This window comes from uncultured Exiguobacterium sp., from assembly GCF_964277885.1.
Classification (GTDB): Bacteria; Bacillota; Bacilli; order Exiguobacteriales; family Exiguobacteriaceae; genus Exiguobacterium_A.
This window is the reverse complement of sequence record NZ_CAXYJR010000005.1, coordinates 401,456-515,617: the sequence shown is the minus strand read 5'-3', so window position 1 is coordinate 515,617 and position 114,162 is coordinate 401,456. Positions and strand designations below refer to the sequence as shown.

The following is a 114,162-nucleotide window of genomic DNA, read 5'->3' as shown; positions in this document are numbered from 1 at the left end:
CAAAAAATGGTCAGGGAAAGGTTGTGCGTTCTTCCTTTACCCTCTTATCGTTCGAAGTGTTTACTTCGCTTCAGGAGAGCACCTTTTCCCTCATTAATATGTGAATTAATGTAGGACGGTTGCCGGGTTTCTTCGGGCCTTGTTCCCTCCACCTGCTCAGAATAAGAGTATCCGTTACGAATTACATGATATAAAGTTGTACCTACTCTGTCAAGCAAGGTTTCAAATTCTAGTCGAAACTTTTTGAAAGAGATGTTAAACTGTTAATGCTGAAAGCGTTTCCAGATAAATAGAAATCAGCACGAGAAAATGATTGCTCTCTCTTTAGTATGTCATATATAATAAATGTGTCATACTAAATGCAGTGAGCCAAAACCAACGTAGGGGAAAGGTGGGGTCAGGATGCCGATGACGGTCCTGAATATCGAAGAACTACTCAAGAAAGAGCATGTGTTCAAACAACTATCTGTTGCTGAACTTGTCGAACATGCGATTCGAAACGAAGAAGGTGTCCTTGCTGAGAACGGCGCATTATCTGTAGAAACGGGGAAATTTACAGGTCGTTCACCAAAAGATAAGTTCATCGTCCGTGATTCTTCCTGCGAGTCTCACATTGATTGGGGTCATGTCAACCAACCGATGGATGGAGACAAATTTGAACAATTGTTGCAAAAGGTTCTTCGTTACATGAACGAAGCCGATCAGCTCTACTACACAGAAGCTGCAGCAGGTGCAGATACGCACTTCACCCTTCCGGTCCGTGTGCTCACACAATACGCTTGGCATAACCTGTTTGCCAAACAACTCTTTTTACGCGAGTATCCTGAAGTGGCTGCCTTCGAACCGTTCACGGTCGTCTATGCGCCACATTTTAAAGCAGATCCTGCCGTTGACGGAACGAACTCCGAGACGTTCATCGCGATGTCGTTTGAACACCGGATCGTCTTGATCGGTGGAACGGAATACGCTGGCGAAATTAAAAAATCGATCTTTTCCGTCATGAACTACCTCTTGCCACAAGAAAACGTGCTTTCGATGCACTGCTCGGCAAACGTTGGACACGAAGGCGACGTTGCCTTGTTCTTCGGTCTATCTGGTACTGGTAAGACCACCCTTTCAGCAGACGATAGTCGTCAATTGATTGGGGACGACGAACATGGTTGGTCGCACGACGGTGTCTTCAACATCGAAGGGGGATGTTATGCGAAGACGGTCAACCTATCGCGTGAAAAAGAACCACAAATCTTTGACGCGATCCGTTTTGGAACCGTCCTTGAGAACGTCGTGCTCGATGAAGCCCGTCATCCTGATTACGATGATACATCGTTGACGGAAAATACGCGTGCCGCTTATCCGATCACAGCAATCGATAACATCGCTGTTCCATCACGCGCTGGTCACCCGAAGACAATCGTTTTCTTGACAGCTGATGCGTACGGTGTCTTGCCTCCGATCAGTAAATTGACGAAAGAACAAGCGATGTACCACTTCCTATCAGGGTATACATCAAAACTCGCTGGTACAGAACGGGGTATCACGGAACCGGAAGCAACGTTCTCGACATGCTTCGGTTCACCGTTCCTTCCACTGATGCCTGAAAAATATGCGACGATGCTCGGCGAATTGATTGATCGTCACGGTGTCACCGTTTATCTCGTCAACACAGGTTGGACAGGTGGTGCTTACGGAACGGGTAGCCGTATGAAGCTATCGTATACACGGACGATGGTCAACGCTGCCGTCAACGGTACACTTGCAACAATTCCAACAGAAGAACACCCGATCTTTGGACTTCATATGCCGCTTGAAGTTCCTGGTGTTCCAAGCGAGTTACTCAACCCTGTACGCGTCTGGTCGAATCCGGACGAATACGACACACAAGCGCGTTCGCTTGCTGAGAAATTCCAGAACAATTTCCTCCGTTTCGAGAGTGCGACGGATGCGATCAAGTCAGCTGGTCCACGCCTATAAAGTAGAATTTTCTGACTTGCATCAAAAAGATAGACACTGAATTTACATCATTTCACTAAAAAATCTGAGTCCGATCTTCACGGACTCAGATTTTTTAGTTACTCCTTAATCCTTAGAAATTCTTCCTATCAAGCGATTCGAGACGAATAAAAACGTGTAATCCTACTCAGTTAAGAGAATGATTACACGTCGTCCTATGTTTAGAAAAAAGTCTCCAAACTCTTATTTAGTTATATGATCGAGTCTGACTCTTCTTGAATATGTTTTTCTCGCTGCATGAGCCACTCTTGACTTTCCGTCAGTAAGGCATAGGCTCGCGGAAGTGATACATTTAAACGCTGACTCAGCAGTTCAAACTGATCAAAATCACCACGATCCGCACTAATCGCAAGCACTAAGCAATCCCGAAACGGATGATCCTTTCCTTGTAGAACAATTTTCAGAGAATCTTCGAGTGGCAATTGATCGATGATATCGTCAATATCAACGGATAATAACGCATCGATGTGCGATAACAAGCCAATCATGTAAGCACTCTCCGGTTGTAGTGTTCGTGTTTCGGTAGCAAAGAGTTCACAGAGCTTTGCACAGTGTAAAGAGGACCGTAATAACTCATTTGACCACTCATAAGGACTAGCAAGCTTCATCTCACGTAAAACAATCAACGAAATCCAACTTTTGAGTTGCGAAAAGCCAAGTAGTGAAATCGCTTGACGAACGGAACTGACGGTATTGCGTAAACCCATTCCTGGAGAATTGATTAGCTGTAACACTTGAATACTAATATAGGGATTCGCTTCAATCTCATCAACGACCTCATCGTACTTTTCATCCGTATCAAGCCATTTCAGCATTTTTAATAAAACCGGTAGTTGCGGTGGGACCGCCTTTCCTTTCATCAACATCGGTTTAGCATAAAAATATCCCTGAAACCAGTCATATCCCATGTCAAGACACCGTGTATGATCCTCGTGAGTTTCGACACGCTCGGCCAGCATTCGGATATGAGGATAATTGCGGCGAATGATATGTAGAATAGCACTTTGCTCGCGAGGGGAAATCGCCTCGATGTCGATTTTAATTAAATCGATCAACTCAAACAATTCCGCTCCATGCTGTCGGAGTAAATCCGTCACAAAATCATCGAGTGCTAACGTAAAGCCCGCTTCTTTCCAACTGCGTAGAACAGACAGCATCTCTGTATCGATCTCGACTGTTTCTAGAATTTCAATGACGAATTGGCTTGAATCCAAATAATGAATCAAGTCACTTTTCAACAGGTCTGACGTGAAATTAACAAATAGCTTCTTACCTTCTGCTACATGATCCACACCCATATGAACAAGTGTATTTGTCAAAACATCCATCGTCGCTAAATCACCATCAAACACGCTGATTTGTTCAATCGAACGATACAATAGTTCAAATGCATCAATCGAACCTACTCGATTAACGATGGGCTGACGTGCTAATAAGATATCCATCGTTCTCATGCCTCCTCTATTCTTCTCAGATGCCATCTATTATATCAAAGTTTACTTTTTAGGAGATTATTGTTTTTTACAACATATCAATGTTCTTTTTTTTTAATTCTATATTATTTTCCTTAGCACAAAAAAACAGCACGACACCTGTCGTACTGCTTGAACTATCATCTTTTATCCGGATTCCATATACCATTCTCGAACCACTTTAGTACATTATGCGTCACACGCAACTTTTCATGAATCGGAAACTGATGCGCATAGGCATAGGTTTGAAGTGTCGTCTTTTCGGGATGACGTGCAACATAAGCCGTCGCGTGTCGTAAACGAACGTTCTCATCATACGCACCATGAACCAATAATACGTCACCTTGAGGAGCGACATAAAGTGGTGAACGCACGGTATACGCCTCAGGTACGGTGTCTGGTGTCCCTCCCGTATAGCGACGCAACATCTTTTGCATCGTCTTCTGCTCCTCATAGGTCCATGCCAACTCGGTCACACCTGCCCACGACACCGTCCGGGCGACTGGACGGTGGTGCGCCAGGAGCAATGCCATCTGTCCACCACGAGAAAATCCGAATGCGTGGACATGCGAGACACGTTGCTGCAACCAATCAAAAGCACTGCATGCGTCTTCGACATCTCGATGTCCGAAGTCTTCTTTTCCTGTCCCTCCTAAATTTCCCCGATAGAAGGGAGCCATAACGAGAAATCCAGCCTGCGCAAACGCGAGCAGTCGTGTCGGTCGAACCATTCCAATGGATCGTGTTCCCCCTCGTAAGTAGAGAATTCCCTGACCGTTTGTGACTTGCGGAAGTACGATATAGGCGCCGACGCGCTCCCCATCTGCCGTTGTATAGAACATCCGAAACGTCCGAAACGGACCTTGTCGCGGAAGTTCAAACCAATCGGCGTTCGCTAAGTACACGGAGTGTCTCCGGAAGGACGCGGTCCTTCATCATGAAACTGTATTGTCGGTTCGTGTCGAGTCGATCAGGGAGTTTCTCGAACAGAAAAGCACCATCTGTTTCATCTACGGCAAGATGAGAGGACAACGATCCGATTTGTGCGAAATAGATGTTTTTGATGATTGTATCCCCTTTTCCAGCAACGCGGTATTGCCCGACATACTTCAAGGAATCGATTTTCCCACCTGTCTCTTCCATCACTTCACGACGTGCGGCTTCTTCTGCTGTTTCACCCGGTTCAACCTTCCCACCCGGAAATTCGTATCCACGTTGCTTATGATGGGTCAGCAACCATTTTCCTTCGTACACGGCAATGACCCACACATGTAGAGGACGATCCGAGAACGGATGGTCCTCAAAACTTAACTCCACTTGATTTTGATAATAATCCAAGAATGTAATCACGTACGTGCACCTCATTTCTTCTTCTAACTTCACTTTACCTGTTTCACGGGTATTCTAAAAGTGAAAACGCTAGGATTGCCTATAAATCTGGAAAATGAGCATCGCCCTCATCTCGTGAACGTAAAAAAAAAGTCGATGTTCCACTAGGGAACGATCGACTGTCTTTTCGCATTATTTCAAACGTGCTTCGAGCTCTGCTTTTTCTGCTTCGAATCCTGGTTTCCCAAGAAGAGCGAACATGTTTTTCTTGTACGCTTCGACGCCTGGCTGATCGAATGGGTTCACTCCAAGGAGGTAACCACTCATCGCACATGCTTTTTCAAAGAAGTAGAACAGGAATCCGAGGTGATACGGCGTCATCTCTGGAAGTTCGACTGTCAGGTTCGGAACTTGTCCGTCCGTATGAGCGAGCAATGTTCCTTCTGCTGCCTTATCGTTGACGAACTGAATCGACTTCCCTGCAAGGAAGTTCAATCCATCGAGATCCTGAGCATCTTCTTCAACAGTCAACGCATGGCGCGCTTGACCGACTTTGATGACTGTCTCGAACAGGTCACGACGACCTTCTTGGACGTATTGCCCCATCGAGTGGAGATCCGTCGAGAAGTCGACTGCTGCTGGGAATATTCCTTTAAAGTCTTTTCCTTCTGACTCGCCGTACAATTGTTTCCACCACTCTGATACATAATGAAGTGCTGGCTCGTAGTTGACGAGAAGCTCGATCGTCTTCCCTTTCGCATAGAGCGCATTTCGGACGACTGCGTATTGATACGCTTCGTTGTCAGCTAGGTTTTCGCTCGCGTAGCGCTCTTGCGCGTCACGTGCCCCTTGCATCAACTCGTCGATTGAAATTCCTGCTGCTGCGATTGGTAATAGACCAACCGGTGTCAGAACAGAGAAACGTCCGCCGACATCATCTGGAATGACGAATGTTTCGTATCCTTCAGAGTCTGCGAGTGTTTTTAACGCACCGCGTGCTTTATCCGTCGTTGCGTAAATCCGGTGTTTCGCTTCTGCTTTACCGTATTTCTCTTCCATGAATGCTTTCAAGAGACGGAACGAGATCGCTGGTTCTGTCGTCGTACCCGATTTCGAGATGATGTTGACCGATACATCTTTACCTTCGAGAACTTCGAACAAATCATGCAGATACGTCGATGAGATATTATGACCTGCATAGATGATTTGTGGTGCTTTGCGATCTTCTTTTGATAACAAGTTATGGAATGAGTGTCCAAGCATCTCGATTGCCGCACGCGCACCGAGATACGAACCGCCGATTCCGACGACTAACAACACATCAGAATCCGACTTGATTTTTTCTGCAGATGCTTGGATGCGTGCAAATTCCGCTTGATCGTAATTCGTCGGAAGATCCACCCATCCTAAGAAATCACTTCCTGCGCCTGTTCCTGCATGAATCGCATGGTGGAGCGTCTTTACCGTCTCCGTCATGTGATCTACTTCATGTTGACCTACGAATTGTAGGGCTTTCGAATAATCAAAACGTACTGTTGACATGCCATCGTCCTCCTTATTCATTCGCAACGAAATGCGACCTTCCTTTTCATTAAAACGCAAGAAGGAAGGTCGTTCAAGTCTTTTGTGAAAAGATTAGCAAATGTTACGGGTCGTTATAGGGCAGCTGTCACGATTTGACGAACATCCTCGTTTCCGAGCGATTTGAAGTTTCCGAAGTCACCACGTGTCATTGCTGACTTGACGATTGAATCAACTGTATCTTCTTTGATGTCGTAATCAGCGAGACGGTTTGGTGCACCGAGTGATGTCCAGAAAGCACTAATTGCGTCGATTGTCGCATGTGCCGCTTCCATCTCTGATTTACCTTCCGTATCGACGTTAAAGACATTCTCACCGAGTGTCACGAAACGATGTGCGTTTGATTCGTCAAGTACGTGGCGCATCCAGTTCGGGAAGAGGATCGCGAGTCCACCTGCGTGTGGGATATCGTGAACAGCTGAGACCGCGTGTTCGATGTTGTGTGATGCCCAGTCACCGCGTGCTCCCATTTGGAGAACTCCGTTGAGTGCCATTGTACCTGCGAAGAGGATTGTTCCGCGAAGTTCTACGTTCTCGAGATCGTTGACGAGTTTTGGTGCTGCTTCAACGACTGCTTTCATAACACCTTCTGTCATGCGTTCTTGAACCGGCGCATGTGCAGGGTGGAAGTATTGCTCGAGACAGTGACTCATCATATCGACGATACCGTAGATTGTTTGATCTTTTGGCACACTGACCGTGTATTTCGGATCAAGGATTGAGAACGTTGGGAATGTGAGCGGGCTACCCCAACCGTATTTCTCTTGTGTCTTCCAGTTCGTGATGACGGATCCTGAGTTCATCTCAGAACCTGTCGCCGCAAGCGTCAAGACTGTTCCGAATGGAATGACTGTTTCTGGTGTCGCTTTACCGATGACGAGATCCCATGCTTCGCCTTCATACGGGATACCTGCTGCGATCAATTTCGTGCAGTCGATAACAGAACCGCCACCGAGTGCAAGCAATGCGTCAACGCCTGCTTCACGTGCGATTTTGATACCGCGTTCCGCAGTTTCGATACGTGGGTTTGGTTCGACACCGTCGCATTCGACGTACTCGATTCCTGCCGCGTTGAGTTCACGTGTGACATCATCATAGACGCCGTTCCGTTTAATACTGCCGCCACCGAAGACGAGCATGACTTTCTTCGCACCGAGTGCTTCGAGTTGTGGTTTCAGTTGGCTGACTTGACCGTCACCAAAAATAAGTCTTGTTGGATTGCGATATTCAAAGTTTTCCATCTGTGTTGCCTCCTCAATAAGTAATGAACACCTTACATTATCCACACATTCCCCTTTCGCATCTAATTTAATGCTTATTCTATGTAAAAATCGCATAAAAAAAGAGAACCGACCGATGTCGATTCTCTCATGTGGCTTATTTTTGGAAGTTTGATTTTTCAATCCATTCTTCCAATTTACCTTTAAGAACGTTGAATCCAGGTGCTTCTTCTTGTTTGAAAGCAGGACCTGCATCGCGACGTCCAGCGTTCTTACGTGGACCTTTCGCGCGTGCTTCACGTTTTGGAGCTTCCTGAGTTGCTTTGATCGAAAGCTTCATTTTTTTGTTAGCTTCGTCGATGTCGAGAACTTTAACAGTTACTTCATCGCCAACTTTTACGTAATCGTTGATGTCTTTTACGTAATCGTGTGAGATTTCTGAAATGTGGACGAGACCTTGTGTTTGCTCGTCAAGTGCTACGAAAGCACCGAAGTTTTGAATACCAGTTACTTTACCAGTAACGACTTGGTCTTTTTCAAAGTTTGCCATAATGTATACACTCCCTAACTAAATTCATCAACTTATAATAACACACTTTTCTTGTATCGTAAAAAATATTTTTGGAATTTGTTTATTTTTTATTTCGCGAGGGAACATTTTAGTAGCAAGACTTCAAGTATTCCCCCTGATTCTGCCGAACTTTCCGAGTTCGGCCCTTTTTTGTTCTTTTGCTCAATTGACCTAAGTGACAAAGAAAAGTGATGCTTGAAACGAGAAAGACGACAGATAGATTAGACTATCAAAAAATAGACAGTCTCGGTCTGCTCACTTTCCGCGGACAAGCCCTCATGCCGCTTCAGATGCGTCGCATCTTCCAAGGTCGATGACTTGTTTTTCCGCAGGAGTCGAGCAGAACCTCACCTGTCCTAGCGTAAAGGAAATATAGAGTAGAAGCAATCATCAATTGATTACTTACAGATCGTCGAATCCATTCGCATCCGTTACTTTCGCATACGAACGTGATTTTTGTTCGAAGAAGTCTGATTTCGTCGCGTTCATCGAATCATCTGAATACGCACGAATCCATGGCATGACGTCTTCATCGTGCCCTTCATAAAGATCTGACAAACCGATGACGCGAAGGCGTTTGTTCGCGAGATATTTGACGTAGTCACGCATTTCACTGACGTCAAGACCATCTAGATCACGTAAGACATATTCGCTCCATTCGATTTCAAGATCAACGGCACGCTTAAACGTATCGTAGACGAATTGTGTGAATGAGCCATCGGCATCAATTTCTGGATGCTCCGACAAGACAGCACGTAACAATTGACTGATGAAGTACGAGTGTTGCAATTCATCACGTTGAATGTAGCTGATCATCGTCGATGTTCCAACCATCTTCTGATGGCGCGCTAAGTTATAGAAGAAGGCAAAGCCTGAATAGAAGTTGATTCCTTCAAGAACGATCGAAGCAACGAGCGATTTCGCGAAGTTTTCTGGAGTCCGGTCATTTTGGAAATCTTCGTATAAATCAAGAATGAATGCATTACGCTTCATGACCATGTCATCGTCTTTCGCGATATCAAAAATCCGGTTTTGTTCAGCCAATGGAACTAAGCTGGATAAGACGTAGCTGTACGATTGATTATGAACGACTTCCTGTTGCGCAACGATGGCAAGAATCGCATGAACCGATGAATCCGATGTGAACATTGCCGATTCCAAGATATAACGTGTCTGAACTGAATCAAGGATCGAGAGTAGCCCGATGATTCGTTTGAAGGCATCCTGTTCCCGTTCGCTCAATTGGTTCCACTGTTGCATGTCCTTCGACATTGAGATCTCATCTGGAATCCAGAAGTTCGATAATAGTTGTTTGTAGATCGAATAAAACTGTGGATAGGCAATGTCGTTCCAGTTGACGATGGCACTCGTTTCACCACCAATGATCGCTGTCGCGCGATTCGGATGACGTGCATCAAGCAGTTTGATTTTTTGTAGCTGTTCCATGTGCTTCGACTCCTTCTTGCTGTAATTGAAGAATGGTCCGTTTCGTCCATTCCTTGACGAGATGTGGGCGATTGCGTGGTGACTGTTCGATTTTCAACAGTTCTCCAGCAAGCGGTACCCCGAATTTCGAGAGATGATACGCCATCTCATCAACAGCGCGACAATATTTGACGAACATCTTGTCCCCTGTTCCAAAAACAGCTGCCTGCGGAATCGCATGCGAACTCTCCTTCAGAACGGTTCTAAGACAGTCGCGCATATCGTCGGGTAGTTGCCCATCCCCCCACGTATACGAACCAAAATAGACGATATCATAAGGCATTAACTGATACGTCGTCACTTCGTCCGCAAACAACATCGTCGGCTCGATTCCCATCTCAGAACACGTCTTCGCGACGAGTTCTGCTACCTCCTCCGTGTTTCCACTCAATGACGCGTATACGATTGCTGCCTTCATGATATCGTCCTCCTTATCTTATGATGAACACGATTCACATTCGTCGATCTCAACCGTTGTCGAACGCGTGTAGTAGATCGTCTTCATCCCGAGTTGCCATGCTTCCATGTGCATCTCGAGTAATTCTTTCGCCTTGACGTTATTTTTCACGTACAGATTGAAACTGATCGCTTGGTCGATGTGACGCTGACGCGAAGCATTTTGACGAATGCTCCATAGTTGGTCAATCTCAAACGCTGATTTATAGAACCAGTTCGTTTCCGGTGTTAAATCCGGAACAGTGACTGGAATCTTATAGTTTTTCTTCTCTTCCGAGTAAACTTTTTTGTAGATTGGATCAATCGATGCCGTACTACCCGCAATGATCGCCGTCGATGAGTTCGGTGCGACTGCCATCAAGTAAGCATTACGCATTCCGTACGCCGTGATGTCGGCTTGGAGACGATCCCAATCAAGTTCATCTGTCGTTTTATAATGGCGACGTTTGATGTACTCTCCTGTTTGCCATTCCGAACCTTCAAAAAGACGGTACGCTCCTTTTTCTTTCGCAAGCTGCATCGACGCATCAATCGTCAAATAAGCGATTTTTTCGTAAAGACGGTCTGCGTACTGTACCGCTTCGACCGATTCCCAACGGATGCCTTCGAGTGCAAGCAGATGGTGCCAACCGAATGTGCCAAGACCAACGGCACGGTATTTTTGATTCGTCAATTGCGCTTGCGGAACATCGATCGTATTCAAGTCGATGACGTTATCAAGCATCCGCATTTGAATCGGAATTAATCGCTCTAAGACGTCAGAACGAACTGCACGTGCAAGTGCGATCGATGATAAATTACAGACGACGAAGTCCCCTGGTGTCTTCGTGACGATGATTTTACCATCTTCCGTGTATTCTTCTGTCACAGTCGTCGGGCTCATGTTCTGCATGATTTCCGAGCAAAGGTTTGACGAGTAGATCATCCCTGCATGTTTATTCGGGTTCGCACGGTTAACGGCGTCACGGAAGAACATGTATGGCGTACCTGTCTCGAGTTGCGAACGCATGTAGCGTTTGACGAGATCGATTGCCGGAACTGTTTTTTTGCTGAGACGCGGTTCGTTGACACACGCTTCGTATCGTTCTGTGAAGCTGCCTCCTTGTTCCGTCTCATCGAAATAATCTTCAAGGCTGAAGCCCATAACGGTACGAATTTCATGTGGATCAAATAGATGCCATTCTTCTCGTGCTTCGACGGCACGCATGAAACGGTCCGGTAAGTTAACACCTGTGAACAAGTCGTGTGTCCGAAGTCGCTCATCCCCATTGTTGAGCTTCGCGTCCAGGAATTCGAGGATATCTTTGTGCCAGATATCGAGGTACACCGCGATCGATCCTTGGCGCATACCGAGCTGATCGACGCTGACTGCCGTGTTGTTCAATTGTTTCATCCACGGGATGACACCGCTTGAGACACCTTTGAATCCTTTGATGTCTGATCCGCGTGAGCGAATCTTACCCATGTAGACGCCGATGCCGCCGCCACCTTTCGAAAGTGTCGCTACGTCCGTGTTTGAGTCGTAGATACCACGTAGCGAATCATCGACTGTATCGATGAAACATGAAGAAAGTTGACCGTAAGACTTACCAGCGTTCGAAAGCGTCGGAGTCGCAACTGTCATGTAAAGATTCGACAATGCCCAGTAAGACTCTTTGACGAGTTCTAAACGACGTTCCTTCGGTTCGTTCTGCATCAGTGTCATCGCGATGACCATGAACCGTTCTTGTGGTAGCTCGTACAAGTTTTTGACGTGATCACGTGCGAGATACCGGTCTGCCAATGTTCGAAGACCAATGTATGTGAACAAGTGGTCGCGGGATGGATCGATCGTTGCCGACAGTTCGTTGATGTCTTCCTTCGAATACGCATCCAGTAAATGTTTCGTGAAGATGCCGATCTCTGTCAGTTTTTCAATCAGCGTATACAGCGAACCATACCGTTCTTCTGCTGCATATCCGCGATTTTCACCTGCTTCAAGGTATAACCGATTTAAGTAAGTCGCTGTCGCTACGAATGTCCAGTTCGGCTCTTCTGCCTTCAACATATCGAGTGCGTGCATCGTTAACAGTTCATAGACTTGATCCGCTTGCAGGGATTTTCCTTCAAGCGCTCGGATGGCACGTTCTGTATAGCGATCGATATCAAGTTCCGGATATGTTTCCGTCGCTTGTCGAATCACAACATATACGTCTTCTATTGTCATTGCACCCTTAAAGATGCGTGCTGTATTCAGTGGAGATGCCACTATGAACCACTCCCATTCTCTATCGTTAAACAGGTTCGCATTACACTATGAAATACGCTAAACTAAAAAAAGACGTCCTACATATAGAAAGAACTCTACAAGTATCACTCTATATATAGACGTTTTAGACGTTTTTAAACCTGTTAATGTACAAGATATAGGTTATCACTGAAATCCAAAAAAATAACCCCTTGCTTTGAAATTCAGGTCAAACAATTTGAAAAAGGCATCATGACGCCTTTTGAGATATATTGAGATAGCGAGTAAAACGCGTTATAAGTTCGAATGAACTCTTAAAATAAAGATGGTCCATTTCTCCTACCAGAAGAAAAATATTCTCTTCGAATTTTCTGATATACTGAACGTATCGATCTTCCGTTTGAAGGAAGAAGGATTGAATCCATCTATCACGAAAAGATGACATATGGTATATACGTATGTACGTTGAAAGGAGCTTATCTATGCAAGTCGATTACACACCAAACCCGAATTCCGTCAAAATCACGCTCGAAGAACAGCGCTTCGGTGCAAACAGCACGAGCGTCAAAAAAGAAGATACACCGGAAGATGCGTTGCTCGCATCACTGATCGCCATCGAAGGCATCGACAATTTATTCGCCTACGGCGACTTCGTGACGGTCACGAAGGAACCAGAAGCCGAATGGAACGAACTACTTCCACGTATCGAAGCACACATGTAAAAAAACAAGAAGACACCTGTTCCTGGACAGGTGTCTTTGTTCAAGGAGCGATCGCTGATGCCAACCGTATCCATCATCATCCCGACATACAATCGTCCTCGTGAATTAGCAGAAGCGCTAGAAGCGTTGACGCGTCAACACTATCAAGACTTCGACGTCATCGTCCTAAACAATAATGGCGACGACGTCTCAGCAGTGACCTCTGCCTATCAGGACCGTCTGCAACTGACCTATGTCGATCTACCTGAAAACCATCATGTCCGTGCTCGAAATCACGGTGTCACGCTCGCTTCCGGTCGATATATCTTACTTCATGACGACGATGATCTGTTATTACCGAGTCACCTCGAAGAAGCGGTCGGCGACCTTGAAGCTGGCGCCGACCTCACGTATACGGACGCGGAGCTCTTTACGTATCGCTGGGAAGGCGATCATCGGATCGCACTTGATTCTGAGCCGTTCGCATATCCGTACGATCCGGATACAATTCGAGAAGACTCAACATATATTCCGTCCGGCTCGCTCTACCGTAAATCGCTCCACGATCAACTTGGTCTGTTTGACGAAGACGTCTTCAATTACTGGGACTGGGACTGGATTTTACGCGTCGGCAAGGATCATTTAATATTGCACCCGGCGCGCGCGACCGTCTTATATGCTTTCAATCCATCAGGTAATCATGAGTCGGCACGACAAGACGCGACGAGACGCGTCTATTTTGAACGCCTCGTTGAAAAACACCAACTCCCGACAAATGAAATGAAGAACTTCCATATCGTCCAGGCTGAGCGACGCGAACGATTGCGCCAGACCCGCCGTACCTTCAATGGTCAATTGACAGAAAGTGAGTGATCCCATGTACACCGAAAAACAACTCGAATTATTAGCATTATTAACACAAAATGGTCCGATGGACGTGAACTTGCTCGCGCAAATGCTCGACTGGGAAGCGTCAGAAGTAGCGACTTCGATCGAGACATTCAAACGCGACGGTGTCCTACTCGGCTATACCGCCGTTATTGACTGGCAAAAGATTCATGCCCATCACGGCGTGACGGCTTTCATCGATGTCAAAGTCACACCGAAACGGGGACGCGGTTTTGATGAGGTAGCGGAGCGGATCCATCGTTTCCCGGAAGTGACGTCCCTCTATTTGATGTCAGGCGCATATGACTTACAAGTCGTCCTTGATGGCAAATCGCTACAAGAAGTCTCTCAATTCGTCTCGGAAAAATTATCGACGCTCGACTCCGTCATCTCGACGACGACCCATTTCCGCTTGAAGACTTACAAGCACGATGGTGTCCTCTTCAGTCAGGATGATGACGACAAACGATTGAAGGTGTCTCCATGAAGTCTCTATCTGAACGTGTCGAACAGCTAGCCCCATCCGGCATCCGTCGTTTCTTTGATTTAGCAGGATCGATGGAAGACGTCATCTCCCTTGGTGTCGGCGAACCTGATTTCGTCACGCCATGGAATGTTCGCGAAGCAAGCTTCGCAGCACTCGAGCAAGGCTATACAGCGTATAGTGCCAACGCCGGTTTACTTGAGTTACGTCAGGAAATCGCACTTTACATGCAAGAAAAGTTCGCCATCTCCTATTCGACGACGGAAGAGATCATCGTCACGACTGGAGCCTCTGAAGGACTTGATCTCGCGTTTCGAAGTTTAATTAATCCAGGGGATGAAATCATCGTCGTTGAACCGGCGTTCGTTTCCTACGCCCCTCTGATCGAACTCGCTGGAGGCATTCCTATCGCCGCTGCGTGTCATGCAGAAGACGGTTTTGCGATTCAACCGGAAACGATCGAACAGTTGTTGACGGACAAAACAAAAGCGATCATTTTCTGTTTCCCATCGAATCCGACAGGCTCGACGATGTCGCGCGATCAATTAGCTGACCTAGCGTTACTCGTCCAAAAGCATGATCTATATGTCATCAGTGACGAAATCTATGCAGAGCTATCCTACGAAACAGAAGCAATCTGCTTTGCGACCCTTCCCGGAATGCGGGAGCGGACGATCATCATCAACGGCTTTTCGAAAGCCTTCGCGATGACAGGCTGGCGGCTCGGCTTCACTTGCGCACCACCTGCGATCACGCAATCGATGCTGAAGGTGCATCAATACGGGATGATGTGTGCCCCGACACTCGTTCAATTTGCGGGAATCGAAGCACTCCGTTCACGTCATAAGACAGTCCCTGATATGGTGACGAGTTATCGGCAACGCCGGAACTACTTCGTCAAGGCGTTAAACGATGCGGGTCTCCCGACGCATTTACCGGGTGGCGCTTTCTATGCTTTTCCGTACATCGGTCATACCGGGCTAACAAGTGAGCAGTTCGCCGAACAATTGTTACTCGCTGAGCGCGTCGCTGTCGTTCCAGGATCCGTCTTCGGAACAAGCGGTGAAGGTTACGTCCGGGCAAGTTATGCGAGTTCGATTGAACAACTCCAAGAAGCGATCGCTCGGATTCAACGATTCATGAAAAAATGGCAGACTCAAGATGAGGCAGCATCGTCTCATTCACATTAAAAAATGATCCGCCTTACTCAAAGGAGCAGGCGGATCATTTTTTAATCTACATAGAGAACGAGAAACATTCGATGGTCGTCTTCCGCGTGATACGGTGAGATTGGACCGAGTTGTGGCGCAAAGACTTCCAACCGATACGGTGAGTCCTTGAAGTCAAGCGGTGTCCGTTCCTTAATTAAACGTCCCATTTCGTCCGCAAGTTCTTTCACCTCAACCAAACTACGCGAGCGTTCCATCGGTGCTTCAAAGACGAATGCCTCGATCTCCTCAATCGACGCACATCGGAGAAAACGCCGGAGTGACGGTAATGCTGCTTCCATGTTGTCCTCTATCGTTTGGTTCTCCTCGTATACAGGGGCTCCCCAGAGGCGCACATCGCTCCCTGTCGCACTTCGGAAATGATCAATCGTCTCTTCCGTGATGGGATCCCGCGTCAATGCGAAGCGTGTTTTATCCCGCTTGAGATTCTTCTCATTCGTCCGGTCGATTTCTGTCAGTAAATCAAGTTGAAGCGGTCGTGCTAAACGAAACAGTTCACGTTGCAGGCGTGCGATGGAATGACCGATTGGAATGACTGAATCCTTCGCTTTAGGCGGTTTATCCCCTTCGTATCCATTCATGACACGTGCGACTTGACCAGCTTCATGCGCAAGTCGATAAAACGAACCGACCTGATCATCGTTTGCTGTCCCAAGCGTCTCGTGCTGTGCTGCAAGATCCGCCACGTATTGATTCGCAAGACAGGTCGAGATCATCAAGACATCGACAAGCTCCAAGCGAAGGGCTTCTACATCATTTTGTTCCAGTGCTTCGCCGACCTCACCGATTTCTTCAGTCAAGCGTGCGAGACCAGATAACGGTCGAAAATACCCTCCGAGCGAACGAATCGTCGCATCAACCTTTTGTTGCAGTGTCTTCATCTGTTCCATCTGTCTGACCCTCCACGATTGCTTGACGTACGTGCGCCTCCGTCTCATGTTTGACACGTTGCGCGAACTCCTGATTTTTCTTCCATTCCCGGATTCCGACAGATGTCGCAGCAATCAACGCAGCAAATAATCCGATTTCTCTTTTACGCATCGCTTTCTCCTCCTTTTGAATGACTCGTTCCCTACCTAAACATGATATGATGATATCAATTCTACATAATCCATTAAGAGGTGTTGCTTGTGTCGACTGAACGTCTTTGGCAAATGGCCCGGTTCTTGACGGTGATCTTCGCCTTCGTAGCTGTTGGATGGTTACTCATCCGCCTCTCGTCCATTTTGTACCCGTTTGTCTTTGCGTTTCTGCTTGCTCTTTTCAGCCGTCCGCTCGTCGATTTCTTTCAAAAGCGATTGCGGATTAATCGTGGGTGGGGTGCGTTATTATCAATCATTTTGATCAGTGGTCTATTGATTGGTTCCCTTGCGTTGATCATCATGCAGTTGATTCGTGGTCTCGTATTTGTCGCCAATCAATTACCGGCACAAATCCAGGAGTTGAGCCTTTATTTTCAAAAGCTATACAACGAAAAACTGGCACCGATTTGGAACGATGCGTCTGAAGCTTTACGTTCACTAGAACCATCCCAACAAAATACGGTCCAAAACAGTATTCAATCGCTTGGGAGTTCGCTTGCGAGTGCGATTGGGGAAGGCTCAAAAAGTGTTGCGATGATGCTTCAATCCGTTCTTGCGACCTTACCATCGATTGCGTTGATTTTCGTCATCGTCTTGCTCGCTTGGTTCTTCATCGCAAAGGATTGGCACCAGTATGAGATGCGGTTGAAACGCTACGAGATGCTTCCTTGGTTCGCTCGTTTCGAATCCGTCTTCTTGAGTTTACGCTCCGCCCTGTTTGGCTATATCAAAGCACAATTCACCTTGATCACGATCACGTTCTTCATCGTCCTGATCGGTTTATTCATCATTGGTGTCGATCATCCATTTGCAGTGGCTTTCATCGCTGCCTTCTTCGACATCTTACCGTATCTCGGTACTGGTTCCGTCTTCCTGCCTTGGATCGCCTATTCGGTGATCACAGGAGATACGACGCTTGCAATCGGACTTGGCATTTTGTATGCCGTTGTCATTCTCCAGCGCAACATCATGGAACCGAAGATCGTTGGCGACAACATTGGCATTCAACCGATCACGGCATTGATCGCGTTGTTCGTCGGGATCAAATTCTTCGGCGTCTTCGGATTAATCCTCGGACCATTGATTGCCGTCATCTTAAAAGCACTCTACAATGCACAGATTTTCCATTACATCTGGGACTTCGTGAAAGGATCACCCACACCATTTCGGTGAGGGTGATTTTTTAGGTACAGCTGCATATAACGGATACCCTTCCGGATCCACCGGTCGACTCGCCGGCAAGTAATCACACGGAAAACGGGCGCCCGTCGCAAGCAGACAAGCGTCAAGCCAATCATCGACCGCAACATGCGACTGACGCTGTTCCCATAACGGCGGACAATCAAAGCGCTCGAGCAATTCGATTCGTTCCGCAATTCCTTCGGTCGTCTTCTTTGAAAAACGTGCCGGATGACCGGCGAGTCGCGCGAAACAGACTTCCGGATGGGCTTCAATCATCTCCGTTCGATATACGCTGCGAACTTCTCGGATTTTCGGTAATAGATACCACGCTTGTTTTGAAAGCCCGATCCCCGCATGTTGTTTGGCTAAATCATTTGCTTCCATATAGGTAGAAGCTGTCAGCGCACTGAGGAACGGGGCATTAAAGACACTGCTCGTTCGCCCAGGACGTAATTCCTGTCGCAACAGTTGATCCGTTTCGCGTCGTCCTTCCGTTAAACCAATCGGCATATCGACCCAAATCCGGTCAGCTCTAGGAATATTTGCAAGTGTCCGTTCGACCGATCCCGTATAACGACCGTTTTCGTACATAACGACGACCCAGCCCGCCTTTGCCGCATCAATTCCGATGACGATCATTCGTCTTCTCCCGGAAAGAACGCAGTAGTGATAAGACGGTGAAGATACCGATGAACGTTACGAGACCGAGCGATAGACGATCTCGCGCATCCAAATACCAGACGACGGCAAGAATCGTCAACAAAACACCGAGTAGATTCCAACGTCTCATTTTTCTTGCTCGACGAATCGATACAGACTACGAACCATGACGCCTGTCGCTCCTTTTGGACCAATCTCAGACGCTTGATTCTGTTCCGATGTTCCCGCGATATCGAGGTGTAGCCATGGTGTGTCACCGACGAATTCCCCGACGAACGCACCACCGAAGATCATATGTCCCATGCGTCCCGGTGAGTTGTTCAAGTCTGCGACTTCCGAACGACGGACTTGTTTAATGAACGCATCGACATACGGCATTTGCCAGACCATCTCATTCGTCTCTTTCGTCACCTGTTCAAAGCGTTCGTAAAGTGACGCATCGTTCGTCAACGCACCTGTGATTTCTGTTCCAAGCGCGACAAGGACACCACCTGTCAACGTTGCGAGATCGATGATCGCTTTGGGTTGATACTCTTTGACGTACGTGACTGCGTCAGCAAGGACAAGCCGTCCTTCCGCATCCGTGTTCAAGACTTCAATCGTTTTTCCTGCCATCGACGTAATGACGTCATCCGGCTTAAAGGCGTCCCCGGAAATCATGTTGTCGGTTGCTGGAATGACACCGATGACGTGAACATCTGGCTTCAGTTGACCGAGTGCTTCGAACAGACCAAGAACGGCTGCCGCTCCCCCCATGTCGCCTTTCATTCCGACGATCCCGTCTTTCGGTTTGATGGAATAACCACCTGTATCGAACGTGACGCCCTTCCCGACGACCGCGATCGGTGCTTCTGCTGATCCTTTATATTCAAGGACAATTAATTTTGGCGGAATGACGGATCCTTGGTTGACGGCAAGCAAGGCACCCATCCCGAGTGCTTCCATCTCTTCCTTATCGATGATTCGGAGATCATGCCCATGACGCTCCGCGATGAAACGTGCTTCGTCCGCAAGCGCTGGCGCCGTCAAAAGATTCCCGGGCATCGTTACGAGACGACGCGCTAAGTTCGTCGCTTCGCCTAAGGCTGTTCCACGAAGGACGGCTTCGTCTTCAGAAGGTAAGACCGTCAGATGTAACGTGTACGCTTTCGAAGGCGACGTCTTATAATGTTTGACCTCATATGTAGCGAGGGTGAATGTCTCAGCAATCAGCTCGACTGGTTGCCCTGGGAATGTCGTCGCATCAACTGTGACATGTTCTAAGCGACGTGCTTTAACGTGTTGTGCTGCTTTTCCGAGCAAGCGACGTAAATCGTCTTGCGAGAGTTGGTCGACTTTCCCGAGTCCAACGAACAGTACACGTGCCACGTCTCCCGCTAACGTTGGCAATAGACGCAATTCTCCGCGTTTCGTTGAAATATCACCTTGACGGACCCACTCTTCTAATTTGTCACCATATAATGCTTGTAACCGTTCATCGAGCGGTTGATTTCCAGAAATCCCGACAACAAGTACGTCTACGGATTGATTCGTTTGCATATAAAACTCCCCCTTTGACTAGTATCTATTAGTATGAAGTGTTTGCAGCCATTTTCCAACTGATAGCCTCTCGATCGACCGCAAGCGCTTTCATAAAATCCGTTCGACAATTTGTCGAAATGCTTGGTTTCAAACAATTGTTGCCCGTTTCACAATATGATAGGATTATACAGGTGAAATGTTGAGACACTTCAAGAAACGATGCGTTTGCTGTTCCGGGAAATGTCTACGTTTTCATTCGAGGGAGAGTGCGCAGAAGGCTCGTTAAGAGAGAGGCGTTTATGGGTATCTATAGATAGCTAAGAAACGAAGTCGTCGCGTTAAAAAAACTTACTGAAAAGAGGGTAATGCACATGGCACAACATATCAAAGGAATTGGCGCTTCTGCAGGGATCGCGATTGCAAAAGCATTCGTGATGGAAACACCGGTCTTTGAGATTCCATCGCACAAAATCGAGGATGCAGCTGCTGAAAAAGAACGTTTCCAAGCAGCGATCGCAAAATCGAAGACGGAACTCGAAGTCATTCGTGAAAATACCTTACAAGAATTAGGTCCAGATAAAGCGGAGATCTTCTCGGCTCACCTTCTTATCTTAGAAGATCCGGAAATCGTCAGTCAGGTGAACGCAAAAATCGAGGACGAGCAAGCAAATGCTGCAAAAGCACTCGATGAAGTCGCGAACATGATGGTCATGATTTTCGAATCAATGGATAACGAATACATGCGCGAACGTGCAGCTGACGTCCGCGACGTTACGAAACGGACGATGGCTCACCTTCTCGGTATCACGTTCGTCACTCCAGCTCAAATCAATGAGGAAGTTATCATCATCGCAGAAGACTTGACTCCTTCAGATACAGCTCAATTGAACCGTAAATATGCTAAAGGTTTCGCAACGAACATTGGTGGCCGGACATCGCACTCTGCCATCATGTCACGTTCACTCGAAATCCCAGCAGTCGTCGGTACAAAAGTCGTCTTGACGGATGTTAAACACGGCGATCTCCTCATCCTTGATGGTGCTGAAGGTGACGTCATCGTCAACCCAAGCGAAGAGCAAGTGGCTGAATATGAAGCAAAACGCGCAGCATACATCGCACAAAAAGAAGAGTGGAAAAAACTCAAGAACGAAAAAACAATGACGGCAGATGGTCATCACGTCGAGCTCGCTGCAAACATCGGTACACCAAACGATGTCAAAGGCGTTTTAGATAACGGTGCAGAAGCAGTCGGTCTCTACCGTACGGAATTCCTCTACATGGATGCAGAGACGTTCCCAACGGAAGATGAGCAGTTCACAGCTTACAAAACGGTTCTCGAATCGATGGGCGATAAAAAAGTCGTCATCCGGACACTTGATATCGGTGGCGATAAAGAATTGTCGTATCTTGATCTCCCACACGAGATGAACCCGTTCCTCGGTTACCGCGCGATCCGTCTCTGTCTCGATCAAACAGATTTGTTCCGTACGCAATTACGCGCACTTCTTCGTGCGAGTGCATACGGTAAACTGGCTGTCATGTTCCCGATGATCGCAACGATCGAAGAGTTCCGTGCTGCAAAAGCACTTCTCCTTGAAGAGAAAGCTAACCTCCAAGCTGAAGGCGTAACAGTATCAGAAGACATCGAAGTCGGTATGATGGTCGAGATTCCAGCAACAGCGGTCATGGCTCGTCAGTTCGCAAAAGAAGTCGACTTCTTCTCTGTCGGAACGAACGATTTGATTCAATACACGATGGCGGCAGACCGGATGAACGAAAAAGTATCATACCTGTATCAACCGTTCAACCCAGCGATCTTGAACCTCTTGAACAACGTCATCACTGAAGCACACAAAGCAGGCAAATGGGTCGGCATGTGTGGTGAGATGGCAGGAGAAGAATTGGCTCTTCCAATCCTTCTTGGTCTTGGTCTCGATGAGTTCTCGATGTCAGCATCATCTGTCCTTCGCGCACGTAGCTTGATGACACGCCTCAACAAGTCAGAGTGTGAAGCAATCGTTGAGCAAGTACTCGATATGGATACGGCAGAAGAAGTCGTTGACTTCCTCAGCACGACTTTCGACATCAAAAAATAAATTCCGTCAGACGAATCTGGAGCAATCCAGGTTCGTCTTTTTTTGTCTTGTTAAACAAAAAAAACAACGCCTCTTTCTAATAAGAAAGAAGACGTTGTTGAAACGGTGATTATTGAGCTTGTTTCTTCTTTTCTGGAGTAGCTTGTTCCGACAGAATCGGACGCTCGTTCCCCATCAAGAAGATAAAGATGACACCGAGTACTGCTGGAATCAACGCCCAGAAATAGACGGTTGAGATCGATTCTGCAAGCGACGTCTTGATTGCTGTCGCAACTTCTGGTGGCATCTTCGCAAACGCATCAGCCGTTGGGAACTGTCCACCGGACGGCGCTCCACCTTGCGGCAACCGATCCGCTACAGCTGACGTGAACGTCCGTGATTGAATAATTCCGAGGACCGTGACACCCAGCGTCATCCCGATTGTCCGGAATGTCGAGCCCATCGAGGTCGCTGCGCCACGTCGTTGCATCTCGATCCCATTGATACTCGCTAGATTCAATAGAGAGAAACTGAAGCCAACACCAAAGCCAAGAATGATCATATAGATCGTTACCGCTGTCCGCGACGTCTCAAGCGTCATCGTACTGAGGAGATAAACACCGAGTAAGAAGAAGACTGCTGAGACGATCATGACATTGCGGAAACCAAACTTATTCGGCAACTGTCCACCGAGCTGCGCCGAGATGACCGAGGCAATCAACATCGGCATCAGGATCAGACCGGAATTCGTCGCACTGCCTCCAAAGACACCTTGAACGAAGATTGGAATAAACACACTCGCCGAGATGAAGACGAATCCATAAAAGAACGCAACGCCTTGTGTTGCCGCAAACAAACGACGCCGGAACAGGCTAAACGTAATGACAGGGTCCGCTGCGCGTCGTTCAGCAAATGCAAAGGCAACGAACGCGACGAGCGCTGCTCCGAACAGACCAAGAATTTGTGGCGAAGACCATGCATACTCTTTCCCACCCATTTCAAGTGCGAGTAAGAATAACACTAATCCAGCGACAAGCGTAAAGGCACCGACATAGTCGATCTTTTGCGTCCGATGAACCGGCGATTCTTGATAGAAGACCGTCACGAGACCAAGGGCAATCAAACCAAGGGGAATATTGATGTAGAACACCCAGCGCCAGTCGAGGGAATCCGTCAATACGGCACCAAGCAATGGTCCGAAGATACTCGAGATACCGAAGACTGCCCCGAACAACCCACTGACTTTCCCCCGTTTTTCCGGTGGGAAGATATCAAAGATGATCGTAAAGGCAATCGGCATCAACGCCCCACCACCGAGCCCTTGCAAGGCACGATACGCAGACAATTCAATGATTGAGTCTGCCATTCCACATAAGATACTCCCCACCATGAAGAGAAGCATCCCAAAGAGGAAGAAACGTTTTCTTCCATACATGTCACTCAGTTTACCGAAGATCGGCATCCCAGCAACGGTTGCGATCATATAAGCCGACGTGACCCATGCATACTGATCAAATCCATTCAGCTCACTGACGATCGTCGGCATCGCTGTCGCAACGATCGTATTATCCATCGCCGCGACTAAAATCCCAATCAATAATCCGATGACGACAGGTGTCGTATTCGTTTTTGTTGTAGTCGAAGACATCGACGCACCTCATTTCTCAAAAAATTAGCTAACTCTTATAATAGCTAACTCATTGTATCATCATATGTGCAAAATCTCATTATCAAATGTGCTCTACGATCGTTTCACACAAAAAAAGACGGATCGCTCAGGGCGATCCGTCGCTTTTCTTCTTTACTCTACACGATACGAAATCGCTTCACCGGCTTCGACCGTCCGTCCGACATCAACGTCGACTTTTCGATCGCCGCTGTTTGTGACGATGATTGGTGTCAGTAATGATGGTACGAGTGGTCGTACTTGTTCAAGATCGACATTGAGAAGTGGTGTCCCCGGTTCGACACGATCGCCGGCTTTCGCCAATGCCTCGAATCCTTTTCCTTCGAGTGACACCGTATCAATACCGATGTGAATCAAGATCTCATCTCCATTATCCGCAAGAATACCGATCGCGTGTTTCGTCGGGAAGAAGGTCGTGATCTCACCAGAGACTGGAGAGACAACATATCCTTCCGTTGGTTCGATCGCATATCCGTCACCCATCATTCGACCGGAGAAGACTTGATCCGGTACATCATCGAGAGAACGAATGATACCGCTCAGTGGTGCGACATATCCATCTTCAGGCACGTAAGCCCCACCACGATCCCCAGCGAGTGGACCGGTATCTGCTGTAGTTCCAGAAGTGCGCGCTTCGTCTCCCGTTGGTACTTGTGGAATTGGATCGGCTTCCGGTGTTTCTTTTGGTTTATAGTTTGGATCTTTCATGATGTCTGCCATCTCTGTCTTGATTCCGTCAGATTTCGGTCCAAAGATCGCTTGGACGTTATCTCCGACTTCAAGAACACCGGCAGCACCAAGTTCTTTCAAGCGGTCCTTGTTGACGCCTGATTTATCATTAACCGTAATCCGAAGTCGTGTGATACAAGCATCGAGGTGCTTGATGTTCGATGGACCACCGAATGCTTGTAGAATTTCATACGGTAGATCGCCGGCTTGTGCCGTTGAGGTAGCGGCACCTTCTTTTATCGCTTCGCGTCCCGGAATCTTCAGATCAAACTTCGTAATGACGAAACGGAATCCGAAGTAATAGATGACGGCGAAGACAAGTCCGACTGGAATGACGAGCCACCACGAGGTTCGGTTCGGTAGAATCCCGAATAACGTGTAGTCAATCAATCCACCGGAGAACGTCATCCCGATCTTGACGTTCAGTAAATCCATGATCATGAATGAAAGACCAGCAAAGACAGCGTGAACGGCAAACAAGAGAGGTGCAACGAAGACGAAGGAGAACTCGACTGGCTCCGTGATACCAGTCAGGAAAGAAGTCAACGCAGCTGAGAAGTAAAGACCTTCGACAGCTTTACGACGATCCTTCGCAACGGTATGGTACATCGCAAGACAGGCTGCCGGCAGACCGAACATCATGAATGGATATTTCCCGGTCATATATGTCCCTGCTGTAAATGGTACACCGTCCTTCAATTGTGCGAAGAAGATTCGCTGATCCCCATTGATGATCGTTCCGGCTTTATCCGTGTATTCCCCGAACTGGAACCAAAAACTTGAGTACCAAATATGATGAAGACCAAATGGAATCAACGAACGTTCGACGAGTCCAAAGATGAAGGCAGACAACGGTTCGTTTGCTTCGATGATTGTTTTTGAGAACGTATTGATACCTGTTCCAATCGGTGGCCAAATATACGACAAGGCAAACCCGGCGACAAGACTAAATAAGGCAGTTGCAATCGGAACAAAACGTTTCCCTGCGAAGAATCCGAGGAAATCAGGCAGTTTGATTTTAAAGAATTTATTATAACTGTACGCTGCTATCAAACCTGCAATGATCCCTCCGAATACCCCCATTTGCAAGGTCGGTATCCCGAGGACCGTCGCATACGACAAGTCACTCGCTTTTTGTGCTTCCGTGATTTTTTCTGGTGTGATCTGTAAGAATGAACTGATGACCTTGTTCATGATCAGGAAACCGACGATCGCTGCTAGACCGGCAACCCCTTCCCCATTCGCAAGACCAATCGCGACCCCGACGGCAAACAGTAATCCGAGGTTCGCAAAGATGATGTCACCCGCATCCTGCATGACTCGCCAGATGACGACTAGCGAATCGTTCTCGAGGAACGGTAAATATTGCGTCAAGTTCGGGTTTTGAAACGCTGTCCCGAACGCGAGCAATAGCCCCGCTGCCGGCAAAATCGCTACCGGTAACATCAAGGCCTTACCGATCCGCTGTAAGACACCAAACACGTTTTTCCACATGCGTATATTCCCTCCTTTTTTTAAACAAACTACTTAGTTCATACCCTAAAATATTCTAGCGCAAAACGATTCTAAAAGATTTTTCCAAAAAAAATAAGCCCTTCCGCAGAAGGACTCATTTCTTAAAACATTAGACTGTTTTTTCTTGTTTACGTGATGCGATGACGGCTTGGATTTCAGACTTGATGTTGTCTGATTTCGGTCCGTAGATTGCTTGAACGTTGTTACCAACTTCAAGGACACCAGCAGCACCTAATTTTTTCAACTCATCTTTGTTGACTTTCGATTTGTCGAGAACTTCGACACGAAGACGTGTGATACATGCATCCAAGTGTTTGATGTTCGACTCTGAACCGAGTGCGTCAAGGATACCTTCAGCGAGTTCAGAACCTTGAACAGATGATGTTTCTTGAACTTCATCTTCACGACCTGGTGTTTTCAAGTTGAACTGACGGATCGCGAAACGGAATCCGAAGTAGTAGATGACAGAAAGTGCAAGACCGACGACGATGACGAGCCACCACTGCGTGCGTCCTGGAAGAACACCGAAGAGAAGGAAGTCAATCAAACCACCAGAGAATGTCATACCGATCTTAACGTTCAACAATTGCATTGTCATGAACGAGAGACCTGCGAAGACAGCGTGAACTGCGAACAAGATTGGAGCTACGAACAAGAATGCGAATTCGATTGGCTCTGTGATACCTGTCAAGAATGCTGTAAGTGCTGCTGATCCAAGAAGACCACCAACGACTGCACGACGCTCAGGGCGAGCTTCGTGGTACATTGCGAGTGCTGCTGCTGGAAGACCGAACATCATGAACGGGAATTTACCAGTCATGAACGTACCAGCTGTTAATGTTGCGTTGTCTTTCAATTGTGCGAAGAAGATCGCTTGGTCACCATGAACGACTGTTCCTGCTGCATTCTTGTACGAACCGAATTCGAACCAGAATGGCGCATAGAAGATATGGTGAAGACCGAATGGAATCAACGAACGCTCGATGAGACCGAAGACGAATGCTGCGAGTGTTGGGTTTTTCTCCATCATGAAGTGCGAGAACGAGTTCAAGCCATCTTGCGCAAACGGCCAGACGAATACGAGAACAAGACCTGCAACCAATGAAACAACTGCTGTGACGATTGGAACGAAACGTTTACCAGCAAAGAATCCAAGGAACTGTGGCAATTCGAGATTATGGTACTTCCCGTACGCCCAAGCTGCGATCAAACCGATGATGATACCACCGAATACCCCAGTTTGAAGTGTTGGGATACCGAGTACGTTTGCATATCCTTGACCGTTAGCAACCATTTCAGGTGTAACGCCGAGCCATACGCTCATTGTTTTGTTCATGATCAAGAATCCGACGATTGCCGCAAGTCCGGCTGCGCCGTCCCCTGCAAGACCAATCGCGACACCGACCGCGAATAAGAGTGCTAAGTTACCGAAGATGATATCCCCAGCTGCTTCCATCAATTTTGCAACCTTGATGATTGCATCATTTTTTAAGAACTCGAGTTTTGACGTCAAGTTCGGATTTTGCATCGCGTTACCGAATCCGAGTAGGATACCGGCAGCTGGCAAAATCGCTACAGGAAGCATCAACGCTTTACCGACACGTTGAAGAACAGCAAAAATCTGTTTGAACATGTGTGTTTCCTCCTTTTCCTGTTAAGAGCGAAGTATGATGAATAATGCCAATGATTGAGACGAAAAAAGTCAGACATCTGACCGTTTTTTTACAGAAAAAAATCAGGCACGAGCGGATTGTAGACAATAGACTTATCCCGTTGCATAACGGAAATAAAGCTTCTTGCCCGACATCCCACTCATGCCTGATCGTATCAGTAACACGTAGTCCGTGCGGTCATTTACCTGAATCGTACTGCACTAAGCGTTGCAGATGCATCGTAAGATACGTCGCCTCACCGCGCGGTACCGCTTTCTTCAACTGACGTTCCATGATGGACATCAGCTCCCAAGCAGTATCATAGCATAGCGGATATTCTTCACGCAATAGCTTTTCTACTTTTTCTGGAGCCTCTAGATACTCCCCATTGGAAACCCTTTCAATCGCTGAACGAAGGTGCCGAATCAGACGCTTGTAATCAAGCGATTTTCGGTCGATTTTAATCTCCAGTCGCTGTTCGATATGACTAGCAATTAAACCGACGAGCTGATGATGGCGGTTGACTTCAAGTACGTCTTTGAAGTTCGTCGCAGAATGAATATGAAGTGCGATGAATCCTGTCTCGGCTGGGGGCAGGTAAAAATTCATTTCGGCACTGATGAACTCGACGATTTCTTCTGCAAGAGCATACTCTTCCGGATACAAGGCTTCCGTTTCGGCAAGAAACGGATTCGTGACTTCCATTCCTTGTTCTAGTCGCTTGAACGTAAACGTCAAGTGATCCGTCAATCCGATATGGATATGTTCGTCGACCTTTTTTCCGAAGCGTGTCTCGATCATCGAAACGATTTCATTCATCAACGCAATGAAGTTTTCATCGAGGTGACCGACGAGCGCCTTATATTGATCCTGTTCTTCTTTATCCTTCAACGTGTAGACTTTTTCCAACTTATCGAGATCTGTCAGTTGATCGCCTGGCTTCCGACCGAAGCCAATCCCTTTCGCGAGGATAATGACTTCCTGATTCGCACCAGTCGAACAAATGACGACATTATTATTCAATACCTTGATAACGTGGTACATTTGTTTATCCATTCGCTCTCAACCCAATCTGCTCTTACACATTTATTTAAAGACATTGTTTTTATTATAACGGTTTTTCAGGCACGAAAAAAGCCTACTTACTCAAGTAGACTTTAAAACATTTGGTAACCACTCTTACGCAAGAATCGAATCGATAGACCGGCGATGATGATTCCAGCAAAACCAGCTGCGAACATCGTGATATCCGCTGCCTGTAGACCAGCAATCCGGTCCCCGAGATTCGGGATCGCTTCACGAGCGTTCGTAAAGTATTCGAGTGTCGATTGATTGTCGATCATCATGATGATGATGATCGGATAGAGTACGAGCATCACCCATGTACTCCGCAACAACATGTTTAAAATGAATCCGATACTAAAGAACATGACGAGATAAAGAACACTCCCGATCACGGCTTGAATGATATGCATACTGTTCCCCCTTTGAATCTCTTCTAGTATAACCGACAAAAAAGGCAAATGCACGAGTGTACATTTGCCTAAAACGTGAACTTAGAACTTCCCTTTTTTGATCGCAAGACCAAGTTTTTTCAGTTCGAAGAAGTGTTTGTTGTCGATGACTTTTTTCATGAATGATGCGTTACGACCGTAGATCTTCTTACCGAAGACCATACCGATGCCGTCTTTGTGACCAAGTGAAGCGACCGTTCCTTTGTTCTCGTACGTGAACGTCGATGTTTGACGACCCGCGATGAGTGCTGCGATGTTCTCAGCGACTTTGTGTGCTTGTTGTGTCGCGATTTGTGCAGTCGGTGGGTACGGACGGTTCGAACTTGGGTCCATGACTGCTGAACAGTCACCAATCATGAAGACGTTGTCGTGTCCTGGAACACGAAGATCTTCTTCGACGACGACACGGTTACGCATCGCTTCGAAACCAGATGCTGCAACGACTGGGTTACCACTGACGCCACCTGTCCAGATGATCGTGCTTGCTTCGATTGTTTCAGTCGTATCGCCTTGAAGCGGACCGAACGTGACGCTTCCTGGTCCACATTCCTTGATGCCGTTGCCGAGTTTGAACTCGACGCCTTGGCGCTCAAGCCATTTGTGTGCGTAGTTGACGAGATCAGCATCGAATCCTGGAAGGACTGTTGGTGCTGCCTCGATGTTGACGACACGAACGAGTTCGCGTGGGATGTCATATTGTTTGCACAGTTCTGGAATACGGTTGACGAGCTCACCCATGAACTCGATTCCTGTGAATCCAGCACCACCAACAACGATCGTCAAGAGTGAACGATCTTGTGATCCTGTTGTTTTGTACTGTGCGAATGAGTAATCGATATGTTCCTTGATTTTACGGACGCTGTTCAACGAGCTGATTGTCAGCGCGTGTTCCTTCAATCCTTTGATACCGAATGTTTCAGGAACGCCACCGAGAGCAACGACGACGTAATCGTAAGGAACTGTTCCGCCATCTTGTAAAAGAACTGTTTTAGCAGCCGTATCGACTTTCTCAACGATCCCTTTGACAAGTTTGACGCGTGACGGGTTGATGACATCATTGATGTAGATGCGCGCTTGCTCCGCAGACATCGTACCCGCAGCTGGTTCATGCAACCAAGTTGTTTGGTAATGATAGTCGTGTTTGTTAATCAACGTGATGTTCGCTTGATCGACGCCGAGTTTCTTTTGAAGGTTGACTGCTGTGATCAATCCACCGTAGCCCGCTCCAAGAATAACAATGTTAGGTGTGTTCATGTTCTGATACTCCTTACGAATCGTAGTTTTGTTGTGATTTTCTTCACATTCAATTACAGACGAATGCTCAAAAATTTTGTTCAAATAATGTTCACATGTCTATAAGCTTATTGAAACACTTTTTAGGAATGATTGCAAAAGAAAAATGTAATTTCCCTTAAAAAAATGTGAGATGTCCCGTACTTGCACCTTCACCCCCTACTTCCTATATAATAGACCTATCCAACGCTAGGAGGGAATCAGATGCACCAACCATATGATGTCACGATCATCGGCGGCGGTCCGGTCGGACTGTTCACCGCGTTTTATTCAGGGATGCGCCAGATGAAGACGAAGGTCATCGAGAGTCTACCTCAATTAGGTGGTCAACTCGCTACGCTTTATCCTGAAAAATATATATACGATATTGCCGGTTTTCCGAAAGTAAAAGCACAGGAACTGGTCGACCGGTTGCTTGAACAAGCAAATGAATTCGATCCGACATACGTGCTCGGTGAGACCGTCATCGCTTACGAACGGATGGATGACGGAATCATCCGTCTCGTCACGAACAAAGGCGAGCATTATACAAAGACCGTCATCTTGACGGCAGGAAACGGCTCGTTCGCCGCGCGTCCACTCGGAGTCGCGGATGCGGAACGCTTCGAAGAGACGAACTTACACTATTTCGTCAACGACATGGAACGTTTCAAGGATCGCCAAGTCGTCTTACTGGGTGGCGGCGACTCCGCAGTTGACTGGTCATTGATGCTTGAGCCGATCGCAAAATCCGTCACGCTCGTCCACCGTCGCGATAAGTTCCGTGCCCACGAACATTCGGTCGAACTGTTACACGATTCGTCCGTCAACGTCATGACCCCGTATACTCTTGAATCGGTCACAGGTGAGACACACATCGAGACGTTAACGTTCAAACATGCTGAAAGTGGTGAAGTCGTCGTTGTTGCTGCGGACGATGTCGTCTGTAACTTCGGCTTCGTCTCGTCACTCGGACCATTAAAAGAGTGGGAAGTCGAATTTGAACGCAATTCGATTCGCGTCAACTCGAAGATGGAGACTGCGATTCCAGGCGTCTTCGCTTGTGGTGATATCGCGACTTACGAAGGACGCGTCAAACTGATCGCAACGGGCTTCGGCGAAGCACCGATCGCCGTTAACCAAGCGAAACTTCTCGTTGATCCATCTGCTCGTCACCCGCAACACTCGACGAGTCTGTTCGAAAAAGTAACGAATCATTCTTGAGATAACTGAATGGCTGAAAACAAATAAGAGGTCGAATTCCGGATGACATACCGGAGTCCGACCTCTTATTTTGATGGAATCACATCTAGGACGTGAACAAACATCTTCGACTCCTACAGGAAAAGGAAGCACGATGTGTGCTTCCGTCAGGGATAGGTAAGACCCGACAGATCACATGGAATGGGAACTAGCGCGGCTTAGGCTTACATCCCGTCTGAGGAAAGCGAAGATGTTGAAAACGTCTGATTTCATACAGATGATCTTTTAATCGGTATCCGGTAAACCCGTTGCACGAGTTCGACCCCACCTCGCTCAATCATCGATTCTTCGAAGACCTGACCACCGAATCGCTCGTAAAACTGGCACGCTGGATTATCCCGCAAAACAGAAACCTGCATCGTCTCATACTCAGCTAAGTCCTCAGCGATGCGTTGAAACAACGCTTTACCGAGTCCTTGTCCTTGCGACGCTTGCAAGACATAAATCGCATACAACTCCCCTTCAGGCGCATCACTTCGACTTGGTCCACCTTGCGCGAAGCCAACGACTTCTTCTCCTGACAGGGCAACATACACGCGTTGATCAACTAACGTCTGCTCCCACTGTTTCGTTCGTTTCGCATACGACAACTGCGCTAAATACGAATCCGGGATGACATTTTGATACGTCTCCCGCCAGGCATCAATATGAACGCGGGCGATCGCTGACGCATCTTCTAGACGTGCTTCACGGATTCTCATAACGGGATGATGAAGCGACGTGTCTCGCGTCCATTACGAACAGTCGGCTCAATTTCTCGTCCGCCGTTCGCCAAGATGACACGGCGAGATGCTAGATTATCAACGCCACACGTCAACAGCACTTGATCGAGTCCACGTTGCCGTGCTTCTTCTAGCGCCAATCGAAGACCGGTCGTCGCATATCCTTTCTGACGCTCGGATGGTCGGATGCCGTATCCGATATGTCCGCCGTACAATTTTAAGTTCTCCGTCAAGTCATGCCGGAAGTTCAACGCGCCGACGATTCGTTGTCCGTCGACCATCCAGTACGTCGAATGGGTGACAAGACCCGGTCTGACCGTTGTCTCCATTTCCTTCAGTTCCGCAAAATAAGCGCCGAGCGGCTCATATGTGTCTCCGACTGCTTCCGGCACGATCGTTTCGCCCGACTCTCGCCAGTCTTCTAAAAAGGCGCGGTATTCTGTCTCCCATGCGAGAGTTGGTTTCATCAACTGTATCATTGGTGATTGCGCACCTCCTCTTCAATCAAACGATCGAGCCAGTCATCGATGTGCTGGAACAGATAGCCCGCTTGTTTTGCGGCTGTCGTATCCATATAAAAATCACGTTCCGGCGCAAGAGGCGATTCGTCCTCTCCTTTTGCGACGAGTTGACTTGTCGTCCCCGCAACGCGGTCGATTTTATCCACTAGGTCTTGAATCGATAAGACACCGTCACTCGCAGCGTTGATCGGTCCCGTCAGTTCGGAGCGACCACACCACTCAAGAAAGGCAGCGGCTTCATAACTTGAGATATAACCCATCTTCGCGTATGTGTTCTCGGCAACGATCGGCCGTCCGTCAAGCGCCCGTTTAATATGGAAAACGAGCCGTTCCGTATAATCATCTGGTCCGAGAACGACTGGGAAGCGGACGGCAACGACCGGGAACGTCGCCCGTTGGAAGAAATAACTCTCCGCTTGTCGCTTCCCTTCGCCATAACCATGTTCTTTCTCAAGATCATATTTCCCGGGAAACGGATTATAGGAACGCTCCGTGATGTTCGCACCGCCGTCTTCATAGACAGACATCGTCGACGTCAACACGTAGCGTCCGACTTTCCCTTCAAATGCGTCAATCGCGAGTTTTGCTTGATACGGCGTGAAGCAGATGTTGTCATAGATGACATCCCAGTGCTGTTGGCTCAAGTCCTTCATCGTACTACTCGACGTCCGGTCCCCTTTGAAAAATGTCAAGCCCTTTGCGACCGGTGGTGTATGCTCACCGCGTGTGACGATCGTCACATCATCTCCCGAATCGGCTAACCGAATCGCAAGCCGGCGTCCGAAATAGCGTGTTCCCCCGAAGATCAATACTTTTCTCATCCTGAAGCCCTCCCTGTTCGTAGTAGCATTCACTCTCTTAAATATTTCGAGTCAATGGAATAGGTCTCCTGTATGAAGGCAATAAAAAAATCGTGGACGATGTCCACGATTGGATTCATTAACAGCCACCCGGTGTCCCGGCATTCGTTGCCGTCCGGAACGATGTCCCGCAACCGCATGTTGCGATAGCATTCGGATTCGTGATTGTGAATCCGCCGCCGAGCATCGACTGTTTATAATCGATTTCCAGTCCTTTGACGACCGGATAATCTTTTTCGTCCACGATGACGGTCACGCCGTGCTGTTCGAAAACGAGATCGGTTTCTTTCTGTTGATCGAATCCCATTCCGTACGACAGACCACTACATCCACCACCTTGGACGAGCATCCGAAGATTCCGTTCATCTACTGGTGCCTGCGCCATCATGTCCTGGACTTGTAACGCTGCTGCCTCCGTTAAATGGATCATGTCATCACCTTCCTTTTCTTTAGTATACGCAACTTCTGAGCGAATCGAAACCTAGTTGCTTGAAACTATCTTGAATTCGTTGTATAAATGGTATGTACAACAAAATAATCGTTCCATCTTCAGGGCAGGGTGAAATTCCCGACCGGCGGTAAACAACTCTTATTGAGTTGAAGCCCGCGAGCGAATAGGGCGCTATTTGCTGATTCTGTGTAATTCAGGAGCCGACAGTACAGTCTGGATGGGAGAAGATGGCGGCATGAGTTTGAATTTGATCGATTTTTGCAACAATCGATTAGGTTTATTTAATGCGGACTTCTCCCCTGTTGATCTCATCAATAGGGGTTTCTTTATGGACGCAGTCATGCCAATACTTCATCGAGAGGAACGAGCAAAAGGAGACAATACTCGTATGAAACGCACACAAAAAATGGTCACTCTGTCAATGTTAGGTTCAATCTCATTTGTTCTTATGCTTATCAATTTTCCACTACCGTTCTTACCGAACTATCTGAAGATCGACTTCAGTGATGTTCCTGCTCTCGTCGCAGCGATCATGTTCTCACCGGTCGCAGGTGTCATCGTCGAAGCATTGAAGAACGTGTTGTACTATATCTTCCGCGGAAGTGGTGTTCCGGTCGGAGAATTTGCGAACTTTGCTGCTGGTGTTGCATTCGTGCTTCCTGTCAGCTGGTTCTACCACAAAAAGAAATCAACACAAGGTCTCGCAACTGGTCTCATCGCTGGTACGATTACGATGGCACTCGGTCTTGCGATCCTCAACTATATCTTGATCCTTCCAGCGTATGCATGGTTCCTCGGTATGGACTACATGGCGGATCCAGCTGTCAAATGGACAGCGATCACAGCCGGTATCTTACCGTTTAACGTCATTAAAGCATTGTTTATCTCGGCACTCTTCATTCCACTGTTCTTGAAACTACGACCATGGATGATGCGCCGTCAACAATCCGCTTAATCCGAAAAGCTGCGCCCGCTGACGGACACGAATCCCCTCGTTCAGATGAACGAGGGGATTTTTTTGCTGTCTTTGTTCACAGCTCGTTCTCTTCGATTTTCAGGTAAATCTTCTCGAGCAACTCTTCCGGTGTTTCGCCTACGACGGTCTCACCATCAACGAGACAAAAATGATCAAGCGAACAAATCCCGCAATAGCCGAGGCAACCGTATTCGACGACGTCTACGTTCGGGTCACGTTCGAGTTGCTCCATGACGACCTGTGTACCCGCCGCTAAGTTACTGATACAAAATTCAATAATCGGATTCACTTTTTTTCCTCCTTCAAGCAGGAAACGACCTGCCTCATGTCGTATTATACAAGGTCAGACTGATTTAGGGGAACTAAGGGGGATTTTACGTTATGAAGCAATTGGTCGTACTCGGTGGAGGATATGGTGGAATGCGGATTTGTGAGCGGTTCAAGGACGAGGAAATTGCCGTCACGCTCGTCGACCGTCTACCATACCACGCACTCAAAACGGAATATTACGCACTCGCAGCAGGTACATTATCAGATCGGGATGTCCGGATTGAATTTCCGGAGGGGAAACATCTTACTTATAAATATGGACATGTCATTAAAATCTCACCAGAGACGAATACGGTCCACCTGCAGGACGGATCAGAATTATTCTATGATGACTTGATCATCGCCCTCGGTTGCGAGGATAAATACCACAACATTCCGGGTGCTCAAGAATTTACATATAGCATCCAGACACTTGAAGAGTCGCGCAAAACACAACAAGCGATTTGCGGTCTATCACCAGGATCCGTCGTTTCGATCGTCGGTGCTGGTCTATCCGGTGTCGAACTTGCCAGTGAACTGCACGAGAGCCGAAAAGATTTAACGATCCGTCTGTTCGACCGCGGACCTTCTGTCTTGTCGTTCTTATCCGACAAAGTCTCATCTTACGTTCAAGAATGGTTCGAGGAACATGACGTGGAGGTCATCAACAATTCGAACGTCACGCTCGTCACAGCGGACGACGTCCGAAACGGCGATGATACGTATCCATCTGACTTGACGATTTGGACGGCAGGTACACAACCGGTCAAAGTCGTTCGTGATCTCGGCTTTGCTGCAGACAGTGGCGGTCGGATCAAATTGACGGCACATCATCACGTACCAGAATACGATAATGTCTTCGTCATCGGCGATTGTGCCAGCTTGCCGTATGCGCCAAGTGGTCAACTCGCAGAACATCAGGCAGAACAAGTCGTCGACGTCTTGCAAGCGAAGTGGCAAGGGAAAAAATTGCCGAAACTGCCAGAAATCAAACTGCGCGGAATGCTCGGATCGCTCGGGAAATCAGATGGTTTCGGGATCGTGATGGGCAAGCAAGCGCTGACGGGGAAAGTCCCACGTCTCTTGAAGTCCGGTGTCTTATGGAAACACAAAAAGATTAAATGAACAAAAGAGGTGTCCCGAGCTTTGGGATACCTCTTTTTCATTCATCCCGTCTGACTTAACTTTGCATCAATCGCCGCCGTAATCGTCTTCAGTTTGACGTACCCCTCGTCAATCATCTCATCATCGAGCACGATCAATGGATAAAAATAGACATCCTCTTTTAAGGCTTCCGTCCATTGATCTGATGTGGCTGTCTCGAAATCGACATAACGTAGCGTCATCGTTTGCTCATATTTCCGCCCGAGGACGGCTTGTAGCCAACTGAACGTCTCTTCCGAGCTGGGTGCCCCGACACAACTCGGACAAGTGACCGCTGTTCCGTAGACCGTGATTTCCATCTTGAAGTCCCCCTTTTCAATTCTCTCCTCTTTAGTATACAAGTTTTCCAGATTGAGAACATTTTTCAACCCTGTTACAATGAAACTATACGAAAGGATGTGTTTACGCATGGAAATGTTTGATCAAGTGAATGAAGTTCTTGAAAAATTGCGTCCGTTCCTTCTTCGTGATGGAGGAGACGTTGAACTCGTAGATGTAGAAGACGGAATCGTAAAACTCCGTTTGATGGGAGCTTGTGGTAGCTGCCCAAGTTCAACAATCACATTGAAGGCCGGTATCGAACGTGCCCTTCTTGAAGAAGTCGCTGGCGTCGTTGAAGTCGAACAAGTCTTCTAATACATGAAATCCCGAACGAATTCTCGTTCGGGATTTTTTGATTCATAGAATCCATTCGGCTAACGTATCGACCATATATGTCGGTTGACGATCCTGACCTTGAATGAAGACGGGTGTATGGACTCCAGAATTGACGTGCATCGTCCGGATGCCTCCATTGATTCCGAATAGGATATCTGTATGGTAGTTATCCCCAACCATGATGACGTCTTCTTTTGACAGACCGATCATCTCCGTTGCGATATCGACCATGACCGGTTCCGGTTTACCAATGAAGAACGGTTCCTTCTCCGTCGTCACGCGCAGGACGGACGTCAAGGCACCGTTTCCTGGCAAGAATCCACGTTCTGTCGGAATCGCGATGTCTCCGTTCGTCGAGATGAAGCGCGCACCGGCACGAATCGCGAGGGCACCGACAGCGAGTTTTTCATACGTGATCTGACGGTCAAGACCGATGACGACGTAATCTGCCGCTTCCGTTGCGACGACGTCTAACCCTTCCCGTTCAAGCGCATCGATCAGTCCTGTCTCACCGATCGCATAGACGCGCGCTTTCGGTGATAGATCAGCGATATAACGACCAGTCGCCATCGCACTCGTCAAGACGTGTTTCGCATCGGAATGAACACCCATCCCGCGTAGCTTCTCCGCCACGGCTTCTGCCGTCATCGACGCATTATTCGTCACGAACAAATACGGAATGCCTTCTGCTTGCAGACGATTGACGAAATCGACCGCTTCTTTTACCGGTTCCGTTCCGTTATACATCGTTCCATCTAAATCAAATAAATAGCCTTTTGCCTTCATCCTGACTCACTCCTCGTTTGGTAAAAATGCAGACACCGGTCCGAGTTCTGTCTCAATATACCGGCGAATCGCTTCCGGGAAACGACGTAGTTCTGCTTCCTCTGTCTCAAGTACCGCCCGAATCTCCGCCATACTCGACTGTGTGAATGACCGGACGATCAACGTACGTAACGCAACGAGCTTCTTCAGACTCGTCGCGAGCGGTCCATCGATCACCTTCTCATCTTCTAAAATGAGGATGATATCTTCATAACTTCCCGGATCCCGCATGATGAATCCATCAATCATACTGTTTCCGATGTCGATGACACTCTCGATGACTAAAAAACCAATCCGCTCCATAGCCAGTGCCGTCGTCACCGGATCCCCCGTAACTTCCTTACTTTGTCGAAGTGCCGTCTCATAACAGACGACCGTCTCTTCGATTTTTTGACGATTGACGAAATACATCTTCATTCCCCCTCACATCCTCCATTTTATCGTTATCCGGCAATCCTGAAAAGCAGAAAGGTCATTTGCATCACATTCCTCAATGTGTTATCCTCAATTTAGATTTTTGCTGAAAATAGTATGTCACATTGGTGACGTGGAGGTTATATACATGGAACGGGAACTCGCACTGGAAATCGTACGCGCTACGGAAGCAGCAGCATTAGCTTCTGCTCAATGGATTGGTCGCGGTAAGAAAAATGAAGCGGATGATGCAGCAACGACTGCGATGCGCGAAGTCTTGAACACGGTCAACATGAACGGAACGGTCGTCATCGGTGAAGGTGAGCTCGACGAAGCACCGATGCTCTTCATCGGCGAACGTGTCGGAACAGCGAACGGTCCAATCGTTGACATCGCCGTCGACCCGCTTGAAGGTACGAACATCGTTGCCAAAGGGCTCGGTAATGCGATGGTCGTCATCGCCGTTGCCGATCAAGGCGCCCTGCTCCACGCACCGGATATGTATATGGATAAATTAACAGTTGGACCGAACTTGAAGGGGCACGTCTCGCTCGACGATCCACTTGAAGTCATCATTGAAAAAGCAGCTCAATACAACAACAAACGGATTGAGGACGTCACGGTCATCATGCAGGATCGCCCGCGTCACGATCACTTCCGCGAAGCTGCGATGCGGATGGGCGCACGCGTTCGTCTATTTGAAGACGGTGACGTCTCGGCTGGAATCGCACCACTCTCTCCTGCGACAGGAATCGATATCTTCATCGGTACAGGCGGTGCTCCTGAAGGTGTCATCACGGCTGCTGCCGTTAAAGCGATGGGCGGCGACATGCAGGCACGCTTACATCCGATGAACGAAGAAGAAACCGCTCGTGTCATCCGGATGGGGCTTGAAGATCCGCTTCAACTTTTAACGCTTGATGACCTCATCAAAAGCGACGACTGTATCTTTGCCGCGACCGGCGTCACGACGGGCGAAATGCTCGACGGCGTTAAGTTCTTGACGGATGATATCGTTGAGACGACATCCCTTGTCATGCGTTCAAAGACACGGACGATTCGAAAAGTCATCGCCGAGCATAGCCTATCGCGTAAACCATACTTGCAAAAAGTCCCCCAAACCCTTTAATCTGAAACAGATGTTAGGGAAATGAGGGAAGCTGAATGATGGAAGAACGTGATTTTTTATATGATGATGTCGAACAAACGAAGACACGCTTTGTCAGTTGGATCGGAGAAGCTAGTCGGTTTGATCTCGCCATCACGCACTCGGAACATTTTTACGGTAAGATTCTTGTCTTGAATCTTTTATCGAACCGGTATGCAATCATCGGTGCGGACGATTTTGATGAACCTGGCTACATCGCGACGGCGTTTGACGTCGAAGACGATGCGGCCATGGAACTCGAGATGTATCTTCGCGCTTACATCGGTCTATGAAAAAAGCCTTCGTCCGTGGACGAAGGCTTTTTTGTCTTATAAGAGACGATCGTTTCGTTCATTCAATGTATTCGGTCCACTGAAGACGTTCGTATTATCTGACTCATCATGAGCACGACGCTCTGAATGCTGATCCGCTTCATCGCCGACGAGTAATACAAATTGACCGCTTTCGACCGCATGATTCGCACGATCGACGTCTTCCTTCGTCAAGCCACTTCCTCGAATAACATCCCCATGAGAGACCGTATCATCCTTTTTAAAGATGCTTTTGATTTCCTGCCAGAGATTACGATGATCTTCCTGCGACAGACGAGTGGATGTCTGTTGGTTGTTCAGATCCGCCAATTCCTCGATTTGTTCGAGATCGTATTTGTCGTGCGCTAAGACTTTTAAATCAGTCGAGACGACACCGGCAACACGGAGATCGTGCACGGCACTGACGACTTCTGGTACGGATGAGTAAATTCCAACGATTCGCATGGATAGTTCCCCCTATAGGTACATGATACTTATAGTAATAGCCGAATTCCGTCCACTAGAAACGCTTTTCTGTATGACAGTTTGATTACTCGCCTTCCGCCTTCTCTGGTGCAGGTGCGAACTTCCGTTTCAACTTCAACGTATTGGATGAAGAACCGTCGAAGCGAGGTGGTGCTTCTTCTCCTTCTACCAATCCGATCTTCTTGACGATGAAGTAGGCACATCCGAAGTTACAGTATTCGTAGAGATAATCCGCCACATGCGAAATCTTCGTATCGAATGTTGCTTTCTCGTGTTGATCCTCATAGAAGCCACGTAGCCGTAATTGACCGTGCCCCCAGTCCCCCACGATATAATCATATTTCTCAAGGACATCGCTAAAACGACCGATGAAGGCTTCCTCATTAAAACCTTCGCGCTTCTCTTCGACGACCTCATAACGTTCCCGATTGACTTGTATCATTATTCCCACCTCCTGCTGTTCTTATCATAGCATATTCCATTTCGCCTGGCAGACGAAAAACCGTCCGAGCAACTGCTCGAACGGTTTTTGATCATTAGTCGATCGGAAGTGCTGTTTTATTCTTTTTCGCTGCGTTGACTTGCTCATCCGCGTGATACGACGAACGAACGAGTGGACCTGCCTCACAGTGCGAGAAGCCTTTGCTGAGCGCAATCTGCTTCAGTTCAGCGAACTCTTGTGGTGTATAGTATTTGATGACGTCGAGGTGTTTTTTCGTCGGTTGGAGATACTGACCGATTGTCATGATGTCGACGTTATGTGCGCGAAGATCATCCATCGTTTCAAGAATCTCTTCCCATGTCTCACCAAGACCAAGCATCAAGCTCGACTTCGTTGGAATTTCAGGTGCGAGTTCCTTCGAACGACGAAGGAATTCAAGCGTCCGGTCGTAAGTTGCTTTCGCACGAACGGTCGGCGTCAGACGGCGGACCGTCTCGATGTTGTGGTTCATGATGTCTGGCTGTGCATCGATCAGCGTTTTCAATGCCTCAAAGTTCCCACCCATATCTGAAGGCAAGACTTCGATTGACGTCTCTGGATTCATCCGACGCACTTCACGGACGGTTTCAGCGTAAACGCCTGCTCCGAAATCATTCAGATCGTCACGGGCAACCGCTGTGATGACTGCGTGCTTCAGGTTCATCAAACGGACGGATTCCGCAACACGTTTTGGTTCTTCGAGATCGAGTTCGTTTGGACGTCCTGTCGTCACGGCGCAAAAACGGCACGCACGTGTGCAGATACTTCCGAGAATCATGAACGTCGCCGTCCGGCGTACCGCCCAACACTCGTGGATATTCGGACACTTTGCTTCCTCACAGACAGTATGTAGCTTTTTCTCGCGCATCATACTTTTTAATTCTGTGTAGGTTTCATTCGTATTCAGCTTGATTTTCAACCATTCCGGTTTACGTTGGATTTCTCCGCGTCCCATGGTTTCGCTTCCCCCTTCATCCCCAAAAAGTCAATTCATGTCTGCTTTAGTATAACAAACAATCAGGGTTTGCGAACATGCAATTCATTATATTCCGACTTCTCCGATAAGCGTTCGAACAACAAATCCCGTAACAATTCCGGCATGAAATATTCTTTGGGCATTTCTTTGATCGCTGGAAAGAGTGGACCGAACGTGAACATATCCGGCAAGACGACCGTATAGTTTTGTGTTGGCTCAAGCGGTTGATGTGCCGCCAAACCAGCATAATGCATCCGCCCCATCAACTTACCACGGAAACCGAGACCTCGAACCTTTAATTGTTCGAACTGATCTGTTTTGACTTCGTCGAGGAAAGTTTGTAATTCCTCTCCAGTCATCGTCACTTTACAAGGATTGATCGGGTGCGGACAGAGTCGATGTAAGTCAAACGCAGAAACAGGACCTGGTGGAAGTGACCCAAGCAGAATACCTGCTGGGACACAAGCGATATCCGCATCACACCAGTCGCGCATCGTCTCGACGAGTAACTGCGAAAACGGCGACTCACTGAACCAGTCATTGGCTAGACCCGATGTCTCGCCAATCGGCTCCTTCATCTGTTGTTCCGCCAGATACTGCTCCCGGTCAAGTAATTTTGCCGTCGCTTCATCCTCGGCGTAATCATGCAAGGAGTGAAGGACCGCTTCCTTCTCGCCAGTATCCGTATTCATGTAGATCTCACCTGCATATTGCCCATGTTTTCCCGCTTGCGTGATCAAGACACCGTTCTTAACGACACCGTCATCAAGGACATGATGCGTATGCGCACCGATGATCAAATCGAGCTCCGGAAAACGCATCGCGAGTTCTTCGTCTTGATAGAAACCGAGGTGACTTAAACAAATCAAGACGTCGACTTCTTGACGCAACCGCTCGATTTCACGCGCCGCGACATCAAACGGTTCTTCGATCGTCCAACCAAGTAAACCGTATAGTTCGATATACGGTGCCGTCAGACCAAAGACGCCGACTTTTCCGGTCGGTAATTCGTGAATGACTCCTTGCTTGGCAAACGGTGCTTCTAAATTCGAGACGAGGACCGGAAAGTCCGCTTCCGTATAGAGATTCGCTAACCAGTCATGCGGAAACGTGATGCCTTCATTGTTCCCGATCGTCACGGCAGTCGGCATCAACGCATTCAGTAGATGCGTATTGATTTTTCCTTTTGTTGCTTCCGTCGCTGGATCGACACGGTCCGCATGATCGCCGAGATCAAAAACGAGCGAATCATACGTCCGGTGTTCCTTGACGAAGGACATGTAGCGAGGCCACATGTCGAAGTGTGAATGCAGATCATTATAGTGAATGATGTGTAACTTCATGCAGAAGCCCCCCTTGATGATTTAAAACAATGAGATTTGTCGCGGCGCGAGTTCATAGTCGAGATCGAGAATCTCGATTAATCGTTTCGCATTCGGGGCAGCATCTCCTGCTGAGTTGTTATTGAAGAAGACATAGACATCCTTTGCTTCCGCTGCCACGTTTCGGACGTGACTTGCGAGTTCCTGTAACTCGTCTTCTGAGTAGCGGTAGAGACAGCGGACTTTTCGCCAATCGTCGCTGCTTTGACCCGGTTTCTTTAACCAACCGGCTTTATTTCGTCCATGAAGGCGGATGAATGCCGTCTCCTGCGTCACGACCGGTACGAATGGTACGGAACCATCTTCGGTCTGCGGTTCATCGCAAATCGTATGAATGAACTGATGTTCCTTCAAAAATCGGAGCGTCCGCTCACGATAAGCTTCCGAATACCACGATGGATTTCGGAACTCAATCGCGACCGGCAGTCCAGCAAGTGATTTTCGGATCGTCTGCAAATACTCCAAGTGCATTTTGCTGACATCGAACCAAGGTGGCAGCTGCACGAGGATCGCTGCAATCTTTCCACTCTTTCGCATCGGTTCGATCGATGCGATATATTGTTCAAAAATCGGACCGAGCGGATCTTTATTCTCCCGGTCATGTCCACTCATCGCCCGGTGGACCTTGACGATGAAGCGAAACCCGTCCGGTGTCTCAGATGTCCATTTTTCGTAGTTTCGTTCCGGTTGAATCGCATAGAATGTCGAGTCGACCTCGACCGCTGGAAAATGACCGGCATAGGCAGCCAGTTTCTCTTTACGATCTTGCGGGGTCAAGTAGAGACTATCATGATCTCCCCAGCCCGTAACACCGATATATATCATGCGCTCCTCCCCCTTACGTGTTCTATTCTACCTGTTTATCATAGCATAGCAGAATCCGGGATTTCTTCTTCAATGCTTCAATTTAAACGTTCATATTCGAGGATGATACATCCTGATTCGAAGCATTGTGTTTTAATCAATTTTAAGTGTTGCGGTTGATCAAGCACCGGAAACATTCGTTTTCCACCGCCGAGCAGAACAGGGTAAATCACGATATGATAGCGATCGACGAGTCCAAGCTCAATTGCTTCAGCAGCAAGCGTCGCCCCACCGATCGCAATCTGTTTTCCAGGCAAGGCTTTTAGTGCTTGAAGTTCCTCGGCAAGCGACTGATTCGCTAGACGCGCCTTTCCTTCGACAGCGTCGAGCGTCCGCGAGAAGACGACCTTCTCAAGCGATTGCCAGGTTTTCGCATACTCAACGACAATCGGCTCGTCTTCCTGATCCGCTTTCTCCCAGTATTGCATCATCTCGTACAAACGACGTCCATAGACATGGGTATCGAACGCTTTCTCGTAGTCATTGAAATACTGATGTAATTCTGCGTCTGGTGAAGCGAAATCGATCCTACCTGACGCATCTTCGATATAACCGTCGAGCGAGACTTGAAAGGAATAGACGATGTCACGCATAGTAATCCCTCCTTTTTCACTCTTTACCCCAATAACCATTTCATGAAAAAAACTCCCTCATCCGTAGATGAGAGAGTAAGACGAATTATCCGATTGAACCTTCCATCTCGAACTTGATGAGACGGTTCATTTCGACCGCATATTCCATTGGAAGCTCTTTCGTGAACGGCTCGATGAAGCCCATGACGATCATTTCCGTTGCTTCCTCTTGTGAGATCCCGCGGCTCATGAGGTAGAACAATTGCTCTTCCGAGACCTTCGAGACTTTCGCTTCGTGCTCAAGCGAAATGTTGTCGTTGAGGATTTCGTTGTACGGAATCGTATCCGACGTCGATTGGTTATCCATGATGAGCGTATCACATTCGATGTTCGAACGCGCACCTGTCGCTTTACGTCCGAAGTGAACGATACCGCGGTACGTGACTTTACCACCGTGTTTTGAGATCGACTTCGAGACGATCGTCGACGATGTGTTCGGTGCTAAGTGAATCATCTTCGCACCCGCATCTTGGTGTTGACCTTTACCAGCGATTGCGATTGACAATGTCATACCACGTGAACCTTCACCTTTGAGGATGACGGCTGGGTATTTCATCGTCAATTTCGAACCGATGTTACCATCGACCCATTCCATCGTTGCGCCAGCTTCACAGATCGCACGCTTCGTAACGAGGTTGTAGACGTTGTTCGCCCAGTTTTGGATCGTCGTGTAACGGCAGTAAGCGTTTTTGTTGATGAAGATCTCAACGACCGCTGAGTGAAGCGAGTTCGTCGTGTAGACCGGTGCTGTACATCCTTCGACGTAGTGAACCGATGCTTCGTCATCAACGATGATCAACGTCCGCTCGAATTGACCCATGTTTTCCGAGTTGATGCGGAAGTAGGCTTGAAGCGGCGTGTCGACTTTAACACCTTTTGGTACGTAGATGAACGATCCACCTGACCAGACCGCTGTGTTCAAAGCTGCGAACTTGTTGTCTGTTGGCGGGATTAATTTTCCGAAGTACTCACGGAAGATATCTTCGTTCTCTTTTAACGCTGTATCTGTATCTTTGAAGACGACACCGATTTCTTCGAGGTCTTCTTTCATGTTGTGGTAGACGACCTCTGACTCGTACTGAGCCGAGACACCTGCCAAGTATTTTTGCTCTGCTTCAGGGATACCGAGCTTATCAAACGTACGTTTGATTTCTTCCGGTACTTCATCCCACGATTTCTCTGCACGTTCAGACGGCTTGACGTAGTACGTGATGTCGTCGAAGTTCAATTCTGAGAGATCGCCACCCCACGCTGGCATTGCTTGTTCGTTGAAGATCTTGAGTGATTTCAAACGGAAATCAAGCATCCATTGTGGTTCTTCCTTCATTTTCGAGATCGTTTCGACGACTTCAGTCGTCAAGCCGCGTCCAGAACGGAAGATCGAGATATCGCGATCGTGGAAACCATATTTATAATCGCCAATTTCCGGCATGTTCTTTGCCATGTTCATTTCCTCCTCTTACTTGCTTGTGACCGAAGTTTACTTCCCTTCTTCTACGCCGCGTTCGAGCGCCTTCCAGGCAAGTGTCGCACATTTGATCCGTGCCGGGAATTTCGTGACACCCGAGAGTGCCTCGACGTCCCCGAGGTCGAACGATTCGTCGTCATAGTCTTTTCCTTGGACCATGTCCGAAAAGATATCCGCGAGTCGTAAGGCTTCTTCGATAGTCTTACCTTTGACGAGTTGCGTCATCATTGAAGCAGACGCCATGCTGATCGAGCAGCCCTCCCCGTCAAATTTCGCATCACGGACGACATCGTCTTCAATCGCGAGCTGGAGACGAATCGTATCGCCGCACGTCGGATTGTTCATGTCGATCGTGACGCCCCCCTCGATCGCACCGCGATTTCGGGGAGTTTTATAGTGATCCATGATCACTTGACGATACAAGTGATCGAGATTGTTAAAATCCATGACTGAAATACTCCTTCGTTTGGCGAAGTCCTGTCACGAGTGCGTCAACCTCTTCTTTCGTGTTGTAGAGATAGAAGCTAGCGCGAGCCGTCGAGCTCGCTCCGAGCCAACGCATCAGGGGCTGTGCACAGTGGTGACCGGCGCGAACCGCGATTCCCTGCATATCAAGGACGGTTGCGACGTCATGTGCATGGACATCACCGAGATTGAACGTGACGAGTCCAACGCGTTCTTCCGGACCGTAAATCGTTAGTCCGTCGATGTCACGCATTTGTGCCATCGCGTACTGCGCGAGTTCACGTTCGTGTGCTTCGACGTTCTCTAAACCAATCTCTTCTAAGAAATCAATCGCTGCCGATAAACCAACGGCACCTGCGATAATCGGTGTACCCGCTTCGAAACGATATGGAGACGGTTTGAACGTCGACTCTTCAAGACCAACGTAATCAATCATCTCACCACCGAATTCAACCGGTTCCATCGCATTGAGTAATGCCTTTTTCCCGTAAAGAACACCAACGCCTGTCGGACCACACATCTTGTGTGCGGAGAAAGCGAGGAAGTCACAATCGAGATCCGTGACATTAATCCGTTGGTGCGGCGCACTTTGCGCAGCATCGACGACCATGACGGCACCACGAGCGTGCGCAAGACGCGCGACTTCTTTGATCGGATTGATTGTACCGAGAACATTCGAGACGTGTGCCATCGCGACGATCTTCGTCCGGTCAGACAGTTGTGCTTCGACCGCTTCGACCGTCACGCGACCATCCGCTGTCAAATCAACGTATTTCAACTTCGCTTTTTTGCGTTTAGCGACTTGTTGCCACGGAATGAGATTCGCATGGTGTTCGAGGTACGTGACGACGATCTCGTCGCCTTCTTCGACATGCTCCATACCGTAGCTTGACGCGACGATGTTGATCGCCGTCGTCGTGCCGCGGGTAAAGATAATTTCTTCATGGTGTTGCGCCTGGATGAAACGACGAACGTTCTCACGCGCACCTTCGTACGCATCCGTCGCTCGTGTTCCGAGCGTATGGACGCCACGGTGCACATTCGAATGAATCGTCTTATAGTAGTCGTCAATCGCATTGATGACGACGAGCGGCTTCTGCGAAGAGGCCGCACTATCGAGATAGACGAGTTTCCGGTCGTTGACCTGTTGGTCGAGGATCGGAAACTGATTGCGGATGGATGCATCGATTCCCATATTAGTTTACTTTCCCTTCGATGACTTGAACGAGACGTTCTTTCACCGAGTCAATCGCAAGTTCCGAGACGACTGGCTGGAGGAATCCGTGAACGACGAGGCGTTCTGCTTCCTTCCGTGAAAGGCCACGGCTCATCAAGTAGTAGAGTTGTAGTTCATCGACACGACCGACAGATGCCGCGTGTCCTGCCATGACGTCATCCTCATCGATCAAGAGGATTGGGTTCGCATCACCACGTGCCTTTTCAGACAACATGAGGACACGTTCCGTTTGAACGCCGTTTGATTTTGAAGCGCCGTGATGGATCATCGACGTTCCGTTGAAGATCGATGTTGCTGCGTCTTTTTGGACACCGTGGATCAAGATGAAACCTTCTGATCCTTTACCGAAGTGGTCCGTCCGGACGTTGAAGTTTTGTTTTTGCTCTCCACGACCGACCGTAACGGCTTTCGTATCTGAGAACGAATCGTTTCCGACGAGGTGTGTTTTTGTTTCTGTAACCGTGTGACCGTCATTCATGTGACCGAGTGCCCATTCGAGCTTCGCGCCTTGTTTGACGACACCACGACGGTTCATATACGTGATGGCACCTTTCGATAGCGTGTCGACACCACCGAAGAGGACTTTTGCGTTGTCTTCAACGAAGACTTCTGTGACGACGTTGACGTTATGCGCTTCATCACCATAAGAGACGAAGTTTTCGATATACGTCAGTTCGCTGTCCGCATCTGCGACGATGATCGCGTGATGGTAAAGCGCTGCGCCTGATTGCTCAAGCGTGTAGATCGCTTGCATCGGTACAGAAAGCTTGACGCCTTTTGGTACATAAAGGAACGTACCACCGTTACGAAGTGCCGCGTTCAATGCCGCAAGACGATCTTCGTTGACTTGAACACCTTCCGTCATGAAGTACTTCTCGACGAGTTCAGGGTGTTGTTTTAATGCGTCTTCGAGCGTCGTGAAGATGACGCCGTTCGCCGCTTCACTGTTTTGCGCGTGAACAAGTTGTCCGTTACGCGTGACGAGCATGTGATCACGGTTTTCGCCGATCAATGCTTCGATATCTGAAGAAAGACCAGTGACGGTTTCGAGTTCCGTCGTACCTTCTGTGAAGTTCCAGCCTTCGATCTTGATTTTTTCTACTTTTGGCAATGCGAGCGTTGGGGCAAGATCAAGTGCGTCTTGACGCTTTGCGACCATCCAAGATGGTTCCCCTAAGCGAGTCGCACGTTCTGCCACTGCCTCGCGATTTACTGCAAGATTCAGTTCTACAGTCATCATGCTTCCTCCCTCGTCTTACGCTTTTGTTTCGATTTCGACGTCTTCGATGCCGAGTTCTTTTTTAACCCAGTCATAACCTTCTGCTTCGAGACGGTGTGCGAGTTCTTTACCACCAGACATGACGATTTTTCCGCCCATCATGATGTGGATGAAATCTGGCTCGATATAGTTCAAGAGACGTTGGTAGTGCGTGATGATCAAGCAGCCGAATTCAGGTGAACGCATTTCGTTGACACCTTTTGCGACGACTTTCAATGCATCGATATCAAGACCTGAATCGATTTCATCAAGAATTGCGATCGCTGGTTTAAGCATCATCATCTGAAGAATTTCGTTACGTTTCTTTTCTCCACCAGAGAAACCTTCGTTGAGGTAACGGTGTGCCATTTCTGAAGGCATCTCGAGAAGACCCATTTGTGAATCAAGCTCACGGATGAACTTCATGAGTGAGATTTCATCGCCTTCTTCACGACGCGAGTTGATCGCTGAACGAAGGAAGTCGGAGTTCGTGACACCACTGATTTCGCTTGGGTACTGCATTGCGAGGAACATTCCCGCTTGTGCGCGCTCATCAACTTCCATGTCGAGGACGTCTTCGCCGTCAAGTGTGACTGAACCAGATGTCACTTCGTACGATGGGTGACCCATCAATGCTGATGCGAGTGTTGATTTACCTGTCCCGTTTGGTCCCATGACCGCGTGGATTTCCCCGCCTTTGATTTCCAAGTTGACGCCTTTCAAGATTTCCTTGCCGTCGATCGCGACGTGTAGATCTTCAATCTTCAAGTGTGAAGCCTTCATGTTAGAATCCCTCCATCTATTCATTTCGTGACTGACGATTCAGAACACGAGCGTTACTAATTTAGTATCATTCTAATCTTAAAGAAACATTGCTTATTATTCAAGCGTCATCGCTCGTTGATTTTTCTCAAAATCACGCGTTTTGTTGAGAATCATTCGAAAGTTTCACCGGTTCTTCGAGTTCCTCGATCGTCGAAGCCCGATGAATCCGTTGTGACAGTAAGAGCAGTGGTATTCCGAACAATGTCAAGCCCGCTAATATCCCGAAAATCGGTAACGGGCGGTCCGCTCCATATAAACTTAACAAATGACCTCCGGCAATCGGACCGATGGATTGTCCGATTGACGTCAAGCCCATCGCCCCGAAATAACTGCCCCGTAATTCTGGCTTCGCGAACCGATCGGTCAAGATATCAGTCATCGTGAACATCATGACTTCGCCACACGTGAAGATGACCATCGCGACAACCATCAGCCAAATTGAACTCACATTACCGATGATGAACAATCCAACAGCAACTGTCGCAATTCCGGTCGTGATCGAGACGAGCGGTGACGTCTTGACACCGAACTTCATGATCGGATATTGCACGATCAAGACGGTGATCGCATTGATCGTGATCAAGATCGCATAGAGTGTCTTCCCGCCTTCAAGCAGTGACGTCTCCGTCAAGAACTGTGGCAAAGTCGAGTTGAACTGACTGTAGCCGAAGACGCCGAAGATGATGCCGGCGAGTGCCAGCGTAAAGGCGATATCCGTCCGCAACAGACGAACCGTCGCTCCAAACGACACCTTTTTCCCACCATGCGTCTCGGTGATCGGATGACGTTTGAATAAAATTCCGATCATCACGCCGTACACGATATACACGAACGCCGTGATGTAAAACGTCGCGGACGTGTTCCCTGCACTCAGCAGTAAAGCGATTCCCGGCCCGATCGCTGCCGCGATGTTGATCATCGCATAACGGATATTGAAGACGAACAACCGGTTCGCTTCGTCCGTCGTATCACTGATCAAGGCACGGGCGGATGGCTCAAAAATCGAGCGACAGACCCCGTTCAAGGCACTAAGGATGAAGAATGCCCAGAATGTCTCGACTTGTGCCAGCGCAATGAAAACGATCGCGAATCCGATCGTTCCAGCGAGCATCATCGTCCGCCGACCGTACCGGTCTGACAGTGTACCGCCGATGAAACTCATGACGAGACTGGCGATTGCCGAAATACTCAGGACCCAGCCGACATCGACCGGATCAAACTTCAGAACAGTCGTCATATAAATGGCGAAGAACGGCATCGTGATGAACGTTCCGAGACGTGAGAAAAATGTCCCGAACAAGACCCCGAGTGTCAACGGATGCAGTTGACGAATGCGTTGCATATGATTCCCCCTAACCCCTGTTTCAGACAAATGAAAAGCATCCTTCCATTATATAGGAAGGATGCCGGTTTCGGTGAACTTATTTGCTGACTGGAACGACCGCACCTTTGTACTTGTCGAGGATCCAATCTTGGTTTTTCTTTTCGTGCAAGACATCGAGAAGTGTCGTGACACGCTTGTCTTTCTCATCGCCGTCACGTGTAACGATGATGTTGACGTATGGTGACGACTCATCTTCTGAAGCGATCGCGTCTTTCAACGGGTTCAGACCGTTATCAATCGCGTAGTTCGTGTTGATGAGGACAGCGTCACCTTCATTGTTTTTATAAGCTTGCGGAAGAAGTGATGCTTCGATGTTCGTCTTGAACTTGAGTTTCTTCGGGTTCTCCGCGATATCACCGAGTTGTGCATCTGTCGTTTTACCGTCTTTGAGTTTGATCAATCCTTCGTTTTGAAGGAACGTCAAGACACGACCGCGTTCCGCGACGTTTGAGCTCGTTAGAATCGTCGCACCGTTTGGTAACTTATCGAGTGACTTGTATTTCTTCGAATAAATACCGAGTGGTTCAACGTGAACGCCACCTGCGTTCGCGAATTTATATGATTTGTTTTCTTTCTCTTGTTGCTCAAGATACGGTACGTGTTGGAAGTAGTTCGCATCGATTTCTTTTGAAGCGAGCGCTTTGTTTGGAAGTACGTAATCTTGGAACTTCTTGATTTCAAGTTTGTAACCTTTTGCTTCATATTCTTTTTTAACGTGCTGAAGAATCTCAGCGTGCGGTACGTTTGAAGCACCGATGACAAGTGTTTTGTCATCGCTACCTGATCCTGATGATTTTTCGCCACAAGCAGCAAGACTGATAGCTAAGACGGATACAGCAGCAGTACCTACGAATTTTTTCCAAGTTTTCATGAATGATTCCTCCAATATGATTAAGTTTCGAATTAACGTTTATCAATTGCGCGAATCAGCAAGTCACCAATGATTTGGATGACGAAGACGATCGCTAAGATTAAGAGTGTCGCAATGACGATGACATCGTTTTGAGAACGCTGGAATCCTTCGATGAAGGCCATGTCCCCAAGTCCACCTCCGCCGACTACTCCGGCCATTGCCGTATAACCGACAAGTGAGACGAGTGTGACCGTGATACCAGAAACGATGGCAGGCAACGCTTCCGGGATTAAGACTTTATAGATGATTTGGAACTTCGTCGCCCCCATCGATTCAGCTGCCTCGATGACACCTTTATCGACTTCACGTAACGCGAGTTCAACCATCCGACCGTAAAATGGTGCAGCACCGAAAATCAGTGCCGGTAATGCTGCCGTTGGTCCGAGGAACGAACCGACGATCGCTGTCGTAAATGGAATCAATAAGATCAGTAAGATGATGAACGGAATCGAACGGAAGACGTTGACGACCAAGCTCAGCACTGAATAAAACGCCCGATTCTTGAACAATAATTCTTCGTTTGTCGCATACAATAGTAAACCAATGATCAAACCGAGGACGAATGTCGAAACCCCAGCGATTGCCGTCATATAAACGGTACTGCCTGTCGCTTCCCACACCATATCCCAGTCTAGGTTGTCAAAGAATGAAATCATCGGTGATCCACCTCCACTTCAACATCACTGGCTTGAAGCTTCGTGATGACCGCTTGTGTTGCTGCTGTTTCCCCGATCAACTGAATGAACAGTGTACCGAGTGCCCCTTCCTGCGATTGACCGACGTTTCCGCCGATGATATTGAACAGAACCGGTGAATCCTTCATGACTTCCGCGAGGATCGGGCTTTCCGCTGTTGATCCGACGAACGTCAACTGAACGATCTTTCCGGTTGGGTACCGTTCGCGTAGTTTCGCGAACGTCAACTCGTTTTCCGACGGCGACGTCAATTGTTTGACGAACTCCTTCGTCATCGCTTGCTTCGGATGACGGAAGACTTCTGCGACCGGTCCTTGCTCGACGATTTTACCGGCTTCCATGACGGCGACCCGGTGACAGATTTTTTGAATGACGTGCATCTCGTGTGTGATCAAGACGATCGTCAGTTTCAGTTTTTCGTTGATATCGACAAGTAACTCAAGAATCGAGTCCGTCGTCTTCGGATCGAGTGCACTTGTTGCCTCGTCACATAAGAGAACGTCCGGGTTCGATGCCAGTGCCCGAGCGATACCGACACGTTGCTTTTGACCACCGGATAATTGCGACGGATAGGCTTTTTCACGTCCGTCTAAACCAACGAGTTGGATCAGTTCCGCGACCCGTTCCTTGCGACGTGCCTTCGGGAAGCCACCGAGTTCGAGTGGGAACATGATGTTTTCTTCAACTGTTCGTGACCATAGTAAGTTGAAATGTTGGAAGACCATCGAGACATTCTTACGGACGCCTCGTAATTCCTTAGGTTTGAGTGATGTCATTTCAACACCATCGATTTGGATCGAACCACTCGTTGGTGCTTCAAGCATATTCAGCAATCGGATCAAGGTCGATTTCCCTGCTCCGGAATAACCGATTATTCCAAAAATTTCACCGCGCTCGATTGTCAGATCGACATTCGCGACGGCTTCGACCGCTCCGCGCTTTGAGCGATAAATCTTTCCTACGTCTTGTAAACGAATCACAACTGTCCCTCCTAAAATAAAAAAAAGTGCGCGCGTTTTAGAGCAAACGCGCGCACTTTTCAGTACACAAAACCATTTGCTCTCATCTCCCAGACTTTTGTCTGCTGGAATTAGCACCACTTCGGATTAGATCCGCGGTTGCCGGGTTTCATCGGGCCAGTCCCTCCACCACTCTCGATAAGAGTTTCGGTATTAAGTTTGTAGAATATATTCTGAATATTAGCAGGGGTTATTTTTGTTGTCAAACAGTTTTTTCAGAAACTTTTTCGAGGAACGTGAAAGCACGTGTTAAGTCTTCTTTCAAATCTTCCGCGTCTTCAAGTCCAACTGAAATCCGAACGAGACCGTCCGTGATGCCAAGTTCTGCCCGACGTTCTGCTGGGATCGACGCGTGCGTCATCCGTGCCGGAACGGAAATCAGACTCTCGACGGCACCAAGACTCTCAGCAAGTGTGAAGAAGTGTGTCGCCTCGACGAGTTTTTCTGCGTTCGCTGCTGAACCGACATCAAAGCTGATCATCCCACCAAATCCAGTCGCTTGTTTCGCTTGAATCTCGTGACCAGGGTGCGATGCAAGTCCTGGGTAGAAGATGTTCGAAACGATATCTTGTGCTTGTAGGAACGCAACGAGATCATGTGCTGTCTCTTCGATTGCATCCATCCGGATACCGAGCGTACGAAGACCACGGACGAGCAAGAAGCTGTCTTGCGGTCCAAGCACGCCGCCTGTCGAGTTTTGGATGAAATGCAACTCTTCGCCGAGCGCATCATCTTTAACGACGACAAGTCCAGCGACAACGTCCGAATGTCCGCCGATGTATTTCGTCGCACTGTGCAAGACGATGTCAGCACCAAGTGCGAGTGGTTGTTGATGATATGGCGTCGCGAACGTGTTGTCGACGACGAGTTTAAGATCGTGACGTTTGGCGATCGTTGCGATGGCTTCGATGTCCGTTACTTTCAACAACGGATTCGTCGGTGTTTCGACGTAGACGATCTTCGTGTTATCTTGGATCGCTGCTTCCGTTGCTGCAAGGTCCGTCGTATCGACGAATGTCACTTGGATGTTGAACTTCGGTAAGACGCGTTGCATCAAGCGGAACGTACCACCGTAGACGTCATCTGTCATGACGATGTGGTCGCCAGACTCAAGCAAGTGGAAGACGGCATGAATCGCTGCCATCCCAGAACCGAAGGCAAAACCACGTGCACCGCCCTCGAGATCTGCAATCAAACGTTCGATGCTCGTCCGAGTCGGGTTCGCTGTCCGTGAGTATTCGTATCCGTCCTTGAGTTGACCGATTTTATCCTGCTTGTATGTGCTTGTTTGATAGATCGGAGGTGTGACGGCTCCTGTTGCCCGGTCGACACCTGTTCCTCCATGAATCAATGCTGTCTTCTTACGCATGAGTTTCGTCCACCTTTTCAAAGATTTGTTGGCTCAAGTAGCGTTCGGCACTGTCTGCGAAGACGGTGACGATCGTACTGCCGGGGTGACGCTTCGCGATATCAAGCGCAGCAACGAGCGCTGCACCTGCTGAACTACCGACGAGTAATCCTTCGCGAGCGGCGAGTGTATGAACCGCGTCAAATGCATCGCGGTCAGAAATCGTATGAATCTCGTCGACGAGTTCACGCGGAACGAGACTTGGCCATTTCGCTGTACCGATACCTTCTGTCTTATGCGGACCGGCTGGACCACCATTTAAGACGGAGCCTTCCGGTTCGACGATTGCTGCTTTTGTACCGAGACGTTGTTTTAAGAAGTCCGCTGTTCCGGCGAACGTACCACCTGAACCACAACCGGCAACGAACCAGTCAATGTGCGGCAAGTCCGCAATCAGCTCAGGACCGAGTGTCCGCTGATACGTGACTGGGTTCTCTTCGTTTTCGAATTGTAACGGAACGTAACTGTTCGGAATTTCCTGACCGAGTTCTTTTGCCCGGTCGATCGCCCCTTGCATATCGAGTTCAGTCGGCGTGTTGACGACGGTTGCGCCGAGTGCCCGCATCAACGTCTGTTTTTCCTGACTGAATTTTTCCGGAACGACACAGATGACTTGAAGATCATATTTTTTAGCGGCGAGCGCCAAGCCGATGCCGGTATTCCCGGCTGTCGGCTCGATGATCGTACCGCCTGGTGTCACATGTCCGTTTTCGATTGCTGCATCAACGAGTTGAATGCCAAGGCGGTCTTTGACGCTGCCCCCAGGGTTCATCCATTCGAGCTTCGCCAAAATGCGCGTACCAGCAGGCAAATCGAATGAAGTGATCTCGTAGAGTGGTGTGTTTCCGACGAGGTCGCGGACGTTGTTCGCGATCATCCGAAGACGATGTCCCATTCATCACGACCGGCAAGCATTTTCTCGGCATAGTGCTTCGCTCCTTTGAGGTCATGTGCGCTCGCAAATCCACATTGGACTTCGTTTTGCGCTGGAATCTCTTCTGCTGCAAGGACGTCTTTCAACGTCTTCTCAACGAGTTCGCTCATTTTTTCGACCGAGTCGAAGTTCATCATCGCCATGTAGAAACCTGTTTGGCATCCCATCGGCGAGACATCGATGACATCATCCGAGTAGTTACGGATGTTCTCAGCAAGTAAGTGCTCGAGTGTGTGCATCGCACGCATCGGCATTTGCTCAACGTTTGGCTGTGTGAAACGGATATCGTATTTGACGACTTGGTCGACTTTACCTTCTTTATAACCCGCGACACGGATATAAGGTGCTTTGACTTTCGTGTGATCCAGGTTAAAGCTTTCGACGTTCATTTTTTGAAGTGCCATGATTTATTCCCCCATTTTCTCGGCTTCTACAAGCCAGACGAAGTGATTGTATTGTGTGAAGTTAACAGTGAATCCCCGTGCTGTAAACAATTCTTCCATGACTGGAATCAACGGGTAAAACTCGCGTTCGAGATCGTCCGCTAACGCATCGAACCCTTGAGCGCGTGCTTCGCGAATCGTTTGCAGGCGTGCCTCTTCTGAGACGAACATCGTATCCGCGTAGACGATTTTTCCGTCTGCCGGTAAATGTGACGCCATCAGCTCGATTGCTTCTCCCTTTTCCTCATCTGTTAGATGATGAAACGCATATGTCGAAACGAAACTGCGTGCTTCGTTCGCTTCGAACGAGAGGAAGTGACCATCCTGTACAGCAAGCGACGGAATCTTTTCCGTCAAGATCGCCCGCATCTCCGGACTTGGTTCGACGGCGAGTACAGCGTCGTGACGTGCCAGAAGACGTTGTGTCAGGTTCCCTGTGCCTGCTCCGAATTCAATGACCGGCGACTGCGCTTTATCCGCTACTGTATCCAAAATCTCATCGTATCGACGAAAGACCTCTTTATACTCCGGATCGTGTCCGGTTACTGTCTCGTCATACGTCGATGCCCATTCTGTGAAAACATCCATAAAACGTACTGTCATGCCTTGTCGTCCTCCATCTCACCAGTTAATTCCGAGTAATCGGATATGAATTAAAGTAATTTTCCTTATTCGCATTGTAGCAAGGAGATTCTATCCTGGCAAGCGACCGGCTCGAAAAACTTCCAGAAAACAAAAAAAAAGGCGTTGCCGGCGAACCGACAACACGAATAATGTGGTTAGAAATGCTACGAAGGAAAACCCAGCTCCATTCGGAATTGTTCGCTCTTCCGCGTGGAGGACGGCGCCTGTTCGACATGATTGCCAGCTTACGTTCACTTCCTGATCGGTCCTTTCGATCCACCACCTGTTCATTGCACCGCTTCGTCTTTGGGGGACGACTTAAGGGGAAACAATACACCGGCTTAGGATGGGAGAAAGGGTTCAGGACTTGAATCGTATTGAACGATCATCTCTGCTAGACTTCCTATAATGCATTTCTAGAAGTTGTTATGAATATACCATTCATATTTCGACGTTGTCAACGGATTATTGTAAATATTCCGACAATTTAACAAAAAGAAAAATCCAGTCGGACTTTTCTTACCGTTCTTGACAGAAAGCAAAGACGTTTTGAACGGACTGGAAAGCATAAAGTCGCTCTACGACTTGGTTTTCTTCAATTCGCAACAACGCAGGAACACTCATGACACGGGCTTCTTCTAAGAAATCCGGAATGAAATTCCCGTTCGCCTTCTGAATCGATTGACCTGATTCCGTCGCTTCAACGATATCGAGCATACGCTCCGCGATGGCGCATGTCCCGCACATCGGTGCATAGACATACAATAGCCCGTTTTCCGGGACGGTCGTGACCTCTTGCATGACGGTCGCTCCTTTCTTCGTGGTATCTGTCGTCAGTATACAAAAAAAAGAGAGCGGACGAAACGCAAGCGCCTCGTTCACTCTCTTTTCGTTAAGTATTACTCGTTGATCATCGATTTGTACGCTGCAGCGTCCATCAATGCCTCGACTTGTGAAGCATCTTCGATTTCGATGTCGACCATCCATGCGCCTTCGAATGGTGACTCGTTGACGAGTTCTGGGGAATCCGAAAGGTTTTCGTTGATGGCAACGACTTTACCAGAGATCGGTGCATATAATTCCGAGACTGTCTTGACCGACTCAACTGAACCGAATGGCTCGTTTGCTGAGATCGTATCCCCGACTTCAGGCAATTCGACGAAGACGATATCCCCGAGTTCGTGTTGCGCGAAATCCGTGATTCCGATGCGCGCCTTGTTTCCTGATACTTCGACCCATTCATGTTCTTCCGAATAGCGTAAGTTGTCTTTTACTTGACTCATTTCCGATTCCCCCTGTGGACTAATTTGGACTAACGTGTTCAGTATACCAAAATCGACTCTGAACTTAATACCATTTTCCTTGATACATTTCTTCCTTGAAGCCGATCGTGACGTCTTTCCCGTCTGTGACGATCGGACGCTTCAACAACATGCCGTCACTTGCGAGTAACTTGTATTGCTCGTCTTCCGATAACTCTGGAAGTTTGTCCTTAATCCCTTGCGAACGGTATGATTGACCGCTCGTATTGAAGAATTTCTTCAGTGGCTCTCCACTCTTTTGATGAAGTTCCTGGATCGTCGTTGCAGATGGTGTTTCCTCGACGATATGTTTGTAGTCCACTTCGACACCGTGCTGTTCGAGTGCTTTTTTCGCTTTGACGCACGTACTACATTTCGGATAGCCGTACATCGTGACTGTTTTTGTCATGTTCCTCACCTCACCTTCAAGAGTAGCAGATGAATCACTTCTGCTTCAAGCGTGCGAGCGCCCCGTCAATCTGATCTTGGTGATGGGCGTCATGGGCAATGAACGACTCGACGAAGGTCTGCGGTCGGAAATCCTCATAGGTCGCTTCAAATTGCTCGTCAGACAAACGATCGAGGTGATTGACGATGTCACGCCGGACGCTGATTGCTTTCTTCAATAAGGCGAGCGGATCGATATGATGCGCATATTCGACCGCCAGTCGATTGAACTGATCAAAATCCGTCTCGACGAGCGTCAACGGTTCATCCGGTAACTTCGAGATGGCATGATCGTAATAAAATCGGTCCCATAAATACAGATGACTGACGCACTCAAGGACGGTCCACTTATTAAGCGCAAGCGGCAGATCCCATTCTTCCGGCGACAAACGTTCAAGGGATTGATAGTAGGCAATCGCAAATTGCAGTTCAACCAATTCTTGGCGCATCTCGTTTTCCTCCTCCAACCAAAAACTTCGCCTTTACAGAGATTTTCCCTGCAAAGGCGAAGCGGTAAACCTGACTTAGACCGTATATTTGTTTGACTCGATGAGGCGTTTTGCGATATCGCGTTTCGTACCGATGACGTTGATTGGCTGATAACGGCTGAATTTTTTCAGCGCTGAGAGCAACATCCGGAGTTCGTCGCCGCTTGCTGCCGCGTAGAGTGTCTCTTTCGCGTCACGCTCGACAGCTTCGAACGCTTGTTGTGCGAAGACTTCCGTGTAACGGACTTTCAGTTCGCTCTTCTCGATTCCTTTGTCGGCAATCGCTTTGTCCGTCCGGACGATTGCTGACTCCAGCGCATAGATCGCACTCATGATGTCGGCTGTATTCGCTAAAATCTCTTGCTCGCCTTGGAGTTTGTCCTGGTATTTCTGGACCGCTGTTCCGGCAGTCAACAAGAAGATCTTCTTCATCATCGCGAGTAAGTGGCGTTCGCGATCAAGTGGTGCTGTTCCGATTTCTGTCGGCATGAAGCTCATCACTTCTTGTTGCAGACGCTGTGCTTCCGCAAGCAACGGCAACTCGCCTTTCATCGCTTTCTTCAGCAACGTTCCTGGAACGAGAAGACGATTGATCTCGTTCGTTCCTTCGAAGATCCGGTTGATCCGCGAATCTCGGTACATGTTCTCGACTTCATATTCTGCCATGAAGCCGTAACCACCGTGAATCTGGACCGCTTCATCGATGACGTAATCAAATGTTTCCGAAGCAAAGACTTTGTTCATCGAGCATTCGATTGCGTACTCCGCGATCGCATCGGCGATTTTCTTACCGTCCTTGCTCTCTTCTTCTGACAACTGATCGAGGCTGTCTTGGAACAGACCACCTGTCCGGTAGACCGAACTTTCCATCGCATACGTCTGTGCTGCCATCGTCGCGAGTTTTTCTTGAATCAATGGGAACGAGCTGATTGGTGTCTTGAACTGTTTCCGTTCATTCGAGTACTGGACTGCGAGATCAATCGCCCGTTTTGACGAACCGACAGCACCAACAGCTAATTTATAACGACCGACGTTCAAGATGTTGAAGGCGATGACGTGACCGCGTCCGATCTCACCAAGAACGTTATCGACTGGTACTTCTGCATCTTGTAAGATCAACGTCCGTGTCGATGATCCTTTGATTCCCATCTTCTGTTCCTCGACGCCTGTCGAGACGCCTGGATACGATCCTTCGACGAGGAAGGCGGTGAACTTGTCACCGTCGATTTTTGCGTAGACGACGAACAAGCTTGCAAAACCAGCGTTCGTGATCCATTGTTTTTCACCGTTCAAGATGTAGTGCGTACCAGCTTCATTCAAGACAGCCGTCGTTTTAGCACCAAGAGCATCCGAACCAGAGCCTGGCTCTGTCAACGCGTACGAAGCGATCCACTCCCCTGAAGCGAGTTTCGGCAAGTATTTATGCTTTTGCTCTTCGTTACCGAAGAAGACGATCGGCAACGAACCGATTCCGACGTGTGCGCCATAGCTGAGGGCGAATGAACGACCGCGTGCGAACTTCTCCGTGATGATTGAAGACGAGATCTTATCCATCTGATAGCCGCCGTATGCTTCTGGAACGTCTGCGCCGAGTAGACCTAGCTCGCCTGCTTCGCGGAGGAGACCGACTGACAGTTCGAACTCGTGTTTTTCGATCCGGTCAAGGACAGGAACGACACGATCTTCGACGAACTTCGCTGTCATGTCACCGACCATTTTGTGTTCTTCCGAGAAATCCTCTGGTGTGAAGAGACGTTCTGGTGCTAACTCATCTAATACGAAACTGCCACCTTTGATTAATTCGTTTGTCGTTTGGCTCATTGTCCTGTTCCTCCTTCAACTAGTTCGAATACGCCTGCTGCGCCCATTCCGCCACCAATACACATCGAGACGACACCATACTGGACATTTCGGCGTTTCATTTCATGCAAGAGCGTCAATGTGAGTTTTGTTCCTGTACAACCAAGTGGGTGACCAAGGGCGATCGCTCCACCGTTGACGTTGACGATGTCTTCGTTTAATCCAAGTTCGCGGATGACACCGAGTGACTGCGAAGCGAACGCTTCGTTCAACTCGATCAATCCGACGTCCTCAAGCGTGATGCCTGCGAGGTCCAGTGCCTTCGGAATCGCGACGACTGGTCCGATCCCCATCACTTCCGGACGGACACCACCGACCGCAAATGATTTGAATTTACCGAGAATCGGTAACCCTTGGCGTTCTGCTTCTTCCCGTTCCATGACGAGGACAGCAGCGGCACCGTCTGACGTCTGCGAAGAGTTCCCTGCTGTGACGCTGCCGCCGAGACGGAACGCTGGACGAAGTTTTGCGAGACCTTCCGGTGACGAATCCGGACGAACGCCTTCATCGTGCTCGACGACGAATGTCTTCTCTTCGATTTTCAGTTCATCATTGACGAATTGTTCCGTCACCGTTACCGGAACGATCTCGTCGACGAACTTACCAGCCGCGATTGCTGCTGCTGCCTTTTGGTGACTCTTCAAGGCAAACGCATCTTGATCTTCCCGTGAGACATTGTAGGTCGCAGCGACTTGCTCCGCTGTATGCCCCATGCTCATGTAGTATTCCGGTGCCGTGTCGACGATCGACGGATTAGGTCGGACGACGTGCCCCGGCATCGGGACTTGGCTCATCGATTCAAGTCCTCCAGCGACGACCGCAGTTGCTTGCCTCGTCATGATCTTCATCGCCGCGTCAGCGATCGATTGTAATCCACTTGAGCAATACCGGTTGATCGTGATTGCCGGTACCTCATGGGATAATCCACCGAGGACTGAAGCGTAACGGGCGATGTTCATCCCCTGCTCTGCTTCCGGTAAGGCACATCCGAGAATGACGTCATCGACCGCTCCCGTGTAGCCGGACCGTTTCAACGTTTCCTGGATGGCGATGCCTGCTAATTCATCCGAGCGCATCGATTTGAATGCGCCCTTTTTTGCTTTTCCGACCGGTGTCCGTGCACCGGCGACGATTACTGCTTCCTTCATCCGAATCCCCCCAGTCCTCAGTTACGAAGCGGCTTGCCTTTGACGAGCATGTGCTGCATCCGTTGTTGTGTCTTCATCTCACCGATCAGGCTCAAGAATGCTTCCCGTTCGATGTCGAGCATATATTGTTCATCGACGTGGCTACCGAAGGCGACGTTTCCACCAGCGATGACGTGTGCGAGTTTACTAGCGATTTTCAAGTCGTGTTCCGAGATATAACCGCCGTAGAACATTTCGCGTGTCGCGAGTTCAAGCGTTGCTTTCCCAGCACGACCGACGACTGGAATCTTCGCTTTCGCCGGTGCCGTGTAGCCAGTCCGGTCGAGTTCAAGGACGAGTTGTTTCGCATCATACGTCAAGTGATCCCGGTTCATCGAAATCTGATCAACAGAGCGGACATATCCGAGTTCGCGTGCTTCAAAGGCTGATTTTGAGACTTTTGCCATCGCGACGTTTTCGAACGTTTTTTGTGCTGCTTTCTCGATGTTAACGAGTCCGTCTGGTGTGTTTTCTAACAGTCGACGGTACGTATTGACGTTTCCGCCGCCTCCTGGAATTAGACCGACACCGACTTCGACGAGACCCATGTACGTTTCAAGACCAGCTTGCAGGCGAGCTGCCGGAAGCGAGATTTCTGTACCGCCACCAAGCGTCATCCCTTGTGGAGCAGCGACGATCGGACGCGATGCGTAACGAATCTTTTGAATCGATTGTTGGAACTTGTTGATGATCCAGTCGAGTTCGAACCAGTTTTCATCTTCCGCTTCCATCAGCATCATCGCTAGGTTCGCACCGACACAGAAGTTCTTGCCATCGTTCGCGATGACGAGACCACGGTGGTTTTTCTCAACGAGATCGACCGACTGTTCGATCATCTGCATGATGTCGACACCGATCGCATTGCTCTTCGATGTGAACTCGAGCACAGCAACATCGTCGCCGATATCAAGCAGGCGTGCCCCGTTGTTCTCAAGGAGAACACCGTTTGACTTCCGGACGTCGCGGAGACGGATTTCCTTCGGATTGACCGTTGCACCAACGTAGTCTTTCGTTGTAACGTCATAATGACGACCGGACGCATCATAGAAGCTCGTTTTTCCTGCTGCGATCATCTCATCGACCCATGCCGGTACTGCGTAACCATCTTGTTTCATTTTTGCGACCGTTTTCTCGACACCGAGTGCGTCCCATGTCTCGAACGGTCCCAACTTCCAGCCGAAGCCCCATTTCATCGCTTCGTCGATCGCTTTAATGTCGTCTGCGATCTCACCTGTCAGCTGAGCCGAGTAGAGCAATGTTTTCGCATGAATCGGCCAGAGTAAGGCGCCGACACGATCTTGCGCGAAGACGACGGCTTTCAGTTTATTTTTTGCGCCCGGAAGTGCTTTAGCTTGTCCGATCGACGGTTCAGTAAGCGCTTTCTTTTCAACGTACTCAAATGTTTCGAGATCAAGTTCAAGGATCTGTTTTCCGACTTTCTTATAGAACCCTTGACCCGTCTTCGCACCGAGTGATCCTTGTTCAACAAGGCGACGCATCTCAGACGGAACCGCGAACGTCTCCTTCTCTTCGCCTTCTGGCAACAAGTCATAGACGTTGTTTGCAACGTGAACGAACGTGTCGATGCCGACGACGTCGAGTGTCCGGAACGTCGCTGACCCTGGGCGACCAAGTAGTGGACCTGTGACGGAATCGACCTCCCCGATCGAATAGCCACCTTTTTTCATCTCATCCATCGTCACGAGGAGACCGTATGTCCCGATTCGGTTGCCGATGAAGTTCGGTGTGTCCTTCGCGATGACGACACCTTTCCCGAGTCGTTCTTCTGCGAATTGTTTCATGAAGTCGACGACACGTGGATCCGTGTCTGACGTCGGAATCAATTCGAGTAACTTCAGATAACGTGGTGGGTTAAAGAAGTGTGTCCCGAGGAAACGACGGTTAAATGATTCCGAACGCCCTTCACGCATCGCTTCGATCGAGATGCCTGATGTGTTCGAACTGACGATCGCGTCTTCCCGAATGAACGGTTCGATCGATTTAAACAATTGCTGTTTGACATCGAGTCGTTCGACGACGACTTCGACGATCCAGTCCGCTTCTTTCAGACGCTCTAAGTCGTCTTCTAAGTTTCCAACCTCGATGAAGTCGATCAATTTCTTCGACGCGAGTGGTGCTGGGTTTTGTTTCAAGAGTTTTTCGCGGTTATCGCGCGCGATACGGGAACGGACGCGCGGATCACTCAGCGTCAAGCCCTGCTTCTCTTCTTGTGCCGTAAGTTCTTTTGGTACGATATCAAGCATCAATGTCCGTATGCCAGCATTCGCAAGATGTGCCGCGATGCCTGCACCCATCACCCCTGAACCGATGATGACGGCGAATTGGATGTGTTTCGTCAACTGGATTGTGGTCGGCTGACCGATTTGACTCGCCATGATATACCCCCTGATTTTAAATTGAATGAACAACCATTCATTATACTGACAAAAAAAGAAGCCGAACGACTTTGGTGTGCTTCTTCTACATCTTCATCATAAATGAATAATGATTCAGTAGCAATAAAAAATCAGTCAATGGACAAATTTTCCTGTTAGACTGATAAAAAGGAGTGGATGCAAATGAGTCAAACCGAGCATGTATGGAATCAAAAAGCCGCTGACTGGGCGGATCGTGCTGACGATATGTGGACGAACGGCAGTCGGAAAACCGTTTTGCCGTTCTTACGAAAAACGATCACCGGTGGTCGTTTGCTTGATCTCGGTTGCGGTGATGGTGCAGCCTGTCGCTTACTGACACCGGACTTTCAGACAGTCGGACTTGATGTCTCAGACGAGATGATCCGAATTGCCCGTGAGAAGTCACCCGAGCAGACGTTCATCGTCGGGACGGGTGAAGCGTTACCGTTCGCCGATCATGCGTTTGATGTCGTACTCGCCGTCAACTCACTTGAATGGTCGACACGTCCTGTTCAAGTGCTGCAAGAAATCGAACGCGTCGCCCCGCTTGTCGTCATCAGTTTACTTGGTCCGACAGCCGCACCACGGCAACTTGCTTACCGTCGTCTCTACGGTGAAGAAGTCGCGATGGGGAATACGATGATGCCGTGGGAACTGCTGCAGCTAGCGAAAGAACGGGGCTGGACGTTACTCGATGAAGCGATCATTCAAAAAGAAGGAGCTGTCATGACGGGGCATCGGTTACTGGATCAAGCCCATGCTTTCTCGTGTTTGTTTGCTTTTCAGACGACGGCTGTGAGAGAGAGATAACTATGTCATATACAACCTTTTATACATTTATTTTGTTTGCGTTAGGTATCAATCTGTTGTTTTATATCGATTCACTTGATGTTTTAGAACGATGGCAATATTTCTTATTGTACATGGTCTTTCTAATGGGTATACCTGAACTCGGAAGACGCCTTTTTCGGCGCTATCAAGAAAAACGATTCCACCCGCAGACCTCTATCTTCCTTGTCATTCTTGTATTTGCAGGCATGCTGTTTTTAGGAAATGTCATTTTGCCGTAATGATCGATGAAACTCCATCATCAAAAACCTCACTGTCTTCTCACCCGCTTTCCTCAGGCGAGACACAAGCCAGTCTTCCTCATCCTTCGGATGACGAATCCGGGTCTTGTTTGTCTCTGACAGCGCGAGATGAAACGTCGCGCTTTTTCCTGTAGGAGTCGGGTGAAGACATGTGAGGAGGGTGAACGTATTCAATACTAAAAGCGATCGATTCCATTGACGGAAATCGATCGCTTTTGATGTGAGTTCATCTAGGACGAAACCGGGCATCTTCGACTCCTACAGGAAAAGGAAGCATGAACTATGCTTCCGTCAGGGAAGAGGAAGACCCGGCAAATCACATGGAATGTGAGATGCCGCGGCTTACTTCCCGCCTGAGGAAAGTGAAGATGCTAGGGACGTCCGGTATACTATGCTTCATCCTCCGTGCGTTCGCTGATGTACCTGTCGCAACCACTCTTCAACTAAGACAAGATCCGATTGTTCTTCCCATTTCAGTCGGAAATAGAGTGTCTGTAGCAATTGTTTGACGTTACGATACGTCGTCCACTCCGCATCTCCCCACGTCACGTCACTCTCAAGCCACTCCTTAATATTATGTTCGATTCGTTGTAATAGGACATCTTCCGACAGTCCATGGCGACAAGCTTGCAACCATGCCGTCACCATCCGGTCCGCTTCTTCATCGACATAGAGATAATCGGACCGTGTCAACTGACGAATCATCGCATCAATCGCTCCGAGCTCCTCCTCTGGACGACTCGCTGGGTGCGTAAACCAAACCGCATAGACATCGGCAATATGTGCCATGCTGTGTGCCCACCCCATTCCGTCAATGAATCCACGGACATCCTTTTCTTGCTCCAGATAAGTTTGTAAGTAAGTGGACAGCCGATCCAACTGACTTTGCGTCAATAAGTGTCGGGTTTTGTCCATCACTAACAATTCAGCGAGTGCTAATGCTGAAAATGATCGCGTCAGAACAGCTGTTGTGTCCGCTGTTCCCATTCTATACATCAATCCATGCCCGCTTAAAATGAAATCGAAAATTTGATTGGTGTCTTCTATCGTAAATGACTCTGATGCGATGTAGATCGCTAACTGCGGATAGATCAATCCATCTCGTAACTCAGAATCCGTCGAACCGATATGTAGAAGTAACTCATCGAGTAATGCAGGCGTTACAGGCGCGTCTTGTTGCAGCAGTTCCTTGAATTCTTGTTCTGTGCGTGCCATTCTGTCCTCTCCTCTCTGAATCAAAAAAGACGATGCAGCGCTGCATCGCCTTCTCTTCTTATCCTTTGACCATTCCTTTGAGAACGAAGGCAACGTTTGCCGGTCGCTCTGCTAAGCGGCGCATGAAGTAACCGTACCAGTCACGTCCATAAGGGACGTAGACACGGACTTTATAGCCTTGTTTGACGAGTTCGAGTTGACGCTCGACCCGGATGCCGAATAACATCTGGAATTCGAACTGGTCTTTTTCGATTCCGTTTTCTTTAGCGTGACGGATGACTTGCTCGATCATCGCATCGTCATGCGTTGCGACGGCAGCATAGTTTCCGAGTGATAATTGTAACTTCACGAGCTTAATGTAGTTATGATCGACATCTTCCTTCTCTGGGAACGCAACCGTTGCCGGTTCTTTATATGCCCCTTTGACAATCCGGAGATTCGTCTCGAAGCGTCCGACACGTTTGATATCATCTTCCGACCGGTAAAGATACGACTGGATGACTGTTCCGATGTTATCGAAAGATTGGCGCAATTCTTCAAACAATTGAATCGTCTTTTCACAACGTGGCTCATCTTCCATATCAATCGTGACGAAGACACCGAGTTCTTTTGCCCGCGTTAAGATCCGTTCCATGTTCGAGCGAATCAAGTCGTCCGAGATATCGAGTCCGAGTGATGTCAGTTTCAACGAGAGTTGCGAGTCTAATTTTTCTTCCGCAATCATCTCAACCGCACGAATACATTCTTGTGTCATCATCTCTGCTTCACCCACCGTCGAGATGAACTCCCCTAAATGGTCCATCGTGACGCATAACCCTTTTGCGTTCAATTCCTGGATCGCCCGTTTCGATGCTTCCAATGAATCCCCTGCCACGAAGCGACTTGCTCCGAATTTAAGCCCGTATCGCTTGGCGAGACCGTTCAATGTCTTGTTTTGCGATAAGAAGATAAAACCATCCCGTAGTACTTTTTCCATCACTCATGATTCCCCCTAAATAAATGCTAGGCTGTTTTACCGTATCGGTTCACATCTCTGCACTCATATTATGCCATAAAGCGCTTACATGCGCTCTTTATTTCGTTTATTTTTGAGAATCCGTTGAGCAACAAGTCCTACGGCAAAGAATAGGACGTATAGTCCGATGGCAACGAAAAATTGCCAGGAGAACGGATCACGCAGGCTTGAGCCGATATTATTGTAAACGAACGCACCGGGAATGATCCCGATGTAGTTGGCGATGGCGAACTGTTTAAAGCGGATTTTTGATAGACCGGACGCATAGCTGATCGCGTCAAATGGAAACAGTGGAATCAATCGAACGACGAGCACGACGAGGAAACCGTTCGTCGCAATCCGTTCGTCGAGCACGTTCAGCTTCCCTTTCCCGATCAATTTCTCGACGCCACGGCGACCGAGCAACCGGGCGATCCAAAAGCTGAGTAAACCGCCGGTGCCGGCACCAATGACGTCGAGTAGCGTTCCGAGCCATGGACCGTACGTGTAACCGCCAAAGACGGTCAACAGACTCGCCGGGAAAAAGACGAGTGGTCGAATGGTGTAAGCGAGTACGTAAAGCAACATACCGGTCAGACCTTGATCCCGTACCCAATCCGATAATGCCTGAATATCAAATTGCTCCAGCATTCCAGACATCCGGAAGTACAGGAGCAACCCAAGACCAAACATAAAATACAGCGTAAGCGGGAGCCAGTCCCGGAGCCGTAATTTCTTCATGACATCGTCGCTGGAGCAACGTAGTAGAAAATCGAAAGGAAGATCAGAACACTGCCGGCAAGAACGAACAGATGCCAAATCGCGTGGTTATACGGCAAGCGTGCCCAGACGTAGAAGATGACGCCGAGCGAGTACGCAAGGCCACCACCAAGGAGCAGTAAGAATCCTTGGAATCCGAGCGCTTCATAGATCGGTTTGATCGCAAACAGACAACACCAGCCGAGGATCAGATAAGACGCATTCGAGATCCAGACGTATTTACCGGTCGAATAGAGTTTCCAGATGATGCCGAGCGTCCCGACACCCCAGACGATGCCAAGCAATGTCCAGCCGAGTGGACCACGGAGTGTGATCAAGGCGAACGGTGTATAACTACCAGCAATCAACAGATAGATGCCGGCGTGATCTAAAATTTGCAAGACCTTATTCGCTTTCGTGTGCATCAGCGAGTGCATCAAGGTCGAGAACAGATAAAGGAGAATCATCGTTGCCCCAAAGATACTGACAGCCGTGACGTTCCAAGCGCTGCCGGATTTCGTCGCCTGCAGGATCAACATCACGAGCGCGACGATACTGAAAATGACACCCAATCCGTGTGTAATGGCACTGGCGATCTCCTCTTTCAAGGAATCCCCTTTTGCGAGTAGCTCTTCGATCGTTTCTTTCGATTGTTGCTTGATCGTTTGCTTGATTTCTTTTTTCGTAACCAATCGAACACCTACTTTCTAAAAACAAAGGACTATGCTTTTGATTATACGCCCTCATGCAACAGCGTGCCTATCGAAACATTCTGTCGATTTGATGACAACTGTCATCTGATTGTCTTTTCCCGCCCACACAAAAATCCACACCGCCTAGGCGATGTGGATATGCCTTACCATTGTTCAATATCCGGACGATCCTTGAATGTCGATTTTGTTCCGTGACGTTCGTTCAGGACCGCTTCGACTTCTTTGAAGGAGACACCACGGTCAGCAAGCAAGACCGTTAAGTGGTACAACAAGTCCGCTGTCTCTTCGGCTAACGTATCGTTACCGGCGAGTACGACTTCAAATGCCTCTTCACCGAACTTCTTCGCGATCTTCTCGTACCCGGAAGCAATCAAATAGTTCGTATAGGATTCTGCTTCCTTTGCCTCAATCTTCGCTTTGACGGTCTGTTCCAGTTCGTATAACATTTGGCACCTCCACTTCTGTATAGAAACAACTGCGATTTCCGGTATGGCATGTCGGACCATTCGCTTTGACTGCGATCAAAAGACTATCCTGATCACAATCGATCCACATCCGTTTGAGTTCAAGCGTGTTCCCGCTCGTCTCGCCTTTCGTCCAGAGACGATTCTTCGTCCGCGAGAAGAAGGTGACAAGACCGGTCGCAAGCGTCTTATCATAAGCGGCTTGGTCCATGAAGCCAACCATTAAAACATCGTTCGTCTGCTCGTCGACGACGACGGCAGCGACGAGTCCTTTTGAAAAATTCAATGTCGTCATCGGACTTCGACTCCTCGTTCTTTGAGGTAGGCTTTTGTTTCTGGCATCGTGTACGTCGCTTCATGGAAGATCGAAGCAGCAAGAGCCGCGTCCGCGCCTGCCTCTAGTCCTTCCGCTAAGTGATCGAGTGTTCCGACCCCACCGGAAGCAATGATCGGCACGTTGACGACTTCACGCAGACGACGGATCAAGGCGAGATCATAGCCGTCTTTTGTTCCGTCAGCGTCCATCGACGTGACGAGTAACTCGCCGGCACCCAGCGCAACGGCTTCCTGTGCCCACTCGATCGCGTCACGTCCGACCGGTTGTGTTCCACCGTGTGAGAAGACACCCCACGAGTCGCCGGTCTGTTTCGCATCGATCGCGACGACTGTCGCTTGGACACCGAACAGGCGGCTGACTTCTTGAATCAGTTGCGGATTTTGAAGCGCCGACGAGTTCAGTGAGACTTTATCAGCACCGGCACGAATTAAGCGTTTCGCGTCTTCAATCGTCTTGATTCCGCCACCGACCGTAAACGGCATGTAAATGACTTCCGCAACGCGTTCGACGATATCAAGCATCGTCTCGCGTCCTTCTTGGGTTGCTGAGATATCGAGCAGGACGAGTTCGTCCGCCCCTTGCTCGTAATAATACTTTGCGACGGCGACCGGGTCGCCGAGATCACGTAAGTTCTGGAATTTAACCCCTTTGACGACGCGTCCTTCCTTGACGTCAAGACAGGGAATGATACGTTTCATCAACATACGCGTAACACCTCTTTTAAGGCGAGGGATCCGTCGAGCAACGCCCGACCGACGACGGCTCCGTCCATGCCGATTTCTTTGAGGCGCGCAACGTCATCGACTGTGGTCACACCACCAGAAGCGATCAATTCGACCCCTTCCCGTTTTAAGCGATCAAGTCCATCGACATCCGGTCCCATCATCATTCCGTCACGCGAAATGTCTGTATAAAGGAACGTCTTGATCCCTTTACCGATCAAGTGCGTCATCGCCTCTTCGAGCGTCCAACCGCTCGCTTCGAGCCAACCGCGTGTTTGAACGATGCCTTCTTTGGCATCTAACGCAACGGCTAGTTTATCACCAGCAAGAGCGATCATCTGCTCAAGTAACGCTTCGTCTTCAAGAGCGACCGTGCCGACGAGAATCCGGTCGATCCCGGCACCGACGTATGCTTCGACCGTCTCGATGTTACGGACACCACCACCAGCTTCAACGAACAACCCGGTCTCCTTTTTGATGTCGGCGATCAAGTTCAAGTGCAGCGGTTCGCCGGCTTTTGCACCGTCAAGATCGATCAAGTGAATCGCTGTTGCCCCGTCTTCCTTGAAGCGCTTCGCGATCGTCAGCGCATCGCCGAAGAATGTCTGTTGGTCAAAATCTCCTTGCTTCAGGCGTACGGCCTGTCCGCTCATTAAATCGATTGCTGGGTAGAGTTGCATGTCGTCTCTCTCCATTCCTTCAGTAATTTCAATCCGACTTCGCCACTCTTTTCCGGGTGGAACTGCATCCCGGTGACTTGTCCTTTTTGAACGATCGCTGGGACGAGGCGTCCGTATTCGACCGAGTCGACGATCCATTCTGGGTCACAGACGGCACCGTACGAGTGGACAAAATAGACGGCTTCGCCGTGGTTCGTCAGCTGGTGCCAACCCATGTGTGGCAAGCGGACATCGCTCGGTAGTTTTTCGATCGTACCCGGTAAAATGCCGAGACCTTCCGTCAGTCCATCTTCGTCACTCGATTCAAAGAGCAGTTGCATCCCGAGACAAATCCCGAGAAACGGTTTCTTTTCGGCTTGTTCTTTTAAGAAGTCGACCAGTCCCGTTTCCTTCAAGCGCTCCATTGCCGGTGCATAGGCACCGACACCGGGTAAGACGAGTGCTTCAGCTTGCTCCAGTAGTTCAGCATCATTCGTGACGATGACTGCCTCACCGAGCTGTTTTAATACCCGCTCAATGTTTGCGATATTCCCGACGCCATAATCGACGATTGCTATCATTGATCAATCAACCCTTTCGTAGACGGTACGCCTTCACTCGTCACGGCAACGGCCTGACGAACAGCCCGACCGAGTGCTTTGAACAACCCTTCGATCATGTGGTGCGTGTTCGAACCATACAAGACTTCGGCATGAATCGTCATCCGGGCACTGCGCGATAAGCCTTGGAAGAACTCTTCTGCGAGTTCCGTATCAAAGTCACCGAGCTTCGGATTCTTGAAGCTAGCACGGAAGACCGTGAACGGACGACCGCTGAAGTCGAGGACGACTGACGCGAGTGTCTCGTCCATCGGCACACGGGATTCACCGTAGCGTTCAATCCCGGCTTTATCGCCGAGCGCTTCCGTCAACGCTGCCCCGAGGACGATTGCGGTATCTTCGACCGTGTGATGGGCATCGATCCACGTATCACCTTTGGCTGTTACCTTCAGACCAATCCGGGCCTGGAAGGCAAATAACGTCAACATATGATCAAAGAAGCCGACACCCGTCTTAATCTCAACCGGACCTCCTGCGAGATCGACCTCGACCTTGATGTCTGACTCTGTACTTACTCGTTCGTTTGCGCCACGCCGCATCGTAATTCCTCCTCTACACACGTTTCTAATACTTGCATTGCTTCTGGTGATCCACAACTGACACGGAACGCCTGGTCAAACAAGCGAATCCGTAATCCGGCGTCAGCACAACGCTGCGTAAAGCGTTCGGCTTCCGGATATTCGACGTAGACGAAGTTCGCCGCACTCGGATACGTCTTGCCGATTGGCGCGAGAATCCGTTCGATCGCTTCACGGCTCGCATACGTTTCTTCTAAGACCCGATCGAGTTCCGGTTCTGCCATGATGGCGATACCAACAGCTGCTGATAGACCAGAGACGTTGTATGGTGATTTGATTTGTTGGATTTCTTCGATGATTTGTTCGCTCGCGATGACGAATCCGAGTCGGAGTGATGCGAGCCCGAACGCTTTTGAGAGCGTCCGTAAGATGATCGCTTTCGGATATTCTTCCAGTAAGTGAAGCATCGACTGTTCGAGCGCGAAGTCGATGTACGCCTCATCAATGACGACGTATTTACCACTATCAAGCAAACGACGGATGTCTGCTTCCTTGCGAAGGACACCAGACGGATTGTGCGGGTGACTCAAGAAGATGATCTCACCAGGAGCTGCGATCAATCCGTCGACGTCAAGCGCCATCTCGTCGAGTAACGGCACGCGTTCAAACGGTGCCCGTGCTCGGTCAGCGTAGAACTGGTACATGACGAAGTCCGGTTCCGAGGCGATGACTGGCATCCCGGGTCCGCCGTAGCGGGCACATAAGTAGCCGATCAACTCATCCGAGCCGTTCCCGGCGACGAGTTGCGTCGGACGGACACCAGCGTACGTCGCGTATGATGCCTTAACTTGATCGATGATCTCGACAGGATATTCATTTAAAGGGAACGTTGCGATCAATTCCTGGATCGCTTCGATCCCGACTGGACTATGGGTCGTGAATCGTTCGTTTTGGTGTAATCGCATTAGTCTTCCCTCACTTCGATGGCTTGTGCGTGTGCTTCGAGTCCTTCAACCCGGGCAACGGTCTTCGCTGCGTTCGCGAGACGTTGTACGCCTGCGCGTGTGGCTTCGAGCATCGTCTGGTGACGCAGGAACGTCCGCGCTGATAATCCAGACGCAAAACGAGCTGTGCCGGATGTCGGTAAGACATGGTTCGTTCCGGCGACGTAATCGCCGAGCGTTTCCGGTGTTTCGTGACCGAGGAAAATCATGCCGGCGTGACGGATCGATTTGACGACTTCTTGCGGATTGGCAACGGCAAGTTCCAAGTGTTCCGCTGCGAGACGGTTCGCTTCTTCGATTGCTGTTTCGAGTGGAGCAACGAAGACGCCACCGTTTTCCATCGCACGACGGGCAATCTCTTGACGCGGCAATTGTTGTAAGCGTCGCTCGATCTCTGCATCCACCGCTTGTTTCATCTCTTCCGTCGGCACGAAGGCGATTGCGACAGCGTCACGATCGTGTTCAGCTTGAGCAAGTAAGTCCGCAGCGATCCGGTCTGGATGCGCTGTTTCGTCCGCGATGACGACGACTTCCGATGGACCGGCGACCGAGTCGATGCCAACGATCCCGTAAACTTGGCGTTTTGCTTCAGCGACGAAGCGGTTCCCGGGTCCGACGATCAAATCGACAGCTTGGATGCTTTCTGTTCCGAATGTCAGCGCGGCGACAGCTTGCGCTCCACCAATCGTATAGATTTCTGTCACACCAGCGATCCGTGCCGCAACGAGCACCTCGTCACTTAAGTTCGTCATCGGCGTCACCATGACGACCCGTTCGACACCGGCGACTTTTGCTGGAATGGCGTTCATCAAGACCGTCGACGGATAACTGGCTGCACCACCTGGAACGTAAATCCCAACCGAATCGACGGGAACGAAACGTTGACGTCGTGTCACGTCTGCTTCGACGAGTTCGATGTCAGATGGTAGTTCTTGTTCGTGCCATTCGACGAGTCGTGTCGCCATCAACTTCAACGAGTCGATCAAGTTAGCGTCTGCCTGTTCGAACGCTTGTGTGATCCGTGTTTCACTAAGACGGAAATCCTCAAGATCGACCTGATCGAATTGGTTCGTATAATCGCGGACAGCAGCGTCACCGTCTGTTGCGACGCGTTCGAGAATCGCGCGGACCGCGAGCTCCGTGTCGCGATCGATGCTGAAAGGTTTTGTCGGTGTCATGATCGTGTCACTCCTTCTGTCAATTGCTCGAGCAAGCGGATGACTTCCACCCGCTTCCGTTTTAACGTCCATTCGCTCGTAAAGAATCGAGCGCTGATATCGATGATTTTTTCATATTCGTTTAGTCCGTTCGCCCGTAACGTCTCACCTGTCTCGACGATATCGACGATCGCGTCAGCCAAACCGAGTAACGGTGCTAGTTCAACGGATCCGTTCAACGGTACGATGTCGACGTCGACACCGAGTTCGCTGAAGTAGCGTTTTGCGATAACCGGATACTTCGTCGCAATCCGGACACGGCGCCCACCTTCAAATTGCAAGGGCTCCTTCGCACAGACGGACATTCGGCAGACGCCGAACGGTAATTCTGCGAGTTCCGATAGTTCTTGATCCGATTCGAGTAAGATATCACTGCCCGTGATTGCGACATCGAGAACACCTTGAGCGACGTACGGAATCAAATCCGATCCTTTCATGAAGACGAATTCGTGCTCGCCCCGTTTGACGATCAGTTCGCGTTCAATGGCTCCCCATGTCTCGACGCCAGCTTCTTTCAGATAACGTTCTGTCGCTTTCGACAGCCGTCCTTTCGTAATTCCGATTCGCATTTAGAGCACCTCCGCCAACCGTTCGACCGAGAATCCGATGCCGAACGCCTGTTGTTCTTGTCCGAATTGTTCATAGAGCCGGTCGTAACGTCCACCAACGAGGACGGGTTCCGTCACGCCTTCGATGAAACCGTGGATCGTGATGCCGTCGTAATACGTTTGTAAGCCCATTTGTCCGAAGTCGAGATCGGCATTGACGGCTTCCGCGAGATCAAGCACGGCATTGAGTCGTGTCTCGTCGACGTACGGTAGGATCGTCTCTGCCCCTTCACGTCCGAATAATAAAGGTAGTTTTGCAAGTAAAGCATCATCGAGTTGACCTGCAATTCGCTTCAGTTCGATGACGTTACGTAAACGAAGCATCTGTGTCACTTGGTCGCGTAAGTGGTGATCACCGACGCGCGTCTCAATCAAATGCTCGATTAGACCGGCATCGCCGATTGAGAGTGTGACTTCTTTTCCTGTCAGTTCCTCAACGAGTCGGACCGCGAGTTGAATTGCTTCGACTTCCGCGATTTGTCCTCGTTCTTCAAAACCGACTTGGAACTTCTCTTCCGGTTGAAAGACCGAGCCACTGTAGAAGACACGTTTATATTGTTCGCGACCACGTTCGCTGAGTGCACGTGCGACACTAGTCGTAAAATCCATTCGAATCTGTTCCCGTCCACCGATTTCCTCAATTAAGGGGGTGATTAATCGGGTATAGTTAGATTGTTCGAGTCCATCTTCGAGCTGACGGATGACCTGCTGGAGCCGCGTTGCCGAGGCACCGACATAGTCCGTCGCTCCATCCTTGAGTCGAATCGTAGAAAATGATTGCATACTCCCACTCCTTTATCTTATTATCACTGTACCACGCTAAATTATTTAACGATAAGATACCGCGTTTCGGGCACATTGTCAATCGCTTTGCTTGCCAATTCTAAAAAATCGGAGGGTTACTCATGCAATTATTGAAATGGGACGGTCACGTCCACAGTCCATATTGTCCACACGGTACGAAGGATCCACTCGAAGCCTACATCGAGCGTGCCTTAGAGCAAGGCTTAGAACGAATCAGCTTCACGGAACATGCCCCTTTACCTGAAGGTGTGACGGATCCTGCGCCAGATAATGATTCCGGAATGTCGTTCGCGACAGCCGATGCCTACCTGAAGGAATTAACGCAACTCCGCGAGACATACAAGAATCAGATCGACATCCGGATCGGGATGGAGTTCGACTACTGGGAAGGGCATGTCGACGGGACACGTGACATCATCGCCCGCTACGCTGACGTCTTGACCGACGGCATTCTCTCACTGCATTACTTATACATTGATGATCAGTATTATGGCGTCGACTTCAGCAAGGAAAGCTTCGGTGAGATCGTCACGAAACTCGGAAGCGTCACGGCGGTCCACGAACGCTATTATGAAGGCATCCAAGCCCTCGTCATGACGGACCTCGGTGCACACCAGCCGAAGCGCCTCGGTCACTTGACGTTACCGACGAAATTCATCCAAGCCTATCCGCTTGAGTCGAACCCAACGAACCTCGACGACACGTTACGGAAGATCCGTCAGGCGAACTTCACACTCGACGTCAACACAGCAGGACTCCGGAAGCCGTTATGTGGTCTTTCCTATCCTTACCCGGAACTCCTGCAAGTCACGCAGTCGTTATCAATTCCGCTCGTCTATGGATCAGATGCCCACCTCGCAAAAGATGTCGGTGCTGATTTCGATTTCAAATGGTAAGAACGTAGATAGATAAAAGATCGCGCGCTTCACTTACTCTGACGGGAGTTGTGTGAAACGCGCGATTTTTTTTATTCTGTTCCCCCATACGGAAACGATCCTGACGTGACGGATGGCAGTGATGCCGCAAGTATTTTAAGACGATCAACTGATACGTTACCGGCTATCAGAACCGTCTGTTCGCCGTCCTGATAAGACAAGCTAGCTTCCCGTTTCGTCTCATGGACGTAAGCTTCTATTCCATTCGACAATGTCATAACCTCCGTCGGTTTGCTGTCCATCGGTTGCTGCGGGAGCTTCGAAACCGTAAGGATTGATTGTTTTCCAGCAAACGTCCATGTGATTGGCGCGTCTTCCGCATCACTCCAACTCATTTCGTTCGTTGTAAATGTCGAAAATGGGAGCTTCAAGCCACGTGATTCCGAGCGTTCCGTTGTAACAGGTCCTGTCGCAGGAAGAACACCAGTTAATATCCAGCGATCAGACTGTTCATAAAACAAAACGATGTAATGATGTGGTCCTTCCGGAGACTGCAGCGTGACAATCGCTTTTTGACCAAGAGTCGCTTCCGACAAGATATCATCATTAGTAGGTACGGCGGTTTGTCCGTTTTTATAGGTCAGCTGTATTTGCTCGACGCTCGCTTTGCCCGGTGTATCTGCATCGACGGATGGCTCTTTAATTAAAATTTCTTCGACTTCATTTTGTCCTTTAGTTGGTTTCACGGATGCAACTTCTGCAGATGATTTTACAGCATGATCTTTCGTCTCCGTTGCACATCCCGATAAGACGCAACTACTGATCAATACAATAGTTGTCATCGACTTCGTAAAACGCATTTTTCCTCCCCCTTACCATACCTTTACTTCTTTTAGTATGGCAGGTCGATACCTGCTAGTATCCGAATAAATTCTCACAAACAGGAAATGTTTTATTAAAAATCAAGTCAAAAAAGACCGGTAAACGTATCGCATACGTCTACCGGTCTTCTGGTTTATCTATTCTAAGTTGGCATGTTTCCCGTACATCGTTTGCGAATCGAGCTGTTTGTCTTCCATGATCTTCAGAATCAAGCCATCATAGAACAACAACATCGTCTGTTCGAACAACGATCCCATCGGTTGAACCGTCTCGTCCGCTGATGCCGTTCGTTCTTTCGGAACTCCAGGCAATTGGACGACCAAGTCGGCTAATCGTGCTAACGTCGACGTCGGATTAATCGTGACGACGGCAACCGTTCCACCGAGTTGCTGTGCTTTCTCGACGATTGGAATCAACGTCTTCGTCTCACCCGATCCGGAACCGACGATCAACACGTCACCCTCACGTAAGTTCGCCGTGACTGTCTCGCCGACGGCATACGCGTCGAGTCCCATATGCATCAGTCGCATGACGAACGCTTTCCCCATCAAGCCGGAGCGACCGGCTCCTGCGAGAAAGATTCGATTCGATTGCAAGACAGCGTCTGCCAGTTCTTTTGTCTCGGTCGCATCGATTGCTTCGACCGTCGAAGTCAGCTCTTCGATAATCGTTTGAATGTGTGTCATTTACGCCTCTTGTAGCATCCGGTGCATCGTTGACGCTGTCTCTTGTTTATCATCTTGTCCTGTGATGCCGCCACCGACGATGATTAGATCAGGACGTGCCGCGATGACTTCCGGTAACGTCTCCATCTTGATGCCACCCGCAACAGCTGTTTTTGCATTTGTCACAACTGACTTGATTGTCGCGAGATCTTCGAACGAGTTTTGACCGACTGCTTGGAGATCGTACCCTGTGTGGACACAGATGTAGTCGACGCCTAACGCATCCAGTTCTTTCGCACGTGTTGCGATATCTTTAACAGCAATCATGTCGACGAGAATCTGTTTGCCTGATTTTTTCGCTTCTTCGACTGCCCCTTTGATTGACATGTCTTCCGCCGCCCCAAGGATCGTCACGATGTCGGCACCATGTGCGACAGCTTGACTGACTTCGTAGCCAGCAGCATCCATGATCTTCAAGTCAGCGAGGACCGTTAAGTTCGGGAACGCGGCTTTCATTTCTTTGACGGCACGGAGCCCTTCGTTGATGACGACCGGTGTGCCGATCTCAACGATATCTAGATTGTCTTCCCCGATTTCTTTGACTAAAGCAATCGCACCTGCTGTATCGACTAAATCAATTGCGAGTTGTAATTTCATTTTGTATCTCTCCCATTCTTCTCTATATTGTCGTACCTGACACTTCCTTCAAACGTTCATGAAGGAACAGGACTAAATATAATCCGCAGGAGCATTCTTGAGAAGTACGCACTTTTAATTTACATAGTGCGGTTTTTCATACATAGTGCGGAAAAGTATACTGTCGATCGGAAGAAAGACTATACTGGAGCAGGGGGTGGATCAATGCCACATTTTGAAGACCGTCAGTTTAACTGTGAGAAGGAATTGACCCTCTCGATCATCGGGGGCAAATGGAAGATGCTAATTCTTTGGCACTTAGGCAAGGAAGGAACGAAACGCTTCGGGGAACTGAAAAGTCTGATGCCTGGGATCACGCAACGGATGCTCGTCAATCAACTGCGCGAACTCGAGGAACACCATATCATTCACCGGGAAGTCTATCCGGTCGTACCACCGAAGGTTGAATACTCGTTGACGCCACACGGACATAGCTTAATGCCGATTTTAGATGCGATGTATGACTGGGGTAAGGATTATGCAAAAAATGTTCTGGAGATTGACTTCGAACAACAAAAGATATCGCCATAAAAAAAGATGCTCATGGTCTCGTCTCTTTTCAGAGATAAGTCCACGGAGCATCTTTTTTAGGATTCTTCCATCGTATAGATCTTTGACATCGCCAGTTCATCGACGTATTCGCCATCGATGAAGAGCGACGCGATGCGTGTTCCTTCGATGTTGAAGCCAAACTTATGATAGAGCTCGATTGCCCGCAAGTTATCCTTACGAACCGTCAACTCGAGTCGGACGAGTCCTGCTTCAATGGCAAAGGCATCAACGGCTTCAAGCAGCCCTGCACCGAGTCCACGACCCGTATAAGCATCGAGCAAGCCGATGACAAGATTCGCGCGGTGACGGATTCGACTCGGTTCACCACCGACGACGAGCACATACCCGACGAGTTGTTCGTCGACGTCCACGACAAAGATGTCCGAATTAGTAGCCTGACCAAACTTCTCGATGAACGCCTCTGCCTGTTCCGTTGACAGGACACGTTCCTCCGGCTCATACAACATATATTTCGTTTCCCGATCAATGCGTCGCATTAAGTCCGATAAGGCTTTTCCGTCCATCAAGGTGGCACGTCGTATCATAGATGTCAGCTCCGTTTCTAAATAATAAAAATTAGACAGTATCCTGTATCACTGATGTTTAAAGCCAAATTCGAATACATATAATACAAGCATTTTTGACTTAACGATTAAAAATAGCTCTATAATTTTTATTGTTAATGTTACAAGCTAATATCAATATAGTTTATATTATCAGTCGTGTCTTTCAATTTAAAGTCCATAAAACCTCCTTGATAAGCCCCTCTCTCATCATCATAGCGAATACTGTAGGTTAATTTTTTAAAGGCAAGACCATTGTTAGCTAGCCACATTAAAATTTTATTAGAACCATCACTAATAGTAAATTCCTCAAAGTCTAATATTTTTTGTCGTGTCAAATAGTGTTCTATTGCCCCCGCTACCAAATCTGAAATACTTAGTAAATCTAAAAATAAATTTTCCTCACTTTTCGGGAAAGGTTTTGAGTACCCAACAGTATTATATTTTACATTTTCAAAACTATAAATTGCTTGTCCAAAAAGTTTTCCGATATTTTTATGCATTTCATTTGTTGCAATTATTGAATCATGATCTGACATCCAAAATATCTTTTTGTTATTTGGTACAAGTAAGCGGATTAAATAAGTTATAAGATTTATTATTCGATATATTTTTTCAGCTACATCAATCTTATATAACCCAAAGCCACTATCCATTAAAGATTTTGCAATCAACTCTTTGGATTGCTTTACATTTTGTTCCGCTAGTGAAATAACGTTTTTATCTATTACAAGCGTAAATACAAGTCCATTTACAAAGTTGTTTATTGTTAATAAATATTTATCCAAAGACCTTTTAATTGGACCGTATCTTAAGTCTTTAAATGAAATTTCTTTTAAAGGATTATTTAATCCAAATTCTTTTCGAATTCGTTTCATTTCTTCATCAAATATTCCAAGAAAATTGTAATCAACAAGAGTAACAGTATATGTATAATACTTACTATTTTTCGCTTCACCACCATAATCAGTGAATACTGCTACAGATTCACAGTTGTTGAAATCTGGTAAAACTAACTTGTTATCTAATAACTTCGACTCAAATCCACTATTTAATAATTTATAAAGAAGGGGAACATTTTGATCTATTTCCGTTATAGGTACTATAGGAAGTTTAATTTTTTCTTTTGACAACAATAAAGACTGTGCGTATTCTCGTAGTTTCTTTTCTAAAGATAAGTTTTTTTTCATCTACTGTTAGCTCCTATCTAAATAATTACAAATTATTAAACAAAATTAATTTCAAAAAATTAAATTGCTGAAATCAATCATTTAGAAGTAAAACTGATCAATAAAGAAAATCTAAAGCTATACATTTATAAAATCTACAATTAATATTTTGACTGATTATACTGATTTTTCAATCGTTTCTCCTATTACTTTTATAACTATAATTCTTGAAAAAACTCAGTTTTTTATTAGTAATAATATATATTTTTTATCAAGTTACTTTATACTAACTTTTTAATTACACTTTAACTTTTATTAACAAAGCAAATCATAAAAAAATGCCACAATTCATTAAAAGAACTGTGACACTTTTGAAATCCTAAGATTTCAGAGTATGGAGACGGTGGGAGTCGAACCCGCTTGTTTAATAATAGTGTCGCATCAGTGTTTGCGGGGGCAATTACTTTTGCTGACTACTTTTTTGACTATAATTCAAAATAATAATTAGTTTTTAGTCTAGAAAACTTTATAAGTAACGAAGTTTTATTTTACTAAAAACTGTATTATATTCCGTTGATTATAGCTTCTTCTCCATATTATACGAATTAATTAGAAATATCACTTAATATTTGTAGTAGTTCCTTTTCAGTTGCGTTTTTATCTTTAAGTGAAATTGAATAAGCCCGTAAAAGAATATCTGTATTTTCTAATTTCCACGATTGTAAAAACAAATCCTCACTCTCTGTTTGTTCTATTTTCGGATATAACAACACGCCTCTACTTGCATGTTTATATCTTGTTAAATAAGCATACATTTGAAACATATCTTCCCGCTTGATACCAGAGCGTGTGACTTCTTCTTTATCGAAAACTCTTTTCCACTTTGTATCGATGATTATTTGATCAGTATCACCAATAACTATATCTGGCTTTAATTGGAATATGCCACGATTAGTTTTTTCATTTTTAAATAAGCGATGTCTTTCGTCTTGTGGATAGACTGGACGATCTACTACTTCATCTAACAAAATAGCAATGTATGCTTCAAATAGATCATTCATTTTAAACATAATTACAAATGTATTTGTAAGATCATGATGCTGCATTGTAAGAGTTTCATTTAGTAAAAAATGCTTTGCCAATTTAAAGGGCTTTTCAAATCGTTTATTTGTTCGATTCAGAGATATTTCTTTCAGTTGATGTTTTGTAAATGAGCGATTTGCAACAGTATCTAATAAGTAATCGATTCGCTGCAACTGTGTTTTTGTTTCAAAGCTTCGAACCGTTTTAATCAACAATGACGTTGCACGTTTAAATACTTGATTTAAAACGTGATTATCTACACGTTCTTCATAACTTACAGCTATTTGATAAGGCTTATTATTTAATACATTATTTTTAATGTGTTGTGATACTAGTAGTCGCCCTTTTAACAAAGTTGCGTTTTCTTCTACTAATCGGTATTCTTGCGAAATACCACGATGTAATTCTTTCAAAAGAGTATTCGCAAAATATTTAGCTAATATCTCCTTCAAATCACCTTGCTCTAAATCATTATAAGTATAGTCTAACGATATATCTAAATCATGACACGTATTAATCATTTCAATTAATGCGCTTCGCATTTTCTGATACTCATTTTCAAAAGATAATTTTGGCAAAATTTCAAATGCTACGTCCTCTACTTGCAAATATCCAACATAATTAATAAATTTAAATTTTTTGTCGCCCCATAAAATTGAATTAGAATCTAACTCTAATTCAATCCACTTTTCTTTAAAGTGTTGCAACTGCATTTCTGTAATAGTATTTTCTTCTAAGTAGCGTTTACTACCAGAATCTTTAATGATTTCAATCCAGTCAAAACTCTCTTTCACTCGAATCACTTTGATATTAATCATCTATAATTTCACTTTTTTCTTTATAAATATTTATTAATGCTTGAGTAGACGGCTCTTGTACGAGTGAATAGACTACCTTTTTGGGTTGTATTTTGGATGCTCCATTAAATAATTTATTTGCACTTAATATTTTCTTTGATAGGAAATAATTATTTTCATTTTCCTTAGAATTTATCGCACCACCAAGTACTAATTCAATTTTTTCCCAATCATCATAAAAATACTCTTGTAGTAGTGGAATTACCTTACGTTGCATCACTTCGATCAATTCATTAGAGCTTTCCTTTCCAATGAAAAAGGCATGTCCTATTTGATGATCACGGTCATATAAATACTTAATTCTGTTATTTATTGTTCTTAATAAACTTTGAACATCAATACCATCTATCTCTGACAGCAAATTCGGTTCAGGTAACATTTCTTCAAAGTCAAACCTTCTACGCAAAGCTGTATCCATCAATGAAATGGAACGATCAGCAGTATTCATTGTACCTAAAATATAAACATTTTTCGGCACGGAAAACTTATCTTTGGAATATGGCAGTGTAACTTCTAATCCTTTGATTGTACCATCATCCTCAACATCATATCGTTTATCCTCTTCAATAAGAGTTATAAGTTCTCCGAAAATTTTAGAAATATTACCTCGATTTATCTCGTCTATAATTAATACAAACCGCTCTTCGTCTTCAGAATCTTCATTTGACGATATAAATTCATTTATAGCATCTAAATTGATTTGATCCTTACTAAATGGATAAATAGATTGTTGTGAAAACCTTCTTGATTCAGTCGATGTTGTGTTGAAAATTTGTTCAGCATCTTCCTCATTATTACTGATAAATAACCATTCCACTTTTCTAAAATGACTATAAGAAATATCTGTCTCTCCATCATAATAATAGTCACTAACCACTCTTGCGATTGCTCTAAATTTCAAATTGCCTTTCGAAATAATCACGATATCCCCAATTTTTAAGCTATTCTTAAAGTTATCTACCATTTTAATTACAGGAGGACTAGCTTCTTCTTCTGTCGCCATAAACGCATTAGAAACTTCATTAAAGTTATTTTTATCTGTAAAATCAATTTCACTACCATGACCCAGAGTAATAAGTTTGTTTTCAATGCAATAACGATAAATTTTTTCTCCCTCTGTGCTATTAGCTGTTCCCAACGAAATTTTGTAAATATTACTTTTATCAAAATCAATCGATGACGACGTTGAAATTTTATAACGACCTTTTGCTAATTCACAAATTTCTTTAAATATACCATTTTGAGGAGTAAATGGAGTTCCCTCTTTTTCAATATCACTACGAAGTCCTTCCACAAAATCCTCGTAACTAAAAGATTGATGGAAAGTACAAAATTGAATTTGTTTGTTCTCAATATACGACCGATAAGCATCTTCATACTCTCTTCGAGTGCGTACTTGATTCGAAAACTTCGGATTGATGATATTCACAGCTTTTTCGATAAGAGTATACGTCTTACCAGTACCCGGTGGACCATATAAGATTTTATTTTTAGGAGATCGCATTTCTTCCACCTCATCTTTGTTAGTCTTATTGTCGTGAAGATATTTTTGAATTTCAATCAAAAGACGATCTGTATCTTTTAATGAATCATCAGAACTATCGTAATCAGTTAAAACTCTTGATGAAACACCCATTGTCAAGTCATAGCTTAACTTTTGGAACTTCTCTTCCAAAATTTTTAATTTCATAAATTTACTTCCATGCCATGTGCGCAGATTAAAAATTAATTGTTCTCCATTTAATTCTTTCTCATTACACTCATCAATGATTCTTTTTAGAGACTGCTTATCTGGCATTTCTCGATATTCTAAACCTTCACTAATGTTTTTATCTGTCTTTTTATGTTTAGGAAATCCTGAAATAAACTCATAAACTTCATCTGTATTTTCTGCTTGTATGTAAAATGAGTTGCGTTTAAAATATGCTCTAGTGAATTTTATTTCATTTTTATTTAATAATGATTGAATACTCTTACCTAGTTCAATTGCTTGATCAATTTCAACTAAATTTTCTTCCGTAATTTCTTTTCCAAGATAGCTCCTGGATTCTTTAAACTTTGATAAAATTTCAAACGGTAACATAAAAGATTGAGAGGGAGTTCCTCCGTGTGTGAAACGATATCCTAGCGCAGGCCTTTCGAACACTTCTAACACTTCCGCTATATGTGTTATCATCGGGTAATCAGTAATTTTCTCTTTTAAATATGGATCTTTTATATTTTTATTAATTCTATATCCAGTAACAATGGCAATTTTGTCTCCAATTTTTTCTGAAAGCTTAGACTTGCCTAATTTGCTTTGATGATCTGTTAGCTTACTGACTCCGTTTGGCCAAAAAAACACTCCATTATTAATAAATGGTTCATATTCTTCGACAGTGTTTGAAAATAGAGCAAAATTTTGTGTAACCATAATAACCTCCATTTTTCTCATTTTAATACATTTATAGAATAATTAATACTATAATTTCCCTTTAATTCAATAGTATACTATCAGATTAATTTGTTGAATTAAAAAATGTCAAAACCATCGCTGATTGGTTTTGACATTTTTAACATTATTGCATTTTAATCAGACCACAAAGGTAATAGATGAACCTAAATAACATTGTCAACTGTCACCTATCGATTCTTGTAATTTCCCTAAATTTTGATTTAAACCGTTCTCTTCTAACTGGCTCTTTAGAAAAGAATTCAAATCCATACAAGTTGATTTCTTTATTTTCTGCTAGGTTTAATAGAGGTTGAATATTATTAAGATTTAATAGCATATCTTCCTTCCATTGATCAGTGTAAAATAAAAATTCACCCTTTGGTTCAATTATCAACTGCAGCACTTGTCCATATTCTTCTAAATAAAGAACAAAATCAGGCATGAAGCCTCTAACCCCGTTAAATTCCACAAATCTTAGCTTTTGTTCATTTCGGATTAAGTAAACATCACTATATTTATCCTGGAGCTCGCCTACTACCGCTTCAATATACTTAATCAAATCCATTTCAAGACCATTCACAATTGCAGAATCATAAACAAACCAATCTTTGCTTTTCATAGGATAAGAAATCGTCTTATGATCAAAAGTAGTATTTACAACCGGATTTAGGCTAATAGAATAATCTTTAACAATTTCTTTAATAGGAATTCCCTCGAATTCAGATGTTCCAATTCCTTTATTGATATTTAAAGAAATTTGTTTTCTAATCCTTGATAAAATTTTGATTAAATATGAGATTATTTTTTGAGGATATATATAGTCTTTTAGTTTTCCTTTAGGATATTTTAGTAGTAACGTTATACTGCCCAAATAATCCTTACTGCTAATAAATTCTTCAATCCCTTTTAAATCTATGAATAAAGATTTCAAATTATTAAAATCGTAAAAGCGATCTTGTAGAAGTGCCTTTCTCCAAAGTATTTTACTGATATCGATCTTCTGTTCTTCAAGTATTAGAGCCTCATACTTCTCTTCATTGGAGTACAACTCTTGTTCTACCAAATCAATAACATCAAATTCATAATATGTTTGGATAGATAATTCCGAGAAATTCTTAGGTTTCCTTAAAGCAGGAATAGTTGTTTTGTTTACATATAAGAATCCCTCTTTATAAACGGAGCTTCTTTTAAAACTTTCTTTTACCTTTGCTCTAAAAGTAATCATTTTGTCTTCTTGAACAACTATGTCAGCTTCATCTAAAGACTTATTTAATTGCTTAACGTAGTTATTATCATTAATTGTATGGTAATGGAGCTGCTCTAAAATTTTCAATTCGTTATCTGTGTTATCGAATCTTCTTTTAAATGCTCTTTCTCCTTCATAGCTAAAGGGATAATAGCGTGCTCCTCTACCAATCAATTGAGCTTCACTATCAGTAGTTTTTTTACTAGTAGGAGCTCCTTCACTGATTCTGACAATATCATAAAGGTTTAAGACATCCCATCCTTCATTTAATTTTGCGACAGCGAAAATTCCACGGATATTATTTTCGGTCGATTCAAGGCTATTCAGAAGTTTTGTATTCTTAGGTGATACAAATTCTTTATCATTTGCATTCATTAAATTTTCTTCTCTAAAGTCAAATTTAATATCATTGACTACCTTAGACATATCAGCTGATCTATAGTGAAAATACATTTGAGCAAAAACGCTGCCTTCTAAAGCGATAGACAATTTTGAATTAATGAAATCTTCCAATACACTTGGCGTAATATTTTCAATTAATGTCAAAAAATTTAAATGTGTTTGTAGTGAGATTTTAACGCTATTAGATTTAAAGAGTACTACCGGCTTTAAATATATATTATTTTTAAGGGCGATATATTTCCTGTATTGACTAAGCAAAACTGCGCTTAATAATTTTTCCTGGTCATCATAATTATTTCTAATTAAGCTAACATTTTTTGAATACTTATCCACCATAAAACTTCTTAAATCATAGTTGTAAATTACTTTATCTTTATATTTATTAAAAAGTTCTTGATTAGATAAGTCTAAAGTCGCCGTAAACTCTAGCAACCTGTTTTCTTTTTTTTGATTAAGAATTTTTAATACAGTATTCTCCCAACCATCATTAATTAAGTTATCTTTATTTACTTTTTTAGTTGAAGCACTAAGATGATGCGCTTCATCTGATAGCATGACTATACTACTTTGTGCTAAGTCACTAAAAGTTATACTATTTTCACTTGGGAATTTTAAATCCATATGCAATTTTTGAACTGTAGTAAATTTTAAATAGATAGTATTTTCAGAAGGGAACTTCGGAAACTCGTTAACAGAGCTAAGAGTAACTCGTTCACCTTCTAGAAACAATTCATCACTTTTAAAAAGAAATTTACTAGAATTTTTATTGAAAAAATTTACATGTGTTTTATTTATAATAGCATCACTATTAACATAAAATAAAAACTTGTTATATCCCTTTTCCTTATATAAATACAACATTGCTGCAGCCATTACGTTTGTTTTACCAGATCCCGTAGCCATCTTAAACAGTAAATGATTGTAGCTTGCATTCACCAAGTTTTCTTCCTGAGTTTGAATAAAATAAAGGAGTCCTAGTTTTTGATAAGTACGAAGTGGATGTTTTAGATTCTCATCAATATAATCAGGAATCTCCACAAATGATTTGAAAAGGGACTCTTCTTTAGCTATCTTTTCGTATAACAGATTATTACTCATTATTCTTGCCCCTTAGGTAATTCATAAAAATTTTTATTGAATTTAATAGTGTTTGAGTCAAAGTTAAATCTAGCATCTTCTATTTCAAATGCACTTATATAAAGTTGATTGACATCGATTTGATTTAAAATAATTTCTTTCATATTCTCTAAAGAGTTCCATTCCCATGTTTCTTCATTAAGGAAATCGCTACTTCTATATGAAATTAAAAAGTCTTTGTCTAATTCAGCAATTAAACATTCTAGTTCCTTTTTTGAAGTTGTTTTTGTAATAAGTTCTTTGTATTTCTCAAAACTTGCTATTTCTGTATAGATAAATTCTCCTCCACCATTCCAGTCATACTCTTTAGAAATCCCACCATTTTCACCTTTAACTACACTTTTTAATCTTGGCAAAGTAATCGTATTAATGTAATCCATTTGTTCAATTCCAATAAATCTACGATTCATTTTCATAGCCGCTGCTAAAGTTGTTCCAGAACCAGAGAAAAAATCTAAAACTACATCACCTTCTTTAGATCCAAGGTGTAACATCCGCCCAATTAAACTTTCTGGTTTAGGAGTATCAAATTTTTCTTCAAATTGAAACGCATTAATTTCTTTTTTGGCTTCTTGATTGTCGTTAACCTCGTCTCTAAACCAAATAGTCATTGGCGTTACCCCTTGTTTTACTTCAGAAAGGTATCTCTTTAATTGAGGAGCACCTTTTCCAGTTTTTCCAAAGTATAATCTGTTTTCTCGTAGCAATCTTTCAGCAGTTTCTTTGCTAAATCTATAACAACTACCTTTTGGCGGATAAAATTCTTCACCGGTATTTGGATTTACTATTGGATAAACACCGCTCGGAGAAAAGGATTTAACCAAAACATTATCCGATCTCCATCTTCCTCTTCCATCCCCATCATCATATTTATAATATTTATTTTGTTTTTCGGTTCTGGGAAGTAGGTTAGGTCGCCATTGTTCTTTATTTTTTGCATAAACAAGAATGAAATCATGGCTATCAGACATCCATTTTGAGTCATTAGTAGGCGAATATCTTTTTTCCCAAATTATGTTGCTCACGAAATTATTTCGACCAAAAATTTCATCACATAAAACTTTTAAATACGCCTGTTCATCATCATCAATAGATATCCATATAGTACCGTCTTCACTTAACAATTCTCTAGCAACTTCTAGTCTATCTTTCATAAACGTTAACCATGCCGAATGGTTAAATTTATCGTTATACTTAAAGCCGTCCCCACCAGTATTATAGGGTGGATCAATTATTATCTGCTTTACCTTACTAGAAAATCTTTCTTTAAGAGAATATAATGCAATAAGATTATTACCTTTTATCAACATATTTTCATTATTATAAGCTGTCGGAAATTCACTTCCCTGACTATTAATCTTAATTGCTTTATTAAAAACTTTAGGGGATAACAAGACGTCAATTTCTTCTTTAGCTATAATTTTATTAAAAAACATTTCTTGCTTGCTAATGGTTTCTTTAGTCATACTTCCTTCAAGCAAGCAATCTTTATATGGGAAATTTAAAACTACATCAGAGTTATAAACCAGGTACCGTCCCTCAGTATTTAATCCAATCTTATTTTGATACTTCGTAAAACTATTCATCCAATAATTTTTCAACTGCAAATAATCTATAAGCTCTTCAATTTTCAACACATTTACGTCATTTATTTTAATTAAAAATCTATTTTTTATTGATTCGTTAGCCACAAGTAATTCAATTAATTTAGGATCATAGTTTCTTAAATCTTCAATTAACTTGGCTTTATTCAAACCTTCATCAAGAGTGTAATACTTTTGTAAATTAATATCTTTTTTTAAAATTTCATCAATAATTTCCATATAAATTTCTCCTTAGTATTTTTTCTCAAAAAAATATGAGATGATATTTCAAAAGAAAGGTAGGGATAATATGGCTGCTTTGTTAAATTTCATTTATTCTTCTTTTAATAATCATCCGTATAAAAAAGCTTTTATTAGTAATCCTCCAGGACCAGCTATTATTTTATTTTCTAATAATACTGTCTTTCCTAAACTATCGGGGATTGCTGTTGTAAAAGAAAAAAATATGTCTAATCCGAATTCTAATCAAGAAAATTCTTCAAGTTTAATATCAACTATCGTTGAAAATATTAGAAGTAATTCCTTTGTTCCTTCTTTAAATATTGAATATGACTTTACCGACTTGAATGATACCAACCACAGTCTTTATATTAATGGGAATCAGTACAATGTAACCGATGGTGGAAAGCTTATTGCTTCAACTTTCAGCATTGAAATCGGTCCAGAAGTTCCGAAAGCAGTTACTAGTACTGAAGCAGTTAAAGACCCTTTTCATTTATGGTCAAGTGATCTTTTCGATGGACACTTAGTTAAGAAAATAGATTTAGATCTAGTCATTGTGGATACTGCTAACCATACCATTTCAACTCTAGTAGAAATTAAAAGAAGCGATAAAGCAGACTTTGATAAATGGAAACCATACCAGGCCGATTATAACAACTATGCTATGATGCTCTCTTTATCAGACGCTCTTGGAACTAAGTTCATTACAATTCATCATAATGAGATGCTTAACCGTGTAATTGATCCTACCAAATTAGTCAATATATACTCTTATATTGCAAACTCATCGATGAATTGGGAGAGTTTTAGAGATCTTCAAAACAGATTACAACTTTCTGCACAAAAAGCAGTAGATTTATTATAAATGACCATTTTTTCTATGTCTGCGGGTCATAAGTCCTATTCTTAATGATGACATTCTTACTTTCATCTTTAAAGGTGTAATCTAATATTTTATGCCTTCTCAATAAATCTCCTATTCATTATTTAACAGAAGTAGCTATAGCAGCTATCTTAACAAAAATTACTATGACTATTTATTTATTAACTATGTGTGTTAGATAACTTATAATTTAAGTTCCTCTTATATAAACTGATCACGCCGACTTATAAATACCTACATTCAGTACTCTCTAAAAACAGTAACAATCCACTTTTGATTTATATATCATATCCCTGATAGAGAATTTTTTAATAAGGAGATGTAACATAAAATGGGAATGAACAGTGGGAAGAGAGTTGCTATTGTACAGGTGAAATTAGTACGCGAAAAGTCTATACTTTATAAAAATAGACAAATTAATTCTCCTGAGGATGCTTATATCTTGATGAAAGAATTTATTGGGGATGTTGATAGAGAGTGCTTTATTGTGCTATGTCTAGACACAAAAAATCAACCTACTTGTATAGAAATCGCACATATTGGCAGTTTGAACTCTAGTATTGTGCATCCGCGAGAAGTTTTAAAAACAGCATTATTGAGTAACTCTGCTTCAATAATAGTTGGCCATAATCACCCAAGTGATATTACTGATCCTAGTAAAGAAGATATTTATATTACACACAGAATTAATAACGCTGGTGAATTACTCGGGATTTTCTTACTAGACCACATTATTATTTGTGCCGACACTTTTAAATCATTAAAAAAAGAAGGATACTTTTAAACTTAAAAAAGCAAATGTCTAAATCAGACATTTGCTTTTTCTCTATACATAGCTTTATAAGCGTAATGATATAGTTCGTACTTTATGTAATCGGAAGTGCTCTCAAACGACTCTTTGTATAATAACTGATTATTAGAAATTTTTCTTATAAGTTTATCATAGGGACTATAATTTCCAGACAAATCTGAGTATACGTTAAAATAATTTAAGTCACTATCAGCATCTTTCAAAACGATTGCTTCTCTTAGTTTATCCTTACAGATAGTTATCAACCAATTAGATAGATCTACTAAATCAATAGACTTAAAAATTTGTGAAGATAAATGATGCTTCAACATAAAACGTTTTAGCATTATCCCATCAATTTGAGATAAATGAGCCAATCCTTCAACTAATTGATTTTTCTTAGTGTATTTTTGTGTACGATCCAATACTCCATAAAATTTTTTCGGGTATTTTTTTTGAATATTGATAAAATTAGAGTTTTCAAAAATCTCTTTAGACAGTACATAAACATCATATAATGAAGTACTTTGATTAAAAACATAAAAGTTTAGTGACGAATTATATGATTGATCTCCACTGAAAGGTATTACAACCTTATCTAAAAATGATACGTATAACTCAAATGAAAGATGTGCGTTTAAAATGATTTTATGATTTATATTTTCATTCTGAGGATCGGGAGCGGTCTCGTTAATCCATTTCAAACGCAAATTTTTGGTATGATTCAGCAAATCATTGACGGTCTTAGTTGTGATCTTAGGATTATTCATCAGCGCATAGGTGGCAAAAGGAATCAACTGTGAAGGAATGACATGCTGACAGTCCTTTAAATATTGATCTAATTTGCTTATCGTTTCATCGATCTGCTCGACATCATATTGCTGCCCAAAGTAATTAATTTTTTCGTGAAAATACTGATGATCACAATATATACTCTTTAAAACCTCTGTTTCTTTTTTCTGTGTGGTCATTAATTTTTCGAGTGAATCGTGCATTAAACCAACTATAGCATCTGACTGAAGGGATTTAATAAGTTTTTTATACAATTTGTTTTTAGATTTCGATAAAAAACCCTGAAGAAAAATCATCAAATTTTCGTCAATTACCTTCAACTTCCATCCCTTTTCCTCATAAGTCCAATCAAATAAATTGTCTAAATCCCAATCTCTAAAAGAATCTTCACTAATACTAAACAATGCATCATCCCGCTCAATGTATTTCAATTCAACTTTATTTTCTATTTTTTCCACAATCAAATTGCTAAGAATTTCTGAAAATTCCTCTATATCGTTTATATTCAGGTTTTTATTATTAGATAACAATGTACATCCCACTTTCATCTTTATTTTTACTTGTTCCACTTGTTCCAAGCTCTTTTATATATTCTCTAAAGAGATTCATTTTACATTCCAACCTCATTAAATTCTTACTTTATTCTTTAATTAAGTATTAAAAAGAACAGATGGAACAATTTGAACATATAAAAACAAACTCCACTATCACGTTACCCTCATTCTGTCAATACTGTCTGGCTTTGTACCACACTTAACGAGCTAAAGTAGCTCTATTAGATTTCTCTGTAGATATATTTAGAATTCAATATGTAACTAATAACAAGGAGGAACTCAAAATGCGCAAGATTGATAAGAAATTTGCTAAGGCAATGAAACTAAGCGTTGATGGAAACAAAGGGGTTAGTGCAGTAGCATTGGATTCAAATCCTGCTGTAATAACTGGAATGGGACAATTTCCAATTTCACCTCAAACTGCAATCTTATACGTGACACTTAGAGAAGAATCACAAATGATTGGTCATATCGGGAAAAGCGTTTTAAATGCATCAACTGAAAATCCGGTAATAATTGCAATTGATAACAGGGACGTTTCAAATCCAGTTTTATATCTATCAAGCAATGAATTAATAAAAATTGATAATCAGACTGTAATAGAACCTGACGATAAGATTTTTCTTTATTGGGAGTATGGACACTATTCACTTTTAGTTTTCATGGGACATGAACCTATTTCAGATGAGACGGTGATTCAATGTAGCTTCTGCAAAAAAGAAGAAAACTTGAAAGACAATCGATTCTTATTTTTAAGCTTACTTCCAGAAGAAAATAGAGATGTATTCATACGTGAATTTAAAAAACAAGATTTATATCATCTAGACAAAACTAAAGGTCAATTAAATGAGTAAAATGGACGGCAGTTTACTCAGAGGTTTTGATCGTATTGAAAACGTTTGTCGTGAAATAGAATTTGATACTAAAGAAAAAATCACATCACCTTTTTCTATAAGCGACACCCAAATAAAGACTGTAAACAATAGTTATCTTAGAACTGAGCAATCAGAGAAATACCTTCCCCACAATAAAACATCTGTCAGTGTTTCAAACGATCAATTAGCAAAAATTCTTATGGAGAATAATATTTTCCTGAATGTAAATAATAGTTTGTATCATTGGGTGAACCAAAAAGGTCATTACGTGGGTATGACAACTGAATACGCAGATAAATTTATTAGACAAGAAATCCCGGAAAAGTATAGATATAAAATAAACAGCAATTGTATTCGTGAAATAGTTCAATGGATAAAATCTTATATTGATGCAGCAGAAGAAACTGATCTTCTAGCTAATAAAAAACATCTTGTAGCTTTCACTAACGGGATTTTCAATTTTAACATGGGCAGTTTTTCATCCCATGACTCTAGTTATTTCTTTACGTCCGTTATAAATGCTGACTATAACACAAATGTGAAGAATCAAGGTTATCACTTCGATAAATTTATAAAAGATTTAACAGGAAATGATCATGAGCTTTATTTACGAGTACAAGAACTATTTGGATATGTACTATCTGAAATAAGAACTGTAAAATTCATTCCTTATTTGATTGGCCCAAAAGATACAGGCAAGTCGATTGTACTCAAGATACTAGAACATCTAGTGGGAATGGAAGCATTTACTAACATGAGTTTTGATCAACTTAACAAACCAGAATACCTTTCACAATTGCTTGGCAAACGCCTAAATACGTGTGGCGAAACCTCAGAGTTCAAATTAAGCAAACTAGATATATTTAAGAAGTTATCTGGAGGTGATTATGTTACCGCTAGGCCAATATACGGACAACCAGTTAATTTTGTTAACAGTGCTGTTTTAGTCTTCGCCGGAAACCACTTACCAAAAGTGAATGGGCTTGATAAATCAAACGCATTTAGTCAAAGGATTGTTGTCTTTCCATTTTATAATCCAATTCCTAAAGAGAGACAAGACACTAACTTACTCGATAAACTACTTGAAGAGAAGGATTACATTGTGCAGTGGGCTATCAAAGGTTTACTTCGGTGGTCAAACAACAATTATCAGTTCACATCCAGCCCTGAGTCAATAAAGCTTTCTTTGGCTTACACTGAACAAAATAATTCTATAGATACTTTTATTAAGGAAAGATGCACGAATCATCCTTATGATCAAGTGTACAAAGACGACTTTATATCCGCTTACATTAATTATTGTATAGATATTGATGTGATTCCAGAATCTAAATTCACTATTCACGAGTACATGAAATCTTTATCTGAGGTATCTTATAAAAGATATAGAGATGGGCTGGGCAATAATAAATATGGATATATCGGACTTTCTTTAATTCACGATAACGAGGAGGAAAGCTAAATATGGAACCTCAGAACTTACATTTTGGGATTACTGAATTGAAGATGCTTGACACAATTATTAAAGCTATAAACAAGCATTCCGAAGAATTTTCATCAAGAAAAGAATGGTTAAGTATTAACGAAGCGGCAAATTATGCTGGCGTATCTTATAATACATTCATTAAATTTAGAAGCTATGGGTTGAAAGTGTCCGAAATTGACGGAGTAAAAAGAGTTTCTAAAAAGACAATAGATAGCTTTCTAGAAAAATACTGTATCTAGTTTCTAAGAGAGGATTTTCTCACTATTCATATATATATTATGAATATGAGGATGCATCCTCTCTATTTATATCTTGCCCCCGCAAGGATATAGGAGGATAAACATGGCTAATAGAAACAAATCACCTATTAAACCCTATAAAAACAAATCTGGCCAAATATTCTATAAATTTCAGGTTTATCTAGGTATCGATGAACTCACAGGGAAAAATCGAAGTACTACACGAAGAGGTTTCAAAACAAAAAAGGAAGCTGAACTTGCCTTAAGTCGTATTAAAATTCAAGTTGCAGATGGAACTTATAGACAGAAAAAAATGGACACTTACCAAGAAGTATACGATTTGTGGATCACTCAATATGAGAGGACAGTTGAAGAAAGTACTTTTGTTAAAACAGTGGGTTATTTTAAAAATCATATTTTGCCTTCATTGGCCTCATACAGGATTGAAAAAATCACAATCGCCGTCTGTCAGAAACATTACAATGAATGGGCTGAGAAATTACAAAAAGCTCGTACAATAAAATCATATGCTCAAAAAGTTTTAGATTTTGCGATTGTAAATGATTTGATTCAAACTAATCCATTTACACACGTAGAAACAAAGATGAAGAAAAACTATAATCAATCAACTGACGATGAGAAAGAAAATTTTTATACTAAAGAAGAGTTAAATGTCTTTTTAGAATTGTGTAAAAACCAACTTGATTACAAGGCATATGCATTACTACGGTTAATATCTTACACAGGCATGCGAAAAAGTGAAGCCTTGGCTCTTACATGGGAAGATGTAGACTTTAACGAACAGAGTATAACTATTAGTAAAGCAATCGGACGAGGGAAAAACACTCAACTCTATCTAAAAACAACTAAAACTGGTAAGACAAGAGTAAACAAACTAGATTTAAAAACAGTAGAAATTTTAACTGAATGGAGACTTCTTCAAAAAGAAAAATATTTGACTCTAGGCATTACCACACAAGAAAAAAATCAACTAATCTTCAGCAATACTAAAAATGAATTCCTTCAACTTGTTCAGGTTCAAAAATGGATGTACAGTGTACAAAGTAAAAATAATCTCAAGAAAGTATCACCGCACGGGCTAAGACACACACATTGCTCTTTGCTATTTGAAGCGGGAGCAACAATTAAGGAAGTTCAAGATCGTTTAGGACATTCCGATGTGAAAACCACTTTAAATATCTATACTCATGTAACCAAAAAAGCAAAAGAAGGTGCTATAAAAAAGTTCGTTGATTATTTAGAAGACGCAACTCATTGACTAGAAATTGACTAGATTCCATTGAAACTATATGAAATCGTTTGAAAGAAAAAAAGTATCAAAACCCTGTGTTAAAAGGATTTTGATACTTAATGAAACTAGTTGCTACTAAAAAATGGAGACGGTGGGAGTCGAACCCACGTCCGAAGGCATCGTATACTTAAGCTTCTACGTGTGTAGTCAATTTATTGGGATCTCGTCGTCAGGCTGCCAATTGACAGGCGTCCGTCCGACCAGTCTGATTCCATCTCTTCTCTTTCCCTCCAGACGGAAGGGTCCAAGCGTAGCCTGTTTAAAGTGAGACCCTAGAAATCAGCCGACCAGGCGACGGCTGCTAGGATCCGCAGTTGCTATTACGCTGCTGCGAGTTGTGTGTTAGTTTTGCCAGTTATGGCTGGTGCGTTTTAACGAGGCCGACCCCTCGACACGCCACAGAAGACCGAACTACCCCCGTCGAATCCGTAACGTCCCCAAGATATAAAATTGGGGCTTTCCGAATACTAATATTCTAGCAGAAAAGTGTTACGGGTTCAATACTTTTGCTTATCGCGTAGTGCTCGCTCGATATCACGCTTCGCATCCTTCTTCTTCAGATCGTCGCGTTTATCGAATTTCTTCTTCCCGCGTCCAAGTCCGATCAAGCATTTTGCGTATCCGTTCTTGATGTAGACCTTGAGCGGTACGATCGTATAACCGTCCCGTGAGACCGCCCCAATTAAGTTTGCAATCTGTTTCTTGTGCAACAACAGCTTCCTTGGACGGAGTTGTTCATGGTTGTAGCGGTTCCCCTGTTCGAAGTGGGCGATGTTCGAGTTCCAGAGAATCGCCTCTCCCCCGTCGAACCGGACGAACGCGTCCCCGATGCTGATTTTTCCTTTACGGACCGATTTGATTTCCGTTCCCGTCAAGACGAGACCGGCTTCAATCGTATCCTCGATCGCATAATCGAACGAGGCCCGTTTGTTGTTCGCTAAGACTTTCGAATCTGTTCCCTTTGGCATGTTCGTTCACCACATTTCCGATGCGGAAGCGCTTATTTGCGCTTCCGTTTCTTATTCGAGACCGCTTTATGGAACGGCGGTTTATCTTTCTTATTCTTTAACGAGAATCCTTTTCCTTTGCTTTGGTCGCTCTTACCTGACCGTTTCTTGCCGCGACGATCGTCCTTCTTCTTATCATCGCGTTTTTGTCCCGGACGTCCGCCGCTTGAACGGATCGTCTTCGACTCGAACCGTTTCTTCGGTTGCCGCTCTGGCATCCCGACAACACTGAAGTCAATCGTCCGTTCATCGATGTTGACGTTCGTGACCTTGATTTCAACGACATCACCAATCCGGAACTGTTGCTTCGTCCGCTCACCGATTAGCTGATAGTTCGCTTCATCGTAACGGTAGAAGTCATCCGTCATCGCTTGAATGTGGACGAGTCCTTCGATCGTGTTCGGCAATTCGACGAACATCCCGAAGTTCGTCACACCACTGACGACACCTTCAAACGTCTCACCGATGTGTTGCTCCATATACTCGGCTTTCTTCAAGGCATTCGTTTCCCGCTCCGCATCTACCGCGCGACGCTCGCGTTTCGACGAATGGTCAGCGATTTCCGGTAAGATTTCCGAGTAACGGTCTTGCGTCTTTTGCGATTTGTCATTGTAGATGACATATTCACGCAACAGACGGTGAACCATTAAGTCTGGGTAACGACGGATCGGTGACGTGAAGTGCGTGTAGTAGTCCGTCGACAGACCGAAGTGGCCAATCGGTTCGATGTCGTATTTCGCTTGTTGGAGCGAACGGAGCATGACCGTACTGACGACGGCTTCTTCCGGCTCACCTTCGACGGCGTTGAGGATCGATTGCAACGTTTTCGGTGCAACTGACTCACCCTTGCGTTCGACGTTGATCCCGAAGTTACCGATGAACTTGAAGAACGTATCGAGACGTTCTGCTTTTGGCTCATCGTGGATCCGGTACATGAACGGCAGTTTTTGACGCTGGATGTGCTCGGCGACCGTTTCGTTCGCTGCGAGCATGAACTCTTCAATCAGCTTCTCGGCGACCGACCGTTCCCGAAGAATGATCTCGCTCGTCTTGCCTTCTTCGTTGACGAGGACCTTCGCTTCTGGGAAGTCGAAATTGATCGCTCCACGACGTGAGCGACGTTCGCGGAGGATTGCTGCGAGTTCCGCCATCTTGTCAAAGTACTCGACGAGATCTTGGTACTTCGCGATCACTTCTTCGTCTTCGCGTTCGATGATTTTTCGGACGTCCGTGTACGTCATCCGTTCCGTCGTCTTGATGACACTCTGGAAGATCTCATGGTTGACGACAGCACCGTTCGCATCGATTTCCATGATACAGCTGAGCGTCAGACGATCGACGTGCGGGTTGAGCGAGCAGATTCCGTTCGATAGACGGTGCGGAATCATCGGGATGACGCGGTCAACGAGATAAACACTCGTTCCGCGCTCACGCGCTTCTTCATCGAGTGCTGAATCTTCTTTGACGTAATGCGAGACGTCGGCGATGTGGACACCAAGCTCGAAGTTGCCGTTCGCTAACTTCTTGACGTGAACCGCATCATCGAGGTCTTTTGCGTCTGCCCCGTCAATCGTGACCGTCAATTCGTTCCGTAGATCAACGCGTCCGACTAAATCCTTCTCATCGATTTGATCCGGTACAGCATTCGCCTCAGCGATCGCTTCCGGTGAGAAGTCGACGTTGATGCCGTGCTTGTGGACGATCGATAAAATGTCGACGCCTGGGTCATTTTTGTGACCAATGATTTTCAAGACTTTTGCCGTTCCGGCGTAGCGACCATCGGGATACTTCGTGATCCGGGCAAGGACTTTATGGCCATCGACGGCACCGAGCGTATCATCGTTCGCGACGACCGGTAAGAACGTCAACTTCGTATCATCCGGTTCGATGTAGGCGATCGATTCGATCCGTCCTTTTGGACTGACGAACGTTCCGACGAAATCAGCTGGTCCGCGCGAGAGAATCTTAAGCAGTTTCCCTTCACGACGATCGCCGCCGTTTGACTCGGCAAACACTTTGACGAGGACACGGTCGCCGTTATAGACGTTCTTCAGTTCCGGTGCCGGTAAGAAGATGTCGCCTTCTGAACCGTCTTCCGGTGAGACGAAACCGAACCCGCGTTGGTGGACGGAAATCTTCCCTGCGACTTGACCGATTTGCGCAAGCGTTCCGTACTTGTTCGAGCGTGTCCGGGCGATCAACGCTTCGTCTTCCATCGCGTTTAGCGTCCGGATCAATTCCTTGAATGCTTCCGTATCCGCTAGTTCTAGTTTTTTCGTTAATTGATCAATCGACAACGGACGTTCTTCCGTCGTGATGACCGTTAGTATTCGTTCACGTAATTCCAACGTGACACCTCCAGTTACTTGCTCCAGTTCAATGACTCCAGGAAGTCCAAGATGTCAGAGTGGAGCTGGTCTTTTTCTTTGTCGAGCGTAATGACGTGACCTGAGTTCTCATACCAGATCAGCTCTTTTTGGAAGGCACTGACTCCATCATGGATGATGTTCGCGGAGTCGGTGTTGATCATGTGATCGTTGCGCGCTTGGACGACGAGCGTCGGTGCGTAGACGTCCTCAAGCGAATCGCGTGTCTCGCGCAGCAGTTCCTGTAAGTCCTTCAAGGTCGGCATCGGTTCGAAGGACGCCATCTCGTGGTCGATCTCTTCTTGCGATTTGCCTTCTCGCTTCTTGAATTCTCGTGCGTACTCGGTGACTCCTGCATACATGACTTCTTCACTTTTGATGTAGGCGGGTGCACACATCGGGATGACCGCTTTGACCGGACGGTTCATCGATAACTTCAACGACATGACACCACCGAGCGACAGTCCGCAAACGGCGATTTCGTCATAACCTTTGTCGACGAGTTCTTGATATCCGGCAAGGACATCCTGCCACCAGTCGGCTGGCCCGGTCTTCGTCAGCTCTTCGGGTGGGGCAGCGTGCCCTTTATATTGTGGTGCGAGGGACGTATAGCCCTGCTTCTGTAAATAGCGACCGAGGATGCGGACATCCGCGCTCGATCCCGTGAATCCGTGTAATAGTAAAACGGCACGTGGGCCGGCTTCGAAAAAGAATGGTTTCGGTAAAGTGATTTTCATAAAATGATTCCCCCTCTAACTCTATACCCCATATCCGGAAAAAATGAATATCGAGAAATACAAAAAACGACAGCGCGATCATACGGCTGTCGTTTCAATGCTCACTTATAAAAAGCGACGAGTAACGCCAAGATGAAGAGTAATGCCCCTAAGATAGACGCCACACGATTTAGGACCGCATCCAAGCCACGAGCTTTTTGGCGACCAAATAATTGTTCTGCTCCACCCGTCAATGCTCCGAGTCCGGTCGTACGACCTGACATCAATAGAACGACGATGATGAGAAGAACGGAAACGACGATGAGGCCGACAAGAGCCACGTTATGAATGATCATCGATGATCCTCCTTCAGTAATATACGCTTCTTTCATTATAGAGAAAAACGAGTACGGGAACAAGGAATAGATTTAGGAACTTTTTCCTGCCTGCTCCACCTGACGAAAAGAGACACCTGAATCGTCGACTCAGGTGTCTCGTCTCCTTATTGTTTGATCAATTCGAGATCGACTGGGATGTTCTTCTCGACTGTTTCACCTTTTAAGTGCTTGATTGCTGTCTCGACACCCATCTTCCCGATCTCAGTCGGTTTTTGAGCGATCGTTCCTGCCATTTTTCCGTCTTTGACAGCTTTGACGGCATCATCCGTCGCATCGAAGCCGATGACTTTAACATCATTCAGACCCGCTGCTTTTAATGCTTCAACCGCACCAAGTGCCATCTCATCATTGTGCGCGAAGACGGCTTTGATGTCTTTGTTGTTCTGGAGGATGTTCTCCATGACCGACAAACCTTTTGCTCGGTCGAAGTTTGCTGCTTGTTTTGCGACGACGTCAAGTTTACCGTCGACTGCTTCATGGAACCCTTTACCACGGTCACGAGTTGCGGATGCTCCTGGAATCCCTTCGAGTTCCACGACTTTTGCTTTATCACCGACGAGTTCAATCATGTACTCACCTGCTTGTTTCCCACCCGCGACGTTATCCGACGCGATGTGTGCGACGACGTCGCCTGCTTCTGCGTTCCGGTCAACTGTGATGACGGGGATGTTCGCATCGTTTGCTGTTTGGACGGCTGCACCGACTGCTGCTGAATCCGTTGGGTTGATCAAGATGAGATCGACCTTCTTTTGAACCATGTCTTCGATGTCGCTTGCTTGTTTTGCTGCATCGTCTTGTGCATCTGCGACTTGAAGCGTTGCGCCTTGTGCTTTTGCTTCTTTTTCTGCCCCTTCTTTTAACGAGACGAAGAATGGGTTGTTGAGGGTTGAAATCGAAAGACCAATCTTGAAGTCCTTCGTCTTCTTTTTCGTATCACCGTTACTGCTGCCCGGCTGTTCCGTCGAACAGGCGGCTGCGAAGACCATTAATGCCATCATGACGACTGCAAGTAGTTTTTTCATCTGTAGATCCTCCTTTTGGAATGTGGGTTACGCTGTTTGTTTCCGGTCCGCGAGTACCGCGAACAGGATGACTAAACCTTTGACGACGAGTTGGAAGAATGAGGAGACACCAAGCAAGTTGAGTCCATTGTTCAGTGTTCCGATGATTAAGGCACCAATCAAGGTACCGACAATCCAGCCACGACCACCTGACAGGCTCGTCCCACCAAGGACGACCGCTGCGATGGCGTCGAGTTCGTACGATGTCCCCGCCGTCGGCTGTGCCGAGTTCAGACGGGACGTCAGGATGATGCCGGCGAGTGCTGCCATCAAACCTGAGAGTGAGTAGATCATGATTTTGACTTTATTGACTTGAATCCCCATCAACTTCGCTGCTTCTTCGTTGCCACCGATCGCATACGTATAACGACCGAACGTCGTCTTCTTCAAGATAAAGTAGAGAACCGCGAAGGCGATCAACATCGTCAGGACCGGTACCGGGAAAATCCAGAAGTAACCGCGTCCGAACAATTCGAACCAGCCACCTTGGCTCAGACCAGTGATTGGTTTCCCGTCCGTATAGACGAGCGTCAATCCCCGGAAGATCGTCATCGTCGCAAGTGTCGCGATGAACGGTGCGACCTTCCCGAGTGAGATGACCATTCCGTTTAAGGCACCCATGACCGCTCCGACGATCAGACCAGCCAGAACAGCGATCAACGCTGATGTTCCGTCCGTCATCAGACCCGCGACGAAGGCGGACGAGAGGGCGAGAATCGAGCCGACCGATAAATCAATCCCACCTGTCAGAATGACGAACGTCATCCCGAAGGCAATCAAGGCATTGATCGAGACTTGCCGTAAGATGTTAAATAGATTATTTAATGTTAAAAAGTCCGGTTCCATGATCGAGACGACGAGGACGATCGCGAACAATCCTGCGAGTGGTCCAAGCTTTTGTCCGATCCCAAGACGTCTCGGTTTTGCTTCCGTTACCTTGCCTTGCATCAATTCCATATCATTGTCCTCCTGTCGCAAGTGTCATGATGCTTTCTTGCGTCGCTTCCTGTCGTGTCAACATGCCGCTCATCTTGCCTTCGCGCATGACGTAGACCCGATCGCTCATTCCGAGAATCTCCGGGAGATCCGAGCTGACCATGATGATCGCGACACCCGCCGCAGCGAGTTCGTTCATGATGAGGTAAATCTCTTTCTTCGCCCCGACGTCGACACCACGTGTCGGTTCGTCGAGGATCAAGACTTTCGGTTGTGTCCCGAGCCACTTCGCGAGGACGACCTTCTGTTGGTTCCCCCCGGAGAGTGACTTCGCCGGTTGGTCCATCGAGCTGTGGCGGACCGAGAGTGACTTCAAATACCCTTCCGCGAAATCGCGTTCTGCCTGATCCTTGATGACACCGGATCTCGATAACGAACGAATCGTTGGCAGCGAGATGTTCTCACGCAATGAAAAGTCGAGGAACAAGCCTTCGCCTTTGCGATCCTCGGTCAAAAAGCCGATGCCTTGGCGAATTGCGTCGTACGGTGTCTTGATTTTCAGTGACTGTCCGTTCAGTTCGATCGTTCCTTCTTTCAGGCGATCAACCCCGAACAATCCACGCATGACCTCCGTCCGCCCGGCACCCATCAAACCAGAGAAGCCGATGATTTCACCTGCTTTGACGGAGAACGAGACATCGTCGAACCGTTTTCCGCTCGCCTGTTTGACCTCAAGGACAGTTTCACCGATTGACACGTCACGATCCGGATACCGTTCGCCCATCTCACGACCGACCATCTCCCGGACGATCTGTTCGAACGATGTCTCGGGAATCGCGTGCGTCGAGACGGAGATTCCGTCCCGTAAGACGGTGATCCGGTCACAAAGCTCGAAGATTTCCTCCATCCGGTGCGAGATATAAACGATCGAGACACCTTGATTGCGAAGTGCCGTTGCGACGCTGAACAAGGCACGAATTTCCCGCTCTGTCAGGGCGGCTGTCGGTTCATCCATGATGATGACCTTCGCGTCCGTCATCAAAGCTTTTGCGATCTCAATCATCTGTTGCTGACCGACCGATAACGTCCGAGCGAGTTGATCAACGTCCATGAATACATTTAATTCAGCGAGTTCACGTTCCGCCTGCCGCTTCATCTCTCCTTGCTTGAGAATCCCGAAGCGTGACTTCAACTCCCGTCCGAGGAACAGGTTCTCCGTCACCGTTAAATCCGGGAGGATGTTCAGCTCCTGGTGGATGAAGGCAATCCCCGCCTCTTCGGCAAGTTTCGGATTCTTATATTCGACGTCCTGTCCATCAACGCGGATCGTGCCTGCGTCTGCTTTATGGACACCGGTCAAAATCTTCATCAGCGTCGATTTCCCGGCACCGTTCTCTCCCATCAAGGCATGGATCTCACCCGCAGCGAGTTCAAAGTCGACACCTTTGAGGACGGGAACAGGCCCGAATGCTTTTTTGATACCTGTCATCTCGATACGCATCGCATGACCCCCTTAAAAGATTACGCCGGAATGGAAGATGACATTTGCGTACGGTGTCGCTTCTCCGGTCCGGATGATGACCTTCGCCTGCTGTGTCTGTTTCTTGAATTCCTCGTGCGAAACGAACGTCGTCTCGATCTGCATGGCTTCGAGTTGCTCGAGGACATCCGGATTCGCTTCCTTGATCTCTGTTGCCAGTGTCAATTGTTCAATCGCCATGTCACCAGCGACGACACGGACGACGTCGAGGAATGACGGTGTGCCGAGTTCCAGTGCTAAATCGATTCGGGCGACCCCGTCTGGAATCGGTAAGCCGCAATCGGCGATGACGATCGTATCAGTATGACCGAGATCGGTCAGGACTTTACTGATATGACTGTTTAAGATACCGTGCTTCTTCATGCGTCTCCCTCCATCTGTTCCCGTGTCGGCATGCCGCCTTGAGCGCCGAGTGCACGGATGGATAAGCCGGCTGCCCGGTTCGCAAAACGAATTGCCTCGACGAGCGGTTGTCCTTCCGTTAACGCAACGGCTAAGGCACCGTTGAACGTATCCCCTGCTCCTGTCGTATCAACGACGGTCGTCTCGATTGCGGGAATCGTCACGATCGACTCACCGTCGTAGAAGCGTGCCCCGCGACTGCCTTCGGTCACGATCAATTTATTCGGATATTCCATCAACCAATGTTCGATTGGCTGGTCTTGTCCGAAGACCAAGCCACATTCATGTTCGTTTGGCGTTAAGTACGTGACGTGTTCAATCAATTCTGGACTGAGTGACATCGCCGGTGCTGGATTCAAGACGACTGGAATACCGGCTGCATGTGCTTCGCGAGCAACGGTCTCAACCGTTTCGATCGGAATCTCGAGCTGAAGTAAGATAATTTCACTGTCTGCTAGAATCGGTGCGAGTGTATCATCCGCAAATTGGACATGTTGATTGGCAGACTGAACGACGACGATCGAGTTGTCGCCTTCAGCGAGCGTGATGTGTGCTGTGCCCGTCCGATCACCTTCAATCGTTTGCAAGTGCGTCGTCTGCACCCCTTGCGTCTTGAAGTTTTCGCGGATTGCTTCGCCGTTCGCGTCACTGCCAACGCAACCGATCATTTCGACCGTACTGCCGAGACGCGCGACTGCGACCGCTTGGTTCGCACCCTTTCCGCCCGGTACGGTATGAAAGGCATCCCCGATGACCGTTTCGCCTGCACCTGGACGGCGTTTACTTTCGACGACGAGATCCATCGAGATACTACCGATGACACTGATTTGTTTCATGCTTCCTCATCCTTCCGTTTCGTCGTTTCCCGTTCGATAATCTCAACCGTCAACTCATGATGGACGGCGGCAATCGGTGTGCCTTCAATCCGTTGAATCAAGAGTTTCGCCGCTAGTTCTCCCATTTGATAGATTGGCTGCGCAATCGTCGTCAACGGTGGTGAAATCATTTGTCCGAGTTCGATGCCGTCATAGCCGATTACTTGTAGCTCGTCCGGAATCGTAATTCCGCGTTCCGCAGCGACCTGCACCGTTGCTGCGGCGATGACATCACTCGCAGCAAAGATCCCGTTGCAATGATAGTGATCAAACAGATAGTTCGCGGCATCAAGCGCCCCTTGAAAGTGGAACGGTGACTCGATGCTTGCAACGAGATGCGTTCCAGCAATCTCTTCGAAGCCATCCCGTCGTTTCTTGATCGTCGGGAGTTTCGAAGGACCGCTGATGACAGCGAGCTCCGTCGCACCAGATGCAAGTAAAAATGATGCTGCCTTCTTCCCACCTTCGTATCCGTTTGAGGTCACCGTCGGAATCGCTCCTTGTAACACACGGTCTAACGCTACGACCGGCACTTCGAGTTCTTCATAGTTCGGATTGTTCGAGTAGTTCGTCGTGATGATCAATCCGTCGACATGCATCGCCTCGAGTGACTTGATATATTCGCGTTCTTTCTGAAACTGTTCGTCTGTGTTACACAAAATGACCTGAAAACCATGTTGATGTGCCATATCTTCCACAGCCCGTGCGAGTTGTGGGAAGAACGGGTTCGTGATGTCTGGAACGATCAATCCGATCAGTCCGGACCGTTTTTGGAACAACGATCGCGCGACCCGGTTTGGTCGATAATCCAACTGTTTGATTGCCTGAAGCACCGCCTTACGCGATTTCTCACTGACATAACCCTTTTCGTTCATGACGCGTGAGACCGTCGCAACGGAGACATGTGCCGCTTTCGCTACTTCCCGGATGGTCGACATGTTTCGCCACCTCTTTCTTTTGATAACGCTTACAAGAATCATCATATTGTGTAACCGGTTACACATCAATCTTTTTTCTTTAAAATATATTTTATTTTTTTCGAGTTTTTGGATTGAACCATAAAAAAGAAGCCTGACACGGCGTCAGACTTACGATCATTCCGTATGATCATGCACTTGAACACTCTGAATCATGTCTTAAATAAAGACGATCAGCGAGAGACCAATCAGAATATTAATGAATCCTAGCCCATCCGTCGCTTTCGTATACAACGACGGTTTATCTTTTTTAACGCTATCGTTTAGAAACATCAATGTCACAGCAATAACGGTCGTGATGCCGAGTGGCGCATTGAGAAAACTATCTGAGTACGTAAAAAAGTTATTCGTAATGTAGGCACTGTTTAAGACGGACAATCCAAACAGTATTTTATGCATGCAAGTCACTCCTATAATCACCAGGATCTTACGAAACCGACTACTATCTAATTTCGCTTCTCCTTCATTATAGAATATTCTTCCAGTTACTCTTCCTTACACTATTGAAAGAAAGTAATTGGATGCATACGCAAATACACCGCAAGACAGCGTCACGCCAGCTTACGGTGTATTGATAGATAGCACTAGACGATTGATTTTCAGAGAAGACGGAGACTCCTGCGGGAATAGCGGAATAGGTAAGACCCCGCAGGAGCACACGCGACGAGGAGGCTTGCCTTCCGCCCGCGGAAAGCGACGTCTTGGACGGAAATCAATGAACAATCGGAGTCTAGCTGACAAGTCTTTCATCTTTTTGCTTTCCCGGTTCTTTTTCGCTCCACGAACAAACGCCGAATCAAAGCAACAACGAACGCAACGATTGCCAGCGGCTCAAACAAATAAATCAATAGGAACGTGACATCAATGACGGCATCCTCCGGATTATAACGGATGATATAGAGCGCACCGGGTAAGATGGCAATCAGTCCACCAATTCCGAGTACCGTTCCAAAAATCAGACTCTGACGCGAAAACCGGCTCGTGATTTGATACAAACCGATGAATAGTATGAGTTCCGTAAAATAGATGAGGCGCAACGGGATGTCACCAATCGACGTATCAAGCCCTAAAAACAAAAACTGAAATAGCATGTCGATTCCCCCTTCCCTCTAGTTCTACCCCGAACAGCGTCCTCGTAATGCTTGATTTCCAGTTTCCCTGCATATCCTCGCTTCAATTAGGGAATAGCTAGAGAGTTACAGTCACATACAGAGAGTTGGGATCGGATGAAAGAAGAACACTCGATGAAGGTCGTCAGTTGTCTGAATGATTATTTCGAACGTCATCAGCAGCCCCTTCAGGTCGATCTCTTACGAGGTCTACCACCGATCGTGCTATTGTTGCGCGATGACGCGAAACGTGCCTTTCCGAAGGAAGCGAACTTGCACGATGAACTGTTACAAGACATCAAACGTTTGATTCAGGAATGTTTGGATCCCGATACACTGCGCGAATTGGGAATCGACGTCGATCTCCCGGACTTTTTCGTGACCCGTGCACCGCTTCATTCTGCCCATCATTATCTCGTTACATTCATCGAAGACTGACTTCATGTTAAAAGCAGCTATTTCTTCTTTCACAAAACATGTGAATCAAGAGATTACTGCTTTTTTTAGGGATAATAAAAAACCGATAGCGCCAAAGCACTACCGGTTTTGCTTCCCTTCACGTATGGTAAAGACGACTTAATTCTCAACCTCAAGAATCGCTTCGATTTCAGCTTCTACTTCTTTGTTGACCATTTGCGAACGTTTTTTACGTAATTCGAGATCCATCTCCTGATCGATGAACTGATTCGTATGCTTGTCAAAGCAATCAAAGCAGATCGGATAGAAGTCTTTGGCTTCTTTGTTCAGAGAATTGAATTCCCACGTGTCGAGTTCCAAGTAACTGACTTGGTTGTTCGTTTCAGTTCCACAGATTTCACACTTCATCTTCATTCCCCCTTACGCGTCAATCTTCGCTTTTTCGAGTTGGCGTTCTTGACGTTCCTTGATACGCTTCAAACGTCCATGATACTTCATGATGTTCGCTTGAGATTGTTTCGCTTCGTCAGTTGTCGGTTCTAAATCAGCGATGCCCCAGAATTTGACGACGACGTCTAATACTTGGTCGAAGTATTGGAGTGGTCCATAGTTCGTATCAACAGCAATCGTCTTCATCCGTTCCGTGAAGTCAGGCATGACAGCACCTGGCATCGAGAAGTTGATGATGACGTCTTCGAAGAAGACGATGAAGTTCGGATCAAGCTCTAGGTGTGCTTTGACCGTGTCACGATAGAACGCATAATGCAGTGCTTCGTCTTTCGCTAGACGACGGAGTAGCGTTGCTAAGTCTTTGTCGTGTGCTCCTGCGATTTTCGCAACGTTGTTATAGAAGACGAGTGTCGCTAACTCTTGCAGTGACGTATATGCCATTGTCGCTAACGGGTTCGTGAAGTCCGGGAACCAGCCGTTTTCAACGACGCGTCTTCTTAATTGATGAAGTCGCGTTGGATTGACGTTTCGCGTGACGAGTAAATACGTCTCGAGTAAGTTCGAGTGCTGATCTTCTTCTGCTGTCCATGTCCGGACGAAGTCATTGATGACTTCCATCGAGTTCTTGAATGTATAGTCTAAGTGCGACGTGTACCACGGTAGGTTGACTTCTGTCAGTAATGCCGTCTCGATTGCGACGATGACACCTTCCGGAAGCGTGACTTGGCTTTCGTCCCAAGGAACGCGTTTGAACGACATCGCCTTATCCCACGGGATGAACTCGTGGTAGCTCCAGTCGATGTTGGCTGAACGCTCCTTGTGTAGTCGATATAACTCTTGAATGCGTGGTTCTAAACGGATATCTAAATCTGAATTTAACATGATCGTATCTCCTTTAGACGTATTTGTCATCTTCATCGAGCAAGATGTAATTAATGCCTATAACTATTTAATTTGCACTTATTTATGAGTATAACATTTTAGTCATCTACTAGGATGAATCAATTTTTTGACAGTTCAGTATAGTTTTAATGACAAAAGCGACTTTTTGGTTTGACATTGCTTGATATACAAAAAACCTCCTATCCGTGTGTACGTATCACACGAATAGGAGGTTTTCCTTATAGCTTGTTCAAACGATCAACCTGAAATTACTTCTTGAGGTTGTAGAATGATTTGATTCCGTCGTAGACAGCAACGTCTGAAAGCATGTCTTCGATGCGGAGAAGTTGGTTGTATTTCGCGATACGGTCTGTACGTGAAAGTGAACCAGTTTTGATTTGACCAGCGTTTGTCGCAACAGCGATGTCAGCGATCGTTGAATCTTCAGTTTCACCAGAACGGTGAGAAACGACAGCTGTGTAACCAGCTTTTTTAGCCATTTCGATTGCGTCGAATGTTTCAGTCAACGTACCGATTTGGTTAACTTTGATGAGGATCGAGTTCGCGATGCCTTTTTCGATACCTTCAGCAAGTTTCTCAGTGTTTGTTACGAACAAGTCATCCCCAACGAGTTGGACTTTGTGTCCGATACGATCTGTAAGAAGTTTGTGACCATCCCAGTCGTTTTCGTCACAGCCATCTTCGATTGAGATGATTGGGTATTTGTCGACGAGTTGTGCGTAGAATTCAACAAGCTCTTCTGTTGAGAGGACTTTGCCTTCGCCAGCGAGGTTGTATTTTCCAGCTGCCTTATCGTAGAACTCAGAAGAAGCGACGTCCATTGCAAGGTAAACATCTTCGCCTGCTTTGTAGCCAGCTTTTTCGATTGCTTCAAGGATAACTGTGATTGCTTCTTCGTTTGATTTCAAGTTTGGAGCGAATCCACCCTCGTCACCAACTGCTGTGTTAAGACCCATTCCGCTAAGAACTGATTTCAACGCGTGGAAGATTTCAGCACCCATACGAAGTGCTTCTTTGAATGTTGGAGCACCGACAGGCATGATCATGAACTCTTGGAAGTCCACGTTGTTGTCTGCGTGTGATCCACCGTTGATGATGTTCATCATTGGTGTTGGTAATGTTTTCGCGTTGAATCCACCGAGGTATGTGTAAAGTGGAAGACCAAGCTCATCAGCAGCAGCACGTGCAGCAGCCATAGAAACACCAAGGATTGCGTTAGCGCCGAAGTTACCTTTGTTTTTCGTACCGTCGAGATCGATCATCTTTTTGTCGATTCCAGCTTGGTCGAAGACATCGTAACCGATGATTTCTGGTGCGATTTTTTCGTTGACGTTGTCAACAGCTTTCAAAACACCTTTTCCGAGGTAACGTGCTTTATCGCCATCACGGAGTTCGACTGCTTCGTGCTCACCAGTTGATGCACCTGATGGTACGAGTGCGCGACCGAAACCGCCATCTTCTGTATAAACTTCTACTTCTACTGTTGGGTTACCGCGTGAATCAAGAATCTCGCGTGCGTAAATCTCTGTAATCATTGACATTTAAATTCGCTCCTTTTGTGTGTAAGAAATATGTGGTATAGCTACTTCGATCGACGGGATTATTTCTTCAATACGATCGATTTACCAGTCATCTCTGCTGGTTGGTCCGCTCCGAGGAGATCAAGGACCGTTGGTGCGAGGTCAGCGAGTGCACCTGTGAGTGGTTCAAGGAGTTCGACGTCCTCGACCGTCACGATACATGGAACCGGTTCTGTCGTATGCGCCGTCATCTTACTGCCGTCCGCATTGAGGACTTTATCCGCGTTCCCGTGGTCAGCCGTGATGACTGCCGCGCCGCCTTTGCTGAGAATCAAGTCAACGACTTTCCCAAGACACTCATCGACAGCTTCGATCGCCTTTTTCGTCGGCTCGAGCATACCCGAGTGACCGACCATATCCGGGTTTGCGAAGTTGAGGATGATAGCGTCGTGTTTGTCCGAGTTGATTGCGTCGACGAGCGCGTCTGTGACTTCATAGACGCTCATCTCCGGTTTCAAGTCGTATGTCGCGACTTTTGGTGAAGGGATCAAGATCCGATCTTCCCCTTCGTATGGTTCTTCACGTTGTCCGTTGAAGAAGAACGTGACGTGCGGATACTTTTCCGTTTCCGCGATGCGTAGCTGTTTGAGACCTTGTTTTGACAATGTCTCACCAAGCGTATTTTTGATGTCTTCAGGCGGGAAGACGATATCCGTATCAATCGCATCCGAGTACTTCGTCATTGAGACGAGTAGCAGGTTCTTCGGTGCGTTGTCCGGAATTTCGAATCCGTCGAAGCCACCTTTTTCTTTGTAGACTTTCGAAAGCTGAATCGCACGGTCAGGACGGTAGTTGAAGAACACGATCGCATCGTTATCGTGGATCGGTGCGACTGGCGTACCGTCTTCCTGCACGACAACAGTTGGTTCGATGAACTCATCCGTTACGTCTTGTTTGTACGAAGCTTCAACCATGCCGATTGGATCCTTCGTCGTTGGACCTTCACCGAACGTGATGACGTCATAGACTTTCTTGACGCGTTCCCAACGGTTATCGCGATCCATCGCATAGTAGCGACCAGAGATA

Annotated in this window: 116 protein-coding genes, 1 other RNA gene, 1 pseudogene and 3 riboswitches (1 of these 121 running past the window's edge); of the genes and pseudogenes, 24 read left to right on the top strand and 94 right to left on the bottom strand. The window is 46.1% G+C overall.

All coding sequences use genetic code 11. From position 1 onward, the window contains the following. Positions 1–41 precede the first annotated feature (41 nt). A riboswitch (SAM riboswitch) is annotated at positions 42–168 on the bottom strand. Between the two features lie 234 nt (positions 169–402). After that, entirely contained in the window at positions 403–1,971 is a 1,569-nt protein-coding gene (pckA, locus tag ACHWTJ_RS04310; protein ID WP_394679176.1) for a phosphoenolpyruvate carboxykinase (ATP), read from the top strand. 230 nt (positions 1,972–2,201) lie between these two features. Here pckA and ACHWTJ_RS04305 read toward each other — a convergent pair whose 3' ends face one another. From ACHWTJ_RS04305 to ACHWTJ_RS04265, 9 genes are all read right to left on the bottom strand, one after another. Next, positions 2,202–3,455: an EAL and HDOD domain-containing protein gene (locus tag ACHWTJ_RS04305; RefSeq protein ID WP_294740372.1), complete on the bottom strand. Its 1,254-nt coding sequence runs from the start codon at positions 3,453–3,455 to the stop codon at positions 2,202–2,204. Positions 3,456–3,622: 167 nt separating this feature from the next. After that, positions 3,623–4,387, bottom strand: coding sequence for an alpha/beta hydrolase family protein (locus ACHWTJ_RS04300; RefSeq protein ID WP_394679175.1), 765 nt, complete (start codon positions 4,385–4,387; stop codon positions 3,623–3,625). Further along, positions 4,359–4,832 carry an RNA deprotection pyrophosphohydrolase gene (ytkD, locus tag ACHWTJ_RS04295; protein ID WP_294740370.1) on the bottom strand — a complete coding sequence of 158 codons (474 nt, stop codon included), beginning with the start codon at positions 4,830–4,832 and terminating at the stop codon, positions 4,359–4,361. The genes ACHWTJ_RS04300 and ytkD overlap by 29 nt, the downstream gene beginning before the upstream one ends. A gap of 171 nt (positions 4,833–5,003) precedes the next feature. After that, complete coding sequence (locus ACHWTJ_RS04290) at positions 5,004–6,353, bottom strand: glucose-6-phosphate isomerase (protein WP_394679174.1); 1,350 nt, start codon at positions 6,351–6,353, stop codon at positions 5,004–5,006. Positions 6,354–6,466: 113 nt separating this feature from the next. Then, a complete protein-coding gene (locus ACHWTJ_RS04285; RefSeq protein ID WP_029342395.1) occupies positions 6,467–7,633 on the bottom strand; it encodes an iron-containing alcohol dehydrogenase in 1,167 nt (388 codons plus the stop codon). 136 nt (positions 7,634–7,769) lie between these two features. After that, a complete protein-coding gene (gene yugI / locus ACHWTJ_RS04280) occupies positions 7,770–8,162 on the bottom strand; it encodes a S1 domain-containing post-transcriptional regulator GSP13 (RefSeq protein WP_012371159.1) in 393 nt (130 codons plus the stop codon). 423 nt (positions 8,163–8,585) lie between these two features. Next, a complete protein-coding gene (locus tag ACHWTJ_RS04275) occupies positions 8,586–9,629 on the bottom strand; it encodes a ribonucleotide-diphosphate reductase subunit beta (protein ID WP_023469115.1) in 1,044 nt (347 codons plus the stop codon). Further along, positions 9,598–10,086, bottom strand: coding sequence for a flavodoxin domain-containing protein (locus ACHWTJ_RS04270; RefSeq protein ID WP_023469116.1), 489 nt, complete (start codon positions 10,084–10,086; stop codon positions 9,598–9,600). Before ACHWTJ_RS04270 ends, ACHWTJ_RS04275 begins: the two co-directional genes overlap by 32 nt. An 18-nt stretch (positions 10,087–10,104) precedes the next feature. Then, positions 10,105–12,372, bottom strand: a complete 2,268-nt coding sequence (locus ACHWTJ_RS04265) for a ribonucleoside-diphosphate reductase subunit alpha (protein ID WP_394679173.1) — start codon at positions 12,370–12,372, stop codon at positions 10,105–10,107. 461 nt (positions 12,373–12,833) lie between these two features. Between ACHWTJ_RS04265 and ACHWTJ_RS04260 the strand changes: the two genes are divergently transcribed. The 4 genes from ACHWTJ_RS04260 to ACHWTJ_RS04245 are packed head-to-tail and all read left to right on the top strand — an operon-like array spanning position 12,834 to position 15,614. Further along, on the top strand, positions 12,834–13,073 hold the full coding sequence (locus tag ACHWTJ_RS04260) for a NifU N-terminal domain-containing protein (RefSeq protein WP_394679172.1): 240 nt from the start codon (positions 12,834–12,836) through the stop codon (positions 13,071–13,073). Between the two features lie 57 nt (positions 13,074–13,130). Then, the gene (locus ACHWTJ_RS04255) at positions 13,131–13,925 is read left to right on the top strand and encodes a glycosyltransferase family 2 protein (protein ID WP_394679171.1); all 795 of its coding nucleotides are present in this window, start codon (positions 13,131–13,133) and stop codon (positions 13,923–13,925) included. 4 nt (positions 13,926–13,929) lie between these two features. Next, positions 13,930–14,427 (top strand): Lrp/AsnC family transcriptional regulator, encoded by a 498-nt coding sequence (locus ACHWTJ_RS04250; RefSeq protein WP_294740363.1) that lies wholly within the window; start codon positions 13,930–13,932, stop codon positions 14,425–14,427. Continuing rightward, positions 14,424–15,614, top strand: a complete 1,191-nt coding sequence (locus ACHWTJ_RS04245; protein ID WP_294740362.1) for an aminotransferase — start codon at positions 14,424–14,426, stop codon at positions 15,612–15,614. The genes ACHWTJ_RS04250 and ACHWTJ_RS04245 overlap by 4 nt, the downstream gene beginning before the upstream one ends. Positions 15,615–15,655: 41 nt before the next feature. On the opposite strand, the gene ACHWTJ_RS04240 is transcribed toward ACHWTJ_RS04245, so the two are convergent. Together ACHWTJ_RS04240 and ACHWTJ_RS04235 are read right to left on the bottom strand one after the other, a co-directional pair. Beyond that, entirely contained in the window at positions 15,656–16,543 is an 888-nt protein-coding gene (locus ACHWTJ_RS04240) for a MazG nucleotide pyrophosphohydrolase domain-containing protein (RefSeq protein WP_294740361.1), read from the bottom strand. Next, the gene (locus ACHWTJ_RS04235) at positions 16,509–16,694 is read right to left on the bottom strand and encodes a hypothetical protein (protein WP_294740360.1); all 186 of its coding nucleotides are present in this window, start codon (positions 16,692–16,694) and stop codon (positions 16,509–16,511) included. Before ACHWTJ_RS04235 ends, ACHWTJ_RS04240 begins: the two co-directional genes overlap by 35 nt. Positions 16,695–16,783: 89 nt before the next feature. On the opposite strand from ACHWTJ_RS04235, the gene ytvI reads away from it, so the two are divergent. Then, positions 16,784–17,908, top strand: a complete 1,125-nt coding sequence (ytvI, locus tag ACHWTJ_RS04230; protein ID WP_294740359.1) for a sporulation integral membrane protein YtvI — start codon at positions 16,784–16,786, stop codon at positions 17,906–17,908. On the opposite strand, the gene ACHWTJ_RS04225 is transcribed toward ytvI, so the two are convergent. The 3 genes from ACHWTJ_RS04225 to ACHWTJ_RS04215 are packed head-to-tail and all read right to left on the bottom strand — an operon-like array spanning position 17,888 to position 20,116. Beyond that, positions 17,888–18,556, bottom strand: a complete 669-nt coding sequence (locus tag ACHWTJ_RS04225) for a DUF429 domain-containing protein (RefSeq protein WP_294740358.1) — start codon at positions 18,554–18,556, stop codon at positions 17,888–17,890. The two genes, ytvI and ACHWTJ_RS04225, sit on opposite strands and share 21 nt — an antisense overlap. Beyond that, the gene (locus ACHWTJ_RS04220; RefSeq protein WP_294740357.1) at positions 18,537–18,707 is read right to left on the bottom strand and encodes a hypothetical protein; all 171 of its coding nucleotides are present in this window, start codon (positions 18,705–18,707) and stop codon (positions 18,537–18,539) included. The genes ACHWTJ_RS04225 and ACHWTJ_RS04220 overlap by 20 nt, the downstream gene beginning before the upstream one ends. Then, positions 18,704–20,116 carry a leucyl aminopeptidase gene (locus ACHWTJ_RS04215; RefSeq protein ID WP_294740356.1) on the bottom strand — a complete coding sequence of 471 codons (1,413 nt, stop codon included), beginning with the start codon at positions 20,114–20,116 and terminating at the stop codon, positions 18,704–18,706. Before ACHWTJ_RS04215 ends, ACHWTJ_RS04220 begins: the two co-directional genes overlap by 4 nt. 353 nt (positions 20,117–20,469) lie before the next feature. Between ACHWTJ_RS04215 and ptsP the strand changes: the two genes are divergently transcribed. Further along, the gene (ptsP, locus tag ACHWTJ_RS04210) at positions 20,470–22,194 is read left to right on the top strand and encodes a phosphoenolpyruvate--protein phosphotransferase (protein WP_023469128.1); all 1,725 of its coding nucleotides are present in this window, start codon (positions 20,470–20,472) and stop codon (positions 22,192–22,194) included. 109 nt (positions 22,195–22,303) lie between these two features. On the opposite strand, the gene ACHWTJ_RS04205 is transcribed toward ptsP, so the two are convergent. The 6 genes from ACHWTJ_RS04205 to ACHWTJ_RS04180 all read right to left on the bottom strand — a co-directional run bounded on the left by ACHWTJ_RS04205 (position 22,304) and on the right by ACHWTJ_RS04180 (position 30,524). Then, entirely contained in the window at positions 22,304–23,821 is a 1,518-nt protein-coding gene (locus ACHWTJ_RS04205; RefSeq protein WP_294740355.1) for an MDR family MFS transporter, read from the bottom strand. A gap of 153 nt (positions 23,822–23,974) precedes the next feature. After that, on the bottom strand, positions 23,975–26,083 hold the full coding sequence (gene ptsG, locus ACHWTJ_RS04200; RefSeq protein ID WP_023469130.1) for a glucose-specific PTS transporter subunit IIBC: 2,109 nt from the start codon (positions 26,081–26,083) through the stop codon (positions 23,975–23,977). A 130-nt stretch (positions 26,084–26,213) separates the two neighbouring features. Further along, the gene (ptsG, locus tag ACHWTJ_RS04195; RefSeq protein WP_023469131.1) at positions 26,214–27,737 is read right to left on the bottom strand and encodes a glucose-specific PTS transporter subunit IIBC; all 1,524 of its coding nucleotides are present in this window, start codon (positions 27,735–27,737) and stop codon (positions 26,214–26,216) included. 217 nt (positions 27,738–27,954) lie between these two features. Beyond that, positions 27,955–28,812: a glucose PTS transporter transcription antiterminator GlcT gene (gene glcT / locus ACHWTJ_RS04190; protein ID WP_023469132.1), complete on the bottom strand. Its 858-nt coding sequence runs from the start codon at positions 28,810–28,812 to the stop codon at positions 27,955–27,957. 101 nt (positions 28,813–28,913) lie between these two features. After that, complete coding sequence (locus tag ACHWTJ_RS04185) at positions 28,914–29,231, bottom strand: YuiB family protein (RefSeq protein WP_053454112.1); 318 nt, start codon at positions 29,229–29,231, stop codon at positions 28,914–28,916. 81 nt (positions 29,232–29,312) lie between these two features. After that, entirely contained in the window at positions 29,313–30,524 is a 1,212-nt protein-coding gene (locus ACHWTJ_RS04180) for an NAD(P)/FAD-dependent oxidoreductase (protein ID WP_023469134.1), read from the bottom strand. A gap of 243 nt (positions 30,525–30,767) precedes the next feature. Between ACHWTJ_RS04180 and ACHWTJ_RS04175 the strand changes: the two genes are divergently transcribed. Next, positions 30,768–31,766 (top strand): NAD(P)/FAD-dependent oxidoreductase, encoded by a 999-nt coding sequence (locus ACHWTJ_RS04175; protein ID WP_023469135.1) that lies wholly within the window; start codon positions 30,768–30,770, stop codon positions 31,764–31,766. Between the two features lie 248 nt (positions 31,767–32,014). On the opposite strand, the gene ACHWTJ_RS04170 is transcribed toward ACHWTJ_RS04175, so the two are convergent. From ACHWTJ_RS04170 to ACHWTJ_RS04155, 4 genes are all read right to left on the bottom strand, one after another. Next, complete coding sequence (locus tag ACHWTJ_RS04170) at positions 32,015–32,506, bottom strand: GNAT family N-acetyltransferase (RefSeq protein ID WP_394679170.1); 492 nt, start codon at positions 32,504–32,506, stop codon at positions 32,015–32,017. Further along, a complete protein-coding gene (locus ACHWTJ_RS04165) occupies positions 32,503–33,006 on the bottom strand; it encodes a GNAT family N-acetyltransferase (protein WP_394679169.1) in 504 nt (167 codons plus the stop codon). Before ACHWTJ_RS04165 ends, ACHWTJ_RS04170 begins: the two co-directional genes overlap by 4 nt. Beyond that, complete coding sequence (locus ACHWTJ_RS04160) at positions 33,003–33,869, bottom strand: NAD-dependent epimerase/dehydratase family protein (RefSeq protein ID WP_394679168.1); 867 nt, start codon at positions 33,867–33,869, stop codon at positions 33,003–33,005. The genes ACHWTJ_RS04165 and ACHWTJ_RS04160 overlap by 4 nt, the downstream gene beginning before the upstream one ends. 118 nt (positions 33,870–33,987) lie before the next feature. After that, positions 33,988–34,338, bottom strand: coding sequence for a HesB/IscA family protein (locus tag ACHWTJ_RS04155; protein WP_394679167.1), 351 nt, complete (start codon positions 34,336–34,338; stop codon positions 33,988–33,990). A 111-nt stretch (positions 34,339–34,449) separates the two neighbouring features. After that, positions 34,450–34,592, top strand: a riboswitch (FMN riboswitch). A 155-nt stretch (positions 34,593–34,747) separates the two neighbouring features. On the opposite strand from ACHWTJ_RS04155, the gene ACHWTJ_RS04150 reads away from it, so the two are divergent. Continuing rightward, positions 34,748–35,314 (top strand): ECF transporter S component, encoded by a 567-nt coding sequence (locus ACHWTJ_RS04150; RefSeq protein ID WP_294749696.1) that lies wholly within the window; start codon positions 34,748–34,750, stop codon positions 35,312–35,314. 76 nt (positions 35,315–35,390) lie between these two features. Here the strand turns inward: ACHWTJ_RS04150 and ACHWTJ_RS04145 are convergent, their stop codons facing one another. After that, positions 35,391–35,624: a YuzB family protein gene (locus ACHWTJ_RS04145; protein ID WP_023469141.1), complete on the bottom strand. Its 234-nt coding sequence runs from the start codon at positions 35,622–35,624 to the stop codon at positions 35,391–35,393. 92 nt (positions 35,625–35,716) lie between these two features. Between ACHWTJ_RS04145 and ACHWTJ_RS04140 the strand changes: the two genes are divergently transcribed. Then, positions 35,717–36,769 carry an NAD(P)/FAD-dependent oxidoreductase gene (locus tag ACHWTJ_RS04140; protein ID WP_394679166.1) on the top strand — a complete coding sequence of 351 codons (1,053 nt, stop codon included), beginning with the start codon at positions 35,717–35,719 and terminating at the stop codon, positions 36,767–36,769. A 41-nt stretch (positions 36,770–36,810) separates the two neighbouring features. On the opposite strand, the gene ACHWTJ_RS04135 is transcribed toward ACHWTJ_RS04140, so the two are convergent. Then, entirely contained in the window at positions 36,811–37,107 is a 297-nt protein-coding gene (locus ACHWTJ_RS04135) for a DUF1462 family protein (RefSeq protein ID WP_294740349.1), read from the bottom strand. Between the two features lie 109 nt (positions 37,108–37,216). Here ACHWTJ_RS04135 and ACHWTJ_RS04130 point away from each other — a divergent pair, with 109 nt between their 5' ends. Next, a complete protein-coding gene (locus ACHWTJ_RS04130) occupies positions 37,217–37,444 on the top strand; it encodes a NifU family protein (RefSeq protein ID WP_012371190.1) in 228 nt (75 codons plus the stop codon). Positions 37,445–37,486: 42 nt separating this feature from the next. Here ACHWTJ_RS04130 and ACHWTJ_RS04125 read toward each other — a convergent pair whose 3' ends face one another. Together ACHWTJ_RS04125 and ACHWTJ_RS04120 are read right to left on the bottom strand one after the other, a co-directional pair. Continuing rightward, positions 37,487–38,251, bottom strand: coding sequence for a TIGR01457 family HAD-type hydrolase (locus tag ACHWTJ_RS04125; RefSeq protein WP_023469144.1), 765 nt, complete (start codon positions 38,249–38,251; stop codon positions 37,487–37,489). A 6-nt stretch (positions 38,252–38,257) separates the two neighbouring features. Next, a complete protein-coding gene (locus ACHWTJ_RS04120) occupies positions 38,258–38,701 on the bottom strand; it encodes a DUF86 domain-containing protein (RefSeq protein ID WP_023469145.1) in 444 nt (147 codons plus the stop codon). Positions 38,702–38,852: 151 nt separating this feature from the next. Here ACHWTJ_RS04120 and glpX point away from each other — a divergent pair, with 151 nt between their 5' ends. Further along, the gene (gene glpX, locus ACHWTJ_RS04115) at positions 38,853–39,833 is read left to right on the top strand and encodes a class II fructose-bisphosphatase (RefSeq protein ID WP_029342420.1); all 981 of its coding nucleotides are present in this window, start codon (positions 38,853–38,855) and stop codon (positions 39,831–39,833) included. 35 nt (positions 39,834–39,868) lie between these two features. Beyond that, on the top strand, positions 39,869–40,144 hold the full coding sequence (locus ACHWTJ_RS04110) for a DUF3055 domain-containing protein (RefSeq protein WP_294740348.1): 276 nt from the start codon (positions 39,869–39,871) through the stop codon (positions 40,142–40,144). A 36-nt stretch (positions 40,145–40,180) separates the two neighbouring features. Here ACHWTJ_RS04110 and ACHWTJ_RS04105 read toward each other — a convergent pair whose 3' ends face one another. The 26 genes from ACHWTJ_RS04105 to ACHWTJ_RS03980 all read right to left on the bottom strand — a co-directional run bounded on the left by ACHWTJ_RS04105 (position 40,181) and on the right by ACHWTJ_RS03980 (position 65,335). Then, the gene (locus ACHWTJ_RS04105) at positions 40,181–40,627 is read right to left on the bottom strand and encodes a general stress protein (protein WP_294740347.1); all 447 of its coding nucleotides are present in this window, start codon (positions 40,625–40,627) and stop codon (positions 40,181–40,183) included. Between the two features lie 85 nt (positions 40,628–40,712). Then, on the bottom strand, positions 40,713–41,090 hold the full coding sequence (locus ACHWTJ_RS04100; protein WP_294740346.1) for a YutD family protein: 378 nt from the start codon (positions 41,088–41,090) through the stop codon (positions 40,713–40,715). A 94-nt stretch (positions 41,091–41,184) separates the two neighbouring features. Continuing rightward, a complete protein-coding gene (gene lipA, locus ACHWTJ_RS04095) occupies positions 41,185–42,084 on the bottom strand; it encodes a lipoyl synthase (protein ID WP_294740345.1) in 900 nt (299 codons plus the stop codon). 62 nt (positions 42,085–42,146) lie between these two features. After that, a complete protein-coding gene (locus tag ACHWTJ_RS04090) occupies positions 42,147–43,448 on the bottom strand; it encodes a bifunctional UDP-sugar hydrolase/5'-nucleotidase (protein ID WP_294749699.1) in 1,302 nt (433 codons plus the stop codon). Between the two features lie 21 nt (positions 43,449–43,469). Beyond that, a complete protein-coding gene (locus ACHWTJ_RS04085) occupies positions 43,470–44,312 on the bottom strand; it encodes a DUF72 domain-containing protein (RefSeq protein ID WP_035396384.1) in 843 nt (280 codons plus the stop codon). Between the two features lie 77 nt (positions 44,313–44,389). Next, on the bottom strand, positions 44,390–44,944 hold the full coding sequence (locus ACHWTJ_RS04080) for a dihydrofolate reductase family protein (RefSeq protein WP_394679165.1): 555 nt from the start codon (positions 44,942–44,944) through the stop codon (positions 44,390–44,392). Between the two features lie 85 nt (positions 44,945–45,029). Further along, positions 45,030–46,427: a Fe-S cluster assembly protein SufB gene (gene sufB, locus ACHWTJ_RS04075; protein WP_023469154.1), complete on the bottom strand. Its 1,398-nt coding sequence runs from the start codon at positions 46,425–46,427 to the stop codon at positions 45,030–45,032. A gap of 36 nt (positions 46,428–46,463) precedes the next feature. Next, complete coding sequence (sufU, locus tag ACHWTJ_RS04070) at positions 46,464–46,898, bottom strand: Fe-S cluster assembly sulfur transfer protein SufU (RefSeq protein WP_023469155.1); 435 nt, start codon at positions 46,896–46,898, stop codon at positions 46,464–46,466. Next, positions 46,888–48,111 carry a cysteine desulfurase gene (locus tag ACHWTJ_RS04065; RefSeq protein ID WP_035396382.1) on the bottom strand — a complete coding sequence of 408 codons (1,224 nt, stop codon included), beginning with the start codon at positions 48,109–48,111 and terminating at the stop codon, positions 46,888–46,890. Before ACHWTJ_RS04065 ends, sufU begins: the two co-directional genes overlap by 11 nt. Before the next feature lies 1 nt (position 48,112). Beyond that, on the bottom strand, positions 48,113–49,390 hold the full coding sequence (sufD, locus tag ACHWTJ_RS04060) for a Fe-S cluster assembly protein SufD (protein ID WP_023469157.1): 1,278 nt from the start codon (positions 49,388–49,390) through the stop codon (positions 48,113–48,115). An 18-nt stretch (positions 49,391–49,408) separates the two neighbouring features. Continuing rightward, on the bottom strand, positions 49,409–50,194 hold the full coding sequence (gene sufC, locus ACHWTJ_RS04055) for a Fe-S cluster assembly ATPase SufC (protein WP_023469158.1): 786 nt from the start codon (positions 50,192–50,194) through the stop codon (positions 49,409–49,411). 133 nt (positions 50,195–50,327) lie between these two features. Then, positions 50,328–51,578, bottom strand: a complete 1,251-nt coding sequence (locus ACHWTJ_RS04050; protein WP_394679164.1) for an MDR family MFS transporter — start codon at positions 51,576–51,578, stop codon at positions 50,328–50,330. Between the two features lie 79 nt (positions 51,579–51,657). Continuing rightward, positions 51,658–52,491 (bottom strand): MetQ/NlpA family ABC transporter substrate-binding protein, encoded by an 834-nt coding sequence (locus ACHWTJ_RS04045; RefSeq protein WP_394679163.1) that lies wholly within the window; start codon positions 52,489–52,491, stop codon positions 51,658–51,660. Positions 52,492–52,523: 32 nt separating this feature from the next. After that, on the bottom strand, positions 52,524–53,189 hold the full coding sequence (locus ACHWTJ_RS04040; RefSeq protein ID WP_023469161.1) for a methionine ABC transporter permease: 666 nt from the start codon (positions 53,187–53,189) through the stop codon (positions 52,524–52,526). Continuing rightward, positions 53,186–54,208, bottom strand: coding sequence for a methionine ABC transporter ATP-binding protein (locus tag ACHWTJ_RS04035; protein WP_214859500.1), 1,023 nt, complete (start codon positions 54,206–54,208; stop codon positions 53,186–53,188). The genes ACHWTJ_RS04040 and ACHWTJ_RS04035 overlap by 4 nt, the downstream gene beginning before the upstream one ends. A 79-nt stretch (positions 54,209–54,287) precedes the next feature. Continuing rightward, a riboswitch (SAM riboswitch) is annotated at positions 54,288–54,392 on the bottom strand. A 57-nt stretch (positions 54,393–54,449) separates the two neighbouring features. Next, positions 54,450–55,616: a bifunctional cystathionine gamma-lyase/homocysteine desulfhydrase gene (locus ACHWTJ_RS04030; protein WP_294745181.1), complete on the bottom strand. Its 1,167-nt coding sequence runs from the start codon at positions 55,614–55,616 to the stop codon at positions 54,450–54,452. Next, a complete protein-coding gene (locus ACHWTJ_RS04025) occupies positions 55,609–56,532 on the bottom strand; it encodes a PLP-dependent cysteine synthase family protein (RefSeq protein ID WP_023469164.1) in 924 nt (307 codons plus the stop codon). The genes ACHWTJ_RS04030 and ACHWTJ_RS04025 overlap by 8 nt, the downstream gene beginning before the upstream one ends. After that, a complete protein-coding gene (locus ACHWTJ_RS04020) occupies positions 56,529–56,993 on the bottom strand; it encodes an S-ribosylhomocysteine lyase (protein ID WP_023469165.1) in 465 nt (154 codons plus the stop codon). The genes ACHWTJ_RS04025 and ACHWTJ_RS04020 overlap by 4 nt, the downstream gene beginning before the upstream one ends. Before the next feature lie 3 nt (positions 56,994–56,996). Continuing rightward, complete coding sequence (locus ACHWTJ_RS04015) at positions 56,997–57,635, bottom strand: class I SAM-dependent methyltransferase (protein WP_394679162.1); 639 nt, start codon at positions 57,633–57,635, stop codon at positions 56,997–56,999. Positions 57,636–58,175: 540 nt separating this feature from the next. Beyond that, positions 58,176–58,457 (bottom strand): thioredoxin family protein, encoded by a 282-nt coding sequence (locus ACHWTJ_RS04010; protein ID WP_023469167.1) that lies wholly within the window; start codon positions 58,455–58,457, stop codon positions 58,176–58,178. A gap of 98 nt (positions 58,458–58,555) precedes the next feature. Continuing rightward, a complete protein-coding gene (gene gcvH / locus ACHWTJ_RS04005) occupies positions 58,556–58,939 on the bottom strand; it encodes a glycine cleavage system protein GcvH (RefSeq protein WP_029342437.1) in 384 nt (127 codons plus the stop codon). A 64-nt stretch (positions 58,940–59,003) separates the two neighbouring features. Next, positions 59,004–59,366 carry an arsenate reductase family protein gene (locus ACHWTJ_RS04000; protein WP_023469169.1) on the bottom strand — a complete coding sequence of 121 codons (363 nt, stop codon included), beginning with the start codon at positions 59,364–59,366 and terminating at the stop codon, positions 59,004–59,006. Between the two features lie 34 nt (positions 59,367–59,400). Then, positions 59,401–59,853, bottom strand: coding sequence for a DinB family protein (locus tag ACHWTJ_RS03995; RefSeq protein WP_394679161.1), 453 nt, complete (start codon positions 59,851–59,853; stop codon positions 59,401–59,403). Positions 59,854–59,928: 75 nt separating this feature from the next. Further along, complete coding sequence (locus tag ACHWTJ_RS03990) at positions 59,929–61,713, bottom strand: acyl-CoA dehydrogenase family protein (RefSeq protein ID WP_023469171.1); 1,785 nt, start codon at positions 61,711–61,713, stop codon at positions 59,929–59,931. Then, on the bottom strand, positions 61,710–62,900 hold the full coding sequence (locus ACHWTJ_RS03985) for an acetyl-CoA C-acetyltransferase (RefSeq protein ID WP_394679160.1): 1,191 nt from the start codon (positions 62,898–62,900) through the stop codon (positions 61,710–61,712). The genes ACHWTJ_RS03990 and ACHWTJ_RS03985 overlap by 4 nt, the downstream gene beginning before the upstream one ends. Before the next feature lie 17 nt (positions 62,901–62,917). Beyond that, positions 62,918–65,335 carry a 3-hydroxyacyl-CoA dehydrogenase NAD-binding domain-containing protein gene (locus tag ACHWTJ_RS03980; protein WP_394679159.1) on the bottom strand — a complete coding sequence of 806 codons (2,418 nt, stop codon included), beginning with the start codon at positions 65,333–65,335 and terminating at the stop codon, positions 62,918–62,920. 183 nt (positions 65,336–65,518) lie between these two features. On the opposite strand from ACHWTJ_RS03980, the gene ACHWTJ_RS03975 reads away from it, so the two are divergent. Beyond that, a complete protein-coding gene (locus ACHWTJ_RS03975) occupies positions 65,519–66,166 on the top strand; it encodes a class I SAM-dependent methyltransferase (RefSeq protein ID WP_294740335.1) in 648 nt (215 codons plus the stop codon). A gap of 2 nt (positions 66,167–66,168) precedes the next feature. Next, the gene (locus ACHWTJ_RS03970) at positions 66,169–66,426 is read left to right on the top strand and encodes a hypothetical protein (RefSeq protein ID WP_394679158.1); all 258 of its coding nucleotides are present in this window, start codon (positions 66,169–66,171) and stop codon (positions 66,424–66,426) included. A 417-nt stretch (positions 66,427–66,843) separates the two neighbouring features. Here ACHWTJ_RS03970 and ACHWTJ_RS03965 read toward each other — a convergent pair whose 3' ends face one another. The 13 genes and pseudogenes from ACHWTJ_RS03965 to ACHWTJ_RS03905 form a co-directional block, all read right to left on the bottom strand. Then, positions 66,844–67,662, bottom strand: a complete 819-nt coding sequence (locus tag ACHWTJ_RS03965) for a DUF2785 domain-containing protein (protein ID WP_294745166.1) — start codon at positions 67,660–67,662, stop codon at positions 66,844–66,846. A gap of 58 nt (positions 67,663–67,720) precedes the next feature. Beyond that, positions 67,721–68,638, bottom strand: coding sequence for a proline dehydrogenase (locus ACHWTJ_RS03960; protein WP_294752094.1), 918 nt, complete (start codon positions 68,636–68,638; stop codon positions 67,721–67,723). An 84-nt stretch (positions 68,639–68,722) separates the two neighbouring features. Beyond that, on the bottom strand, positions 68,723–69,397 hold the full coding sequence (locus ACHWTJ_RS03955) for a TVP38/TMEM64 family protein (protein WP_394679157.1): 675 nt from the start codon (positions 69,395–69,397) through the stop codon (positions 68,723–68,725). Next, complete coding sequence (locus ACHWTJ_RS03950; RefSeq protein WP_195865500.1) at positions 69,394–70,053, bottom strand: hemolysin III family protein; 660 nt, start codon at positions 70,051–70,053, stop codon at positions 69,394–69,396. Before ACHWTJ_RS03950 ends, ACHWTJ_RS03955 begins: the two co-directional genes overlap by 4 nt. 218 nt (positions 70,054–70,271) lie before the next feature. Continuing rightward, positions 70,272–70,887 (bottom strand): annotated as a pseudogene (gene hisIE, locus ACHWTJ_RS03945) (bifunctional phosphoribosyl-AMP cyclohydrolase/phosphoribosyl-ATP diphosphatase HisIE). Then, positions 70,884–71,633 carry an imidazole glycerol phosphate synthase subunit HisF gene (hisF, locus tag ACHWTJ_RS03940; protein WP_023469183.1) on the bottom strand — a complete coding sequence of 250 codons (750 nt, stop codon included), beginning with the start codon at positions 71,631–71,633 and terminating at the stop codon, positions 70,884–70,886. Before hisF ends, hisIE begins: the two are co-directional and overlap by 4 nt. Beyond that, the gene (hisA, locus tag ACHWTJ_RS03935; protein WP_029342450.1) at positions 71,627–72,331 is read right to left on the bottom strand and encodes a 1-(5-phosphoribosyl)-5-[(5-phosphoribosylamino)methylideneamino]imidazole-4-carboxamide isomerase; all 705 of its coding nucleotides are present in this window, start codon (positions 72,329–72,331) and stop codon (positions 71,627–71,629) included. The genes hisF and hisA overlap by 7 nt, the downstream gene beginning before the upstream one ends. Beyond that, the gene (hisH, locus tag ACHWTJ_RS03930) at positions 72,304–72,891 is read right to left on the bottom strand and encodes an imidazole glycerol phosphate synthase subunit HisH (RefSeq protein WP_214852574.1); all 588 of its coding nucleotides are present in this window, start codon (positions 72,889–72,891) and stop codon (positions 72,304–72,306) included. The genes hisA and hisH overlap by 28 nt, the downstream gene beginning before the upstream one ends. Then, positions 72,888–73,469, bottom strand: coding sequence for an imidazoleglycerol-phosphate dehydratase HisB (hisB, locus tag ACHWTJ_RS03925; RefSeq protein ID WP_394679156.1), 582 nt, complete (start codon positions 73,467–73,469; stop codon positions 72,888–72,890). Before hisB ends, hisH begins: the two co-directional genes overlap by 4 nt. Next, positions 73,442–74,413 (bottom strand): pyridoxal phosphate-dependent aminotransferase, encoded by a 972-nt coding sequence (locus ACHWTJ_RS03920; RefSeq protein WP_394679155.1) that lies wholly within the window; start codon positions 74,411–74,413, stop codon positions 73,442–73,444. Before ACHWTJ_RS03920 ends, hisB begins: the two co-directional genes overlap by 28 nt. Further along, positions 74,413–75,630, bottom strand: coding sequence for a histidinol dehydrogenase (gene hisD, locus ACHWTJ_RS03915; RefSeq protein WP_035405944.1), 1,218 nt, complete (start codon positions 75,628–75,630; stop codon positions 74,413–74,415). The genes ACHWTJ_RS03920 and hisD overlap by 1 nt, the downstream gene beginning before the upstream one ends. Beyond that, positions 75,627–76,238, bottom strand: a complete 612-nt coding sequence (hisG, locus tag ACHWTJ_RS03910) for an ATP phosphoribosyltransferase (protein ID WP_023469189.1) — start codon at positions 76,236–76,238, stop codon at positions 75,627–75,629. Before hisG ends, hisD begins: the two co-directional genes overlap by 4 nt. Beyond that, on the bottom strand, positions 76,239–77,060 hold the full coding sequence (locus ACHWTJ_RS03905) for an ATP phosphoribosyltransferase regulatory subunit (RefSeq protein WP_035396343.1): 822 nt from the start codon (positions 77,058–77,060) through the stop codon (positions 76,239–76,241). It lies immediately after the preceding gene. 122 nt (positions 77,061–77,182) lie between these two features. Here ACHWTJ_RS03905 and hisJ point away from each other — a divergent pair, with 122 nt between their 5' ends. Continuing rightward, complete coding sequence (hisJ, locus tag ACHWTJ_RS03900) at positions 77,183–77,977, top strand: histidinol-phosphatase HisJ (protein ID WP_023469191.1); 795 nt, start codon at positions 77,183–77,185, stop codon at positions 77,975–77,977. Between the two features lie 71 nt (positions 77,978–78,048). Here hisJ and ACHWTJ_RS03895 read toward each other — a convergent pair whose 3' ends face one another. From ACHWTJ_RS03895 to hxlA, 3 genes are all read right to left on the bottom strand, one after another. Beyond that, the gene (locus tag ACHWTJ_RS03895) at positions 78,049–78,816 is read right to left on the bottom strand and encodes a hypothetical protein (RefSeq protein WP_394679154.1); all 768 of its coding nucleotides are present in this window, start codon (positions 78,814–78,816) and stop codon (positions 78,049–78,051) included. Between the two features lie 159 nt (positions 78,817–78,975). Beyond that, complete coding sequence (gene hxlB, locus ACHWTJ_RS03890; RefSeq protein ID WP_394679153.1) at positions 78,976–79,524, bottom strand: 6-phospho-3-hexuloisomerase; 549 nt, start codon at positions 79,522–79,524, stop codon at positions 78,976–78,978. Further along, complete coding sequence (gene hxlA / locus ACHWTJ_RS03885) at positions 79,525–80,160, bottom strand: 3-hexulose-6-phosphate synthase (protein WP_023469194.1); 636 nt, start codon at positions 80,158–80,160, stop codon at positions 79,525–79,527. Between the two features lie 204 nt (positions 80,161–80,364). Between hxlA and ACHWTJ_RS03880 the strand changes: the two genes are divergently transcribed. After that, positions 80,365–80,730 carry a helix-turn-helix domain-containing protein gene (locus ACHWTJ_RS03880; RefSeq protein ID WP_087681320.1) on the top strand — a complete coding sequence of 122 codons (366 nt, stop codon included), beginning with the start codon at positions 80,365–80,367 and terminating at the stop codon, positions 80,728–80,730. 56 nt (positions 80,731–80,786) lie between these two features. Here ACHWTJ_RS03880 and ACHWTJ_RS03875 read toward each other — a convergent pair whose 3' ends face one another. From ACHWTJ_RS03875 to ACHWTJ_RS03850, 6 genes are all read right to left on the bottom strand, one after another. Further along, the gene (locus ACHWTJ_RS03875; RefSeq protein ID WP_394679152.1) at positions 80,787–81,296 is read right to left on the bottom strand and encodes a GNAT family N-acetyltransferase; all 510 of its coding nucleotides are present in this window, start codon (positions 81,294–81,296) and stop codon (positions 80,787–80,789) included. Positions 81,297–81,436: 140 nt separating this feature from the next. Beyond that, positions 81,437–82,504 (bottom strand): hypothetical protein, encoded by a 1,068-nt coding sequence (locus ACHWTJ_RS03870; RefSeq protein ID WP_394679151.1) that lies wholly within the window; start codon positions 82,502–82,504, stop codon positions 81,437–81,439. 584 nt (positions 82,505–83,088) lie between these two features. Beyond that, the gene (locus ACHWTJ_RS03865) at positions 83,089–84,384 is read right to left on the bottom strand and encodes a hypothetical protein (RefSeq protein ID WP_394679150.1); all 1,296 of its coding nucleotides are present in this window, start codon (positions 84,382–84,384) and stop codon (positions 83,089–83,091) included. Beyond that, positions 84,377–86,836 carry an AAA family ATPase gene (locus tag ACHWTJ_RS03860; RefSeq protein ID WP_394679149.1) on the bottom strand — a complete coding sequence of 820 codons (2,460 nt, stop codon included), beginning with the start codon at positions 86,834–86,836 and terminating at the stop codon, positions 84,377–84,379. The genes ACHWTJ_RS03865 and ACHWTJ_RS03860 overlap by 8 nt, the downstream gene beginning before the upstream one ends. Before the next feature lie 205 nt (positions 86,837–87,041). Then, positions 87,042–89,603 carry a DEAD/DEAH box helicase family protein gene (locus ACHWTJ_RS03855; protein WP_394679148.1) on the bottom strand — a complete coding sequence of 854 codons (2,562 nt, stop codon included), beginning with the start codon at positions 89,601–89,603 and terminating at the stop codon, positions 87,042–87,044. After that, on the bottom strand, positions 89,603–91,465 hold the full coding sequence (locus ACHWTJ_RS03850) for a DNA methyltransferase (protein ID WP_394679147.1): 1,863 nt from the start codon (positions 91,463–91,465) through the stop codon (positions 89,603–89,605). The genes ACHWTJ_RS03855 and ACHWTJ_RS03850 overlap by 1 nt, the downstream gene beginning before the upstream one ends. A gap of 70 nt (positions 91,466–91,535) precedes the next feature. Here ACHWTJ_RS03850 and ACHWTJ_RS03845 point away from each other — a divergent pair, with 70 nt between their 5' ends. Next, on the top strand, positions 91,536–92,333 hold the full coding sequence (locus tag ACHWTJ_RS03845; RefSeq protein WP_394679146.1) for a hypothetical protein: 798 nt from the start codon (positions 91,536–91,538) through the stop codon (positions 92,331–92,333). Between the two features lie 349 nt (positions 92,334–92,682). After that, positions 92,683–93,135 carry a RadC family protein gene (locus ACHWTJ_RS03840; protein WP_394679145.1) on the top strand — a complete coding sequence of 151 codons (453 nt, stop codon included), beginning with the start codon at positions 92,683–92,685 and terminating at the stop codon, positions 93,133–93,135. A 23-nt stretch (positions 93,136–93,158) separates the two neighbouring features. Here the strand turns inward: ACHWTJ_RS03840 and ACHWTJ_RS03835 are convergent, their stop codons facing one another. Continuing rightward, on the bottom strand, positions 93,159–94,502 hold the full coding sequence (locus ACHWTJ_RS03835; RefSeq protein ID WP_394679144.1) for a hypothetical protein: 1,344 nt from the start codon (positions 94,500–94,502) through the stop codon (positions 93,159–93,161). Between the two features lie 269 nt (positions 94,503–94,771). On the opposite strand from ACHWTJ_RS03835, the gene ACHWTJ_RS03830 reads away from it, so the two are divergent. The 4 genes from ACHWTJ_RS03830 to ACHWTJ_RS03815 all read left to right on the top strand — a co-directional run bounded on the left by ACHWTJ_RS03830 (position 94,772) and on the right by ACHWTJ_RS03815 (position 98,366). Then, positions 94,772–95,341, top strand: coding sequence for a hypothetical protein (locus tag ACHWTJ_RS03830; protein ID WP_394679143.1), 570 nt, complete (start codon positions 94,772–94,774; stop codon positions 95,339–95,341). Next, complete coding sequence (locus ACHWTJ_RS03825) at positions 95,334–96,824, top strand: phage/plasmid primase, P4 family (protein ID WP_394679142.1); 1,491 nt, start codon at positions 95,334–95,336, stop codon at positions 96,822–96,824. Before ACHWTJ_RS03830 ends, ACHWTJ_RS03825 begins: the two co-directional genes overlap by 8 nt. 2 nt (positions 96,825–96,826) lie before the next feature. Then, a complete protein-coding gene (locus ACHWTJ_RS03820; RefSeq protein ID WP_394679141.1) occupies positions 96,827–97,087 on the top strand; it encodes a DNA-binding protein in 261 nt (86 codons plus the stop codon). 103 nt (positions 97,088–97,190) lie between these two features. After that, on the top strand, positions 97,191–98,366 hold the full coding sequence (locus ACHWTJ_RS03815; RefSeq protein ID WP_394679140.1) for a tyrosine-type recombinase/integrase: 1,176 nt from the start codon (positions 97,191–97,193) through the stop codon (positions 98,364–98,366). A 113-nt stretch (positions 98,367–98,479) separates the two neighbouring features. Here the strand turns inward: ACHWTJ_RS03815 and ssrA are convergent. From ssrA to ACHWTJ_RS03750, 13 genes are all read right to left on the bottom strand, one after another. After that, positions 98,480–98,838, bottom strand: a transfer-messenger RNA (tmRNA) gene (gene ssrA, locus ACHWTJ_RS03810). A gap of 58 nt (positions 98,839–98,896) precedes the next feature. Beyond that, positions 98,897–99,367, bottom strand: a complete 471-nt coding sequence (smpB, locus tag ACHWTJ_RS03805) for an SsrA-binding protein SmpB (RefSeq protein ID WP_023469198.1) — start codon at positions 99,365–99,367, stop codon at positions 98,897–98,899. A 32-nt stretch (positions 99,368–99,399) separates the two neighbouring features. After that, positions 99,400–101,754, bottom strand: coding sequence for a ribonuclease R (gene rnr, locus ACHWTJ_RS03800; RefSeq protein ID WP_023469199.1), 2,355 nt, complete (start codon positions 101,752–101,754; stop codon positions 99,400–99,402). A gap of 14 nt (positions 101,755–101,768) precedes the next feature. Next, entirely contained in the window at positions 101,769–102,509 is a 741-nt protein-coding gene (locus ACHWTJ_RS03795) for a carboxylesterase (RefSeq protein ID WP_023469200.1), read from the bottom strand. A gap of 101 nt (positions 102,510–102,610) precedes the next feature. Then, entirely contained in the window at positions 102,611–102,844 is a 234-nt protein-coding gene (secG, locus tag ACHWTJ_RS03790; RefSeq protein ID WP_023469201.1) for a preprotein translocase subunit SecG, read from the bottom strand. Between the two features lie 146 nt (positions 102,845–102,990). Beyond that, a complete protein-coding gene (gene rbsB, locus ACHWTJ_RS03785) occupies positions 102,991–103,908 on the bottom strand; it encodes a ribose ABC transporter substrate-binding protein RbsB (protein WP_394679139.1) in 918 nt (305 codons plus the stop codon). Between the two features lie 27 nt (positions 103,909–103,935). Further along, a complete protein-coding gene (rbsC, locus tag ACHWTJ_RS03780; RefSeq protein WP_394679138.1) occupies positions 103,936–104,904 on the bottom strand; it encodes a ribose ABC transporter permease in 969 nt (322 codons plus the stop codon). Between the two features lies 1 nt (position 104,905). Beyond that, a complete protein-coding gene (locus ACHWTJ_RS03775) occupies positions 104,906–106,384 on the bottom strand; it encodes a sugar ABC transporter ATP-binding protein (protein WP_294745131.1) in 1,479 nt (492 codons plus the stop codon). A gap of 12 nt (positions 106,385–106,396) precedes the next feature. Beyond that, positions 106,397–106,786, bottom strand: coding sequence for a D-ribose pyranase (gene rbsD / locus ACHWTJ_RS03770; RefSeq protein ID WP_214807627.1), 390 nt, complete (start codon positions 106,784–106,786; stop codon positions 106,397–106,399). After that, entirely contained in the window at positions 106,783–107,661 is an 879-nt protein-coding gene (gene rbsK, locus ACHWTJ_RS03765; RefSeq protein ID WP_394679137.1) for a ribokinase, read from the bottom strand. Before rbsK ends, rbsD begins: the two co-directional genes overlap by 4 nt. Continuing rightward, positions 107,658–108,638: a LacI family DNA-binding transcriptional regulator gene (locus ACHWTJ_RS03760; protein WP_035396314.1), complete on the bottom strand. Its 981-nt coding sequence runs from the start codon at positions 108,636–108,638 to the stop codon at positions 107,658–107,660. Before ACHWTJ_RS03760 ends, rbsK begins: the two co-directional genes overlap by 4 nt. A 198-nt stretch (positions 108,639–108,836) precedes the next feature. Beyond that, positions 108,837–109,076 carry a hypothetical protein gene (locus tag ACHWTJ_RS03755; RefSeq protein ID WP_195864538.1) on the bottom strand — a complete coding sequence of 80 codons (240 nt, stop codon included), beginning with the start codon at positions 109,074–109,076 and terminating at the stop codon, positions 108,837–108,839. A 347-nt stretch (positions 109,077–109,423) separates the two neighbouring features. After that, positions 109,424–109,768 (bottom strand): hypothetical protein, encoded by a 345-nt coding sequence (locus ACHWTJ_RS03750; RefSeq protein ID WP_394679136.1) that lies wholly within the window; start codon positions 109,766–109,768, stop codon positions 109,424–109,426. A gap of 135 nt (positions 109,769–109,903) precedes the next feature. Between ACHWTJ_RS03750 and ACHWTJ_RS03745 the strand changes: the two genes are divergently transcribed. Continuing rightward, positions 109,904–110,224, top strand: a complete 321-nt coding sequence (locus ACHWTJ_RS03745) for a hypothetical protein (RefSeq protein ID WP_035409954.1) — start codon at positions 109,904–109,906, stop codon at positions 110,222–110,224. A 138-nt stretch (positions 110,225–110,362) separates the two neighbouring features. Here the strand turns inward: ACHWTJ_RS03745 and ACHWTJ_RS03740 are convergent, their stop codons facing one another. The 4 genes from ACHWTJ_RS03740 to gpmI all read right to left on the bottom strand — a co-directional run. Next, a complete protein-coding gene (locus tag ACHWTJ_RS03740) occupies positions 110,363–110,611 on the bottom strand; it encodes a hypothetical protein (protein WP_230088506.1) in 249 nt (82 codons plus the stop codon). Between the two features lie 12 nt (positions 110,612–110,623). After that, complete coding sequence (locus ACHWTJ_RS03735) at positions 110,624–111,535, bottom strand: acyl-ACP desaturase (RefSeq protein WP_035396308.1); 912 nt, start codon at positions 111,533–111,535, stop codon at positions 110,624–110,626. 269 nt (positions 111,536–111,804) lie between these two features. Then, positions 111,805–113,097, bottom strand: coding sequence for a phosphopyruvate hydratase (eno, locus tag ACHWTJ_RS03730; RefSeq protein WP_087681330.1), 1,293 nt, complete (start codon positions 113,095–113,097; stop codon positions 111,805–111,807). Positions 113,098–113,156: 59 nt separating this feature from the next. Then, positions 113,157–114,162, bottom strand: partial view of a 2,3-bisphosphoglycerate-independent phosphoglycerate mutase gene (gpmI, locus tag ACHWTJ_RS03725; protein ID WP_035396306.1) — the 3' portion only. It continues 542 nt past the right edge of the window; only the last 1,006 of its 1,548 coding nucleotides appear in the window; its start codon lies off the right edge, out of view; it ends in the stop codon at positions 113,157–113,159.

Excerpts from the sequence above, each read along its gene's own strand:
- ACHWTJ_RS04015 (WP_394679162.1), bottom strand. The coding sequence starts at position 57,635 with ATGACAGTACGTTTTATGGATGTTTTCACAGAATGGGCATCGACGTAT.
- ACHWTJ_RS03855 (WP_394679148.1), bottom strand. The coding sequence starts at position 89,603 with ATGAGTAATAATCTGTTATACGAAAAGATAGCTAAAGAAGAGTCCCTT.
- ACHWTJ_RS04225 (WP_294740358.1), bottom strand. The coding sequence starts at position 18,556 with ATGATCGTCATCGGAATTGATGCGGCAAAGGCGGGCTGGGTCGTCGTT.
- hxlA (WP_023469194.1), bottom strand. The coding sequence starts at position 80,160 with ATGAAATTACAACTCGCAATTGATTTAGTCGATACAGCAGGTGCGATT.
- ACHWTJ_RS04240 (WP_294740361.1), bottom strand. The coding sequence starts at position 16,543 with ATGGAACAGATGAAGACACTGCAACAAAAGGTTGATGCGACGATTCGT.
- ACHWTJ_RS03970 (WP_394679158.1), top strand. The coding sequence starts at position 66,169 with ATGTCATATACAACCTTTTATACATTTATTTTGTTTGCGTTAGGTATC.
- ACHWTJ_RS03880 (WP_087681320.1), top strand. The coding sequence starts at position 80,365 with ATGCCACATTTTGAAGACCGTCAGTTTAACTGTGAGAAGGAATTGACC.
- ACHWTJ_RS04040 (WP_023469161.1), bottom strand. The coding sequence starts at position 53,189 with ATGATTTCATTCTTTGACAACCTAGACTGGGATATGGTGTGGGAAGCG.
- hisH (WP_214852574.1), bottom strand. The coding sequence starts at position 72,891 with ATGATAGCAATCGTCGATTATGGCGTCGGGAATATCGCAAACATTGAG.
- ACHWTJ_RS04090 (WP_294749699.1), bottom strand. The coding sequence starts at position 43,448 with ATGAAGTTACACATCATTCACTATAATGATCTGCATTCACACTTCGAC.
- sufD (WP_023469157.1), bottom strand. The coding sequence starts at position 49,390 with ATGACTGTAGAACTGAATCTTGCAGTAAATCGCGAGGCAGTGGCAGAA.
- hxlB (WP_394679153.1), bottom strand. The coding sequence starts at position 79,524 with ATGACACACATTCAAACGATTATCGAAGAGCTGACTTCGACGGTCGAA.
- ACHWTJ_RS04025 (WP_023469164.1), bottom strand. The coding sequence starts at position 56,532 with ATGATCGCGAACAACGTCCGCGACCTCGTCGGAAACACACCACTCTAC.
- secG (WP_023469201.1), bottom strand. The coding sequence starts at position 102,844 with ATGATCATTCATAACGTGGCTCTTGTCGGCCTCATCGTCGTTTCCGTT.
- hisJ (WP_023469191.1), top strand. The coding sequence starts at position 77,183 with ATGCAATTATTGAAATGGGACGGTCACGTCCACAGTCCATATTGTCCA.
- ACHWTJ_RS04305 (WP_294740372.1), bottom strand. The coding sequence starts at position 3,455 with ATGGATATCTTATTAGCACGTCAGCCCATCGTTAATCGAGTAGGTTCG.
- ACHWTJ_RS03760 (WP_035396314.1), bottom strand. The coding sequence starts at position 108,638 with ATGTCGACCATCCGGGAAGTAGCGAAAGCGGCACATGTCTCCGTTGCG.
- ACHWTJ_RS04050 (WP_394679164.1), bottom strand. The coding sequence starts at position 51,578 with ATGCAACGCATTCGTCAACTGCATCCGTTGACACTCGGGGTCTTGTTC.
- ACHWTJ_RS03860 (WP_394679149.1), bottom strand. The coding sequence starts at position 86,836 with ATGGTTACACAAAATTTTGCTCTATTTTCAAACACTGTCGAAGAATAT.
- ACHWTJ_RS04255 (WP_394679171.1), top strand. The coding sequence starts at position 13,131 with ATGCCAACCGTATCCATCATCATCCCGACATACAATCGTCCTCGTGAA.
- ACHWTJ_RS04160 (WP_394679168.1), bottom strand. The coding sequence starts at position 33,869 with ATGAGAAAAGTATTGATCTTCGGGGGAACACGCTATTTCGGACGCCGG.
- ACHWTJ_RS03840 (WP_394679145.1), top strand. The coding sequence starts at position 92,683 with ATGGGAATGAACAGTGGGAAGAGAGTTGCTATTGTACAGGTGAAATTA.
- sufC (WP_023469158.1), bottom strand. The coding sequence starts at position 50,194 with ATGAAGGCTTCACACTTGAAGATTGAAGATCTACACGTCGCGATCGAC.
- ACHWTJ_RS04180 (WP_023469134.1), bottom strand. The coding sequence starts at position 30,524 with ATGAACACACCTAACATTGTTATTCTTGGAGCGGGCTACGGTGGATTG.
- ACHWTJ_RS03795 (WP_023469200.1), bottom strand. The coding sequence starts at position 102,509 with ATGAAAATCACTTTACCGAAACCATTCTTTTTCGAAGCCGGCCCACGT.
- ACHWTJ_RS04045 (WP_394679163.1), bottom strand. The coding sequence starts at position 52,491 with ATGAAAACTTGGAAAAAATTCGTAGGTACTGCTGCTGTATCCGTCTTA.
- ptsP (WP_023469128.1), top strand. The coding sequence starts at position 20,470 with ATGGCACAACATATCAAAGGAATTGGCGCTTCTGCAGGGATCGCGATT.
- hisG (WP_023469189.1), bottom strand. The coding sequence starts at position 76,238 with ATGCGAATCGGAATTACGAAAGGACGGCTGTCGAAAGCGACAGAACGT.
- hisA (WP_029342450.1), bottom strand. The coding sequence starts at position 72,331 with ATGCAACTCTACCCAGCAATCGATTTAATGAGCGGACAGGCCGTACGC.
- ACHWTJ_RS04165 (WP_394679169.1), bottom strand. The coding sequence starts at position 33,006 with ATGATACAGTTGATGAAACCAACTCTCGCATGGGAGACAGAATACCGC.
- hisB (WP_394679156.1), bottom strand. The coding sequence starts at position 73,469 with ATGCGGCGTGGCGCAAACGAACGAGTAAGTACAGAGTCAGACATCAAG.
- ACHWTJ_RS03865 (WP_394679150.1), bottom strand. The coding sequence starts at position 84,384 with ATGATTAATATCAAAGTGATTCGAGTGAAAGAGAGTTTTGACTGGATT.
- pckA (WP_394679176.1), top strand. The coding sequence starts at position 403 with ATGCCGATGACGGTCCTGAATATCGAAGAACTACTCAAGAAAGAGCAT.
- ACHWTJ_RS04285 (WP_029342395.1), bottom strand. The coding sequence starts at position 7,633 with ATGGAAAACTTTGAATATCGCAATCCAACAAGACTTATTTTTGGTGAC.
- ACHWTJ_RS03870 (WP_394679151.1), bottom strand. The coding sequence starts at position 82,504 with ATGAAAAAAAACTTATCTTTAGAAAAGAAACTACGAGAATACGCACAG.
- ACHWTJ_RS04010 (WP_023469167.1), bottom strand. The coding sequence starts at position 58,457 with ATGCAAGAGGTCACGACCGTCCCGGAAAACGGGCTATTGTATGTCTAT.
- rbsB (WP_394679139.1), bottom strand. The coding sequence starts at position 103,908 with ATGAAAAAACTACTTGCAGTCGTCATGATGGCATTAATGGTCTTCGCA.
- ACHWTJ_RS03745 (WP_035409954.1), top strand. The coding sequence starts at position 109,904 with ATGAAAGAAGAACACTCGATGAAGGTCGTCAGTTGTCTGAATGATTAT.
- ACHWTJ_RS03990 (WP_023469171.1), bottom strand. The coding sequence starts at position 61,713 with ATGAGCCAAACGACAAACGAATTAATCAAAGGTGGCAGTTTCGTATTA.
- ACHWTJ_RS04140 (WP_394679166.1), top strand. The coding sequence starts at position 35,717 with ATGAAGCAATTGGTCGTACTCGGTGGAGGATATGGTGGAATGCGGATT.
- ACHWTJ_RS03980 (WP_394679159.1), bottom strand. The coding sequence starts at position 65,335 with ATGGCGAGTCAAATCGGTCAGCCGACCACAATCCAGTTGACGAAACAC.
- ACHWTJ_RS04125 (WP_023469144.1), bottom strand. The coding sequence starts at position 38,251 with ATGAAGGCAAAAGGCTATTTATTTGATTTAGATGGAACGATGTATAAC.
- ACHWTJ_RS04235 (WP_294740360.1), bottom strand. The coding sequence starts at position 16,694 with ATGCGTAAAAGAGAAATCGGATTATTTGCTGCGTTGATTGCTGCGACA.
- ACHWTJ_RS03850 (WP_394679147.1), bottom strand. The coding sequence starts at position 91,465 with ATGGAAATTATTGATGAAATTTTAAAAAAAGATATTAATTTACAAAAG.
- ACHWTJ_RS04155 (WP_394679167.1), bottom strand. The coding sequence starts at position 34,338 with ATGATCCATTTAACGGAGGCAGCAGCGTTACAAGTCCAGGACATGATG.
- hisF (WP_023469183.1), bottom strand. The coding sequence starts at position 71,633 with ATGTTGATGAAACGTATCATTCCCTGTCTTGACGTCAAGGAAGGACGC.
- rbsC (WP_394679138.1), bottom strand. The coding sequence starts at position 104,904 with ATGGAATTGATGCAAGGCAAGGTAACGGAAGCAAAACCGAGACGTCTT.
- ACHWTJ_RS03845 (WP_394679146.1), top strand. The coding sequence starts at position 91,536 with ATGGCTGCTTTGTTAAATTTCATTTATTCTTCTTTTAATAATCATCCG.
- ACHWTJ_RS04260 (WP_394679172.1), top strand. The coding sequence starts at position 12,834 with ATGCAAGTCGATTACACACCAAACCCGAATTCCGTCAAAATCACGCTC.
- ACHWTJ_RS04030 (WP_294745181.1), bottom strand. The coding sequence starts at position 55,616 with ATGCGTAAGAAGACAGCATTGATTCATGGAGGAACAGGTGTCGACCGG.
- ACHWTJ_RS03825 (WP_394679142.1), top strand. The coding sequence starts at position 95,334 with ATGAGTAAAATGGACGGCAGTTTACTCAGAGGTTTTGATCGTATTGAA.
- ACHWTJ_RS04150 (WP_294749696.1), top strand. The coding sequence starts at position 34,748 with ATGAAACGCACACAAAAAATGGTCACTCTGTCAATGTTAGGTTCAATC.
- ACHWTJ_RS04290 (WP_394679174.1), bottom strand. The coding sequence starts at position 6,353 with ATGTCAACAGTACGTTTTGATTATTCGAAAGCCCTACAATTCGTAGGT.
- ACHWTJ_RS04100 (WP_294740346.1), bottom strand. The coding sequence starts at position 41,090 with ATGATACAAGTCAATCGGGAACGTTATGAGGTCGTCGAAGAGAAGCGC.
- rbsK (WP_394679137.1), bottom strand. The coding sequence starts at position 107,661 with ATGAAACAAATCAGTGTCATCGGTAGTATCTCGATGGATCTCGTCGTC.
- ACHWTJ_RS03820 (WP_394679141.1), top strand. The coding sequence starts at position 96,827 with ATGGAACCTCAGAACTTACATTTTGGGATTACTGAATTGAAGATGCTT.
- ACHWTJ_RS03735 (WP_035396308.1), bottom strand. The coding sequence starts at position 111,535 with ATGTTAAATTCAGATTTAGATATCCGTTTAGAACCACGCATTCAAGAG.
- ACHWTJ_RS03995 (WP_394679161.1), bottom strand. The coding sequence starts at position 59,853 with ATGCGCCAAGAATTGGTTGAACTGCAATTTGCGATTGCCTACTATCAA.
- ACHWTJ_RS03905 (WP_035396343.1), bottom strand. The coding sequence starts at position 77,060 with ATGCAATCATTTTCTACGATTCGACTCAAGGATGGAGCGACGGACTAT.
- ACHWTJ_RS04215 (WP_294740356.1), bottom strand. The coding sequence starts at position 20,116 with ATGCAAACGAATCAATCCGTAGACGTACTTGTTGTCGGGATTTCTGGA.
- lipA (WP_294740345.1), bottom strand. The coding sequence starts at position 42,084 with ATGGGACGCGGAGAAATCCAACGTAAACCGGAATGGTTGAAAATCAAG.
- ACHWTJ_RS04170 (WP_394679170.1), bottom strand. The coding sequence starts at position 32,506 with ATGAGAATCCGTGAAGCACGTCTAGAAGATGCGTCAGCGATCGCCCGC.
- ACHWTJ_RS04000 (WP_023469169.1), bottom strand. The coding sequence starts at position 59,366 with ATGACAAAAACAGTCACGATGTACGGCTATCCGAAATGTAGTACGTGC.
- rbsD (WP_214807627.1), bottom strand. The coding sequence starts at position 106,786 with ATGAAGAAGCACGGTATCTTAAACAGTCATATCAGTAAAGTCCTGACC.
- ACHWTJ_RS04205 (WP_294740355.1), bottom strand. The coding sequence starts at position 23,821 with ATGTCTTCGACTACAACAAAAACGAATACGACACCTGTCGTCATCGGA.
- ACHWTJ_RS04270 (WP_023469116.1), bottom strand. The coding sequence starts at position 10,086 with ATGAAGGCAGCAATCGTATACGCGTCATTGAGTGGAAACACGGAGGAG.
- ACHWTJ_RS04245 (WP_294740362.1), top strand. The coding sequence starts at position 14,424 with ATGAAGTCTCTATCTGAACGTGTCGAACAGCTAGCCCCATCCGGCATC.
- ACHWTJ_RS03985 (WP_394679160.1), bottom strand. The coding sequence starts at position 62,900 with ATGAAGGAAGCAGTAATCGTCGCCGGTGCACGGACACCGGTCGGAAAA.
- ACHWTJ_RS04135 (WP_294740349.1), bottom strand. The coding sequence starts at position 37,107 with ATGGAAATCACGGTCTACGGAACAGCGGTCACTTGTCCGAGTTGTGTC.
- glpX (WP_029342420.1), top strand. The coding sequence starts at position 38,853 with ATGGAACGGGAACTCGCACTGGAAATCGTACGCGCTACGGAAGCAGCA.
- ACHWTJ_RS04275 (WP_023469115.1), bottom strand. The coding sequence starts at position 9,629 with ATGGAACAGCTACAAAAAATCAAACTGCTTGATGCACGTCATCCGAAT.
- ACHWTJ_RS04065 (WP_035396382.1), bottom strand. The coding sequence starts at position 48,111 with ATGGGAATCGATGCATCCATCCGCAATCAGTTTCCGATCCTCGACCAA.
- ptsG (WP_023469131.1), bottom strand. The coding sequence starts at position 27,737 with ATGTTCAAACAGATTTTTGCTGTTCTTCAACGTGTCGGTAAAGCGTTG.
- yugI (WP_012371159.1), bottom strand. The coding sequence starts at position 8,162 with ATGGCAAACTTTGAAAAAGACCAAGTCGTTACTGGTAAAGTAACTGGT.
- ACHWTJ_RS04110 (WP_294740348.1), top strand. The coding sequence starts at position 39,869 with ATGATGGAAGAACGTGATTTTTTATATGATGATGTCGAACAAACGAAG.
- ACHWTJ_RS03975 (WP_294740335.1), top strand. The coding sequence starts at position 65,519 with ATGAGTCAAACCGAGCATGTATGGAATCAAAAAGCCGCTGACTGGGCG.
- ACHWTJ_RS04130 (WP_012371190.1), top strand. The coding sequence starts at position 37,217 with ATGGAAATGTTTGATCAAGTGAATGAAGTTCTTGAAAAATTGCGTCCG.
- ACHWTJ_RS04220 (WP_294740357.1), bottom strand. The coding sequence starts at position 18,707 with ATGAGACGTTGGAATCTACTCGGTGTTTTGTTGACGATTCTTGCCGTC.
- ACHWTJ_RS04080 (WP_394679165.1), bottom strand. The coding sequence starts at position 44,944 with ATGCGTGACATCGTCTATTCCTTTCAAGTCTCGCTCGACGGTTATATC.
- hisD (WP_035405944.1), bottom strand. The coding sequence starts at position 75,630 with ATGACACCGACAAAACCTTTCAGCATCGATCGCGACACGGAGCTCGCG.
- ACHWTJ_RS03775 (WP_294745131.1), bottom strand. The coding sequence starts at position 106,384 with ATGCGTATCGAGATGACAGGTATCAAAAAAGCATTCGGGCCTGTTCCC.
- ACHWTJ_RS03895 (WP_394679154.1), bottom strand. The coding sequence starts at position 78,816 with ATGCGTTTTACGAAGTCGATGACAACTATTGTATTGATCAGTAGTTGC.
- ACHWTJ_RS04020 (WP_023469165.1), bottom strand. The coding sequence starts at position 56,993 with ATGGCACTTCAAAAAATGAACGTCGAAAGCTTTAACCTGGATCACACG.
- sufB (WP_023469154.1), bottom strand. The coding sequence starts at position 46,427 with ATGGCAAAGAACATGCCGGAAATTGGCGATTATAAATATGGTTTCCAC.
- ACHWTJ_RS03960 (WP_294752094.1), bottom strand. The coding sequence starts at position 68,638 with ATGGAAAAAGTACTACGGGATGGTTTTATCTTCTTATCGCAAAACAAG.
- smpB (WP_023469198.1), bottom strand. The coding sequence starts at position 99,367 with ATGCCAAAGGGAACAGATTCGAAAGTCTTAGCGAACAACAAACGGGCC.
- eno (WP_087681330.1), bottom strand. The coding sequence starts at position 113,097 with ATGTCAATGATTACAGAGATTTACGCACGCGAGATTCTTGATTCACGC.
- sufU (WP_023469155.1), bottom strand. The coding sequence starts at position 46,898 with ATGGATTTTAACAATCTCGATCACTTGTATCGTCAAGTGATCATGGAT.
- glcT (WP_023469132.1), bottom strand. The coding sequence starts at position 28,812 with ATGGATAAACAAATGTACCACGTTATCAAGGTATTGAATAATAATGTC.
- ACHWTJ_RS04085 (WP_035396384.1), bottom strand. The coding sequence starts at position 44,312 with ATGATATATATCGGTGTTACGGGCTGGGGAGATCATGATAGTCTCTAC.
- ACHWTJ_RS03875 (WP_394679152.1), bottom strand. The coding sequence starts at position 81,296 with ATGATACGACGTGCCACCTTGATGGACGGAAAAGCCTTATCGGACTTA.
- gcvH (WP_029342437.1), bottom strand. The coding sequence starts at position 58,939 with ATGAGTCAAGTAAAAGACAACTTACGCTATTCGGAAGAACATGAATGG.
- ACHWTJ_RS03755 (WP_195864538.1), bottom strand. The coding sequence starts at position 109,076 with ATGCATAAAATACTGTTTGGATTGTCCGTCTTAAACAGTGCCTACATT.
- ACHWTJ_RS04175 (WP_023469135.1), top strand. The coding sequence starts at position 30,768 with ATGCACCAACCATATGATGTCACGATCATCGGCGGCGGTCCGGTCGGA.
- ACHWTJ_RS04185 (WP_053454112.1), bottom strand. The coding sequence starts at position 29,231 with ATGCATATCATTCAAGCCGTGATCGGGAGTGTTCTTTATCTCGTCATG.
- ACHWTJ_RS04105 (WP_294740347.1), bottom strand. The coding sequence starts at position 40,627 with ATGCGAATCGTTGGAATTTACTCATCCGTACCAGAAGTCGTCAGTGCC.
- ACHWTJ_RS03955 (WP_394679157.1), bottom strand. The coding sequence starts at position 69,397 with ATGAAGAAATTACGGCTCCGGGACTGGCTCCCGCTTACGCTGTATTTT.
- ptsG (WP_023469130.1), bottom strand. The coding sequence starts at position 26,083 with ATGTGGAAAAACGTGTTTGGTGTCTTACAGCGGATCGGTAAGGCCTTG.
- ACHWTJ_RS03920 (WP_394679155.1), bottom strand. The coding sequence starts at position 74,413 with ATGCGATTACACCAAAACGAACGATTCACGACCCATAGTCCAGTCGGG.
- ACHWTJ_RS04250 (WP_294740363.1), top strand. The coding sequence starts at position 13,930 with ATGTACACCGAAAAACAACTCGAATTATTAGCATTATTAACACAAAAT.
- ACHWTJ_RS03740 (WP_230088506.1), bottom strand. The coding sequence starts at position 110,611 with ATGAAGTGTGAAATCTGTGGAACTGAAACGAACAACCAAGTCAGTTAC.
- ACHWTJ_RS03965 (WP_294745166.1), bottom strand. The coding sequence starts at position 67,662 with ATGGCACGCACAGAACAAGAATTCAAGGAACTGCTGCAACAAGACGCG.
- ACHWTJ_RS03830 (WP_394679143.1), top strand. The coding sequence starts at position 94,772 with ATGCGCAAGATTGATAAGAAATTTGCTAAGGCAATGAAACTAAGCGTT.
- ACHWTJ_RS03815 (WP_394679140.1), top strand. The coding sequence starts at position 97,191 with ATGGCTAATAGAAACAAATCACCTATTAAACCCTATAAAAACAAATCT.
- ACHWTJ_RS04120 (WP_023469145.1), bottom strand. The coding sequence starts at position 38,701 with ATGTATTTCGTCAATCGTCAAAAAATCGAAGAGACGGTCGTCTGTTAT.
- ACHWTJ_RS03750 (WP_394679136.1), bottom strand. The coding sequence starts at position 109,768 with ATGCTATTTCAGTTTTTGTTTTTAGGGCTTGATACGTCGATTGGTGAC.